126 protein-coding genes, 1 other RNA gene, 1 pseudogene and 1 riboswitch (2 of these 129 running past the window's edge) are annotated in these 115,343 nt (G+C 37.8%); of the genes and pseudogenes, 103 read left to right on the top strand and 25 right to left on the bottom strand.

The genetic code is table 11. The features are described 5' to 3' along the window. From MUN87_RS03195 to MUN87_RS03170, 6 genes are all read left to right on the top strand, one after another. Positions 1-558, top strand: the 3' portion of a protein-coding gene (locus tag MUN87_RS03195; RefSeq protein WP_244746223.1) for a stage V sporulation protein AA. Its footprint begins 60 nt before the window's first position; the window shows 558 of its 618 coding nt (coding positions 61-618); its start codon lies off the left edge, out of view; the stop codon is at positions 556-558. Further along, the gene (locus tag MUN87_RS03190; protein ID WP_244746222.1) at positions 548-982 is read left to right on the top strand and encodes a stage V sporulation protein AB; all 435 of its coding nucleotides are present in this window, start codon (positions 548-550) and stop codon (positions 980-982) included. The genes MUN87_RS03195 and MUN87_RS03190 overlap by 11 nt, the downstream gene beginning before the upstream one ends. A gap of 14 nt (positions 983-996) precedes the next feature. Then, positions 997-2,460 carry a spore germination protein gene (locus tag MUN87_RS03185; protein ID WP_244746221.1) on the top strand — a complete coding sequence of 488 codons (1,464 nt, stop codon included), beginning with the start codon at positions 997-999 and terminating at the stop codon, positions 2,458-2,460. Between the two features lie 172 nt (positions 2,461-2,632). After that, entirely contained in the window at positions 2,633-3,934 is a 1,302-nt protein-coding gene (gene lysA, locus MUN87_RS03180) for a diaminopimelate decarboxylase (protein WP_244746220.1), read from the top strand. 12 nt (positions 3,935-3,946) lie between these two features. Further along, positions 3,947-4,381, top strand: a complete 435-nt coding sequence (locus MUN87_RS03175) for a peptidylprolyl isomerase (protein WP_244746219.1) — start codon at positions 3,947-3,949, stop codon at positions 4,379-4,381. Between the two features lie 291 nt (positions 4,382-4,672). Continuing rightward, a complete protein-coding gene (locus tag MUN87_RS03170) occupies positions 4,673-5,038 on the top strand; it encodes a GNAT family N-acetyltransferase (RefSeq protein ID WP_244746218.1) in 366 nt (121 codons plus the stop codon). Positions 5,039-5,225: 187 nt separating this feature from the next. On the opposite strand, the gene MUN87_RS03165 is transcribed toward MUN87_RS03170, so the two are convergent. Further along, a complete protein-coding gene (locus MUN87_RS03165) occupies positions 5,226-5,309 on the bottom strand; it encodes a YjcZ family sporulation protein (RefSeq protein WP_244724578.1) in 84 nt (27 codons plus the stop codon). Between the two features lie 135 nt (positions 5,310-5,444). On the opposite strand from MUN87_RS03165, the gene MUN87_RS03160 reads away from it, so the two are divergent. The 14 genes from MUN87_RS03160 (at position 5,445) to MUN87_RS03095 (ending at position 17,356) form a co-directional block, all read left to right on the top strand. Further along, entirely contained in the window at positions 5,445-6,173 is a 729-nt protein-coding gene (locus MUN87_RS03160; RefSeq protein WP_244746217.1) for a segregation/condensation protein A, read from the top strand. 20 nt (positions 6,174-6,193) lie between these two features. After that, complete coding sequence (gene scpB, locus MUN87_RS03155; protein ID WP_244746216.1) at positions 6,194-6,775, top strand: SMC-Scp complex subunit ScpB; 582 nt, start codon at positions 6,194-6,196, stop codon at positions 6,773-6,775. 102 nt (positions 6,776-6,877) lie between these two features. Continuing rightward, a complete protein-coding gene (locus MUN87_RS03150) occupies positions 6,878-7,987 on the top strand; it encodes a D-alanyl-D-alanine carboxypeptidase family protein (RefSeq protein ID WP_305037435.1) in 1,110 nt (369 codons plus the stop codon). Further along, positions 7,980-8,558 (top strand): nucleoside recognition domain-containing protein, encoded by a 579-nt coding sequence (locus MUN87_RS03145; RefSeq protein ID WP_244746215.1) that lies wholly within the window; start codon positions 7,980-7,982, stop codon positions 8,556-8,558. The genes MUN87_RS03150 and MUN87_RS03145 overlap by 8 nt, the downstream gene beginning before the upstream one ends. Positions 8,559-8,576: 18 nt before the next feature. Beyond that, entirely contained in the window at positions 8,577-9,110 is a 534-nt protein-coding gene (locus MUN87_RS03140; protein WP_305037434.1) for a spore maturation protein, read from the top strand. Between the two features lie 231 nt (positions 9,111-9,341). Next, positions 9,342-10,058: a pseudouridine synthase gene (locus MUN87_RS03135; protein WP_244747865.1), complete on the top strand. Its 717-nt coding sequence runs from the start codon at positions 9,342-9,344 to the stop codon at positions 10,056-10,058. A 66-nt stretch (positions 10,059-10,124) separates the two neighbouring features. Further along, positions 10,125-10,706: a thiol-disulfide oxidoreductase ResA gene (resA, locus tag MUN87_RS03130; protein WP_244746214.1), complete on the top strand. Its 582-nt coding sequence runs from the start codon at positions 10,125-10,127 to the stop codon at positions 10,704-10,706. Positions 10,707-10,715: 9 nt separating this feature from the next. Then, a complete protein-coding gene (gene resB, locus MUN87_RS03125) occupies positions 10,716-12,338 on the top strand; it encodes a cytochrome c biogenesis protein ResB (protein ID WP_244746213.1) in 1,623 nt (540 codons plus the stop codon). Positions 12,339-12,369: 31 nt separating this feature from the next. Beyond that, positions 12,370-13,557: a c-type cytochrome biogenesis protein CcsB gene (gene ccsB / locus MUN87_RS03120; protein ID WP_244746212.1), complete on the top strand. Its 1,188-nt coding sequence runs from the start codon at positions 12,370-12,372 to the stop codon at positions 13,555-13,557. Positions 13,558-13,636: 79 nt separating this feature from the next. Beyond that, positions 13,637-14,356: a response regulator transcription factor gene (locus MUN87_RS03115; protein WP_244746210.1), complete on the top strand. Its 720-nt coding sequence runs from the start codon at positions 13,637-13,639 to the stop codon at positions 14,354-14,356. Then, positions 14,355-14,539: riboswitch (cobalamin riboswitch) on the top strand. It overlaps the preceding gene by 2 nt. A 97-nt stretch (positions 14,540-14,636) precedes the next feature. Continuing rightward, complete coding sequence (locus tag MUN87_RS03110; RefSeq protein WP_244746208.1) at positions 14,637-15,017, top strand: DUF4430 domain-containing protein; 381 nt, start codon at positions 14,637-14,639, stop codon at positions 15,015-15,017. 4 nt (positions 15,018-15,021) lie between these two features. After that, positions 15,022-15,525, top strand: a complete 504-nt coding sequence (locus MUN87_RS03105) for an ECF transporter S component (RefSeq protein WP_244746206.1) — start codon at positions 15,022-15,024, stop codon at positions 15,523-15,525. Positions 15,526-15,630: 105 nt separating this feature from the next. After that, positions 15,631-16,173 carry an RNA polymerase sigma factor SigX gene (locus MUN87_RS03100; protein ID WP_369413993.1) on the top strand — a complete coding sequence of 181 codons (543 nt, stop codon included), beginning with the start codon at positions 15,631-15,633 and terminating at the stop codon, positions 16,171-16,173. Beyond that, positions 16,166-17,356 (top strand): hypothetical protein, encoded by a 1,191-nt coding sequence (locus tag MUN87_RS03095; RefSeq protein ID WP_244746204.1) that lies wholly within the window; start codon positions 16,166-16,168, stop codon positions 17,354-17,356. Before MUN87_RS03100 ends, MUN87_RS03095 begins: the two co-directional genes overlap by 8 nt. Positions 17,357-17,866: 510 nt before the next feature. Here MUN87_RS03095 and MUN87_RS03090 read toward each other — a convergent pair. Further along, on the bottom strand, positions 17,867-18,094 hold the full coding sequence (locus MUN87_RS03090; RefSeq protein ID WP_244746202.1) for a ferredoxin: 228 nt from the start codon (positions 18,092-18,094) through the stop codon (positions 17,867-17,869). 124 nt (positions 18,095-18,218) lie between these two features. On the opposite strand from MUN87_RS03090, the gene MUN87_RS03085 reads away from it, so the two are divergent. From MUN87_RS03085 to MUN87_RS03070, 4 genes are read left to right on the top strand one after another with little or no spacing between them, the layout of a single operon-like run. Beyond that, positions 18,219-19,286, top strand: a complete 1,068-nt coding sequence (locus tag MUN87_RS03085; RefSeq protein WP_244746200.1) for a YpbB family protein — start codon at positions 18,219-18,221, stop codon at positions 19,284-19,286. Next, positions 19,279-20,829, top strand: a complete 1,551-nt coding sequence (locus MUN87_RS03080) for a RecQ family ATP-dependent DNA helicase (RefSeq protein ID WP_244746198.1) — start codon at positions 19,279-19,281, stop codon at positions 20,827-20,829. Before MUN87_RS03085 ends, MUN87_RS03080 begins: the two co-directional genes overlap by 8 nt. Then, entirely contained in the window at positions 20,801-21,388 is a 588-nt protein-coding gene (locus MUN87_RS03075; protein WP_244746196.1) for a CPBP family intramembrane glutamic endopeptidase, read from the top strand. Before MUN87_RS03080 ends, MUN87_RS03075 begins: the two co-directional genes overlap by 29 nt. Next, on the top strand, positions 21,378-21,878 hold the full coding sequence (locus MUN87_RS03070; protein ID WP_244746194.1) for a LysM peptidoglycan-binding domain-containing protein: 501 nt from the start codon (positions 21,378-21,380) through the stop codon (positions 21,876-21,878). Before MUN87_RS03075 ends, MUN87_RS03070 begins: the two co-directional genes overlap by 11 nt. A gap of 56 nt (positions 21,879-21,934) precedes the next feature. On the opposite strand, the gene MUN87_RS03065 is transcribed toward MUN87_RS03070, so the two are convergent. The 3 genes from MUN87_RS03065 to MUN87_RS03055 are packed head-to-tail and all read right to left on the bottom strand — an operon-like array spanning position 21,935 to position 23,016. Then, a complete protein-coding gene (locus MUN87_RS03065; protein ID WP_244746192.1) occupies positions 21,935-22,504 on the bottom strand; it encodes a manganese catalase family protein in 570 nt (189 codons plus the stop codon). A 21-nt stretch (positions 22,505-22,525) separates the two neighbouring features. Further along, positions 22,526-22,795 (bottom strand): spore coat protein CotJB, encoded by a 270-nt coding sequence (locus MUN87_RS03060; RefSeq protein ID WP_244746190.1) that lies wholly within the window; start codon positions 22,793-22,795, stop codon positions 22,526-22,528. Next, positions 22,792-23,016, bottom strand: coding sequence for a spore coat associated protein CotJA (locus MUN87_RS03055; protein WP_244746188.1), 225 nt, complete (start codon positions 23,014-23,016; stop codon positions 22,792-22,794). Before MUN87_RS03055 ends, MUN87_RS03060 begins: the two co-directional genes overlap by 4 nt. 412 nt (positions 23,017-23,428) lie before the next feature. Here MUN87_RS03055 and MUN87_RS03050 point away from each other — a divergent pair, with 412 nt between their 5' ends. Continuing rightward, a complete protein-coding gene (locus MUN87_RS03050; protein ID WP_244746186.1) occupies positions 23,429-24,415 on the top strand; it encodes a YpdA family putative bacillithiol disulfide reductase in 987 nt (328 codons plus the stop codon). A 91-nt stretch (positions 24,416-24,506) separates the two neighbouring features. On the opposite strand, the gene MUN87_RS03045 is transcribed toward MUN87_RS03050, so the two are convergent. After that, a complete protein-coding gene (locus tag MUN87_RS03045) occupies positions 24,507-25,469 on the bottom strand; it encodes an asparaginase (RefSeq protein ID WP_244746184.1) in 963 nt (320 codons plus the stop codon). Between the two features lie 85 nt (positions 25,470-25,554). On the opposite strand from MUN87_RS03045, the gene prsW reads away from it, so the two are divergent. From prsW to nth, 54 genes and pseudogenes are all read left to right on the top strand, one after another. Continuing rightward, positions 25,555-26,214, top strand: coding sequence for a glutamic-type intramembrane protease PrsW (prsW, locus tag MUN87_RS03040; protein ID WP_244747863.1), 660 nt, complete (start codon positions 25,555-25,557; stop codon positions 26,212-26,214). A gap of 107 nt (positions 26,215-26,321) precedes the next feature. Further along, complete coding sequence (gene sleB, locus MUN87_RS03035) at positions 26,322-27,260, top strand: spore cortex-lytic enzyme (RefSeq protein WP_244746182.1); 939 nt, start codon at positions 26,322-26,324, stop codon at positions 27,258-27,260. A 19-nt stretch (positions 27,261-27,279) separates the two neighbouring features. Next, the gene (gene ypeB / locus MUN87_RS03030) at positions 27,280-28,614 is read left to right on the top strand and encodes a germination protein YpeB (RefSeq protein ID WP_244746180.1); all 1,335 of its coding nucleotides are present in this window, start codon (positions 27,280-27,282) and stop codon (positions 28,612-28,614) included. Positions 28,615-29,131: 517 nt separating this feature from the next. Continuing rightward, positions 29,132-29,788 (top strand): flagellar brake protein, encoded by a 657-nt coding sequence (locus MUN87_RS03025; RefSeq protein WP_244746178.1) that lies wholly within the window; start codon positions 29,132-29,134, stop codon positions 29,786-29,788. Between the two features lie 15 nt (positions 29,789-29,803). Continuing rightward, complete coding sequence (gene cmk / locus MUN87_RS03020; RefSeq protein ID WP_244746176.1) at positions 29,804-30,484, top strand: (d)CMP kinase; 681 nt, start codon at positions 29,804-29,806, stop codon at positions 30,482-30,484. Continuing rightward, a complete protein-coding gene (locus MUN87_RS03015) occupies positions 30,481-31,059 on the top strand; it encodes a lysophospholipid acyltransferase family protein (RefSeq protein ID WP_244746174.1) in 579 nt (192 codons plus the stop codon). The genes cmk and MUN87_RS03015 overlap by 4 nt, the downstream gene beginning before the upstream one ends. Before the next feature lie 99 nt (positions 31,060-31,158). After that, complete coding sequence (rpsA, locus tag MUN87_RS03010) at positions 31,159-32,304, top strand: 30S ribosomal protein S1 (RefSeq protein WP_244746172.1); 1,146 nt, start codon at positions 31,159-31,161, stop codon at positions 32,302-32,304. Between the two features lie 916 nt (positions 32,305-33,220). After that, complete coding sequence (locus MUN87_RS03005; RefSeq protein ID WP_244746171.1) at positions 33,221-33,760, top strand: YphA family membrane protein; 540 nt, start codon at positions 33,221-33,223, stop codon at positions 33,758-33,760. After that, positions 33,757-34,647, top strand: coding sequence for a YIEGIA family protein (locus MUN87_RS03000; RefSeq protein WP_244746169.1), 891 nt, complete (start codon positions 33,757-33,759; stop codon positions 34,645-34,647). The genes MUN87_RS03005 and MUN87_RS03000 overlap by 4 nt, the downstream gene beginning before the upstream one ends. Further along, a complete protein-coding gene (locus MUN87_RS02995; protein ID WP_244746167.1) occupies positions 34,647-34,832 on the top strand; it encodes a capping complex subunit for YIEGIA in 186 nt (61 codons plus the stop codon). Before MUN87_RS03000 ends, MUN87_RS02995 begins: the two co-directional genes overlap by 1 nt. Positions 34,833-34,969: 137 nt before the next feature. Further along, positions 34,970-36,280: a ribosome biogenesis GTPase Der gene (gene der / locus MUN87_RS02990; protein WP_244746165.1), complete on the top strand. Its 1,311-nt coding sequence runs from the start codon at positions 34,970-34,972 to the stop codon at positions 36,278-36,280. Positions 36,281-36,291: 11 nt separating this feature from the next. Then, positions 36,292-37,332 (top strand): NAD(P)H-dependent glycerol-3-phosphate dehydrogenase, encoded by a 1,041-nt coding sequence (locus tag MUN87_RS02985; protein ID WP_244746163.1) that lies wholly within the window; start codon positions 36,292-36,294, stop codon positions 37,330-37,332. Between the two features lie 58 nt (positions 37,333-37,390). Next, a complete protein-coding gene (locus MUN87_RS02980; protein WP_244746161.1) occupies positions 37,391-37,651 on the top strand; it encodes a stage VI sporulation protein F in 261 nt (86 codons plus the stop codon). 274 nt (positions 37,652-37,925) lie between these two features. Then, positions 37,926-38,126: a DUF2768 domain-containing protein gene (locus MUN87_RS02975; RefSeq protein WP_244746159.1), complete on the top strand. Its 201-nt coding sequence runs from the start codon at positions 37,926-37,928 to the stop codon at positions 38,124-38,126. A gap of 22 nt (positions 38,127-38,148) precedes the next feature. Next, positions 38,149-38,877 (top strand): YphF family lipoprotein, encoded by a 729-nt coding sequence (locus tag MUN87_RS02970; protein WP_244746157.1) that lies wholly within the window; start codon positions 38,149-38,151, stop codon positions 38,875-38,877. 1,316 nt (positions 38,878-40,193) lie between these two features. Beyond that, positions 40,194-41,672, top strand: a complete 1,479-nt coding sequence (gene spoIVA, locus MUN87_RS02965) for a stage IV sporulation protein A (RefSeq protein ID WP_244746156.1) — start codon at positions 40,194-40,196, stop codon at positions 41,670-41,672. A 746-nt stretch (positions 41,673-42,418) separates the two neighbouring features. Beyond that, the gene (gene hbs, locus MUN87_RS02960) at positions 42,419-42,691 is read left to right on the top strand and encodes a non-specific DNA-binding protein Hbs (RefSeq protein ID WP_244716843.1); all 273 of its coding nucleotides are present in this window, start codon (positions 42,419-42,421) and stop codon (positions 42,689-42,691) included. Positions 42,692-42,878: 187 nt separating this feature from the next. Next, positions 42,879-43,655 carry a heptaprenyl diphosphate synthase component 1 gene (locus MUN87_RS02955; RefSeq protein ID WP_244746155.1) on the top strand — a complete coding sequence of 259 codons (777 nt, stop codon included), beginning with the start codon at positions 42,879-42,881 and terminating at the stop codon, positions 43,653-43,655. Then, entirely contained in the window at positions 43,652-44,368 is a 717-nt protein-coding gene (locus MUN87_RS02950; protein ID WP_244746154.1) for a demethylmenaquinone methyltransferase, read from the top strand. Before MUN87_RS02955 ends, MUN87_RS02950 begins: the two co-directional genes overlap by 4 nt. Before the next feature lie 12 nt (positions 44,369-44,380). Then, positions 44,381-45,352 carry a heptaprenyl diphosphate synthase component II gene (gene hepT, locus MUN87_RS02945; RefSeq protein ID WP_244746153.1) on the top strand — a complete coding sequence of 324 codons (972 nt, stop codon included), beginning with the start codon at positions 44,381-44,383 and terminating at the stop codon, positions 45,350-45,352. Positions 45,353-45,364: 12 nt separating this feature from the next. Beyond that, positions 45,365-45,811 carry a nucleoside-diphosphate kinase gene (ndk, locus tag MUN87_RS02940; protein WP_244746152.1) on the top strand — a complete coding sequence of 149 codons (447 nt, stop codon included), beginning with the start codon at positions 45,365-45,367 and terminating at the stop codon, positions 45,809-45,811. 30 nt (positions 45,812-45,841) lie between these two features. Further along, on the top strand, positions 45,842-46,615 hold the full coding sequence (locus MUN87_RS02935) for a CheR family methyltransferase (protein WP_244746151.1): 774 nt from the start codon (positions 45,842-45,844) through the stop codon (positions 46,613-46,615). A gap of 80 nt (positions 46,616-46,695) precedes the next feature. After that, the gene (aroC, locus tag MUN87_RS02930; RefSeq protein WP_244746150.1) at positions 46,696-47,862 is read left to right on the top strand and encodes a chorismate synthase; all 1,167 of its coding nucleotides are present in this window, start codon (positions 46,696-46,698) and stop codon (positions 47,860-47,862) included. After that, positions 47,862-48,938 carry a 3-dehydroquinate synthase gene (aroB, locus tag MUN87_RS02925; protein WP_244746149.1) on the top strand — a complete coding sequence of 359 codons (1,077 nt, stop codon included), beginning with the start codon at positions 47,862-47,864 and terminating at the stop codon, positions 48,936-48,938. Before aroC ends, aroB begins: the two co-directional genes overlap by 1 nt. After that, on the top strand, positions 48,938-49,324 hold the full coding sequence (gene aroH, locus MUN87_RS02920; RefSeq protein WP_244746148.1) for a chorismate mutase: 387 nt from the start codon (positions 48,938-48,940) through the stop codon (positions 49,322-49,324). Before aroB ends, aroH begins: the two co-directional genes overlap by 1 nt. 4 nt (positions 49,325-49,328) lie before the next feature. Next, a complete protein-coding gene (gene hisC, locus MUN87_RS02915) occupies positions 49,329-50,417 on the top strand; it encodes a histidinol-phosphate transaminase (RefSeq protein WP_244746147.1) in 1,089 nt (362 codons plus the stop codon). Between the two features lie 13 nt (positions 50,418-50,430). Next, positions 50,431-51,531 (top strand): prephenate dehydrogenase, encoded by a 1,101-nt coding sequence (locus tag MUN87_RS02910; protein ID WP_244746146.1) that lies wholly within the window; start codon positions 50,431-50,433, stop codon positions 51,529-51,531. 12 nt (positions 51,532-51,543) lie between these two features. Further along, positions 51,544-52,842 (top strand): 3-phosphoshikimate 1-carboxyvinyltransferase, encoded by a 1,299-nt coding sequence (gene aroA / locus MUN87_RS02905; protein WP_244746145.1) that lies wholly within the window; start codon positions 51,544-51,546, stop codon positions 52,840-52,842. 1,052 nt (positions 52,843-53,894) lie between these two features. Then, positions 53,895-55,169 (top strand): tetratricopeptide repeat protein, encoded by a 1,275-nt coding sequence (locus tag MUN87_RS02900; RefSeq protein ID WP_244746144.1) that lies wholly within the window; start codon positions 53,895-53,897, stop codon positions 55,167-55,169. Between the two features lie 22 nt (positions 55,170-55,191). Further along, complete coding sequence (locus tag MUN87_RS02895) at positions 55,192-55,755, top strand: ReoY family proteolytic degradation factor (RefSeq protein WP_244746143.1); 564 nt, start codon at positions 55,192-55,194, stop codon at positions 55,753-55,755. An 83-nt stretch (positions 55,756-55,838) separates the two neighbouring features. Continuing rightward, a complete protein-coding gene (locus MUN87_RS02890; RefSeq protein WP_244746142.1) occupies positions 55,839-56,300 on the top strand; it encodes a DUF2487 family protein in 462 nt (153 codons plus the stop codon). A gap of 140 nt (positions 56,301-56,440) precedes the next feature. Then, positions 56,441-56,965, top strand: coding sequence for a QcrA and Rieske domain-containing protein (locus MUN87_RS02885; RefSeq protein ID WP_244747860.1), 525 nt, complete (start codon positions 56,441-56,443; stop codon positions 56,963-56,965). Continuing rightward, positions 56,966-57,640 carry a menaquinol-cytochrome c reductase cytochrome b subunit gene (gene qcrB, locus MUN87_RS02880; RefSeq protein ID WP_244716873.1) on the top strand — a complete coding sequence of 225 codons (675 nt, stop codon included), beginning with the start codon at positions 56,966-56,968 and terminating at the stop codon, positions 57,638-57,640. It abuts the gene before it with no gap. 27 nt (positions 57,641-57,667) lie between these two features. Continuing rightward, complete coding sequence (locus tag MUN87_RS02875; RefSeq protein WP_244746141.1) at positions 57,668-58,462, top strand: menaquinol-cytochrome c reductase cytochrome b/c subunit; 795 nt, start codon at positions 57,668-57,670, stop codon at positions 58,460-58,462. Positions 58,463-58,601: 139 nt separating this feature from the next. Then, positions 58,602-59,192 (top strand): lipoprotein heptaprenylglyceryl N-acetyltransferase LhaT, encoded by a 591-nt coding sequence (gene lhaT, locus MUN87_RS02870; RefSeq protein WP_244746140.1) that lies wholly within the window; start codon positions 58,602-58,604, stop codon positions 59,190-59,192. A gap of 77 nt (positions 59,193-59,269) precedes the next feature. Beyond that, positions 59,270-59,986 (top strand): sporulation protein YpjB, encoded by a 717-nt coding sequence (locus tag MUN87_RS02865; protein ID WP_244746139.1) that lies wholly within the window; start codon positions 59,270-59,272, stop codon positions 59,984-59,986. Positions 59,987-60,196: 210 nt separating this feature from the next. Continuing rightward, a complete protein-coding gene (locus MUN87_RS02860) occupies positions 60,197-60,874 on the top strand; it encodes a zinc metallopeptidase (RefSeq protein ID WP_244746138.1) in 678 nt (225 codons plus the stop codon). Between the two features lie 66 nt (positions 60,875-60,940). Then, positions 60,941-61,291, top strand: a complete 351-nt coding sequence (locus MUN87_RS02855) for a nucleotide pyrophosphohydrolase (RefSeq protein ID WP_244746137.1) — start codon at positions 60,941-60,943, stop codon at positions 61,289-61,291. Further along, positions 61,284-62,084 carry a 4-hydroxy-tetrahydrodipicolinate reductase gene (dapB, locus tag MUN87_RS02850; RefSeq protein ID WP_244746136.1) on the top strand — a complete coding sequence of 267 codons (801 nt, stop codon included), beginning with the start codon at positions 61,284-61,286 and terminating at the stop codon, positions 62,082-62,084. The genes MUN87_RS02855 and dapB overlap by 8 nt, the downstream gene beginning before the upstream one ends. 12 nt (positions 62,085-62,096) lie before the next feature. Beyond that, positions 62,097-62,492: a methylglyoxal synthase gene (mgsA, locus tag MUN87_RS02845; protein ID WP_244746135.1), complete on the top strand. Its 396-nt coding sequence runs from the start codon at positions 62,097-62,099 to the stop codon at positions 62,490-62,492. A gap of 24 nt (positions 62,493-62,516) precedes the next feature. Then, the gene (gene bshA / locus MUN87_RS02840; RefSeq protein ID WP_244746134.1) at positions 62,517-63,641 is read left to right on the top strand and encodes an N-acetyl-alpha-D-glucosaminyl L-malate synthase BshA; all 1,125 of its coding nucleotides are present in this window, start codon (positions 62,517-62,519) and stop codon (positions 63,639-63,641) included. Between the two features lies 1 nt (position 63,642). Next, complete coding sequence (locus tag MUN87_RS02835; RefSeq protein ID WP_244746133.1) at positions 63,643-64,833, top strand: CCA tRNA nucleotidyltransferase; 1,191 nt, start codon at positions 63,643-63,645, stop codon at positions 64,831-64,833. Continuing rightward, the gene (locus tag MUN87_RS02830) at positions 64,820-65,797 is read left to right on the top strand and encodes a biotin--[acetyl-CoA-carboxylase] ligase (RefSeq protein WP_244746132.1); all 978 of its coding nucleotides are present in this window, start codon (positions 64,820-64,822) and stop codon (positions 65,795-65,797) included. Before MUN87_RS02835 ends, MUN87_RS02830 begins: the two co-directional genes overlap by 14 nt. 12 nt (positions 65,798-65,809) lie before the next feature. Next, entirely contained in the window at positions 65,810-66,646 is an 837-nt protein-coding gene (gene panB, locus MUN87_RS02825; RefSeq protein WP_244746131.1) for a 3-methyl-2-oxobutanoate hydroxymethyltransferase, read from the top strand. 4 nt (positions 66,647-66,650) lie between these two features. Next, complete coding sequence (gene panC, locus MUN87_RS02820) at positions 66,651-67,523, top strand: pantoate--beta-alanine ligase (RefSeq protein WP_244746130.1); 873 nt, start codon at positions 66,651-66,653, stop codon at positions 67,521-67,523. An 11-nt stretch (positions 67,524-67,534) separates the two neighbouring features. After that, positions 67,535-67,918 (top strand): aspartate 1-decarboxylase, encoded by a 384-nt coding sequence (gene panD, locus MUN87_RS02815; RefSeq protein ID WP_244746129.1) that lies wholly within the window; start codon positions 67,535-67,537, stop codon positions 67,916-67,918. Positions 67,919-67,981: 63 nt separating this feature from the next. Then, the gene (gene dinG / locus MUN87_RS02810) at positions 67,982-70,648 is read left to right on the top strand and encodes an ATP-dependent DNA helicase DinG (protein WP_244746128.1); all 2,667 of its coding nucleotides are present in this window, start codon (positions 67,982-67,984) and stop codon (positions 70,646-70,648) included. A 65-nt stretch (positions 70,649-70,713) separates the two neighbouring features. Continuing rightward, the gene (locus MUN87_RS02805; protein ID WP_244746127.1) at positions 70,714-71,541 is read left to right on the top strand and encodes a ComEC/Rec2 family competence protein; all 828 of its coding nucleotides are present in this window, start codon (positions 70,714-70,716) and stop codon (positions 71,539-71,541) included. Positions 71,542-71,689: 148 nt separating this feature from the next. Then, complete coding sequence (locus MUN87_RS02800) at positions 71,690-71,863, top strand: YpmA family protein (RefSeq protein ID WP_244746126.1); 174 nt, start codon at positions 71,690-71,692, stop codon at positions 71,861-71,863. Then, positions 71,829-72,362, top strand: coding sequence for a cell wall elongation regulator TseB-like domain-containing protein (locus tag MUN87_RS02795; RefSeq protein WP_244746125.1), 534 nt, complete (start codon positions 71,829-71,831; stop codon positions 72,360-72,362). The genes MUN87_RS02800 and MUN87_RS02795 overlap by 35 nt, the downstream gene beginning before the upstream one ends. An 18-nt stretch (positions 72,363-72,380) precedes the next feature. Continuing rightward, a pseudogene (locus tag MUN87_RS02790) lies at positions 72,381-73,561 on the top strand (pyridoxal phosphate-dependent aminotransferase). A 23-nt stretch (positions 73,562-73,584) separates the two neighbouring features. After that, on the top strand, positions 73,585-74,877 hold the full coding sequence (gene asnS / locus MUN87_RS02785; RefSeq protein WP_244746124.1) for an asparagine--tRNA ligase: 1,293 nt from the start codon (positions 73,585-73,587) through the stop codon (positions 74,875-74,877). Between the two features lie 114 nt (positions 74,878-74,991). Next, on the top strand, positions 74,992-75,669 hold the full coding sequence (locus tag MUN87_RS02780) for a DnaD domain-containing protein (RefSeq protein WP_244746123.1): 678 nt from the start codon (positions 74,992-74,994) through the stop codon (positions 75,667-75,669). A 5-nt stretch (positions 75,670-75,674) separates the two neighbouring features. Next, positions 75,675-76,337: an endonuclease III gene (gene nth, locus MUN87_RS02775; protein ID WP_244746122.1), complete on the top strand. Its 663-nt coding sequence runs from the start codon at positions 75,675-75,677 to the stop codon at positions 76,335-76,337. Between the two features lie 94 nt (positions 76,338-76,431). Here the strand turns inward: nth and MUN87_RS02770 are convergent, their stop codons facing one another. Together MUN87_RS02770 and recU are read right to left on the bottom strand one after the other, a co-directional pair. Further along, positions 76,432-79,224, bottom strand: a complete 2,793-nt coding sequence (locus tag MUN87_RS02770; protein WP_244746121.1) for a transglycosylase domain-containing protein — start codon at positions 79,222-79,224, stop codon at positions 76,432-76,434. Further along, a complete protein-coding gene (gene recU / locus MUN87_RS02765; protein WP_244746120.1) occupies positions 79,214-79,828 on the bottom strand; it encodes a Holliday junction resolvase RecU in 615 nt (204 codons plus the stop codon). Before recU ends, MUN87_RS02770 begins: the two co-directional genes overlap by 11 nt. Before the next feature lie 563 nt (positions 79,829-80,391). Between recU and MUN87_RS02760 the strand changes: the two genes are divergently transcribed. The 8 genes from MUN87_RS02760 to MUN87_RS02725 all read left to right on the top strand — a co-directional run bounded on the left by MUN87_RS02760 (position 80,392) and on the right by MUN87_RS02725 (position 85,025). Further along, entirely contained in the window at positions 80,392-80,559 is a 168-nt protein-coding gene (locus MUN87_RS02760; RefSeq protein ID WP_244746119.1) for a hypothetical protein, read from the top strand. 67 nt (positions 80,560-80,626) lie between these two features. Continuing rightward, complete coding sequence (locus MUN87_RS02755; RefSeq protein WP_244746118.1) at positions 80,627-80,983, top strand: DUF1798 family protein; 357 nt, start codon at positions 80,627-80,629, stop codon at positions 80,981-80,983. Between the two features lie 90 nt (positions 80,984-81,073). Next, positions 81,074-81,463 carry a spore coat protein gene (locus tag MUN87_RS02750; RefSeq protein ID WP_244746117.1) on the top strand — a complete coding sequence of 130 codons (390 nt, stop codon included), beginning with the start codon at positions 81,074-81,076 and terminating at the stop codon, positions 81,461-81,463. Between the two features lie 171 nt (positions 81,464-81,634). Then, complete coding sequence (locus tag MUN87_RS02745) at positions 81,635-82,192, top strand: SLOG family protein (RefSeq protein WP_244746116.1); 558 nt, start codon at positions 81,635-81,637, stop codon at positions 82,190-82,192. 163 nt (positions 82,193-82,355) lie between these two features. Then, a complete protein-coding gene (gene gpsB, locus MUN87_RS02740) occupies positions 82,356-82,643 on the top strand; it encodes a cell division regulator GpsB (protein ID WP_244746115.1) in 288 nt (95 codons plus the stop codon). 75 nt (positions 82,644-82,718) lie between these two features. Then, positions 82,719-83,103, top strand: an RNA gene (gene rnpB / locus MUN87_RS02735) — RNase P RNA component class B. A gap of 118 nt (positions 83,104-83,221) precedes the next feature. After that, on the top strand, positions 83,222-84,358 hold the full coding sequence (locus MUN87_RS02730) for a THUMP domain-containing class I SAM-dependent RNA methyltransferase (RefSeq protein ID WP_244746113.1): 1,137 nt from the start codon (positions 83,222-83,224) through the stop codon (positions 84,356-84,358). 391 nt (positions 84,359-84,749) lie between these two features. After that, positions 84,750-85,025 (top strand): DUF6123 family protein, encoded by a 276-nt coding sequence (locus MUN87_RS02725; protein ID WP_244746111.1) that lies wholly within the window; start codon positions 84,750-84,752, stop codon positions 85,023-85,025. Here the strand turns inward: MUN87_RS02725 and MUN87_RS02720 are convergent. From MUN87_RS02720 to MUN87_RS02710, 3 genes are all read right to left on the bottom strand, one after another. Further along, entirely contained in the window at positions 85,022-85,417 is a 396-nt protein-coding gene (locus MUN87_RS02720; RefSeq protein ID WP_244746108.1) for a ribonuclease HI family protein, read from the bottom strand. The genes MUN87_RS02725 and MUN87_RS02720 overlap by 4 nt on opposite strands. 12 nt (positions 85,418-85,429) lie before the next feature. Beyond that, on the bottom strand, positions 85,430-86,113 hold the full coding sequence (locus MUN87_RS02715) for a queuosine precursor transporter (RefSeq protein ID WP_244746105.1): 684 nt from the start codon (positions 86,111-86,113) through the stop codon (positions 85,430-85,432). 637 nt (positions 86,114-86,750) lie between these two features. Next, the gene (locus MUN87_RS02710; RefSeq protein WP_204667074.1) at positions 86,751-86,951 is read right to left on the bottom strand and encodes a cold-shock protein; all 201 of its coding nucleotides are present in this window, start codon (positions 86,949-86,951) and stop codon (positions 86,751-86,753) included. A 290-nt stretch (positions 86,952-87,241) separates the two neighbouring features. Between MUN87_RS02710 and MUN87_RS02705 the strand changes: the two genes are divergently transcribed. Next, on the top strand, positions 87,242-88,093 hold the full coding sequence (locus tag MUN87_RS02705; RefSeq protein ID WP_244746104.1) for a DUF72 domain-containing protein: 852 nt from the start codon (positions 87,242-87,244) through the stop codon (positions 88,091-88,093). Here MUN87_RS02705 and MUN87_RS02700 read toward each other — a convergent pair. After that, positions 88,085-89,140 carry a C40 family peptidase gene (locus MUN87_RS02700; RefSeq protein WP_244746102.1) on the bottom strand — a complete coding sequence of 352 codons (1,056 nt, stop codon included), beginning with the start codon at positions 89,138-89,140 and terminating at the stop codon, positions 88,085-88,087. The two genes, MUN87_RS02705 and MUN87_RS02700, sit on opposite strands and share 9 nt — an antisense overlap. A 120-nt stretch (positions 89,141-89,260) precedes the next feature. On the opposite strand from MUN87_RS02700, the gene MUN87_RS02695 reads away from it, so the two are divergent. From MUN87_RS02695 to MUN87_RS02670, 6 genes are all read left to right on the top strand, one after another. Continuing rightward, positions 89,261-90,214 (top strand): thymidylate synthase, encoded by a 954-nt coding sequence (locus tag MUN87_RS02695; RefSeq protein WP_244746100.1) that lies wholly within the window; start codon positions 89,261-89,263, stop codon positions 90,212-90,214. 17 nt (positions 90,215-90,231) lie between these two features. After that, positions 90,232-90,726, top strand: a complete 495-nt coding sequence (locus MUN87_RS02690; protein ID WP_244746098.1) for a dihydrofolate reductase — start codon at positions 90,232-90,234, stop codon at positions 90,724-90,726. A gap of 134 nt (positions 90,727-90,860) precedes the next feature. Next, positions 90,861-91,046: a twin-arginine translocase TatA/TatE family subunit gene (gene tatA, locus MUN87_RS02685; protein WP_244716943.1), complete on the top strand. Its 186-nt coding sequence runs from the start codon at positions 90,861-90,863 to the stop codon at positions 91,044-91,046. A 21-nt stretch (positions 91,047-91,067) separates the two neighbouring features. After that, positions 91,068-91,241 carry a twin-arginine translocase TatA/TatE family subunit gene (gene tatA / locus MUN87_RS02680; RefSeq protein ID WP_244746096.1) on the top strand — a complete coding sequence of 58 codons (174 nt, stop codon included), beginning with the start codon at positions 91,068-91,070 and terminating at the stop codon, positions 91,239-91,241. Positions 91,242-91,367: 126 nt separating this feature from the next. Next, complete coding sequence (gene tatC / locus MUN87_RS02675; RefSeq protein WP_244746094.1) at positions 91,368-92,123, top strand: twin-arginine translocase subunit TatC; 756 nt, start codon at positions 91,368-91,370, stop codon at positions 92,121-92,123. Positions 92,124-92,141: 18 nt separating this feature from the next. Then, the gene (locus MUN87_RS02670) at positions 92,142-92,363 is read left to right on the top strand and encodes a YozE family protein (protein ID WP_244746092.1); all 222 of its coding nucleotides are present in this window, start codon (positions 92,142-92,144) and stop codon (positions 92,361-92,363) included. A 17-nt stretch (positions 92,364-92,380) separates the two neighbouring features. Here the strand turns inward: MUN87_RS02670 and MUN87_RS02665 are convergent, their stop codons facing one another. Beyond that, positions 92,381-92,713, bottom strand: a complete 333-nt coding sequence (locus MUN87_RS02665; RefSeq protein ID WP_244746091.1) for a YolD-like family protein — start codon at positions 92,711-92,713, stop codon at positions 92,381-92,383. A 114-nt stretch (positions 92,714-92,827) separates the two neighbouring features. Here MUN87_RS02665 and MUN87_RS02660 point away from each other — a divergent pair, with 114 nt between their 5' ends. The 8 genes from MUN87_RS02660 to MUN87_RS02625 all read left to right on the top strand — a co-directional run bounded on the left by MUN87_RS02660 (position 92,828) and on the right by MUN87_RS02625 (position 101,332). Beyond that, positions 92,828-93,985: an exonuclease SbcCD subunit D gene (locus MUN87_RS02660; RefSeq protein WP_244746089.1), complete on the top strand. Its 1,158-nt coding sequence runs from the start codon at positions 92,828-92,830 to the stop codon at positions 93,983-93,985. A gap of 1 nt (position 93,986) precedes the next feature. After that, positions 93,987-97,094, top strand: a complete 3,108-nt coding sequence (locus MUN87_RS02655) for an AAA family ATPase (protein WP_244746087.1) — start codon at positions 93,987-93,989, stop codon at positions 97,092-97,094. 265 nt (positions 97,095-97,359) lie between these two features. After that, positions 97,360-97,887: a VrrA/YqfQ family protein gene (gene vrrA / locus MUN87_RS02650; RefSeq protein ID WP_244746085.1), complete on the top strand. Its 528-nt coding sequence runs from the start codon at positions 97,360-97,362 to the stop codon at positions 97,885-97,887. An 88-nt stretch (positions 97,888-97,975) separates the two neighbouring features. After that, positions 97,976-98,938 (top strand): peptide-methionine (R)-S-oxide reductase MsrB, encoded by a 963-nt coding sequence (gene msrB, locus MUN87_RS02645; protein ID WP_244746083.1) that lies wholly within the window; start codon positions 97,976-97,978, stop codon positions 98,936-98,938. A gap of 48 nt (positions 98,939-98,986) precedes the next feature. Next, entirely contained in the window at positions 98,987-100,021 is a 1,035-nt protein-coding gene (locus MUN87_RS02640) for an AbrB family transcriptional regulator (protein WP_244746081.1), read from the top strand. Between the two features lie 86 nt (positions 100,022-100,107). Then, positions 100,108-100,311: a DUF6501 family protein gene (locus MUN87_RS02635; protein WP_244746078.1), complete on the top strand. Its 204-nt coding sequence runs from the start codon at positions 100,108-100,110 to the stop codon at positions 100,309-100,311. A gap of 97 nt (positions 100,312-100,408) precedes the next feature. Continuing rightward, a complete protein-coding gene (locus MUN87_RS02630; protein ID WP_244746076.1) occupies positions 100,409-100,978 on the top strand; it encodes a histidine phosphatase family protein in 570 nt (189 codons plus the stop codon). 114 nt (positions 100,979-101,092) lie between these two features. Beyond that, a complete protein-coding gene (locus MUN87_RS02625) occupies positions 101,093-101,332 on the top strand; it encodes a ferredoxin family protein (RefSeq protein ID WP_244746074.1) in 240 nt (79 codons plus the stop codon). Positions 101,333-101,445: 113 nt separating this feature from the next. Here the strand turns inward: MUN87_RS02625 and MUN87_RS02620 are convergent, their stop codons facing one another. Then, positions 101,446-101,730, bottom strand: a complete 285-nt coding sequence (locus MUN87_RS02620; RefSeq protein ID WP_369413990.1) for an acylphosphatase — start codon at positions 101,728-101,730, stop codon at positions 101,446-101,448. A gap of 1,036 nt (positions 101,731-102,766) precedes the next feature. Between MUN87_RS02620 and MUN87_RS02615 the strand changes: the two genes are divergently transcribed. Further along, on the top strand, positions 102,767-104,260 hold the full coding sequence (locus tag MUN87_RS02615; RefSeq protein ID WP_244746071.1) for an FAD-dependent oxidoreductase: 1,494 nt from the start codon (positions 102,767-102,769) through the stop codon (positions 104,258-104,260). Positions 104,261-104,456: 196 nt separating this feature from the next. Here MUN87_RS02615 and xerS read toward each other — a convergent pair whose 3' ends face one another. The 11 genes from xerS to MUN87_RS02560 all read right to left on the bottom strand — a co-directional run. Further along, positions 104,457-105,536, bottom strand: coding sequence for a tyrosine recombinase XerS (gene xerS / locus MUN87_RS02610; protein ID WP_244746069.1), 1,080 nt, complete (start codon positions 105,534-105,536; stop codon positions 104,457-104,459). 223 nt (positions 105,537-105,759) lie between these two features. Continuing rightward, positions 105,760-106,899: an oxidoreductase family protein gene (locus tag MUN87_RS02605; RefSeq protein ID WP_244746066.1), complete on the bottom strand. Its 1,140-nt coding sequence runs from the start codon at positions 106,897-106,899 to the stop codon at positions 105,760-105,762. 196 nt (positions 106,900-107,095) lie between these two features. After that, the gene (locus tag MUN87_RS02600) at positions 107,096-107,335 is read right to left on the bottom strand and encodes an isochorismatase family protein (protein WP_244746065.1); all 240 of its coding nucleotides are present in this window, start codon (positions 107,333-107,335) and stop codon (positions 107,096-107,098) included. A gap of 311 nt (positions 107,336-107,646) precedes the next feature. Beyond that, positions 107,647-108,789, bottom strand: a complete 1,143-nt coding sequence (locus tag MUN87_RS02595) for an N-acetylglucosamine-6-phosphate deacetylase (RefSeq protein WP_244746063.1) — start codon at positions 108,787-108,789, stop codon at positions 107,647-107,649. Then, complete coding sequence (locus MUN87_RS02590) at positions 108,779-109,537, bottom strand: glucosamine-6-phosphate deaminase (protein WP_244746061.1); 759 nt, start codon at positions 109,535-109,537, stop codon at positions 108,779-108,781. The genes MUN87_RS02595 and MUN87_RS02590 overlap by 11 nt, the downstream gene beginning before the upstream one ends. 20 nt (positions 109,538-109,557) lie before the next feature. Continuing rightward, positions 109,558-110,565: a Gfo/Idh/MocA family protein gene (locus MUN87_RS02585; protein WP_244746060.1), complete on the bottom strand. Its 1,008-nt coding sequence runs from the start codon at positions 110,563-110,565 to the stop codon at positions 109,558-109,560. Between the two features lie 34 nt (positions 110,566-110,599). Next, positions 110,600-111,595 carry a Gfo/Idh/MocA family protein gene (locus MUN87_RS02580; RefSeq protein WP_244746059.1) on the bottom strand — a complete coding sequence of 332 codons (996 nt, stop codon included), beginning with the start codon at positions 111,593-111,595 and terminating at the stop codon, positions 110,600-110,602. A 15-nt stretch (positions 111,596-111,610) separates the two neighbouring features. After that, the gene (locus MUN87_RS02575; protein ID WP_244746057.1) at positions 111,611-112,474 is read right to left on the bottom strand and encodes a sugar phosphate isomerase/epimerase family protein; all 864 of its coding nucleotides are present in this window, start codon (positions 112,472-112,474) and stop codon (positions 111,611-111,613) included. A 44-nt stretch (positions 112,475-112,518) separates the two neighbouring features. Then, on the bottom strand, positions 112,519-114,396 hold the full coding sequence (locus tag MUN87_RS02570) for a beta-N-acetylhexosaminidase (protein WP_244746055.1): 1,878 nt from the start codon (positions 114,394-114,396) through the stop codon (positions 112,519-112,521). 23 nt (positions 114,397-114,419) lie between these two features. Further along, on the bottom strand, positions 114,420-115,250 hold the full coding sequence (locus MUN87_RS02565) for a carbohydrate ABC transporter permease (protein ID WP_244746053.1): 831 nt from the start codon (positions 115,248-115,250) through the stop codon (positions 114,420-114,422). A 30-nt stretch (positions 115,251-115,280) separates the two neighbouring features. Then, positions 115,281-115,343, bottom strand: the final stretch of a protein-coding gene (locus MUN87_RS02560) for a carbohydrate ABC transporter permease (RefSeq protein ID WP_244746051.1). Its footprint extends 888 nt past the window's final position; 63 of the gene's 951 nt are visible here — the last part of the coding sequence; the start codon falls outside the window, past its right edge; its stop codon occupies positions 115,281-115,283.

Genomic DNA, 115,343 nt, shown 5'->3' with positions numbered 1-115,343 from the left:
TTGATCCGACTCGGTGATATTGCGCATATTACAGGTAATATTGATTTCTTGGACAAATTGAAAGAACTGAAGATTTATCAGATTACCGAAAAAGATAATAATGTCTCGGTCATTGATGGTTTTCAATTATTAGAAACGCTTGTAGCCCATTATCCATTCTTAACGATCGAATTGTTAGGTTCGAATCAAACCATTATCGAGATTAAAAAAGAAGAAAAGAAAGCAAATTTGCTCCTCATTTTTGCGATCTGGCTACTGCTTTGTATAGGATCTGCGATGGCGATAATGAACTTCCATTATGATGTTAGTATGGAAGAAGTACATCAAGGACTCTTCTATTTACTGACCGGTGATCGGCAAGATAAGCCATTATGGATCCAAATACCATACTCAATCGGTTTAGGGTTAGGTATGATCCTGTTCTTTAACCATATTTTCAAAAAAAGATTTAACGAGGAACCTAGCCCGCTTGAAGTAGAGATGTTTAATTACCAGCAAGACCTTGATCAATATTTAATCTATCATGAGAATGCTTTGAACAAACGCGATGACTCTTAACATCCTTCATATTATAGCGGAAATTGCAATCGGCTTTGGATCAGGGTTAATGGTAGGGACTGGTTTTGTTGCATTTATAACCGTGCTAGGCATTATTCCCCGATTAGTCCAGCTAAGCAAATCAAATCATTGGCTGAAAAATTATCAAGCCAGCGTTATCATTGGTGCGATGATTGGAACGTATCTGACATTTACCGATATGGTATTGCACATACCAGTGATATTTTTAGGAATTTGGGGATTATTACATGGCATATTTGTCGGAATGCTTGCAGCGGCATTAACGGAAGTGTTAAATGTTTTTCCGTTACTTATGAAAAGGCTAGGAATTGATAAAGAACTATTATGGCTGTTAATGGCCATTGTGATCGGAAAAATTGTAGGATCTTTATTTCAGTGGCTCATTTTTGTGGATATTATATAGTGAAGGAGTTCGTTATGGCTAATAAGAAACAAGCAATTAATCGTTCCATAGAGAAGAATCAGGAATTTCTTAAAACCAAACTAGGAATCGGCGTATCCTTTGATGTCGGTTTCCGCGAGTTAAAAATTCTAAAGAAAAAAGTGCAACTGTATTATGTTACGGGCTTAGTAGACACGCAATACGTCATCGAAGTCATTAAGAAACTCATCTCTGTAAATGATAATGAGAATGAACATTCTGATCTATATGAAGAAATAAATAATCGCATCGTTCACCAGCAGGTAGAGAAGAAGAAAACGATGGATGAAGCAGTCGACCAGTTATTGTCGGGCCTTCTCGTAGTATTTGCAGAAGGTGAGGAAGAATGTTTTATTGTGGATGTTCGTTCGTACCCTGGAAGACAACCACAAGAACCGGATACGGAAAAAGTAGTTCGGGGTTCTCGAGATGGATATACAGAGAACATAGTAGAAAATACAGCCTTGACAAGAAGAAGAATACGAGATGAACGACTAAGAAATGAAATGGTGCAAGTTGGGGAACGTTCAAAAACGGATGTATGTATTTGTTACTTACAAGATGTTGCCGATCAGAATCTTGTAGACCTATTGAAAAAAGAATTGGACGAAATTGATGTAGATGGAATCTCGATGGCAGATAAAACAATTGAAGAATTTTTAGTTCATCAAGGGATAAACCCTTATCCACTTGTACGCTATACGGAAAGACCAGATGTCGCGTCAACTCACTTGTTTGAAGGTCATGTTCTGATTATGGTGGATACGTCTCCGAGTATGATTATTACGCCGACTACATATTTTCATCATGTACAACATGCCGAGGAGTATCGAGAGTCTCCGTCAGTTGGTACATTTGTACGATGGATTAGGTTTGTCGGAATCTTTGCATCATTGTTTTTGTTACCACTTTGGATGCTGCTCGTGTTAGATCCATCACTGCTTCCGGAAAAATTACAATTTATTGGACCGAATGAAACAGGTAACGTACCTATTATTATTCAGATTCTACTTGCGGATATCGGGATAGAGTTTCTGAGGATGGCTGCTATACATACTCCCACACCTTTATCAACGGCTATGGGGTTAATAGCGGCTGTATTGATCGGTCAGATAGCCATAGAAGTGGGGTTGTTTAGTGCAGAAGTTATTCTTTATGTATCGATAGCAGCGATTGGTTCTTTCGCTACTCCAAGTTATGAATTAAGTGTTGCGAATAAAATGATGAGATTATTGCTAGTAATCATTACTTTTATATTCCAAATTAAAGGGTTTGTAATTGGCAGTACTGTTTTTATCTTATTACTGGCTGCAACAAGATCGTTACAAACACCTTATTTATGGCCGTTCATTCCCTTTAATGATAAAGCTATTTGGCAAATTTTATTTCGTGTTGCAGTACCTTTATCAAAGACCCGGCCAAGTATCGTAAAGCCGCAGAATAATCGAAAACAAACTTGACCTAGTAGAAATAATACTTGAAGTAATGACTTGCCTGTGATAAATTATCTTTATACTTTGTTACATTTTGTAGAAATGGGAATGGCCTCATCCCTTGTCTACCTGTCTTGGAGAAAGACAGGGATAAGGGATTTTTGTTTGACAAATGGAGCTAATGACAGGTGAGGTGAAAATGATGATACAACCGTTTACAGCCATTCATAATAATCAGTTAACCATCGCTGGTATTGATGCAGTGGAATTAACGAAAAAATATGGCACACCATTATTTGTGTATGATGTAGAAAAAATCCGACAAAACGCTAAAGCATTTGTAAATACTTTTCAAAAACATGGGATTAACGCGCAAGTTGCGTATGCGAGTAAAGCATTCTCTTCTGTTGCGATGGTGCAAATTGCTAAGCAGGAGAATTTAAGCCTTGATGTTGTCTCACAAGGTGAATTATATACGGCTATCCAAGCGGAATTTCCTGTAGAAAAAATACATATGCATGGAAATAATAAAAGTATCGATGAGATATCAATGGCAGTTGAATACAATATAGGTTGTATAGTGGTGGATAATTTTCATGAAATTGAATTATTGGCGCATATTTTAGAGGAACAAAAACGTGAAATGGATGTTCTCATTCGAGTAACACCAGGCATCGAAGCACATACACATGATTACATTCTGACCGGTAATGAAGATTCTAAGTTTGGATTTGACCTGACAAATGGGCAGGCGGAAGAAGCACTTCAACGATTACGGCAGATTGACCGCATACATGTTAAAGGATTACATTGTCATATAGGTTCACAAATTTTTGAAACAGACGGTTTTACAATGGCAATTGAAAGGTTATTTCACACATTAAAAGTTTGGAAAGACCGTCACCGTTTTGAATCCGAGGTTGTCAATCTGGGTGGAGGTTTTGGCATCAGATATACAAAGGAAGATAATCCACTTCCCCATCCTGCCTATGTAGAAGCCTTAATTACCAAAGTCAAAGAAGAAATTGACCAGTACGATATGGCTTTCCCGGAAATATGGATTGAGCCAGGAAGGTCAATAGTTGGAGACGCAGGTGTAACCTTATACACAATCGGATCTATCAAAGAAATACCCAACGTTCGTAAATACGTATCAGTAGACGGTGGGATGACTGACAACTTGCGTCCAGCGCTTTACCAGGCTAAATATGAAGCTGTTATTGCCAACAAAGTAAATGCGATTGAGGAAGAGGAAGTTTCGATTGCAGGTAAATGTTGTGAATCCGGAGATATGTTAATATGGGATATAACCTTACCGAAAGTGGAACCAAATGATATTTTGGCTGTTTTTTCAACGGGTGCCTATGGCTACTCCATGTCCAACCATTATAATCGATTTCCAAAACCGGCTGTTGTATTTGTCGAGAATGGTGAGGATAAACTAGTTGTACAACGAGAATCATATAAAGACATGATCCAAAATGATTTATCATACGAATAGGAGGAATGAACAATGAAGCAAGCAGTAATGGAATTTGAAAATGGAGAAAAAATTGTAATTGAAATGTATGAAGAGGCGGCACCGAACACAGTCGCAAACTTCGAAAAATTAGCGAACGAAAAATTTTATGATGGGATTGTTTTCCACCGTGTTATCCCTGGGTTTGTCGCACAGGGCGGTGACCCAACTGGAACAGGAATGGGTGGTCCGGGATATACCATCGATTGTGAAACAGAAGGAAATCCTCATAAACATGTCGCTGGCAGTTTATCAATGGCACATGCTGGAAAAGATACGGGAGGAAGTCAATTCTTTATCGTTCATGAACCACAGCCACATTTAGACGGTGTGCATACTGTGTTTGGTCAAGTAATAGAAGGAATGGATACAGTTCTCCGCATTCGCCAAGGTGATGCGATGCAAACAGTTCGAGTGACAGAAGTATAAAGCACTATCATTTGTCTAATTCTGATAATGTTTGACAATGTATGACGTTTATACTATTGTAAAGTGGAAAGTGGCAATTGATTTTATCATTCAAAGGAACGATACATATGCAGAAAAGAAACATTCTTCTTTTTGTAATATTGTTAGTCTTAGCTATGGCTTGGGGCTGTTTTTACTGGTTTGGAATTGTATTTTCTTCCTAGTGATTGGAAATAATAAACAGTAACGACTTTTGAATGAAAACATAACATATCAATAAATGAATTTGTTATGAATAATGAGGGGTTCAATATGTTAATTCGTTATAAAAAAAGGTTTGAAAAAATCGCTATGGGTTTACTGTCCTTAATGCCAGATGAGAAAGAAGTAAAAAAGTTGCAGGATACCATCAAAGAATATGAAACAAATGATGATTGGCAATTATTTTTATGGAAAGAAGAAGAGGACATTTTGGGTGCGGTCGGTGTATTCTTAAATCAAGAAACGAAGATAGCAGTTCTTCAGCATATAACGGTAAATCCATCACATCGCAATATGGGATTTGGAAAGAAAATGGTTAATGCGTTAAAGAATCATTATGGTACATCATTTGACGTAGTCCCAAATGAATTAACGGATAGATTCTTGAAAAAATGCAATACAGAAGAGGATCAATAATACGTAAGAACCTTTGCTGATCAAATACTGGCAAAGGTTCTTTTCAATAACAAGAAAAATAACACCGGGGCAGTTTGACTCTTAATCAGATAACAAAAAAACGAATACTAAAAAGAAACAACTATGTAATCATATTAATGAGAAAGCTTACCGCCTTAAAGACGATAAGCTTTGATTAGGTTTGATCCTAGTACCAAGCTGCACCTACGATGATTAAAAGAATGAACAACACAACGATTAAAGCAAATCCACCGCCATATGAATATCCCATTTTCAAACCTCCTAAAGATTAATTAATCAATTGTAAGAATTGATCTTTCTAGATTAATGTATGCAAGAATTGGATACGCGTATAGGCGTTTGTATTAAATCGCCCATAAAAAATGTATTTTTTAGGAGTTTTTTTATGCCGAATCATTACCAAGTGAAATTAGAAAGCTTCGAAGGCCCTTTAGATTTACTTTTACACTTAATTAATAAATACGAAATTGATATTTATGATATTCCAGTTGCTGAAATCACTTCGCAATATATGGTGTATATACATACTATGCAGCAGTTAGAATTAGATATTGCTAGTGAGTATCTGGTGATGGCTGCTACATTACTGGAGATCAAAAGTAAATTACTACTTCCAAACCCAGCAATTGAAATAGAGGAAGAATATGAAGAAGATCCTCGTGAAGAATTAATGAGACGATTAATAGAATATCGTAAATATAAAGAAGCCGCAGAGCACTTGAAGGATCGTGAAGTAGAACAGAGTCAGGTCCATACAAGACCGCCGATGCAATTTGAAGAAGAAGACCGTCAATTACCAGAAGGTGCTGCGAATATCTATGATATGATTGAAGCAATAGGTAAAGTGTTGGAGAGAAAGAAATGGAACCGACCATTAGAAACATCCGTTCAGCGTCAGGAAATCCCTATTGAACAGCGGATGGAAGAAATCATGGAGACAATCGATCAGGTGAATAAGCCAGTTTCGTTTTTTGAATTGTTTCCCACTAAAACAAGAACATACATCGTCGCAACCTTTATTGCGATTTTAGAATTAATGAAACAAAACCGAATTCATTGTAAGCAAGAGAAGAACCTGGACGAGCTGATCGTCTCTCGTTACGAGACGCACTGATGTTGATGGAGGTATAGAAGTTGGATATAAATGATATTAAGGCGATATTGGAAGGTTTGATTTTCGCTGCTGGAGATGAAGGCATTCATAAAAAAGAACTGAGGAAAGTTTTAGATCTGGATAAAGACATGGCGGAACACCTGATCAATGAACTGAAGTTCGAATATGAGCATGCCAAACGAGGAATCATGCTGATGGAGTCTCAGGACGTACTATTTTTAACAACAAAGCCTGAACATAGCGAATATTATTCTAAACTGAAAGAGGCAAAGGTTCATGCCAAATTATCACAAGCTGCTCTGGAAACTTTGGCCATTATCGCTTATTTACAGCCAATTACAAGAACAGAAATAGAGCAAATTCGCGGCGTGAAAAGTGAAAGACCTTTACAAACGTTGAATTCTCGCGCATTAATAGAAGAGGTTGGAAGAAAAGAAGGAGTTGGTCGTCCAATCTTATTTGGTACAACCGTAGAGTTTCTAACGTATTTCGGTTTGAGTTCGATCGATGATTTACCGCCTCTGCCAGAAGATATTAATGAACTGGATATTGAGCAAGAAGCAGATTTGTTTTTTGATCGCTTGCAGAATATGGGAGATTAACCTTGTAGCACAATTTGTTACAAGGTTATTTTTTTGGCATAAGCATGGCTTGTCTGCATAAAATGTTACAAACGTATCTGGAAAAGTAGGAAGAGGTGTATCATGCGAAAAATAGGATATTGCATTATTGTCCTCATAAGTATTTTACAGTTTATACCTGCTGATGTTAAAGCAACGGCTGATATACAGGTATCTGCGCAAAGTGCGGTATTGATGGACCAGGAAACAGGAAGGGTATTATTTGAAAAAAATGCAGATGAACCGAGCCTGATTGCAAGTATTACTAAAATTATGACAGCTATTCTCGCAATAGAATCAGGAAAAATGGACGATAAAGTCAACATATCTGATAATGCTATTAGAACAGAAGGTTCATCGATTTATTTGAAAAAAGAGGATGAAATTAGCTTGGAAGACCTTGTGTATGGACTGATGCTGCGTTCAGGAAATGATGCTGCAGTCGCGATCAGTGAGTATGTGGGAGGAAGTGAAGAAGGCTTTGCTTATTTAATGAATGACAAAGCAAAGTGGATAGGCATGACGAACTCCCATTTTGATAATGCACATGGCCTTGATTCCGACACACATTATTCCACTGCCTATGACATGGCATTATTAACAAAATATGCGATGGATAATGAAGATTACCAAAAAATATCCGGAACCACCTCTTACAAATCATCTTCCCGTGACTATCCGTGGAAGAACAAAAACAAATTGCTTACACAGATGTATAAATATAGCAGTGGAGGAAAGACGGGTTACACGAAGGCTGCAGGGAGAACGTTGGTCTCAACTGCTGAAAAAAATGGACAAACATTAATCATGGTTACATTAGATGCACCAAATGATTGGCAGGATCATATGCGATTATTCGAATGGGGTTTTGAAAATTATCCGTTGCAAAATATTCAGGATCAATCCACATTCGAAATTCAATTGGATCAGGAAGAGCGGCTTACAGCAAGTATAGACGAAACAATCCATTATCCATTAACTGATGAAGAAGCTGAATCCATAGAATACAAAAACTATTTGAGTGATACTGTTGGGGCTTTCGATCGAATCGGTAAAAGAGTGTTCTATTTGAATGATGAGCCAATTACAACAACAAGTATATACTTGGGTGAACCACCTAGTGAAGAACGTTCCAATCTGTGGACAGGTATATGGCAACAATTCCAACATTTTTTAGGTGATCAGCGTGATTAATGTAATATGGGCATTAATGGCTGTTATAGGCATTGTATATGCCATGTTTAACGGAACAATGGAAGAAGTAAATCAAGCACTGTTCGATGGGTCAAATGAAGCAGTGACATTGGTTATCAGTTTATCAAGTGTTCTAATTTTTTGGCTTGGAATGATGAGAGTGGCAGAGCGTGCAGGTATATTAGAAGCATTCGCGAAACTAGCACGGCCAATTGTGAGCCGGTTGTTTCCCGAAATACCTTCAGGCCATCCAGCGATGGGGTATATATTAGCCAATTTCTCTGCTAATTTATTTGGTCTCGGAAATGCTGCAACTCCAATGGGAATAAAAGCGATGGAAGAAATGAAAAAAATTAGTCAATCGGACAAGGCTAGTAATTCGATGATTACGTTTCTCGTTATTAATACATCGAGCATCACGCTGATACCAACAACCGTTATTGCGATTCGTCTGCAATATGGTTCCCAGGCTCCAACTGAAATTGTCGCCAGTACCATCTTGGCAACGACAATTACTACTGTAGCCGCCATCTTCATCGACCGATTATTGCGCCGTTCACGAAGCCATTAAGCTATAGGGGGGAAAGCTGTGGTCGAAGCGATGACAGTCATCAGTATATGGATTGTACCGGTGACAGTTATGTTTATCTTGTTAGTGGCTATCATTAAAAAAGTACCAGCATATGAAGTGTTTGTGGAAGGTGGGAAAGAAGGGTTAAAGATGTCCGTTTCTCTTCTTCCATTTTTATTAGGCATGCTCGTAGCAATTGCTATTTTAAGAAGTTCAGGTGCGTTAGATGCTTTTATTCAGTTAGTAGAACCAATTCTTATAAAAGTAGGTATACCGGCAGAGATAGCACCCCTTGCCATTTTGCGACCGATATCTGGGACAGCAGCATTAAGCGTAACATCAGAGATCATACAAGTTTATGGACCGGATTCCTTTTTGGGAAGGTTGGCATCGACTATGCAAGGCAGTACGGATACTACTTTTTATATTCTCACCGTCTATTTCGGTGCTGTAGGGATTAAAAAAATGGGAAATGCTTTAAAAATTGGACTGATAGCGGATTTTATTGGTATAATAGTATCTGTAATAATAGTGACATGGTTGTTCATGTAGTAGCGCTAAGGCAAGATAAGCGCTACTGTTTTCATGTGGAAGCAAAAAAAGTGAGACTTTGATCAGTAGGGGGTTTTTGAGCACCACTGATCATTATTAGCAAAACTTATCAGGGTGTACGCGTCTGTTTACTCCCACTTAACTTCTTTGTGAACTCGAAGCCTGAGGTGGGAGTCTTACAGACGGTTAGCACCGTGATAAATTATAAAAAAAGAAAGTGTGTGTATTATGATGGAACGTCTACAAAAAGTAATCGCTCAAAGTGGGATAACATCACGCAGAAAAGCGGAGAAATTAATGGAACAAGGATTAGTGGAAGTGAATGGAAAAGTGGTAACAGAATTAGGTACGAAGGTATCTCCTGAAGATGAAGTGAAAGTGCAAGGTGTACCGATCGAAAAAGAAAAAAAGTTATATTTTCTTTTGTATAAACCACGTGGTGTTATAACAAGCGTGTCGGATGATAAACACCGTAAGACTGTAGCAGATTTTTTTGAGCAATATCAGGAGCGTTTATTCCCTGTTGGAAGACTTGACTATGATACATCTGGTATCCTGATTATGACGAACGACGGTGAATTTACGAATTTACTCTTGCATCCCAGTCATCAAATTAACAAAGAATACATTGTTAAAACGGAAGGAATACCGGATAGAGAGAAATTACAATTATTTAAAAAAGGCATTAAATCTGAAGGTGACGTATTGAAAGCGAAATATGTCAAAGTCATGTCTGTTGACTCCAAGAAGAAAACAGCAATAGTCAAGATTGTCCTGCACCAAGGGAAAAATCGTCAAATCAGAAGAATGTTTGAATGGTTAGGAACCCCAGTTCAAAAGCTAAAGCGCGAAAAATTTGGCTTCTTGACGTTAGATGGTTTAACCGCCGGGGAGCATCGAGAATTAACACCACAAGAAATTGCTGAATTAAAAAAACTTGCCAAATAATTGTTGAATATCTGTCACATTTTCGACACGAAGTAAATGGTACAATGAGCGAAGGGAGTGAGTCGGATGAGTAAAATTGAGCAAGCAAAACAGAACAAGCAAGCAAAAAAACGTAATCGTTTTATTTTTCGGACGTCCATCTTGGTTGTGTTGTTTGGTGCGCTTCTTTTCGCTGTTGTTTCCAATTTAACAGCGGAAGAAGATGCTGTCGTGGAAGTGGGAGATCAAGCGCCAGATTTTCAATTAGAGCAAATTGCAACAGATGAGTCATCAGCCATTCAGTTGTCAGACCTGAGGGGACAAGGTGTTATGCTAAACTTCTGGGGAACGTGGTGTGAACCGTGTGAAAAAGAAATGCCTTATATGGAACAACTATATCCTGAATATAAGGAAAAAGGTGTCGAAATACTTTCTGTAAATTTAGATACAACGAAGTTACCGGTAGAGAATTTCGTTGATCACTACAACCTTACGTTTCCTATCTTATATGATGAACATACGGAGGTATTAGATACTTATGGCATTAAGCCAATACCGACAACCTATTTCATTGACGAAAATGGAATCGTTGTCGAACGTGTTCTAGGCGGATTGACGGTTGAAAAATTAAGAGGGTATTTAGATCAGATAGTTCCAGAAGGATCGTGAGGGGTTTGAATGAATACGTTAAAATGTACAACATGTGGTCATGTTAATAATGAGGGGACGACGATTTGCGAAAAATGTGGAAAACCGTTAGATAATGACCAAAATGGTAAGTTATTAAATATGCGCTATGATGGAACGGCGATTCGTTCGAAGACGAGAAATCGGTCAATTATTGATAAGATTTGGAATTTCTTTTCTTCTGTTAAAGTCGGGGTTACGTTAATTGCGATTACGCTCGTTGCATCTTCTTTAGGTACGATCTATCCACAGCAGATGTATATTCCACAGAATGTTGATCCCGCTGTACACTATGAGGACCAGTATGGCATTACAGGACAAATTTATTATCAATTAGGATTTCATAACTTATACGGGTCCTGGTGGTACCTTATCCTGGTAGCGCTTATTGGAATTTCTATTTTTATAGTCAGTATTGATAGAGGAGTACCATTATTCAAAGCGTTAAAGAATCAGGCAATCAAACGACATTTACACTTTTTAAAACGACAAAAATATTTCGTAGAAAACACCGAAGTAACAGAACATGACAAAGCAAATTTTATAAATAACTTAAAAAAACACCGTTATAAAATCTCAGAAAAGGATGGACACTTATTAGCGGAGAAAGGACGTTTTTCCCGTTGGGGTCCGTATGTCAATCACGTAGGTCTTATAATTTTTTTAATTGGTACATTATTTAAATTTGTACCGTTCATGTATGTTGATGATTTTGTGTGGGTAAGAGAAGGGGAAACAGCTGTTATTCCAGGTACGAACCAGCAATATTACATAAAGAATGAAGAATTTGTCTTTGAAACATATGGAGAATCAGAAGACGATGATATCTTTCAGGCAGCGTTAGATCGAACAGATGGTCCAATACCAAAACACTTTGAAACAAAGGCGACACTGTATGAGAATGTTTCAACAGATGTAGTTGGATCAGAACCAGAGCTGAAAGAGGTTAAAAGTGGTGAAATCATCGTAAATAAACCGATGAAAATTAATGGTCTCGGTCTTTATCAGGACAGTTATCAATTGAGTGAATTTCAGACGATGTCTTTCAAACTGCATCGGGCAGATGATGAAGAGGAAGAGGCAATCGTCGAATTTACAGTTGATTTAACAGATCCCCAGCAAGAGTACACGTTTGATAATGGTTATACGATCGAGTTGAACAAATATTATCCAGATTATGAACTCAGTAATGGGCAACCTCGCTCTGTATCCAATTATCCACGTAACCCAGGTTTTGTCTTTTTTGTCAAAGGACCTGATATGGAAGAACAAGAAGCTAGTTTCCTTGCTATTGGACAGAACATTCCATCTGGGGATAATCAATATAAGTTAGGTTTAGCAGATTTCACGGTCCGAGATGTTAGTGGATTAAATGTGAAGAAGGATTTAACGTTACCAATATTAGGAGTAGGGGCGTTTATATTTATGATAGGTGTAATCCAAGGGATGTATTGGCAGCACCGTCGAATTTGGATTCATCCGCAAGCGAATCGTTTATATATTGCCTGTCATACAAATAAGAACTGGTTTGGTTTTACAAGAGAGTTCGAAAAAATGATACAAGATACCAACCTGAAAATGATCGAGGATCAGGAAACGAAAGAAGAGGAATAACAATTTTAGGGGAATGTTAGGAGGAAAATGCATGGATTTATTATCGTTAAGCAGCGGCCTGTTATATAGTGCGTTTGTTATTTATTTGATTGCCACTGTACTATTCGCAGCAACAATTAGAGATAAGCGAAAAGAAAAAGAATTCCGCTTCATAAACAAATTGGCGATTGGAGTAACGATTTTGGGTTTTGTTGCTCAAATGGGTTATTTTTTCACACGATGGGTAGCAAGTAAACATGCACCGGTTAGTAATATGTTTGAGTTTGTTACATTTTTCGGTATGATGCTTGTCCTGGCTTTTATTATCCTGTACTTTATCTATCGAATTGATTTGCTAGGATTATTTGCATTACCAATCGCTTTACTCGTTATCGCCTATGCAAGTATGTATCCGAGAGAAATATCGCCATTGGTCCCTTCATTGAAGAGTCACTGGCTTTATATCCATGTTACAACCGTTGCACTAGGAGAAGCGATTCTGGCAGTCAGTTTTATCGCGGGTATTATTTATTTAATTAGACAGATTGATCAAACTAAATCTACGGCAAGAACCAAGTGGCTTGAAATTATTATGTACTCCATTTTTGCGACGCTTGGATTTGTATTGATTACTACTACTTTTTCAGCAATGGATTATCATGCTTCTTTTTCCTATGTTGTTGATGAGAACGAAACAACGTTGGATTATCAATTACCAGCACTATTCGGACCTGGAAACGGGGAGCTTTTAACAGAAGATCGAATGGATGCGTTATTGCAAACACCTGAATGGATGCATGGATCAGAGGCTCCGCGTAAATTTAACACGTTAGTATGGTCATTATTAGTAGGATTAGTCTTCTATTTATTGGCTAGAATAATATTACGGAAACGAGTAGCTGCGGCGATACAACCACTTCTAAAAAAAGCAAATCCAGAATTATTGGACGAGGTCGGTTATCGCGCTATTACTATCGGTTTTCCTGTTTTTACTCTCGGCGGGTTAATTTTCGCGTCAATTTGGGCACAAGAGGCTTGGAACCGTTATTGGGGCTGGGATCCGAAAGAGGTTTGGGCACTTATTACTTGGTTCTTTTATGCCATATTCTTGCACTTGCGTTTGTCTAGAGGTTGGCATGGTGAACGATCTGCATGGTTAGCTGTGGTTGGTTTTGCTATTATTATGTTTAACTTAATCGTGGTTAATCTTGTGCTAGCTGGTTTGCATTCTTACGCATAACAAAACAGATGAAGACCATTCATTTGTTAGATCTGTCATTTACTTATATACTGTAAGTAGTGACAGGGGGGAGGTAAAGATGGAAACAGAAGGTAACAGAATACTAGTGGTAGATGATGAGGAAAGAATTCGTCGTTTATTAAAAATGTACCTTGAACGAGAAGGTTACGAGATAGAAGAAGCAGAAGACGGCGAACAAGCATTAAAGTTAGCTTTATCGAATGATTATGATGTGATATTACTTGACTTGATGATGCCTGGGAAAGATGGGTTAGAGGTATGTAAAGAAATAAGATTGCATAAGGCTACACCAGTTATGATGTTGACAGCAAAAGGTGAAGAACTGAATCGAATTCACGGCTTTGAAGCTGGTACGGATGACTATATTGTGAAGCCTTTTAGTCCACGTGAAGTAGTTTTGCGCGTCAAAGCGTTATTGAGAAGGTCCTCTACTTCAACTACTATTAATCAGTCAACTCGCTCAAAAGACTTGATTGAGTTCCAGCATCTACTCATAGATAATGATGCACATCGTGTGCTAGCAGACAATCAAGAGGTAAGTTTAACACCAAAAGAATATGAATTACTTTTATTTCTAGCAAAGTCTCCTGATAAAGTATTCGAACGAGAAGCTTTATTAAAAGAGGTATGGAAATATGAATTCTTCGGGGATTTACGAACAGTCGATACCCATGTGAAACGACTTCGTGAGAAATTAAACAAAGTATCTGCAGAAGCTGCAAAAATGATCGTAACAGTATGGGGTGTCGGCTATAAATTCGAAGTAACAAAACCGTAAAAGAAGAATGTTCGATGGTGACTATACTTAATAGGGAATCTGGTGGAAATCCAGAACTGTCCTCGCAACTGTAAGTGCAAACGAAACAGCGACAACCACTGTACATAATATTTGATGTATGGGAAGGTGCTGAAGTAGAATTAAGCACAAAGTCAGGAGACCTGCCATCTGACATCTATTCATGCTTCGGGGATTAGGCATGTAAAGTAGTGTTTGTTATCTATACATACTTGCATAATGCTTGGATCCTCAACGAGTATAAAATTGAGGAGAGAAGAGTGTGAAACAATTTAAACAACTATTAATGATCACCATACTAGCGCTGATGATGACAGCATGTGCTAATACGGGAGGCGATGAAGCAGAAGGAGAAATTAATGTTTCGCTAACGATTACGGATCAAATTACGGATAAGATAATTAGTGAAGAATCTTACACGGTAACAGCTGGTACAACGTTAGAAGACCTCCTGCAGGATCATTATGAAGTAGAAGTGACAGATGATGGCTTTTTAACTTCCATTGATGGACATGAACAAGATATGGAAAAAAATGAGTATTGGACGTATGAAGCAAACGGAGAAATGGTAAGTAAAGGTATTGCAGATTACGAAGTACAGGATGAAGATGATATTACCGTTGATCTTCAAGTAATTGAGTGATTCGTTGAATACTTATAAATTAACACTAATTTCCTTATTGGCAGCTGTTTGTGTCGTGGGTAGAATTAGTTTTCAGTTCTTGCCGAATGTTCAGCCGGTTACCGCAGTTATTATTGTGGCAGGTGCATCGCTTGGTGTGGTTCCTGCCCTTTTTATCGCCATTGTTTCGGCTTATGTAACAAATTTGTTTATGGGAATGGGTATTTGGACGGTCTGGCAGATAGTCGCTTGGTCTGTTATTGGTTTAATAGCAGGATTGATCGGAAGATATACGCCATCCAAATACCATTTGGTGACACTGACAGGATTTAGTGTTCTAGCAGCTTTTCTTTATGGCTTGATTCTGAACTTAGGTACCTTCACATTCTCTGGCAGCTTTCTGGCCTACCAACTGGCAAGTTTACCATTTGATTTAATGCATGCGATTGGTAATGTTTTTTTTATGTTAATTTTATACCCCGTATTAAGGAAAGTTTTTCAGCAAAATATAGAAAAAATAGAGCAATGAACCTACCACAGTATAACGGACTGTGGTATTTTTATTTTAAGGTATAAGTTTTTGTAACTTTTGCTAGCTTTTGTTCGACAAATAAAGTATCGGTGAGGGGGTCTCATGATGAAGACCACATTTGAGGATCTTTATGAAAAATACCATCAAGATCTCTTCCAATATATCTTCTATCTGGTTAAGGATAAAACACAAGCGGAAGATCTTATTCAAGAAGTTTATATTAAAGTGCTCAGTGCCTATTCCGGTTTTAACGGGGACAGTGCCGAAAAAACGTGGCTTTTCTCCATTGCCAGACATACAACCTTTGATTATTTTCGAAAGTTGAAGCGGAAACGCATGAAGATACAGGATTTTTTTAATTGGGAAGAGGATGGTGAAAAGTTAACATCAACCATGCAGGAACCAGAAGATTCTATTATTCATAATGATGAAATGCATCAAGTCTATCATTGTTTGGATCAATGTACCGTGGACCAGAAGCAGGTCGTTATTCTTCGGTACATACAGGAATTCTCTATTAAAGAAACAGCTGAAATATTAAAGTGGTCTACCAGTAAAGTGAAAACAACACAACATCGTGCATTAAAAGTATTGCAATCCTGCATGATGACATCTAGTGATAAGGAGGATGTTAATCATGAATAAAGACAACGACAATGTAGAACAATTGAAAGAACAGTTACGTTCCATGCCTAAGGTAAAAGATGAACGCTCAAAAAATGAAATTTACCGGCAAATACAACTGAAAATGATAGAACAAGAAGAAAAGAAGCAACGAAAGAAACGCTGGGTTTGGATACCTGCTATTTCAACTGCCGCTTGTGCCCTGCTTGTATTTATGGTATTTCTTACACAGGATAAAGACAGGATAACGCAGTTCGAAGAATCCTCTTCATCTACTGCGGCTGATGAAGCTCAAATAGAAACATTCGAGAGTCAGGAAAATTCTATTCAAAGACGTGATGCTGAAGAAAGTGCAGAAATGGAAAAAGCGGGAGAATCAGATACAAGCGCAAATGACAGCAGTCTTCAATATCAGCTGGAGATACTGCCAAAAGAGGACATTCAGCAATTCGCTCTGATAACCACACCTGCGCAATATTTAGTGCCTGTTACTTTTTCAAAACCGGACATTACAGAACCGATAACCTTCCAAAATTCAGTAAGGGAAATAGATTTAGCTGCAAACGGGTTACAGGATATCGGCTTACAGCATATGACCTTTACCGAGGAGCAACAACGTGTTCAGGTGTCTGTACAGGATGATTTTATACTTGAACCCGATCATACAAACAAACAGCTATTTGATCAGATCATAAATTGGGTGTTTCAAGATACTGAAGTTAACCAGATTCACTTTAATCAAACAAATGATTTTATCGATCAAATTAATATGGTTGGTGATACCTATAAGTTAAAAGGTTCTGGCACAGCTGTCTATAAACAATATCAATATAATTCACAAGCATCTGCCTGGCTTGCAGCAACGAAAATAGGGCAGTTTGAATCAATCGATGCAGCATTAAACGAAATGAAAGTATCAGAACAGCAATACCATGTGACGTCGACTATCCCGAGTGATGCGGAAATAGAGATTGAGTCATCTAAAGACAATACACTGTCAATAAGAGTTTTTTCAGAAGACATTGGTCAAAATCAAAGAACAGTCAATATGGTCGAAGCAATTATTGCTACGGCAAATTCGTTTGGATATGAGTCCGTACACTTTCAGATTGGTTATGATCAAGTGGGTAAATATAATTTAACAAAAGCCGTACCGACTGACCAGCAAATGAATGTGATTTATCGTGGCGCTAACCGTCCGTAATACCACACTGGGAGATAAATGGACGATAACTTCCTGATGTTATTGATATGTCAGATAAAAAATGTCCAATGCAGATCAGCCTGCGTTGGACATTTGTATAAGAATTGTAGTATGTAAATACTTGCAGATACAGGCACAGACAAAGTGGACCTTCAGCTTGTGCTGAGGCATGAGGAGTCTCCGCATAGTTCCTACGCTTAAGGAGAAGTCCTACAACGTATGGAACAACTAAAAGCAGTAGTTCTAGACATTATGTTATTCACTTTATCGCTGTGATATATACAGCCGTCAATATGCTACCTCTTACAAAAGTTGCAGCGTCCCTATCCTAGCGTAATCCAACCACGTAGACTCCCGCGGGACAAGCAGGCGCTGAATCTGAATTCATGCACTTGAAACATTTCAAAATAACCACTAAGCAGTTAATTAACATAATCCATATTATAAGAAAGTATCTTCCTATTCAGCAGACTGCACTTATATCGTCCTATACTGATTAAAAAATGTCCTTTACTTTTGCTTGTTCTCGTATACTCTTACTGACTCGGTTGGGCAGCCTTCATGGGCATCAAGTAAATCTTCAATGAGATTAGACGGAACTTCTGCATCGCCTTTGTTATCATCCCTGAGACCAAATGCGATTCCTTCCTCATCATAGTCAAACAATGCAGGAGCAGATGCTCCACAAACTCCACAAGCAATACAGGTTTCTTTATTTATCCACGTAAAATATGGCATAAGCCACTTCCTTTATTGTTCATTCTTCTGTCTAGATTATCAGATCCTTTCATTTCTGACAATTACCCAGTACCCAAATTCGACAAAACTTGTTAGAATAATAATAGATAGATGAGGTGTTAAAATGTTTGAATTTATATTGCTGGATTGTATGTTAAAACTAAATGGTGAACGAACGGTGTATAATGTATATCATTTATTGACCGCCAAAAAGTCAACACAAACAATTCAGGACAGTAATATTTTTGGTTTGACTACTTATTTTGGAATATATAAATCACTAACGAGGAAACTGTTTGATGAAGAGGTCAAACGGTTAGAAGAAGCGGAATGTATTGAAGTGGAAGCCAAAGATACGGTATTACTTACAGACAAAGGAATAACGTTACATAAGCAACTAAAGCATCATTACTCTCCACTAATTACATTAAATGGAATAGAAAACGAACAGCATGCGGACAAGTTATTCCAACATCTAATTTTATGCGTTCAGACAATTACTCATCTGCACATGCAAGAACGAAGGTTTATACCAATAGTTGACGATATAGCCACACAGCGGTTTGTGAAGTCAGTCTGGCATCAAAATCAAGCTAATGGAACTCAAAGGTTGTTAGATCAGCTTTTTAAAGATTTGTATCAATTATTACAATTTTTCCCTAAGGATCATGCTGCTATCTTTGTAGATAGTCTGTCAACTGATCAAAGAATAGGGTTAAGTAGATATCAGTTAGCGGAAAAGTATCAACTGACTATCCACGATATATCGGTTATTCAAATGAATGTCATCCATAAATTATGCAATATGATCGTCGAAAACGATAGTACTCCATTAATGAAACAGCTTTTTCCTGTAAGTATGAAACAGCTCTTAGTCAGTGATTCAGCTAATCAAACGTTGTATTATGTAAAAAAAGGTCTATCTATTTCTGAGATATCAAGTGTCAGGCATTTGAAAGAAAACACTATTAAAGATCACCTTATCGAAATAGCTTATTCAGCAAAGGAATTTCAATGGCAGCATTATGTAAATCATGACGACTATCAACTGATACGGTCCGTTATCCATCATACAAATTCCAAAAAGCTAAAAGACTTAAAAGTACAATTGCCTGCTACTATCAATTATTTTCAAATAAAACTCGTTCTAGCTATGGAGCAACAAGGGGAAAGGGGGAATAGCGGTGTCTGATCAGCAACTTGAACAGCATTTACACGATTACTTTGGATACAACTCATTTCGAGAAGGACAAAAACCGATTATTGAGGCTGTATTAAACAAGGAACATGTATTTGCTGTTCTGCCCACAGGAACGGGAAAATCAATCTGTTATCAACTGCCTGCCATGATGTTGGATGGTACCGTTATCGTTGTTTCTCCGTTACTTTCATTGATGGAAGATCAAGTAAAACAGATAAAAGCAAATGGGTTTAAAAAAGTTGCAGCCTTAAACAGTATGTTGACGTATCAGGAAAAAGAATCGATCCTGAAAAGAATCAGCAGTTATCAATTAATTTATCTATCACCTGAAATGTTGCAGATTAACCGAATCATCCGTGCCATAAAAAAACTGAACATTCATTTGTTTGTAATTGATGAAGCACATTGTATTTCGCAATGGGGTCATGAATTCCGACCAGATTATTTAAGGATTACAGACATTCACCAAGCATTGGGAAGTCCACCACTACTGGCATTAACGGCTACAGCAACACCAGATGTCCAACGTGACATTCTTACCATTTTACAATTGAAACAAGTGCGTACTTTCATATACCCAATGGATAAAGCAAATATATCATTAGTGGTAGAGTCCGTCACACAATTACATGAAAAACAGGAACGTATACGCGAATTAGTTAGTACGTACCGAGTTCCAACTTTAGTTTATTTCTCCAGCAGAGAAGAAACAGCAAAGGTTGCAGCCTACTTGCAATCAGCCGTTAAAGATCGTAATATCGCTTTTTACCATGGGGGCTTGGATAATCAGGATCGTCTTTTAATTCAGCAACAATTTATGAACAATCAAATCGACATTGTTTGTTGTACAAATGCATTCGGGATGGGGATTAACAAGAAAGATATTCAACTTGTTATTCATTACCATATTCCAAGTCAAATTGAATCTTTTATCCAGGAAATAGGAAGAGCGGGAAGAGAAGGACAGGAAGTGGTAAGTCTTACATTGTTTCATGAAAGTGATGCGTTTATTCCCAGACGATTAATAGAATCAGAACTTCCAACTTTATCATTGATTCAACAGCAACTGGAAATAATTTACCAAACAGAACCGACGGTGGAAGAAGTAAGACAATCTTTCTTGCTGAGTGCAAATGGAGTAGAAAGCCAGTGGCGATTCTTTCAATATCAATTGGAAAGATTAGGATTATTAAAACATGCTTCCTGGCAAATTAATGCTATCTCGCATCAGGATGTATTAGATGCATTAGAAAGTACGATGACAGCAAGAATGGCATACAAAGAACAAAAGTTGTCTGAAATGCTCCAATGGATTTACATTGATAAATGTCGAAGGGATACATTGTTCCGTCATTTCCAAAATCACGTACAAGATCCATCATTTATGTGCTGCAGCTATTGTGATTTCAAATGGGAGCATTGGCAACCTGAAGAGATGACAAGGGAGGAGCGCGTTCAGGAATGGCAGCAACTGTTGAGTGATTTATTATATCAAGGAGAGAAAAATGAAAAACAGTCAAGCACAACTGATTAGAAGACTCTCGAGTAAGCAATTGAAACAGCAAGTTTGGTTATCGCAGGGGATTTTACTAATACTTGCCATTGGATTAACATTTATCTTTTTCAAAGGATTTGATCCATTTTTGGAGCTGTTTTCTTGGTCGTGGTTTCAAATTTTCTTCTATAGTCTGTTTTCTGCCATAATTATTGTGGGTATAGATATAGTAACGATGTATATTTTTCCAAAAAGATGGTGGGATGATGGGGGAATTAACGAAAAAATATTTAATCAAGGTTCCTACATCGAAATTATTGTTCTTTGTTTCTGTATAGCCTTGGTAGAAGAATGGTTATTTCGTGGAATTCTACAAACCCAATTTGGACTATGGATAGCAAGTATTATCTTTGCATTTGTTCACACTAGATATTTATCGAAACCTTTTTTATTTATTGCTGTCGTCATGTTAAGTTTTTGGATTGGGCTTGTTTATCAGTGGACAGGCAACTTAACGACCGTTATCGCATTACATTTTTTGGTCGATTTATTTTTAGCACTGTTAATTCGGACAGGGAGGTTTCAGCATGCACGATGAACATGTCACTGAAGACCAGGCTGCATCACTAAGGGACCGGGTAGAACGTCAGCAAGAACACGAAAACGATAGGCTGCCACCCAGAAGTGAGGTCCACAAAAATAAAAAACAAACATCAAAATGGAAAATCTCCTTTCCTTTAATTCGTTTTATGGTTATTTTATTTATTGCAATCATTGTTTTACTATGGACGATGCGATACTGGGGAGAGGAATATTTATCGAAAGCCGTACAAGAAGAGGTAGATCATGGGGTTGAAGAAGTAACGGTAAAAAGCAGATCGTCATCTGGTAATGAACAGCTATACCAAGAAGCTGACATAGTTACACATGTTGTCAGAAAGATGGACAGTTTATTTTCTATTTCTGAACAATATTACGGTACGAGCGAATATGTTGATTTAATTATCGAAGCGAATGAGATTGAAAAACGTACATTGATTGTAGGTCAAGAAATTACAATACCCGATATAGAAAGAATTCGACAGTAACTGTTTAGTAAATAAGCAAAAATATCCCCATCTCCATGAATGAGACGGGGTATTTTTTAAAATATTTTTTTTCGATCTCGTTCTTCTTTCAAAATTTCCACAGCTTCATGGAATCGTTGCGAATGGACAATTTCCCGCTCGCGTAAAAACTTCAAGGAATCATTAATAAATGGGTCATCTGAAATATCAATAATCCATTGGTAAGTGGCACGCGCCTTTTCTTCAGCCGCTATATCTTCATATAAATCGGCTATTGGGTCTCCTTTTGCCTGGATATAAGTTGCGGTCCATGGCGATCCAGCAGCATTTTGGTAATAGAGAGCATGATCATGATTGACGAAATGCGCACCCAGCCCAGCAGCCTCTAATTCTTCTGGTGTAGCGTCTTTTGTCAGTTTATAAATCATGGTAGCAATCATTTCAAGATGGGCAAATTCTTCGGTACCAATATCATTTAACAGACCTACTACCTTGTCTGGAATCGTGTATCGTTGATTTAAATAGCGTAATGCAGCAGACAATTCACCGTCAGCACCACCATATTGTTCTGTTAAATATTTAGCTAGCATGGGATTACACTTACTAACTTTTACTGGATATTGTAATTTCTTCTCGTAATACCACATTCCGAATTCATTCCTCCCTTCTTATACTTGCCATGGCCAAGGTGCTTCTTTCCAATTCCATGGATAACCGGAATAGCTTTGACCGTATTGCATTAACGGACCAAATTCTTCTTCGAACTTATTCTTTAATTGTCGACTCTGAAAAGCCGCTTGATTAAATTGATTAATCGCATCAACGTCATCAGGGTGGGTGTCCAGATACAGGGTTAATTCCACCAGGACAAAATCAATCGCCTGAATCTGTTCTAATTGTTGATAATAGCTGTCAGGCATTGGTCGGGGTTCGGTCATGTATCACTACGCTCCTTTCTTGGCGGATAATCATCATACAAACAAGGCCACAGCGTTCCGGCAAAAAGTGCATCTCTTGCTGTTGGGAATTGCTCTGCATTTTTCGGTTGGAATCCGATATATAAATTCGGCGGCGTAGAATAACATTTTGTTTTAATTGGCTTACAAGGATCGAACTTGCTTACATACGGCGAATAGCATTTTGTTGTTGTAAATGACACAGTTCAAACTCCTTTCCATAAAATTCATATTTGCACTTCAAAATTAGTTTATGGATAATGGAAGTTGTCCTATGACGAAATTCATTAAATAGGAATGATTTCACATTTGCGTTTGCGATTGTGTATACTATAGACATCCAACTAATTTCGTTTTTATAAACAAGCTAGTTATCGTTCTTTGGATAAACGTGTTAAGATATGTTTGGGTAAATGTTTCCCTTGATATCGGTGCTAACCGTCTGTAAGACTCCCAGTTGAAGCTTCGAATATCACAAAGAAGCTAAATGGGAGTAAACAGACGCGAACATCCTGATCATAGCCTTACTTTATATCGTGCTATACAAAGGGAATCATACATAATAAAATCTTTTATTAAGATTTGGGTGTAGAATTGAAGGAGTGTAATCAAACCATGCAACAGGAAAAAGCTATTGTTATCGGTGCAGGACCATGCGGCATGTCTGCAGCAATTGAACTGCAAAATATTGGAATAGACCCATTGCTGATTGAAAAAGGCAATATTGTGGATGCAATTTATCAATATCCAACTCATCAAACGTTTTTTAGTTCCAGTGAAAAATTGGAAATTGGCGATGTGGCATTTGTCACCGAAAAAAACAAGCCGGTACGTAATCAGGCCTTGGCATATTACCGTACCGTTGCGATAAGAAAAAAACTGCGAATTAACAGCTTTGAAGAAGTCATCGCAATCCAGCATCACAACGATCGATTTGAAATAACAACTTCGAATCAATATCACGAAAAGAAAACCTATCAGGCAACCTATTGTGTTATTGCAACTGGTTATTATGGGCAACCAAATTACTTAGGTATTAAAGGGGAAGAGCTTCCTAAAGTACACCATTATTTTAAAGAAGCTCACCCATTTTACCAGCAAAATGTTGTCGTGATTGGCGGAAAGAATTCGGCAGTAGATGCAACAATTGAGCTGCACAAAGCAGGTGCGAATGTCACCGTGTTATACCGAGGTAGTGAATATTCCAAAAGTGTTAAGCCATGGATATTACCAGAGTTTGCATCACTAGTGAACCATGAAAAAATTACGATGGAGTTCAATGCTGAAGTGGAAGAAATTTCTGACCACCACATTACGTATCACGTTGATGAGGAAAAAAAGCAAATAGATAATGATTTTGTTTTTGCGATGACTGGTTACCAACCAAATCATCCATTCCTGGAAAAAGCAGGTATTTCGATTGAAACAGATACAGGCAAACCCGTGTATCATACGTCTACTATGGAAACAAATGTGGAAAATATTTATATTGCGGGTGTTATTGCTGCTGGATTTGACAACAATGGCATCTTCATTGAAAATGGTCGCTTTCATGGAGGATTAATAGCGAAATCAATTGAGGAAAAAGAAAAGAGAAAATAACTGTCTTTTCTGAGAGCATTCATAAACCAACTATATGTTAGAGTAACAATCCCCACGTAACGTTTTGTTTGCCGTGGGGATTTGCAGATATTTAGTCTTTAAATGCATTGATCATTTCTTGATGTGATGCATCATTCTCAAGTAGCAGCATCAGCTTGAGCCTGGCTTTGGGGCCATTTAAATGATTAGCAAAAATAACTCCCTCGTCAAGTAAAGTACGTCCACCACCTTCGTATTGATAGGTTGGTTGTACGATGCCTTTATAACATCTGGAAACCAGCAGTACTGTTACATTATGCTGTAATAAATGCTGGATAGCAGGGACTATCGATGGCGGCACATTACCTTGCCCTAAAGCTTCAATAATTAGTCCATCCGTCTTAGCAGGATCCATCATTTCGATTAATTCTTTGGGCATGCCAGCATATGCTTTCAGTAACAGTACATTTTTACTTAAAGCTGAAATATCAAAAATTTCTTCGTGATACGTCTTCTGATAATAATAGACATCTTGTTTCGTTACCATCCCGACAGGACCAAACTGAGGACTCTGGAACGTCGCTACGTTACTGGTGGATGTCTTTGTTACATATTGTGCAGTATGTATCTCGTCATTCATAACTACAAGCACACCGCGTTGTATGGATTTACGGTGTGATGCGACACGTATAGCACATATTAAATTATATAAGCCATCAGATCCGAGCTCATTGCTTGATCTCATCGCACCAGTAAAAACAATTGGAATCGCAGTGTTGACACAAAGATCAACAAAGTAGGCTGTTTCTTCCAAAGTATCGGTTCCATGTGTGACAACAATTCCTGCATACTTACCACTACTTACTTTTTCTTTCATATAGTTGGCTAAAGTCAGCATATGTGCTGGTGTAACATGCGGTGATGGCAGATGAAAGACATTCTCCTCCTCGATGGAATGTGATTTTAATAAATCTTCACTGGAAAGCGGGTGTGAATCGGTTTCTACGACACTGCCATCGGGATTTTCTTTCATAGAGATTGTGCCACCTGTATGAATTACTAATGTTTTTTTCATTTTCCATCTTCCTTTTTTGATTCTTTTAACAAATACATTAAATATTATGGCATAATTAATAGGAGATAGAAAGTAGGTGACAAGTATGTTTGCTCTTATTTCCGTTTCAATTGCACCGGCTTTTGCATTAATGTCGTTTTTTTATTTAAAAGATAAATACGAATTAGAACCGGTTTATGCAATTTTAAGAACATTTATATATGGAGCACTATTAGTATTTCCAATTATGTTTATTCAATATGCATTTCAGGAAGAAGGAATAGGGCAAACGCCTTTCTTTCAATCCTATTTAATATACGGCTTATTTGAAGAATTTTTCAAATGGTTTATTTTCATGTTTACTACGTATAAATATTCAAAGTTTGATACCGTTTATGACGGTATTGTCTATGGTACAGCGATTAGTTTAGGTTTTGCAACGGTAGAAAATATATTATATCTGTTTGCACACGGAATTGAATTTGCTATTGGCCGTGCCTTATTTCCAGTATCATCCCATGCTTTGTTTGGTGTAATCATGGGTTATTATCTAGGAAGAGCGAAGTTTGCAAAGCGTTATACACCTATACTCATATTAATAGCATTTCTGATTCCAGCATTTCTCCATGGCACATACGATTTCATCTTAGAAACGATTCAGAAACGATGGATTTACGGTTTAATGCCATTTATGGTATTGCTTTGGCTGTTAGGACTCAGAAAAGTAAAAATTGCAAATGAAATAACGCAACACCAGATAAATTGAGGAAGTCTTTAAAAGAGACTTCTTTTTTTTATGAATAAATTTTCTTTTTTATTAAAAGCTATCCATATCATCAATCCATTTTGACTAGTTATGGAGGGTCAACGAAAATGAAAAATAAAATACTAATATGTCTTTTCATACTTACCATTGGTTCGTTTGGTTTCATTAATTCAGAGAAAGATCAACTGGATGCTTTTACGAACCAAGTCATTCAACAAGGCTCAACAGGTGACGACGTAATTGAACTACAGGCAAGACTACAATATTTAGCTTTTTATAATGGCAAAATTGATGGTGTATTTGGTTGGGGTACGTACTGGGCACTACGAAATTTTCAATATGAATTCGGAATGGAAATTGATGGTCTAGCAGGTGCAACTACTAAACAAAAATTAGTGGATGCAAGTGAATTTGACAGAAACTATGTCTATGAACAACTCAGACAGGGAAATGATTTCACTCATTATGGCAGTGTCGATAATGATAAACAGACCAAACCTAATAATAACAATACGTCATCAGGTTCTGGAAGCTCTGGTGGTACTGGTGGAGGAGATGGTGGATCTGGTGATTCAGGTGGCACTGGGGGAGGAACTAGTGGCTCTGAAGGGTCTGCTGATCAACAACAGGATGCGAATGAAACGACTGATGAAGACCTTGAGCCGAGTGCAGTCAATATGCCCCAAGGATTTTCCCAGAATGATATTCAAATCATGGCGAACGCTGTTTATGGTGAAGCAAGAGGAGAACCGTATGAAGGTCAGGTTGCAGTTGCTTCCGTTATACTAAATCGTGTGGAAAGTCCAAGTTTCCCTAACACGGTTTCAGGTGTGATTTTTGAACCAAGAGCATTTACGGCTGTAAGTGACGGACAAATATGGCTAACGCCTAATGAACAAGCAAAAAAAGCGGTCCTTGATGCCATTAACGGATGGGATCCAACAGGTGAAGCAATCTACTACTTTAATCCGGACACTGCGACTTCAGCTTGGATCTGGTCAAGACCACAAATAAAACGTATTGGAAAACACGTATTCTGCATGTAATTTTTCGGAGGTGAAAAACATGTTTAGATGGCTATTTATTACCGTATTAAGTATAGGGATTATTGGTGTCTCTGTTTGGGGATATCAAGAACATCAAGAAAAAAATGCTGTACTAATACAGGCGGAAAATACTTATCAACGTTCATTTCATGATCTAACCTATAATTTGGACTTGCTTCATGATAAAATCGGTTCGACGTTAGCGATGAATACAAGAGAACAATTATCTCCTCAGTTAGCAGAGATTTGGAGATTAACTTCCATGGCACATAATGATGTTGGGCAATTACCTCTAACTTTGATGCCGTTTAACAAAACGGAAGAATTTCTTTCCCAAATGGGGAATTTTAGTTATCGTACCTCTATTCGGGATTTAGAAAGTGAGCCACTGTCAGATGATGAGGTTGGTACATTAGAATCTCTTTATGAAATGTCAGGAGAGATTGAATCAGAATTGAGAAAAGTACAAAATATGGTATTGAATGATAATCTCAGATGGATGGATGTACAGCTTGCGTTAGTAAATAATGATGAGCAGGCGGATAATACCATAATTGATGGTTTTAAAACAGTCGAAAAAACTGTTGAAGGCTTTGAAGAAGGCAAGTTAAATGCAAGTTTGATGGGAACTTCCAGTGATAAAGACGGATTTTCGATACTCGGTGAATCGAAAATAACGGAAGAAGAAGCAAAACAAAAAATGAAGGACTTCCTGGAATTAGAGGATGAAACAGAATTAACCATTGCTGCTACCGGCAAAGGAGCAAATGTCCCCATGTTCAGTGGTTCCTTCAAAGAGTCGGAACGTACTGGATATATAGATATTACACAGCAGGGCGGTTATCCAGCCAGTCTCATGATTAACCGTGAAGTGACTGACGTAAAAATCAGTTTGCACGAAGCAATGAATATTGCAAAAGATTATGTATCTAAATTAGACCTTGCCAATGAGGTTGCTATGGTTGAGAGTAATCAATATGACAATGTCGGTGTATTTCAATTCGTTCCAAATGTAAATAACGTCTGGATATACCCGGATGCTCTTCAAGTAAAGGTTGCCTTAGATAACGGTGATGTTCTAGGGTTTGTAGCGAAAGATTATTTGGAGAATTATCATGAACGGGATATTGCAGATCCAGCGATAACAGAAGAAGAAGCCAGGGATAAAGTAAATCCTAATTTGGAGATTCAGGAAAACCACCTCGCGATAATTGAAGATGATATGGGAGAGGAAGTTCTCACCTATGTATTTTTAGGTACGTTAAATCAAGACACATATCGGATCTTTATTAATGCAGACAATGGTAATGAAGTGAGAGTAGATAAATTAAAACAAGCGGAAATAAAATATTAGAAATAAACGGCATTCGCCTAGTATTTAGCGAGTGCCGTTTTTTATATAGAAAGCATAAGTACAGTCATGATAGTATTCATGCTGATTAGGAAGACAGGTTCTTATAATTAGGATGATGTAAGATGAATCTATCTGATATTTTGATAATACTGATGAATTTCATTTGGATAGCAGAAGGCAGCGAAGAAGTAGTTCACGTAGTAGCCTAAATGAAAGCGCATCCACAGGGCGTGGGGCAATTCCAAGAGCTCTGCTTTCCCAATTTTTCTAATCCTATTTTAGCTTTTCAGTACAAAACATTTCAAAATTACCATACCGCTAAGCAGTTTACATAATCCATATTATAAGAACTCGAGTCCATGTTCAATAGGATTACTGCTGTGACTGCATTTTTATACTTCTTGACTGATTAAAAGGAAAGAAGGTCTTTTCCTTCTTTCCTTTTTTTGCGATAATAGGGATAAAGGATTATTCTCAATTTACAGTTTTTTAATTATACATAGAAAGAGGTAATAAATTGGTTAGAATTGGTTCCTTTATACAACTTGAACAAGCGAAAGATAAAAGCAAAACATATAAATGCCGTGTAATTGAACACAAGCTAGATAAACTGTACATTGATTATCCGATTGATGTGCAAACAAATAGGACACAGCTATTTCCAGTTGGTAGTGAATTTCAGGCATTTTTTACTGAAAATTATTCTTTGTTTAGTTTTCCATCTCAAATTATCGGAAAAGCTAAAATCAATAATATTCCGACTTTAATAATGAATTTTGACAAAGAACATTTGAAAAAGATTCAACGTCGTGAATTTGTAAGGATAGAAGCCATGCTCGACATATCTGTGCGCAGTCGGAATCAGGAACCCTCATTTGCTCCGTTTACATCGGTCACTCATGATATAAGCGGTGGTGGTTTATCTGTCTTAATCAAAAAAAATGTGGACATAAATGAAGGCGAAATGTTAGATATTATGTTAGTATTACCTTTAGATAATGAGATGGAATATCTTCATCTTATTGGAACGGCTATTCGTATACATAACATTAGTGAAAATAACAACATAGTGTCGGTGAAATTTGTTGAAATTGATAAGAAGGATCAACAGCATATTATCCGGTACTGTTTCATCAAACAACTAGAGAATCGCCGTAAAGGATTTATTCAGTAGGGAAGGAAGAAAAGCATGAATGATAACAAAAAATTGGCCATCGCGATAGATGGACCTGCGGCTGCGGGCAAAAGTACCGTAGCAAAGATTGTAGCTAAGCATCTCGGCTACGTTTATATTGATACAGGCGCTATGTACAGGTCATTAACCTACTCTGTACTAAAACATAAAATAGATGCAAGTAATCATACACAAGTAGTAAACCATTTGCATAAAATCACCATCGATATTGATCCGGACCAGCAAGTATATCTTGATCAAGAGAATGTGACAGATGATATCCGATCAGATGTGGTTACGAATAACGTATCAGCTGTCGCTACTATTGCGCAAGTAAGAGAAGAGATGGTGTTACGTCAGAGGAAACTGGCAGAAAAGCGTGGAGTCGTAATGGATGGCAGAGATATCGGTACCCATGTTATTCCAGATGCAGAAGTGAAGATATTTTTGGTAGCCAGCGTGAAGGAAAGGGCACAACGAAGACATGAAGAGAATCAGCAGAAAGGCTTCCATTCTGATTTAGAACAAATTAAATCCGACATCGAACAACGGGATAAGATGGATTCTGAACGAGAAGTGTCTCCATTAAAAAAAGCGGCAGATGCCATAGAAATTGATACGACATCATTATCCATTGAAAATGTTGCAGATCAAATCTTATCAATAGTACAACAGAAAATGGGGAATGACGAATGAGCTTTTATCAATTTGCTAAAACAGTAGTAAAAATATTTCTAAAACCGAAGTATAAAGTACAAAGCTATGGGACGGAGAACATTCCAACAGAAGGACCCGTAATCATTTGTTCCAATCATATCTCTAACTATGATCCCCCAATTGTTGGTATAACGAGTCCTAGACCGATTCATTTCATGGCAAAAGAAGAGTTGTTTGATAACAAGGTCTTTGGATTTATATTACGCCATGTAAATGCCTTTCCGATCAAACGTGGCATGAGTGACCGAAATGCATTACGAAGAGGATTAGAAGTTCTAAAAGATGGACATGTTTTAGGATTGTTTCCGGAGGGTACAAGAAGTAAGACAGGGGAAATAAAACGCGGCCTTGCAGGTGCTGGTTTTTTCGCTTTACGCTCTAAAGCTACGATTGTACCGTGTGCGATTATCGGGCAATATAAAAGCAAAGCCCCTTTAAAAGTCGTGTATGGAAAACCAGTGGAAATGGAAACGATGAGATCGAACAAATCTTCGGCTCAGGAAGTAACAGATGCAATCATGGAAGAAATTAAAAAAATCAAAGAAAATCATTAAGTTTTGATTATAATAACTTGACAAATCACGCTAAATATTAGAAGTTAGAAAAAAGCACATTTTATTGTTTTGTGTTGGAAATCGAAGGAGGTCTTTGTCATGGATGAAATGAATCAAGAAATTTCAGAAATTAACGAGCTTTCCGTAGGTAATATTGTACGGGGAAAAGTAGTTAAGGTAGAAGAGAAACACGTCCTAGTCGATATTGGATATAAAGTTGAAGGTATAGTACCGATTAGTGAACTTTCTCCACTGCGAATCGAGACTGCAAGTGATGCAGTAAGTGAAGGTGATGAACTGGAATTGCAAGTGAAGAAAGTGGAAGAAGAAGAGGTAGTACTATCTAAAAAAGCAGTTATTGCTGAAAAAGCTTGGGAAGACTTGCAAGCAAAGTTTGAGAATAATGAAATCATTGAAGCAACAGTTCGTGATATTGTAAAAGGTGGACTAGTTGTTGATGTAGGGATAAGAGGATTTATACCTGCATCATTAGTAGAAACACACTACGTGGAGGATTTTTCTGATTATCAAGATAAATCTCTTGCTCTAAAAATCGTAGAGTTGGATAAAGAACAAAATCGAATCATCTTATCTCACCGTGCAGTGATTGAAGAAGAAGATCAAAATAAAAAACAGTCTCTTTTAGATACGCTTGCTGAAGGACAAGAAATAGAGGGAACTGTACAACGAATTACAGACTTTGGAGTATTTGTTGATATCGGTGGTTTAGACGGTCTTGTACATATATCACAACTCGCTCATACCCATGTAGACAAAGCTTCTGACGTAGTTTCAGAAGGGGACTCACTTAATGTGAAAGTATTGTCAGTAGATAAGGAAAACGAACGCGTTTCGTTATCGCACAAAGCAACTTTACCAGGTCCATGGGATAATATTGAGGAAAAAGTAGCGATCAATGATGTTGTAGAAGGTACCGTAAAACGCCTAGTGAATTTCGGTGCTTTTGTAGAAGTACTTCCGGGTGTGGAAGGTCTTGTTCATATTTCACAAATTTCTACAGAGCATATCGGAACGCCTGGTGAGGTACTAGAAGTTGGTCAGACTGTACAAGTCAAAATACTTGATGTCAGCGAATCCGATAAACGTATTTCTTTAAGTATCAAAGAAATTGAAGAAGAAAAAAGCCAACAAGAGATCAAACAATTTGAAGCGGATGAAGAACAATCCGGCTTCCAGCTTGGTGATATGATTGGCGATAAATTAGATAAATATAAAAATGATTAATAGAAAGTAAAGGTCCATGTTCCTACATGGGCCTTCTTTATGAGTAAAGAAAGTATATAAGTACAGTCACAGCAGTAATCACATTGAACATGAATTTTAGTTCCTATAATATGGATTATGTAAACTAGCAGCTTAGTGGTCATTTTGAAAAATTATGTGTGGTATGATACCGCTCCGTCCAACCACTCCGCGTCCTGCGGGGCACGGCTGGAGCTAACTTTGTGAAGAAGAACGCTTCACAAAGTGGATCTCCAGCACCTGCACAATCCCGCGGGAGTCTCCGTGGTTGGCCTCCGCTGATGTATAGCTCCACAATTTATGCGACAGCTAGGATATGAAGCACTATCTGCAAGATTTACACCATAATTGATGAAATACATTGCTAAGCACCACTGCTTCTAGCTGTTCCAATCGTTGTAGTACTTCCCATAAGCGTAGGAAATAGGCGGAGACTCCCGTGGAATCAGCGCGAGCTGAAGATCCATTTATGAAAGAAAAGAATTTTCTTTCATAAATTAGCTGAAGCCGTGCCCACAGGACGCGGAGCCTATTTCCGGAGCTATGCAACGCAGATAAAATATTTCAAAATGACCGTTTTGCCATAAAGCCTTTGTTAACATAATCCATATTATAGGAAGTTGTTTATTGATTAAGTCAATTAGGACCGGGCGTGTTATGGCCGTTTTTTCTTATAAGCAAAAACGGCCATAAGGACAGTAGTAGAAGTAATCATGCTGAATAGGAAATAGGTTCCTATAATATTTTTTTAGTTATAACCGGGAGAACTTTCCCGGTTTTTCTTATTTTTCTCGTCTAAAGTTAATGTTTTTCGTACATACTGTTAAAGGTGATGCGGATGTATTTGTATATAACAGTGTATTTATGTTGGATATTATGGTGTTTTGTTACTTTTTTTATGGCTAAGAGCAAAGACCGGTTAAAATATTTGGTCTTACTATATCTGTCTTTAATTCTTTTACCAATTAAACTAATAATAGGAGATTTACCCGTTAATGGCTTGTTTTTATTTTTGCTCATCTACGCAGCGGTGATGATAATCCTGACTAAATTTCCACTGAAAAAATATTTACTTATTCTTTTTATAAGTTATATCTATGCGGTTTACTTTATTTGGCGTATTACTAGTCCTGTTCTCGATGAAAATACTTTTATTATGATCGCCATTATTAGCGGATTTCTACTGATTCATCTATTCACAAAGAACAAAGATGAGCAAATCACGATTATCATAGCGGGGAGTAGCTTTGGACAATTCTTTTATCTGATTATCTGTACCAGTTATCACTTACAATATACAGTTAATTATGACATTTACTTTACAATAATCTTTTCCATTCTGTTTATTATCGCTATTCAATCTTGCTGGGAATATTTAATGATTAAGATCGAAAGCTTTATCAAATCACTGGAATACAAGAAGAGGTGGAATACGTGAATCAATTCATATATCCAATACTATTCGGTGTTATTGTTGGAACGATTGCTAGAATGGTGATGTTAAAAACGGATTACAGACAATATCCTACCTATTTACACGGTAAAATTATTCATTTAGCATTAGGTTTTATCGCTGCTAATTTAGGTGCTGTGGCGGTTCCTGCAATATTAGAGAAAGAATATACTGCAGTTACTTTTCTAACCATTGCTGCATCCCAATTTCGAGAGGTTCGCAATATGGAGCGGAATACACTGGCAGAAATGGATAGTTATGAATTAGTGCCAAGAGGGAAGACATATATAGAAGGTATTGCTATAGCATTTGAAAGCCGAAATTATTTAGTTATTTTCACGTCTCTGCTATCAACATTAACTTATATTGCTTTAAATATATACGCAGCCGTTATTGTGGCATTTATTTGTTATTTGCTTATTCACAAATATATGAGTGGGTCTACAATGAAGGATATTGTCGATATTGAACGCTCACACGTTTCTTTTGATGGAGCAGGTTTATATGTAGACAATATTTATATTATGAATATAGGGTTACCAGAACGGCAGGAGGAAATATTAAAATACGGAATGGGATTCATAATGAAACCAAAAAACTTCGACGTCCGTTCCACCATCGCTAATCTTGGGCAAAGGCAAGCTATTTTACATGACATTTCCGTTTCATTAGGAGTGGTGCGAGATTCTGGTACGCCTGCATTGGTTCCGTTAATAAAGAGAGATTTAGATGATGGCAGAATAGGGATTTTTATATTACCTCAAGAAAAAAATGAGAAGAAGGCTATAAAAGTATTACAATCTGTCCCCGTTCTCGAGAATGCTATACGTATGCCGTCTGAATCCAGTGCTGATAAAAGGAGTGGTGCATAATGGTGTTAGAGAAAGCGATATTAGCGACTATTACAACTGATGCCAGAAAGGTAACAGCAGGAGCATCCATTTTCATTTGTGAGACGAAAGAAGAGATGGATAAAGTTGCCGCCAACCTGGAAGCGATATTAGATGGAATTAGTCACGCATTAAGTGATGAAATTTATATTATTGTCAAACATTAATCTAAAGTAGACGATAATATTATTATGTAAACTAAAAGGAATAAACTTGTCTTCATCGGTGCAGTTATGGTAATTTAGTAAAGTGATAATTTACACAAATATAGCAGAAAATTAATTAGTAGGAAGGATGTGCCTTCATGAGAAATTCTGTAGTAGCAATTGTAGGAAGGCCGAATGTAGGGAAGTCTACCATCTTTAATCGATTGGTAGGCGAGAGAATTTCCATTGTTGAAGATATCCCTGGGGTAACACGGGATCGGATATACGCCAAAGCAGAGTGGCTTAACTCCACTTTTCGTTTAATTGATACAGGCGGTATTGAAATAGGTGATGAACCATTATTAATACAAATGCGTGAACAAGCAGAAGTTGCAATTCGTGAAGCTGATGTAATCATTTTTCTTGTCAATGGAAGAGAAGGGATTACAGCTGCCGACGAGGAAGTTGCCAAAATATTGTATAAATCAAATAAACCAGTGGTACTGGCAGTAAATAAAGTAGATAACCCTGATATGCGTGAGCAGATTTATGAATTCTATGCATTAGGATTTGGAGAACCATATCCGATTTCAGGAACTCATGGTCTAGGTCTAGGTGATTTATTAGATAGTGTTGTTCATTTATTTCCAGAACGCGAAAATGAAATAGTGGATGATGATATTATTCATTTCAGCTTGATCGGAAGACCGAATGTCGGGAAGTCATCTTTAGTTAATGCACTTCTAAATGAAGAACGTGTCATTGTCAGTGATATTGCTGGTACGACAAGGGATGCGATCGATACAAATTTTGAAAAAGATGAACGAGAGTTTGTGATCATTGATACAGCCGGAATGCGCAAGCGTGGAAAAATCTATGAAACTACCGAAAAATACAGCATTCTTCGTGCATTGAAGGCGATCGAACGGTCTGATGTTGTTTTGACATTAATTGATGCTGAATCAGGTATAATTGAACAAGATAAAAAAATTGCAGGCTATGCTCATGACGCTGGTAAGGCAGTCGTCATTGTTGTAAATAAATGGGATACGATCCTCCAACATGATCAGGCAATTAAAGAATTTGAAGAGCAAGTACGAGCGCATTTTCAATTTTTAGATTATGCTCCTATCATTTATTTATCAGCGAAAACAAAAAAACGGATTCACACGTTATTACCGAAAGTTATTCAAGCAAGCGAAAACCATACAAAACGGGTGGAAACAAATGTATTAAATGATGTCATCATGGATGCACTTGCGATTAACCCAGCACCATCTAAACACGGAAAGAAATTGAAGGTTCTTTATGCGACACAGGTCGCTGTAAAACCACCGACATTTGTGGTATTCGTGAATGATCCAGAGCTTATGCATTTTTCGTATGAACGATTCCTTGAGAATCAGATTCGTGAAGCGTTCGGCTTTGAAGGTACACCGATTAAAATATATGCGAGAAAACGTAGTTAGAGGTGATCAGCATGTCAAAAGTAGCTGTACTTGGAGCAGGCAGCTGGGGAACAGCTTTAGCAATGGTATTATGTGAGAATAATCATGATGTTAGAATATGGACACATAATACGGAACAAAAGCAAAGAATGGAACAAGAGGGAAAGAATGCGAAATATCTTCCTGACATTCCATTGCCACCTTCTTTATCAATTCATGATGATTTAACAATGGCTATTAAAGATGTAGAGGCTATTGTATTAGTGGTACCAACCAAAGCCATTCGAGAGACATGTCAACGATTAAAGCAGGTTCTTCATCACCAGGTTGTTCTGATTCATGCTAGTAAGGGCATCGAACCTGACAGTCATTACCGTATTTCTGAAATGATTGATGAAGAATTGAATCGTACTCAATATCAGGACGTAGTTGTACTGTCAGGCCCGAGCCACGCTGAGGAAGTAAGCTTAAAACACCCTACTACTGTAACGGCTGCTTCTGAAGATGAATCGTTAGCAGCGTTCACACAAGATTTATTTATGAATCAATATTTCAGAGTGTACACGAGTACAGATGTAATCGGAGTAGAATTAGGAGGCGCTCTAAAGAATATTATTGCTTTAGGTGCTGGAATTTCCGACGGGCTTGGTTATGGAGATAATGCCAAAGCAGCATTAATTACAAGAGGACTTGCTGAAATCACTCGCTTGGCTTCTGTAAAGGGTGCGAATCCGTTGACTTTTATTGGATTAACGGGTGTTGGTGATCTCATAGTAACGTGTACAAGCTCTCACAGTAGAAACTGGCGAGCAGGTAACTTACTTGGCCAAGGAAATGCATTAGAAGATGTTCTCAGTAAGATGGGAATGGTCGTAGAGGGAATTCGTACAACAGACGCAGTGACTCAGTTAGCTAGGGAAGAGCAGATAGAAATGCCGATCACGACAGGTATATATGACGTCATTCATCAAAATAAATCACCTAAAAAAGTAGTAGATGATTTAATGGCAAGAGATCGCACAACAGAAATTGACGATATTTCTGACATTCTATTTAATCGAGATAAGGATTAACTGTTTAACTCCTCCTTGCATACTATAGGAATGACTATAGTAGTTAGGAGGAGTTATTTTGAGTGACTTTAAACAAAATATGTTCGATCAAATTCAGAAAAAATCCAATATTCAACCGGATCAAATCATGAAAGTGGCCCAATCGGTTCAAAGTGCTGATTTTTCTGATGAAAAAACAGTGAGAAAATTAGTGAAGCAATTGGCTCGCCTCTCAGGTAAACCTGTTTCTAAACAAAAAGAAGATAAAATTGTTAAGGCGATTATCAATAATAATATGCCTAAGGACATGGGTACTTTAAGTAAATTATTTAAAAATTAGTATTCATAGGCACATGAGGATGCAAGGTAATATTGCTTCGCATACAATAAACCGCACAAGCATTCACTTTCAGGGTGATAATGGGTATTTATTTAGTCATTAACCGGAGTAGATCTTCCCCTACTGCTTCGGTTTTTTTGTTGTGTATTCGTGGGATAAGCCTAGATAATACAAGTTTGCCATACTGTTAACATTTAGTTATCTCTCTTTGAAAACTATGTTATAATATGTAGCGAATCTTTATCGAATTATGCCAAGAGAGGATGAAAACCAGTTGTCAGCTTCATTAATGAAAATGTGGATCTCCTTTGGAGGAATGGGTGCACTCATTCTTGCAATAGTGTTAATATTGTTGAGCAGGTATAAATTGAAAGGTATGCTATCCATCATTGTAGCAGTTATTGCATACGTTTGCTTATTCTTTGGTGGGATCATTATTGCCTTAGTTGTTTTAAGTGGACCTACGGGTGCCTAATAAGGAGGATGAGATAGACGTAATGTTACATAAAATCACAGCACTAATAGTGAGTGTTATTTTTCTGACTGGTTGTATGTACCCGGAAGAAAATTTAAGTGAAAATCAGATTTCAAATGATAACCAGCTCGAAACTGTACAACAAGCAATTGATCAATATGCGGAACAAACTGGAGGGTTATTACCCATTCAAACAAAAGAAAATGACACGCCATTATATCAAAAATATGTGATCGATTTCAGTATGTTAAAACAACGAGCACTTATTCAATCGATTCCTGCTACTGCATTTGAAAACGGTGGAAGTTATCAATATGTACTTGTTGATGTGGAAGACAACCCTACTGTTAAAGTGATTGATTTACATTTAACAGATGAGATCCGTACCATTCAACAACGACTTTTTATCTATCGCAGTGATCATACATATCCTCCATTCGGTGAGAAAGTAGCAGAAGGTATTTATGAATTGGACTATGAGAAACTAAACTTGGATGCTAAACCGCAAGTACACAGTCCTTATTCAAAAAATACTTTACCTGTATATATTACTGCAGAAGGTGAATTACTGATTGATTACCGGATTGATCTTTATCAAGCTCTCCAAAGTAAAGATCATCAATATAAGAATGGAGATGATATTCGTCCTATCTTAATAAAAGATTATCCGGTTGTACCTGCATACAGTATTCCCTATACAATAAAAGAAGGAGAACCAGCTTTCGCAACTGATCTGGAAGAAGGTTGGTAATCAATGAGAAAAACTTATCCAATTTGGGTAAGTTTTTTTGTGAAGTGAGAAAGCGTCTTAACTTTTCGTTCAGTTTTCTAACATAAACAGCTAAGACCACACGGGTGTCCATAAACGACGCAACGTTCTGCAATTTCCCACGAAAAAAAGATGAATATGAGTTCCTATAATGTGGATTATGTTAACTAGCCATCGCTAGCCAAGCAGCCATATTGAGATATTCAATGTGCTTGGATACCGCTCCGTCCAACCACTCCGCGTCCTGCGGGGTACGGCTGAAGCTAGGCTACTACTTGCGTTACTTCTTTGCTGCCTTGCACCGAGGAAGCCAACTTCGAAGCATTACTAGTAGACGCAGGTGCAGACGTTGTGGATCTTCAGCGCCTGCCTGTCCCGCGGGAGTCTACGTGGTTGGCCTACGCTAAAATTGGTACTCTACAACCTTTTTAAGATATAACATATTGATCACTCATCCCTATATAACAGGTATTGAATGATTAACATAATGCCTAGAACCACTGCTTTTAGCTGTTCCATTAGTTGTAGCACTTCCCTAAAGCGTAGGAAATAGGCGGAGACTCCCGTGGAATCAGCGCGAGCTGAAGATCCATTTAGGAAAGAAAAGAATTTTCTTTCCTAAATTAGCTGAAGCCGTGCCCACAGGACGCGGAGCCTATTTCCGGAGCTTTGCTAAGCAGATAAAAAATATCAAAATGACTATTTTGCAATACAGCCTTTGTTTACATAATCCACATTATAGGTAGTTGTATATAATTTATGTCAATTAGGACCGGTCAAAATTTTAGTGACGAAGAAGTTCGACGTAGTGAAACTGAAAGTGTATGGAGTATAAAAATTTTGGCATATGCTCTCTATATGTTTGATCTTTCAGGGGTTGTAGAGCTCCTATCCTAGTGATGTGGTTGACCGAATCGGTATCAAAGCATAAGAATTAATACAAAATGACCTCCTAGCAAACTAACATAAACGACGTTATTAGGTAGCTTTTACATACTGCTGTTGATTATCCCGCCGGGCAAAGCTTGGTCTATATTAAAAAAGATAGTCGATTTCATCGTTACTCCTTGTATCGTATATCAGTCATAATGAATTGGCCAAGTTTTTAATAAATAGGCATATTCATTGATCCCCTATCATAACTTGTCATTAGTACTGGATAACTGAGTTGACGTATATTCCATGAAAGTTTATTTATTATGCGAATATTTTGCATAAAATAGTAGGACAACATCATAGAATAGAATTGTCAAAGATTCGAATGAATGATGAGGTCGAACAGATCGGGAGGGGATCATTTGGAAAGGGTAGATATCTTCAAGGATATTTCAAAGCGCACGAATGGTGATATTTATTTAGGAGTCGTAGGTGCAGTTCGAACAGGGAAGTCGACATTTATTAAGAAGTTCATGGAAAAGACGGTCTTGCCTAATATCGCGAATGAAAGTGATAGACTTAGAGCACAAGATGAGCTACCTCAAAGCGCTGCAGGAAAGACGATTATGACTACAGAGCCAAAATTTGTTCCAAATCAAGCAGTATCTTTAACAGTAGAAGAAGGATTAGAGGTAAATGTCCGATTAGTAGATTGTGTAGGGTATACGGTAAACAGTGCACAAGGATTCGAAGATGAGAATGGTCCAAGAATGATTCATACACCTTGGTATGAAGAACCAATTCCTTTTCATGATGCTGCGGAAATCGGAACACGTAAAGTCATCCAGGAACACTCTACTATGGGAATTGTGGTCACAACAGATGGCTCAATCGGTGAGATTCCTCGTGAAGATTATGAAGAGGCAGAAAATCGTGTGGTGGACGAACTAAAAGAAGTTGGAAAACCTTTCATCATGATCATCAACTCTGTGCAACCTTATAATCAGGAAACGGAATTATTAAGACAAGAACTATCTGAGAAGCATGATATACCAGTATTATCTATGAGTGTTGAAAGCATGTCAGAGCATGACGTGAATAATGTTCTGCGTGAGGTTTTATATGAGTTTCCAGTACTTGAAGTGAACGTTAATTTACCTAGCTGGGTATTAGTGCTTGACGAGTCACATTGGCTTCGTAAAAATTATCAGCTTGCGATTGAAGAGACTGTTAAAGACATTAGGCGTTTGCGTGATGTAGACCATGTGATTGGTCAATTTGATCAATTTGATTACATTCAACAAGCCTCTTTAGCGGGAATTGAAATGGGTGAAGGGGTTGCAGATATCGACCTTCATGCACCGGATGAGTTATATGACCAGGTATTAAAAGAAATTGTAGGCGAAGAGATACGTGGGAAAGACCACCTGCTTCAGCTTATGCAAGAGTTTACCAATGCGAAACGTGAATATGACCAAATATCCGATGCATTAAAAATGGTGAAGCAAACAGGGTACGGAGTAGCTGCACCTGCTTTATCGGACATGGCATTAGAAGAGCCTGAAATTATCCGTCAAGGACCTCGTTTCGGTGTTAGATTAAAAGCTGTTGCACCTTCCATTCACATGATCAAAGTGGATGTGGAGTCAGAGTTTGCACCAATTATCGGTACTGAAAAACAAAGTGAGGAGTTAGTTCGCTACCTCATGCAAGACTTTGAAGAAGACCCACTTTCTATCTGGCAATCTGATATTTTTGGACGCTCTTTAAGCTCTATTGTAAGAGAAGGAATCCAGGCTAAACTGTCATTAATGCCGGAAAATGCCAGATTTAAATTGAAAGAAACCTTAGAGCGCATCATCAATGAAGGGTCAGGCGGTCTAATCGCCATCATACTATAACTATATTGAAAAAAGCGTTAATGTATTGACATTACGCTTTTTTTGTATGTCAATGTGGTAATTTTGAAATGAAATATGTGCTTAATCCATATTATCAGAACCTATCTTCCTATTCAGTATGATTACTTTTATGATTGTACTTACATGTTTTCTTTATTCATAAAAAAACGATAGCACGCGCTGATGATCTAGAAACAAAGCAGTTATTACAAAATTTTGTATATATCTCATATTTGCTAATGAAAGAAATGCGATGTTAAATCGCGTTTCTTTTTTTGTTGAAGAGCGGGAAATATAGAAGGTCAGCAAAAAAGAAGTGGGGTGAAAATGCAGAATGAACTAATCGTAAAATGGATTGAACCACTTATTTAATATGCAACCAAATTGTTGTTCTTCCAGCAGAATACGCAAAATAAAGCTAGAGATAGTGCTTATTCCAATGATTTTGTAGTATACTCGGTTCGTTATCTGTCAATAATAGGTAATAGAACAGGAAAGATATTCAAAATATTAGTATATCAACGTTTGAAAACACTTGCATCGTGAAATTACATGTGATAACATTCATGTTAACTTAACAAGAAAAAGACAAAATATTATTTTTTTCTTGCTGAATGGCTATAAATTGTTGAATTATCTTTAAATCTCAGTTATGATAAGCCTTGTCATCATTTAAAGATGGCAATTAGCTATAAATATTCCATTTGTTAAAAATTTATAGCTTACATTGGGAGGAGGTGAATATCATGAACAAAACAGATCTAATCAATGCAGTTGCTGAAAAAAGTGAACTTTCTAAAAAAGATGCAACAAAAGCTGTAGATGCAGTTTTTGAATCTATCATGGATTCACTAAAAGATAGCGAAAAAGTACAACTAATTGGTTTTGGTAATTTTGAAGTACGCGAGCGTGCTGCACGTAAAGGGCGTAATCCACAAACTGGGGATGAAATCGAAATTCCAGCAAGCAAAGTGCCTGCTTTTAAACCAGGTAAAGCCCTTAAAGATATCGTAAAATAATATGGTATTACATATGGGCAATAAAAAGGGTGCATAGCGCACCCTTTTTTCATACCTCTTAATCAATTGACCTCTCTAAAAAATCCTTCCCACTAATCGTAACAAGTTTAATCTGGTCAGGATGATGTAAACTTATGTTATACTATGTTAAAATAGAATAGGATTTTGAAGAATTGCGGTGAGTATAATGACATATACAGAAACGATAAAATACTATACAAATTTAATACATCAGACCATCCATCAAAGTTTTTTGAGCAAACATCTGCATCGTCCTGAACTAGATATACATAAAATTGTCGCTATCGACACTCTCGTGAAAGATAAACCAAACCAGGATGAATTAGTCCGAACTACAATGCTCGTGCAGATTGCTTTAAACACGCATGATCAAATCAATGTTCATTTTAACGATGGAAATGTAATGGAACAGCAGCTAACTGTACTCGCCGGTGATTACTATTCTGGCATCTATTATCATCTTCTAGCTAATATTGATAACATCAGCTTTATTCGCCTTCTTGCCGATGGAATCAATGAAATGACACAGGCGAAGATGACGTTCTATTACAGTAAGTATCGTGACTTTAATCATTTTATGTCGGACTATCAAGTAATTGAATGTGTTCTGATTGATAAAGTGGCGCATTATGTAAATAAATTAGAGAATAACCGTTATCTAAGCAAATGGATTATTCTCAAGCGTCTCGAGTTTGAACTTGTCTCACTCCAAAAAAGGGGTAACACTTTCTTTCATCGTCTGGCAAAAGAAAATATTGATACAATACATGATAACATGCAGCTTGCTAAAGCATTGAAACAATATATCTCAAAGGTCTCTTATGAATTAGATACACTTGCTGCTAATAAAGAGCAAGCTGTTATTCCTAAAGATCTTGATTTGTTTCAGCTTAGATCAGAGAACAATTGGAATATGGTACTGGAAGAAGGATTATCACAATGACGAAACAATCAAAAGAAGAAAAAGTACATCAGGTATTTGAAAAAATCTATAGTAATTATGATCATATGAACTCCATCATCTCGTTTCAACGTCATAAAAAGTGGCGGTATGATGTAATGAAAAAGATGCAAGTTGAAAATGGGGAAAAAGCATTGGATGTTTGCTGCGGGACAGGTGACTGGTCATTTGCATTGTCAGAGGCAGTTGGAGATGACGGTGAAGTGGTTGGTCTTGATTTCAGCCAAAATATGCTGTCGGTAGCTGAGGATAGAAAGCAGCAGCATTCTTTCGATAATGTGGAGTTTGTACATGGCAATGCGATGGATTTGCCATTTGAAGATAATTATTTTGATTATGTTACCATCGGTTTCGGGTTGCGAAATGTCCCCGATTATTTACAAACTTTGAAAGAAATGCACCGCGTAGTAAAGCCAGGGGGAACAGTGGTTTGTCTAGAAACTTCTCAGCCCACCGGGACTTTATTTCGTAAAATCTACTATTTCTATTTTAAAAATATTATGCCTTTATTTGGGAAGATTTTCGCAAAAAGCTATCAAGAGTACGTCTGGTTGCATGAATCTGCTAAAGATTTTCCTGATAAAGAGCCGCTGAAAAGACTATTTGAAGATGCAGGGCTTATCAATGTACAGTACAAAAGTTATACAGGTGGCGTGGCAGCCGTGCATCTAGGTGAAAAACAAGGGAAGAAATAAAGGTGACATGATATGAAGCTTGCAAAGACATATGCATTTATCAAAAAAGATTTATCCGAAATTGAAGATGCGCTTGAAAAAACGGTTTACGCAGATCAGCCTGTTCTGCATGAAGCCTCTATTCAATTATTGAAAGCTGGCGGTAAGCGATTAAGGCCGGTATTTGTAGTATTAGCCTCTAAATTCGGAGAATACAATCTGAATCATATAAAGAATGTAGCTAGTTCACTAGAGTTAATTCACATGGCTTCGCTGGTGCATGATGATGTGATTGACGATTCCAATATGAGAAGAGGAAAACCGACTGTAAAAGCAAATTGGGATAATCAAGTTGCGATGCTAACAGGTGATTACATATTTGCTAAAGCTCTCCAGCAATTTACTGATATTGATAAGCCCAGGGCACATCAAATTTTAGCAAAAACAATGATGGAGCTTACCGTTGGCGAGATTGAACAAATTAAAGACAAATATAACCTTCAACAAGATTTACGAACATACTTACGAAGAATCAAACGTAAAACAGCACTGTTAATATCATCAAGTTGTCAGTTAGGAGCCATTGTGGCAAATACAGATGATCATACAGAGAAAGCTTTATTCCGTTACGGATATTACATGGGCATGTCATATCAAATCATTGATGATATATTGGATTTTACAGCATCAGAGAAGGAACTGGGTAAACCTGCAGGCAGTGACTTGATTCAAGGAAATATAACGTTGCCAGTTCTGTATGCATTAGAGAATAATTACATAAAAAAGGATTTAGAAAAAGCTTTCGAAAACAGGCAGGAAGTAAATCCGGAACGAATGCGTCCAATTATTGAGCAGATTGCAAAATCAGACGCGATTTCACAAGCAAGAACTGTAAGTGATCTCTATCTTAGAAAAGCGTATGATTCTTTAGAATTATTACCAGCCAATCAGGCTAAAGATGCGTTAGCTAAAATTGCAAATTATATAGGCAACAGAAAATTATAATGAGGTGATAACATGGAAAAAACGTTTTTGATGATAAAACCAGATGCAGTACAACGAAATCTAATTGGTGAAATTGTAAAAAGATTTGAACAAAAAGGATTTAAACTACTAGCAGCTAAGCTTATGACAATTCCAGAAGCTACAGCAAAGAACCATTATGCAGAGCATAAAGATAAACCATTCTTTGGAGATTTAGTATCTTTCATCACTTCAGGACCAGTATTTGCAATGGTCTGGCAAGGAGAGAATGTTATCGAAACTTCTAGAACAATGATGGGGAAAACAAATCCTCAAGCAGCTGCTGTCGGGACGATCCGCGGTGATTTTGGTATGGTGACACATCGAAATATCATTCATGGTTCTGATTCGTTAGAAAGTGCAGAGCGGGAAATACAGTTATTTTTTGCCCCTGAAGAAATTCAGAATTATACGAAAGATATAGATAACTGGTTGTCATAATTAGAAAAAAGCGATTAAGGGAGACGGAAGATGTCAGATTATCAAGCCTTTACTAGTCAAGTTTACAAAAAAACAGGCCTTGATTTATCTTTATACAAAGAAGCTCAAATGAAAAGGCGATTAACATCTTTGCGTAATAAGTTAGGATTCCATTCATTTCATGACTTTTTTCAAGTGATCAATACTGATCAGCAAGTAATGAATGAGTTTCTTGATAAAGTGACGATCAATGTTTCCGAATTTTTTCGAAATCCTTCTCGATGGGAAGTGTTGGAGAAACAAATCTTTCCTGCGCTTTCCAAAAAGAAGAATGGCATTAGAATTTGGAGTGCTGCTTGTTCTACAGGCGAAGAACCTTATACACTAGCGATAATCGCCAATCAATTCTGGCAAGCATCTGACATTGAGATCATTGCAACAGATATTGATCAGAATGTTCTGGCAAGAGCTAAACAAGGTATTTATAAGGAAAGAGCGTTACAAGAAGTACCGCCCGATATGAAAAAGCAATATTTTCATCAAGAAGGGGATACATATAAGATCGATGAAAAATTAAAGGAAACCATACGTTTCCAACAACATAATCTATTAGCAGATACGTATCCAGCTCAAGTCGATCTCATCGTATGTCGCAACGTATTGATCTACTTTACTGAAGAGGCAAAGCGTACAGTTTATCAACAATTTAGTCGTGCGCTGGCAAAGGATGGAATCTTTTTTGTTGGAAGTACAGAGCAAATTTTTTCACCAGATCAATATGGATTAGAAGTATTCGACACTTTTTTTTACAAAAAAAATAATTGACAAAAAAATCAGAAAATTTACACACAGTACCGTTTCGCTATGGTATATTAATACAAAAATAATTATTAAGGGGGATAATCATGCGTTATTTAACAGCAGGTGAATCACATGGTAAGCAGCAAACTACAATTATAGAAGGTTTACCGGCACGGATGCCATTGACACAAGATGATATAAATCACTCTCTACTTCGCCGTCAGAAAGGGCATGGAAGAGGGAAGCGAATGCAGATAGAGAAAGATTTAGTAGATATTGTTGGAGGAGTGCGCCACGGCTACACGCTAGGCTCACCAATTGCTCTAGTAGTGCATAATGATGATTTTAAGCATTGGATCGATGTAATGGGTGAAGATCCTGTAGAAGAGGACCAAAAGATTCGCCGCGTAGTAACTAGGGCGCGTCCTGGTCATGCTGATTTGAATGGTGCATTAAAATACGGCCATCGTGATATGCGTAATATACTGGAGCGTTCATCAGCACGTGAGACAACTGCACGTGTTGCTGCTGGTGCAGTAGCTAAAACATTGTTAAAACACTTGGATATTGAAATTGTCGGCTATGTGAAAGAAATCGCCGGTATCAAAGCAGCTGAAAAGCCTGAATTATCCATAAAAGAAAAGATTAAAATTTCTGAAGAATCGCCAGTTCGTTGCTTAGATGAAACAGTCGGCAAGCAAATGATGGATGCAATCGATATTGCGAAGAAAGAAGGAGATTCTATCGGTGGTGTTTGTGAAGTGTCGATAGAAGGACTTCCGGCTGGACTTGGTTCCTATGTCCATTATGATCGTAAGCTTGATGGGCGTATAGCTGGTGCTGTACAAAGCATTAATGCATTCAAAGGGGTAGAATTTGGAATAGGTTTTGAAGCAGCTCGTAAAAACGGAAGTGACGTTCATGATGAAATATTATGGTCTGAAGAACGAGGTTTCTACAGAAGAACCAATCGTCTTGGCGGTTTTGAAGGTGGTATGACTACAGGAATGCCAGTAATTGTCAAAGGTGTGATGAAACCAATTCCGACCTTATATAAACCATTGCAAAGTGTCGATATTGAATCAAAAGAACCTTTCAATGCAAGTATTGAGCGATCTGATTCTTGTGCTGTACCTGCTGCTGCAGTTGTTATGGAGCATGTCGTAGCATTCGAAGTTGCTAAAGCAATATTAGAACAGTTCCCAAATGATCAGTTCCCTAAATTAAAAGAAGCGATTGATCAATACCGTGAGGAAATCAGGTGCTTCTAATGCATAAACAGACGATCAAAACGAGTACTAATCAATATGATGTGGTAGTTGGTAAAGATATTATTAATCATATTGATCAATACTTGCCTCGAAAGTATAAAAATATTCTAGTGATAACAGACGCAGAAGTCCATTCCTTATATGCAGATAAAGTGGTTCGCCACTTATCTGCTGTTACTAAGGTCCATGTCAGTGTGGTCCCTGCAGGAGAGTCTTCTAAGAGTATTAACCAATACTATCAGTTATTGACAGATGCCATTAATTATCAACTGGATCGCAAGTCATTAATAATAGCATTAGGTGGCGGAATGATTGGTGATTTGGCAGGGTTTGTAGCATCAACATACATGCGTGGTATCGACTTTATTCAAGTTCCTACTACTATTCTAGCCCATGATAGCAGTGTTGGTGGAAAAGTGGCGATTAATCATCCTGAAGGAAAGAATTTAATTGGCAGCTTCTATCCGCCACAAGCTGTACTGTATGATATTGATACACTGCATTCGCTACCTGAAAAAGAAATACGATCTGGTTATGCAGAAGTTGTGAAACATGGTTTTATCAGTAATGAGGATTATTTGTCCGATATTCTGAAAATTGATTTAACCAAAGCACTCCAGCCACAGATATTGTCTGATCATATTCAGAAAGGTATCGCTGTAAAGGCGAGCATTGTGGAACAAGACGAGAAAGAATCAAATATTCGGAAGTTTTTGAATTTCGGTCATACGCTGGGACACGCTATTGAATCAGAGTTAGGATATGGGCGAATTACCCATGGAGAGGCTGTTGCAATTGGCATGCTATTTGCAATTAGAGTGAGCGAAGATAAACTGGCTAGTAATCTACCTTTTAATGAGTTGTTCCAATGGCTGTCTAGCAATAACTATCCACTTACTTTACCGCCTCTGTCAGTGGATGATTTGATTAATCGAATGAAGAAAGATAAAAAATCAGAAAATGCCCAAGTACAAATGGTCCTATTGAAAGAAATCGGCAACCCGATAGCTATGAACGTGGATGATGGAGAATTGACAGGGCTACTGGAAAAATTCTTGAGAGAGTTGGGTTCGTGATGATAAGAGGAATACGAGGAGCCGTAACGGTAGAGCATAATGACGCAGATGAAATAATTCAATCTACGAAACAATTGATTGAAGAAATGGCCTCCCAAAATGAGATAGATCCTGAAACCATTGCACAGGTTTTAATCTCTGTAACAACGGATCTAAATGCAACTTTTCCTGCTAAAGCACTAAGGCTTTTAGAAGGTTGGAAATATGTACCTGTCATGTGCATGCCTGAAATTGAAGTTCCAGGCAGTTTGCCAAAATGTATTCGTGTAATGATGACAGTGAATACAAATAAGGCGCAGCAAGAAGTAGAACATGTTTATTTGAACGATGCTGTAAAATTAAGACCAGACCTTGTAGAGAGCAATCATACAAAAGAAAGGAGATAAACCAGTGCAAGCAAAACAAGTATTTAAACAAATGACACCTTACACACCTGGAAAACAAATCGAGGATGTAAAAAAAGAATATGGTTTAACCAAGATAACAAAACTAGCTTCTAATGAGAACCCCTTTGGCTATTCGCCAAACGTAAAAGAACTAATACCTACCATTATTGATCATTTAGAAATTTACCCTGATGGTTATGCTACAGAACTTCGAACATCCTTGGCCGGCAAATTGCAAGTTAATGAAAAGCAACTTACATTCGGCTGCGGCTCTGATGAAGTAGTTGATTTGATTTGTCGAAGCTATTTAGAACCTGGTACCAATACAGTTATGGCTACACCGACTTTTCCTCAATATAAGCATAATGCAGTAATTCAAGGAGCAGATATTGTGGAAGTACCGTTAGTAGATGGTTACCATGATTTAGATAGGATGCTCTCGAAAATAGATAGTCAAACAAAAGTAGTCTGGTTATGTTCACCAAACAATCCAACAGGTTCATTAATTAATCGCGAGCAATTAGTAACATTCTTAACTAATTGTCCAACAGATGTAATGGTTGTATTGGATGAGGCATACTATGAATATATTGAATCAGACAACAATCCAAACAGCATCAATCTTCTAGACGATTATCCAAACTTAGTAATTTTACGTACCTTTTCAAAGGCGTACGGATTAGCAAACCTTCGCGTTGGCTATGGTGTCTCTTCTGAAGAAATTGCAACAAATCTCAATATTACCAGAGGCCCGTTTAATACAACATCTGTTTCGCAAATTGCAGCTCGTTGTGCATTAGAAGATGAAACATTTCTAGTTCATACATATGAAGAAAATTTACGAAACAAACACTCATTTATGAAAGCTTGTTCTAATTTGAACTTGAGTTACTATGACTCTGAGGCGAATTTTCTTTTTGTGAAATTACCATCATCAGGGGATGCACTGTTTGAATATTTATTAACAAAAGGTTTTATCGTACGTTCAGGTGAGGCATTAGGCCATCCAAACGGTGTTCGTATTACAATCGGTTCTTCGGAACAAATGGAAGAATTAGAACAGCACTTGAAAGAATTTTTAGCAACATTATAAAAGGAGAATAATCGTGAAACAAACGGTTTTAATTGCGGGCCTGGGTCTTATCGGAGGCTCGCTCGCTTTAAATTTAAAAGAAACGGAAGGTCTAACATTGTTAGGCTATGATACAAATCAAACCACATTAGAGTATGCCAAAATGAATAAAATGCTAGATGATGTGTTTGACGATTTTAAAGAGGCGGTTGTCCAGGCAGATATTTGTATATTTGCAGCACCTGTTTCAGTGACTGTTGATCTCATTCACCAATTAAATCAGTTATCATTCGATCATCACATCATTATGACCGATGTCGGGTCTGTTAAAGGACCAATAATGGAAGCAGCAAATCAAATTGAATCTGAAAACATTTCATTTATTGGCGGACATCCCATGGCCGGTTCTCATAAAAGAGGTGTCCAGGCGGCCAAAAAGCATTTATTTGAGAACGCCATTTACGTACTTTCTCCAACAGAAAGCAGTACTGATCAGGATCTTGATGTGCTACAAGCATTATTGGCACCGACAAAATGTAAATTTTTAATTCTGGAACCCGAAGAACATGATGAGATGACAAGTGTTATTTCTCATTTTCCCCACTTAATTGCATCTTCACTCGTTCACCAGGCAAAAAATTGGCAAAAAACGCATCCGTATATTCCTAAGCTTGCCGCTGGTGGTTTTCGTGATATTACCAGAATTGCCTCGAGCAATCCGTTAATGTGGAGAGATATATTTTTTCAAAATCGTTCAAAGATGAGCCGGTTACTCGGTGACTGGATTGAAGAAATGAAAGAATTAAAAAACTTGATTGATAATGGTGAAAAAACACAAATTCAGAACTATCTCGAACAGGCAAGAGATTATCGCGATGGGTTAGACAGCAGAAAGCAAGGTGCCTTACTTTCATACTATGATATATATGTAGATATTTTTGATCAACCAGGTGCATTGCTAAAGGTAATTGAGTTGTTGGCCAAGCATGATATTAGTATTAATAATATTGAAATCCTTGAAATTAGAGAAGGAATTACTGGTGTTCTGAGATTAAGCTTCCAAAATAAAAATGATCAGGAGCTTAGTCAGGCAATTCTAACAAAAAATCAATATGATACGGTTATTGAAGAATAGGAGAGGTGTAATTTGTCTCATAAAGTGTTAGCTTTTCAAAATCAGAAATTGTCTGGAAAAATTCGCGTACCTGGTGACAAATCTATATCACATCGCGCGGTAATGTTTGGTGCATTAGCTGAAGGGAAAACGACCATCACCAACTTCCTGGTAGGGGAAGATTGTCTGTCAACTATAGGTGCATTCCAATCGATGGGCGTAGCTATTCAACGTGAGCAACATACAGTTAGGATTGAATCGGCTGGATTTGAAGGACTAAAAGAACCGGTAGAACCGATTAATCTCGGTAATTCCGGTACTACTGCCCGCTTACTGATGGGCATTCTAGCTGGGTTACCTCATCACTATACACTATATGGTGATGCTTCCCTATCTAAGAGACCAATGGATCGTATAGCTGACCCACTACGTGAGATGGGAGCAAAAATTGATGGGCGTAACAATGGTCGTTTATTACCGATGTCGGTCCGTGGTGGCGGTTTAAGTCCTATTACGTTTTATCCTGCTGTCAAAAGCGCTCAAGTAAAATCAGGTGTTTTACTTGCAGGACTCCTGACAGATGGAGAAACAATCGTTGTAGAGGAAACCAAAACAAGAGATCATACAGAAAATATGTTAAAAGCATTTGGTGCTGATTTAACAGTAGAAGGAAATAAGGTCACTGTCCGAGGTAATCAAACGTTAAGAGGTTGCGAAATTGAAGTACCAGGCGATATATCTTCAGCTGCCTTCTTCTTAGTTGCAGCAGCAATTGCGCCTGACAGTGAAATTACGATAGAAAATGTCGGATTGAACCCGACAAGAACTGGTATAATTGATGTATTAGAACTGATGGGTGTTTCAATTAGCGTGAAAGAGAAGAAGAATATAGGTGGTGAACCAATCGGTGATATCACAGTTCACTCTTCAGAGCCAAAAGCAGCTGTTATTGAAGGAGATATCATTCCACGTATTATTGATGAAATTCCAATCATTGCCCTGTTAGCAACCCAGGCAAAAGGGCAAACGGTTATAAAAGATGCGGAAGAATTGCGTTTTAAAGAAACAGATCGAATTGATTCTGTGGTTAAGACGTTAACGAAATTAGGTGCGTCTATTACCCCGACCACTGATGGGATGGTAATCGAAGGTGGCACATCCTTAAATGGTGGTGTAACAGAATCATTTGGCGACCATCGAATTGGTATGATGATTGCAATCGCCTCCTTACTAATAGATGATAAAGTAGAATTACACGACGACGAATGCATTAACATCTCCTATCCAACCTTCTTTGAGGACTTACACAAGCTATTAAATGAAGGTCAATAAGAATATAAAGATCCATGTTCACAACGAACATGGATCTTTTATGCCTTACTCGTAAGCAAAGAAAGCATATAAGTACAGTCGTAGAAGTAATCATGCTGAATAGGAAGATAGGTCCCTATAATATGGATTATGCCAACTAGCCATTGCTAGCCAAGCACTCATGTTGAGATATTTAATATGCTGGGATACCGCTTCGGTCAACCACTCCTGCGGGGCACGGCTGAAGCTAGGCTACTACCCGAAATACTTCTCTGCTGCCTTGCACCGAGGAAGCCTACGTCGAAGCTTTACTAGTAGACGCAGGTGCAGACGTTGTGGCTCTCCAGCACCTGCCTGTCCCGCGGGAGTCTACGTGGTTGGCCTACGCTAAGATATTTGCTCTACAACTTTTGAAATTGCTAGCATATTGATCACATCATAAATATCAGCTTTTGAATAACATAATGCGTAGAACCACTGCTTTTAGCTGTTCTATACATTGTAGCACTTCCCTAAAGCGTAGGAAATAGGCGGAGACTCCTCATGCCTCAGCGCGAGCTGAAGATCCACTTCATTTGTGCCTGCGTCTGCAAGTACCGCTTCGAAGAGAGCTTCCTCGGCACAAGGCAGCAAAGATGTTATTTCAAGTAGTAGCCTTGCAGACCGCCGACCCACAGGACACGGAGCCTATTTCCGGAGCTTTGCAACGCAGATAAAATATTTCAAAATGACCGTTTTGCCATATAGCCTTAGTTGACATAATCCATATTATAGGGAGTTGTATATTAATGAGGTCAATTAGGATCGGGTGGTTTATACCCGGTTTTTCTAATCAATATATCTCAGTACAATAAATTGCTTAAATAAGCTGCAGCGTATGAACAATAGCGTTGACTCCGGTTGGGATTTGTTTTAGTACTGAACTGGTCGATAAAAGGCCTTACCGTACATGAATTATGTCAAGTTAACTGTATTATTCTTGTTTGTATAAAATCGAATAAGTTTTCTAGTTGCTCGAATGGCTTGAATTCGATAAGATGAAAGAGAAGTAGTAATGAGAAAGGTTGAATGGATTGAATAATACGATAGAACAAGCAATAGAAATGATTCAAGCAGGTGAAGTTGCTGAAGCGTTGACGTTACTCAATGAAACAGCTGCTTCTGCTGATGCAGATACAAAAATAGATATATGCCAAATTTTCATTGAACTAGGAAATCACGATCTTGCTAAAAACCTATTAGAAAATATGCTGCTGACGGATGACAACAACAGTGAAGCAAAACTTCTATTAGCCGATATTATGATCGATGATGAACAGGATGAATCAGCTATTGAATTATTAAATGAAGTAGAAGAAAATGACACAAATTATTTGCAAGCCTTAGTTCAGTTAGCTGATCTTTATCAGGCACAGGGGCTTTTTGAAGTTGCAGAACAAAAACTGTTAGCAGCGAAAACTATCGCACCAGAAGAACCAATCATCGATTTTGCCTTAGGCGAATTACTTTTTTCTTCAGGCGAATACCATAAATCAACGATATACTACGAAAAATTAAAACGAACAACCGATGAATTTGCAGGTGTTAATATTGCCAGCCGTTTAGCAGAAGCCTATGCCTTAAATGGAGAATTTGAAGAATCACTGGAATATTACCAGACGATAGAATCAGATGATCCTGAAACCTTGTTCCGATACGGCTTTCTTGCATTTAAATCAGAACGTTATGAAATAGCTATTCAAATTTGGGAGCAGCTGTTAGAAAAGGAATTAGAATACCCATCTGTATACCTGTACCTTACGAAAGCATATGAAGAAGAAGGACTGCTAGATGAAGCATATCAGACAGCAAATCAAGGTGTAGATATGGATCCGTTTAATAAAGAAATGTGGTTTCACGCTGGAAGAATCACTTTAAAATCAGGTGATAATCAAAAAGCATTTGAGATGGTCAAAAAAGCAATATCATTAGATAATGAATACCAAGAAGCATTATTGTTTTTAGTTGAGTCATATAAAAAGCAGGAAATGTTTGCTGAAATTACTGAACTGTTGACCGCTGAAGTTGATATCGAACAATTAGATGGTATATTTGGCTGGGAGCTTGCGAAAGCCTATTATGAAGAAGAAGCGTATAAACAGGCATTAAATGCTTACCAGAATGCATACAATAAAATGAAAGGAGATATTGATTTCCTTAAAAATTATGGCTATTTCCTTGTGGAAGAAGGGAGGATTCACTCCGCTATCGAAGTGTTCGAAGCATATTTATCAATCGATCCTTCAGATTTCGATATCGGTCAATATGTAGAGCGTTTGAAAGAACAAAGTGATGATACTCTCTTTTAGTATGGGGGGAGGGATGTAAACCTTGGAAACGTCAATTAAAGTAGAGGATAAGAAATCTTTTATTCAGTGGTTTCTCGGCAATTTTCAACTCAAAAAAAGAGAAAGTGTCTGGATTCTTAATTATTTGTTAAACCATGACCAATTGCTGGAACATGTACATTTTGTATTGGAAGCTAGGTTTTGTCCGCGAGCGATGATCATTTCCACGCATTGCTCCAAAGAAATTGCGTTTCGATTTTACAAAAAGCATATCGTGACTACAGATGCTGATAAATCATTTCATGACATTCGGTTGCATGCACAAGAGCCAATTTATATCCAGCTCAATTTCAAAGATTCGAAGCAGAGTATTCCTTACATGAAAGTGTTAGAAGATAATCCATTCATTCCGGATGATTATTTCCTGACCAAAAGTGATAAAAGAATGGCGGATGAATGGCTACAACATTCATTATATGAGTACAAAAAAGAAATGTTACTGCAACAAATCAATGAAGCTTTAGATGAAAAGAATCAGGAGCTTTTTGTGTATTATTCAGAGCAATTGAAAAAATTAGAAACCTCCTATATTATTAAGAGTGAGTAGCTTGAAGAACGGAAGACCTTTAAGAGAGGTAAATTCCGTTTCTTTTTGTGGTTAGCATGATACTAACGAAGGAGGATGAGACAATGAAATGGACTAGTGCAGATTTAGAAACTTTTTATCAATCTAAAGAATTTATTGATACATTATGTATCCCTTTAATTCCAGTTGAGTTAGCTAATTCATCCGAGGCACGTAAATTAGCTAATCAAAAAACATCATTACAAATCATATCTGATGAATTAGAACGAAATTATACGGGCAGAATAATGTTAAGTCCCGCTTATACATATTTACGGGGAACAGATTTTCAAACTGAATGTGATCGTGTAAATCAGTGGACAAGCCATCTTTCTGATGGTCACTTCCAACATATTTTTCTATTATCGTATGATGTAAATTGGAAGCGATATGAAAGAGAACTTGCAGGCAGTTTTGTCTGGATAACTGCTCCTATGATAGAAGATTTTAAGTCAGAACAAGCTCAAAAAGCGATTTCTGATCAGACAGATCAGCTAAGTGAATTAATTGAAAGTTATTGGAAATAACTAATTTGAATAGAAAATAATAGATATTATAGAAGAGATTATATTGACCCTAGCAAAAGTTTGCGCTATCATAGTAATGTCCTAGTAATATAAGAGATAATGATCCATGATGTCGGAATATGTGTAGAGGGGGGTAAATGATGGCAGAGAAAAAGCAACAAGTGTCCCGTCGCCAATTTTTAAATTATACGTTAACAGGTGTTGGGGGATTTATGGCTGCAGGTATGCTTGCACCTATGGTACGTTTTGCGATTGATCCAGTATTGCAAGCTTCAAGTAGTGAAGAAATGCATGCAGTAGTGGATGTATCCGAATTAACGAATGAACCACAGCGTTTCGATTGGACGATCGAGCAAGTTGATGCGTGGTATACATCAAACGTAACTCATAGTGCCTGGGTTTATAGGGATGAAAATGATGAAATTGTTGCATTATCACCAACTTGTAAACACTTAGGTTGTGCGGTTAACTGGAATAGTAATCCAGATTTTCCGGAAGAATTTTACTGTCCATGTCATGGTGGACGTTATTACAAGAGTGGTTTGAATGTACCAGATACACCACCAAATGCAGCACTTGATACATTCCAAATGGAAGTAAAAGAAGGAACTTTATATCTTGGAGATACAGTTCCAAATCCTGTCCAGGAAGGAGGAGCAAATTAGATGTTACAGAAAGTTTATGACTGGATTGATGAACGTGTAGATATTACTCCGATCTGGCGTGACATAGCAGACCACGAAGTACCGGAGCATGTAAACCCTGCACATCACTTTTCAGCTTTTGTATATTGTTTTGGCGGGTTAACTTTCTTTGTTACAGTAATTCAAATCTTATCAGGTATGTTCTTGACGATGTACTATGTTCCTGATATTGAAAATGCATGGCGTTCTGTTTATTATTTACAAACAGAGGTGGCGCATGGCCAGATTGTACGAGGAATGCACCACTGGGGAGCTAGTGTAGTTATAGTAATGTTATTTTTACATACGTTGCGTGTTTTCTTCCAAGGGGCTTATAAGAAGCCACGTGAGTTAAACTGGATGGTAGGAGTATTGATTTTCTTCGTTATGCTTGCTCTAGGTTTAACCGGTTACTTATTACCATGGGATAACAAAGCTTATTTTGCAACAGTTGTTACGCTTCAAATTGTGGAAGGGGTTCCTTTTATCGGTGAATTTGCTAAAACGCTTTTAAATGGTGATCCATCCATTGTCGGTGCACAAACACTCGCAAGATTCTTTGCCATTCATGTATTTTTCTTGCCAGCTGCTTTATTTGTATTGATGGCTGTGCACTTTATAATGATCCGAAAACAAGGTATTTCTGGTCCATTGTAGAATTTAGACAGATAAGGAGGGATAGCGTTGAAACGAGGTAAAGGGATGAAGTTTGTTGGCGATTCACGTGTGCGTGCTGACAAACCGAAGTTTATTCCAAAAGATTATTCAGAGTATCCTGGTAGAACAGAGGCTTTTTGGCCGAACTTCCTGCTTAAAGAATGGTTAGTTGGTGCGGTATTCTTAGTTGGTTTCTTATGTTTAACAATCGCGCACCCTGCTCCATTAGAGAAGTTGGCTGATCCAACAGATACAGCATATGTACCATTACCGGACTGGTACTTCTTATTCTTATATCAATTATTGAAATACAAATTTGCAAGTGGTGCTTTCAACGTCTTAGGTTCCGTTGTTATTCCGGGTCTTGCTTTTGGTGCCTTATTTTTAGCACCTTTCTTAGACCGTGGAAAAGAACGTCGTCCACATAAGCGCCCCATTTCAACAGGATTAATGCTGCTAAGTATTGTGGCAATCTTCTGGCTAACATTTGAAGCTGCTCATCACGTTGATTGGGAAGCAAAAGCAGAAAATAATAAACCTGAGTTACCGGAGGAAAATGCTGTAGAAATTGATCAGTCTGATCCCGGTTATGAGGTTTATCAAGCCAACAGTTGTATTCAGTGTCATGGTGATGATTTATCAGGTGGCGCTGCAGCTCCTTCCTTAATTGGAACGGAGCACGGTGTTGACGAAATCAAAGACATTGCTGTTAATGGTATAGGAACTATGCCAGCAGACCAGTTTGCAGGTTCTGACGAAGAATTACAGCAACTTGCTGAATTTATCGTGTCTGTTAACGAACAGGCTGCAGAAGGTGATTAACACATATTCGAAAACCCTCGCTCTCACATATCGGGCGAGGGTTTTTATCACGGTATAAATCGAAAGTAATACACGTTTCAAAGATTCATGTTACATAATTGATGTTCTTATTTTAACTAGCAAATGTTAGGGGAAAAAGATGATGAGAAAATTTTTGTTTCATCCAAATATGATAGCTTTGTTATTCATTGTTAATTTATTTGGTACAATCTATGGATACTTTTGGTACGGAAATCAGCTGGCAGATACACCTATTCCATTCCTGTTATTTGTTCCTGACAGTCCGACAGCAAGTTTATTCTTCACTATTTTCTTGTTTTTTATTTTGAAGGGAAAAAATGTCCCGCTGATTGAAGCACTCGCCTTTACCACTTTAGTGAAATATGGGATATGGGCAGTGATTATGAACATTTTGACATTAATCGTTACAGGTGATTTAAGCTGGCAAGGATATATGTTGATTGCATCTCATGGCGCTATGGCTATTCAGGCATTTCTGTATGCACCACTATATAAAATAAGATTAGTCCATTTAACCATTGCCGGAATTTGGTTGCTCCATAACGAAATGATTGATTATGTTTATGGGATGATGCCTGTTTATGGCAGTTTATCTGACTACCAAACACATATTGGCTATTTCACGTTTTGGCTATCTGTTGTTACCATTTTAACTGTTTACTATTGGTCTGTTCATCGTAAAGGACAAAATTACAAACTGGCTAGATAGCTTTAAACAAAACGGTTGCATATCTATTCGCACTCCATCATACATTTTTAAAAAGAAAGATGGAAGAAGGGGTAGCTGTGCATATTCGCTTGATGATCGTGTTTTTTTTCTCATTAATGATAATACAAGCATTTGTTCATAGTAATGTATTGGCGCAGCAAGATGCGCGATATATGTATACATTCGAAAGGCTGGTACAGGAACAGCGATATGATGTTGCACTGCAATTAATGGAGAATAATAAATCAACGATACTGGAAACTGCTGCTAGTGAAAAGAATGAATATGAAGCAGTCATGCAGCAATATTTGGAAAGTGGAACAGAGGTTTTACAAGACGAGTCAGCAAGTTATAGCGAAAAAAGAATGGCGGCACAACAAATCTTAATTTTGTGGGATGCCATTCAAAACGAAAATGCTCCACTCTGGACAACGTGGAAGCAAGAATTAGATAAAAAAATGGAGCGAATTCTAGCGAAAGAATCTGTTAGTACAGAGGATATCGAAGAAATTGCATACTACGTACAAGTAATTTCTCCAGTAGCCAAATTGCACCTTGATGATGAGCAGTATCAGGATTACCAAGCATCTATCTCTTTGTTGACGAATAATCAAGAGCAATCTAATGAAAAAGAACTAGAGGAGACCTTCTCACACATTTCCCAGCTCAATAGTGATACGATGAATCATGCAAATGCAGAATATACAAAATGGTTAATTTTTATCGTATTCGGTTTTATTTTCCTTAGTTTATCTTATGTAGCATGGGCAAAATATAGAGGAGAAGCAGTATAAAGTGAGACTTCAATCAGTGGGTTTGCTTTCTCCGACTGATTGCTAGCGGAACTTATCAGGGAGTTATCGTCCGTTTACCCCCACTTAGCTTCTTATTTATCGCATCTTGAAGCTGGGGCGTTAGCGCCGTGATAATCATTACAATTGACACTTTGTCGGATTTTGACTAAAATTAACGGTATAAATGAATACTATGATGGAGGATTGTACATGCTAGGGTATTTAATATATCTGGTTTTATTAATTGCTGTACCACTTTGGGCTCAATCCAAAGTAAAGAACACTTACAAGAAATATTCAAAAGTAATGAATGCAAATAGGATGACTGGTGCAGAGGTAGCCCGTAAAATATTAGATGATAATGGGTTGTTTGATGTCAGAATTGAAGAAACAAAAGGTACGTTGTCTGATCACTATGACCCTCGTAAGAAGGTCGTACGATTATCGAGCGATAACTATCATGGTTACTCTGCTGCTGCATCTGCGATTGCTGCGCATGAGGTAGGACATGCGATTCAAGACGCTGAATCATATGCGTTCTTACGTTTTCGCCATACATTAGTGCCAATAGCAGGACTTGGTGATAAGATGTCCTTTATTTTTATCATCGCAGGAATCTTATTAGGGGCAATGAACTTAGTACTTGTTGGGGTTATTTTTATGTCATTCGCAGTATTATTCCAACTCGTAACACTTCCAGTTGAGTTCGATGCTTCTAATCGGGCAATGAACCAATTAGTTTCTACTGGTATTATTCGCAATAATGAAGAACGTCAAACGAAAAAAGTATTAAATGCTGCCGCGTTAACATATGTTGCAGCAGCATTGGTTGCTGTAGCGGAGTTAATTCGCTTTGCATCCATGTTTTTCCTTGCGAGCGATGAATAAGTTTTTTTATGATGGAAGACAGATGTTTAAACATCTGTCTTTTTATTTAACAATGGAGGTTGTTGAATGTATAATAAAGAAAGTATGGAGAACATGCAGCAACGAGTCGACCAATATATATCCCAATACAAAGAAGGTTATTTTTCACCATTAAGTTTGATGGCTCGATTTACCGAAGAAGTAGGTGAATTAGCCCGTGAAGTCAATCACCAGTATGGTGAAAAAACAAAGAAGGATAGCGAGAAAGACAATTCGATTGAAGCAGAATTAGGAGATTTGCTGTTCGTCATCATTTGCTTTGCTAACTCACAGGGAATCAGCTTGGATAAAGCATTTGAACGTACAATGAATAAAATCGAAACACGAGATGAAAATCGTTGGACAAGGAAAAACAGTCAGGAGGATCACAATGAGTAAAGTAAAAGTTATTGTTGCCGGCCCACGTGGAAAAATGGGCAGTGAAGCATTACGTATGATCGAAAAACAGGATGATTTAGAATTAGTTGCTTGCTTAGATCATAAATTTGAAGGTAAGAAAATTAATGAATTCGAAGATTTACCCAATTTCGATGTAGACATTTACACAGATATTGAGCAATGTTTTCAAGCGGTTGAAGCCGATGTGTTAGTTGATCTTACGACACCGGAATTTGGCTATTTACATACAAAAACAGCAATTCAATACGGAATCAGACCTGTTGTAGGAACAACAGGATTTAGTGACGAACAACTTCAAGAATTAACGGATTTGGCAGAAGAGAAAGGAATCGGTGTCATTATCGCACCTAACTTTGCTTTAGGGGCTGTATTAATGATGCAGTTTGCCAAATGGGCAGCGAAATACTTTCCGGATGTTGAAATTATCGAAAAGCATCACGATCGTAAATTAGATGCTCCTTCTGGAACAGCAGTGAAGACAGCGCAATTGATTCAAGAAGAGAGGGAATCCAAAACGCAAGGACATCCTGATGAGAAAGAAACGATTCAGGGAGCACGAGGAGCAGATGTGGATGGCATGAAAATTCACAGTATGCGGTTACCTGGTCTTGTAGCACATCAGGAAGTTGTATTTGGTTCAGCGGGTGAGAACTTAACCATTAAACATGATTCCTTTCATCGTGAATCTTTCATGACAGGTGTGAAGCTTGCCATTGATCATGTCATGAAGTTGGATCTGCTTGTTTATGGATTGGAGAACATTTTAGAATAGGGGGAGATCACCTTGAAAATTGCCTTAATCGCACATGATAAAAAGAAACAAGATATTGTGAATTTTACAATTGCTTATACAGAAATTTTAAAACAGCATACATTATTTGCTACCGGAACTACAGGAAAGAGAATCAGTGATGCTACGGGACTGGAAATTCATCGCTTTCAATCAGGTCCATTAGGTGGTGATCAGCAGATTGGAGCAAGAATTGCCGATAATGAAATGGACTTGGTTATTTTCTTCCGAGATCCTTTAACTGCTCAGCCACATGAGCCAGATATTAGTGCATTGATGCGCCTTAGCGATGTCTATCAGATCCCGTTAGTAACGAATCTTGGTGGGGCAGAAGTCATGATAAGAGCACTAGATGCCGGTTTCTTCGATTGGCGTAAATTACAAGATTAAAAATTATAAGAGGTGGGTTGCCATATGCTTAAAATCGGAATTACATGCTATCCATCTGTCGGTGGATCTGGAATTATTGCGACTGAACTTGGGAAAATGTTAGCCAAACAAGGTCACGAAATCCATTTCATAACATCTAGTATACCCTTTAGACTGGACTCTTTTTATCCGAATATTTTTTTCCATGAAGTGGAGTTAAATCATTATCCAGTTTTTCAATATCCACCTTACGATTTAGCGCTGGCAACAAAAATTGCAGAGGTAATTGATACAGAACAGTTAGATATCATTCATGCACATTATGCAGTGCCACATGCTATTTGCGCTATTTTAGCAAAACAAATGGCAAAGCACCCTGTCAAAATTGTAACAACCTTGCATGGTACGGATATTACCGTACTTGGTATCGATCATAGCTTGAAGAAAATGATCCAATTTGGTATTGAACAGTCAGATGCTGCTACGGCCGTAAGTGAAAGTCTCGTTGGGCAAACGAAAGAAATGCTTGGAGTTAAGAGCCCGTTACATGTTATTTATAACTTTGTAAACGAGCTTGAATATGTTCCAAATCAACGTCACCATTTAAAACAAAAATATGGAATTGGAGAAACGGATAAAGTGCTAATCCATATCTCTAACTTCCGTAAAGTAAAGCGATTGGAAGATGTGATTCATACCTTCCAAAAAGTCCATGAAAAAGAAAAATCACACCTATTGCTCATTGGAGATGGTCCGGAATATGGAAGGATTTATGATCTGGTTCGTGCGTTAGGATTAGAAAATGTGGTGCACTTTCTCGGAAAACAAAAGAATATCCCGGAATTACTTTCGATCGCTGATATCAAATTACTGTTATCAGAGAAAGAAAGCTTCGGCCTAGTACTGCTTGAGGCAATGGCTTGTGGTGTACCATGTGTCGGTTCGAATATCGGTGGCATTCCTGAAGTGATCGCTGACGGCGAAACAGGTTTTATTGAAGAATTAGGGGATACAGATGCTTTTGCATCAAGAATATTAGAATTGTTACAAAACAAGCAGAAATGGCAACGATTTTCGAAGAATGCGATCAATAGGGTAACAAATTGTTTTTCATCGGAAGAAATCAGAAAACAATATGAAAGCTTATATTATCAAGTATTAGGTGAATAAAATGACAGATCCGTTATTTCTATTAGCACAAAAAGTTATAAAAAAATTAGAAGCCCACCATTACCGAGCCTATATTGTCGGAGGTGCTGTACGCGATGCATTACTTAAACGGCAAGTAGATGACATCGATATTACGACATCTGCTCTACCTGAAGATATTCAACAAATTTTCCCTAAAGTAATTCCAACGGGTTTACAGCACGGAACGGTTACTGTTCGATTTCAGCAAACTTCTTTTGAAGTGACAACATTTCGTACAGAAGGTAAATACAGTGATTTTCGACGACCCGATCAGGTACAATTTGTTTCTGATTTGAAAGAAGATCTGGCTCGGAGAGATTTTACAATGAATGCGATCGCGATGGACTCCTCCTTCCAGCTAATTGACCCATTTGCCGGAATAAAGGACATGGAGTGTAAATTAATCCGCACGGTTGGCGATCCGAATCAACGCTTTCTAGAAGATCCATTGCGCATGATGCGTGCAATCAGGTTTCAAAGTCAGCTAGGATTTTTAATTGATCAAGCGGCTATTCAAGCAATCATGAGGCATCGGAAGTGGTTATCCAAAATAGCTGTTGAGCGTATTGCTGTCGAATGGGGCAAAACCATTACTGGTAGTCATTTCCCACAAGCGAATCAAAGTCTAGTTGATTCCGGCCTTATAAAATACCTCCCGGTTATGGCGGGGCACAATGGGATACGACAAGTAATGAAAGGATTAGATCAATCATTTACGAGTATAGCTGCTTTTGTCGCATATATGCACTTACAGGACCAAACGGTTTCCATTTCTACCTGGAAAAGAGAATGGAAATTTTCTAATCAGATAAAAAGGGATAGTGAGACACTGTATAAAAGTGTCGTTTCTTACCCGGCGAATTCGCTAAGTTGGATTGTCTATCAACTAGAAAATCATTTACTCACTGACTTTCAATTTCTCTTCCAGGTGTATCACCAGCAGCAATGGTCTGTTTCTTATTTGCGACAGCAGAAAGAAAGTCTTCCCATTGTAAGTCGATCAGAGCTCGCTGTGAACGGGAAAGACATTATTGCCTTATTCCCTAATAGGCAAAAAGGCGCTTGGATTCAGGAGATATTGTCTGCGGTTGAAAAAGCTGTTGTCGAGCAAGAGGTGCATAATAACAAAACTGATATAAGAGAGTGGTTGCAAAATAATGATTTCCAGTAAACGTTATCAACTAATTTCCATATTAGCAGAACAAGGTGATAATTATATTTCCGGACAAATGCTTTCGGAACGCTTACAAATTTCCCGTACTGCTATCTGGAAACATATGAATGAACTGAAGAAAGATGGCTATCAATTTGAATCAGCACCAAAGAAAGGCTATCGTTTAATAAAAAAGCCCGACAATTTGAATGAGAGCACGATCAAGTGGGGATTAAAAACAAATTGGCTCGGAAAGCAAATTGAGTTTCAAGAGTCGATGACATCTACACAAGATATTGCACATGATTTAGCAAGAAAAGGCGCGGCACATGGAACCGTTATTACTACAAACAACCAGTTGCGTGGTCGCGGTCGAATGGACCGCACATGGCATTCAGATAACGATGGCGGTATTTGGATGAGCTTGATTTTGCGCCCGGATATTCCTCCACACCAAGCTTCACAGATTACTTTGTTTGTTGCAGTTACCTTAGTAGAATCATTAGAGAGGCATACTGGACTTGATATTCAAATCAAATGGCCAAATGATCTGTTTATTAATGGGAAAAAAATATCTGGCATTTTAACGGAGATGCAAGCTGAATTAGAATCGATTCAATACTTAATTATCGGGTTTGGGATCAATGTCAATCAATCGATGGAACAACTTCCATCTGAGATTAATAAACGATCTACATCATTACGAATGGAATCCGATAATAATTGGGATAAGCTGACATTAATCCAACAATTACTGCATGATTTTGAAAAAGCTTATGAATTATATTTTGAAACTGGTTTTGAACCAATTAAACAAAAATGGTTGAAGCATGCATATAAATTGCATGAGTTGGTTCATGTCAAAACGTTTCAAGAAGAGTATGACGCTGAAATTAAAGGAATTTATGATGACGGTGCGTTAATCGTTACAAAACGAAATGGAGACGATGAACGTATTTACAGTGCAGATATTACATGGTAAGGAAGTGTAATAATGAAAAACACGTTACAGTTGCAAAAAATGAAGCATAACAGTGAAAAAATTTCGATGGTGACAGCTTATGATTATCCTTCTGCAAAAACTGCAGAAGCTGCAGGCATTGATATGATTCTTGTAGGTGATTCATTGGGAATGGTTGTACTAGGTTATGATTCAACCATTCAAGTCACTGTTGAAGATATGATTCATCATGGTAAAGCGGTTCGCAGAGGGGCACCCGATACTTTTACTGTTATTGATATGCCTTTTATGTCTTACCACATATCCGTTGAGAAAGCATTAGAAAATGCACAACTGATCATGCAACATACCAATGCTCAAGCAATAAAAGTAGAAGGGGCCTCTGTGCATACACTGCAGCTAATTCAACATCTCACTGAAGCTGGAGTTCCAGTTGTCGGGCATCTTGGTTTAACGCCACAGTCTGTCCATGTGTTAGGCGGCTATCGAATTCAAGGGAAAGATAAACAAACGGCCGAAAAATTAATCAATGATGCTAAGCAGTTAGAGCAGAATGGAGCGGTTGCAGTTGTATTAGAATGTGTACCTGATCAACTAGCTAAGCATATTAGTCAAGGGCTATCCATTCCAACAATTGGTATTGGGGCAGGAAAAGACTGTGATGGTCAGGTTCTGGTTTACCATGATATCGTACAGTATGGTGTTGATTTTAAGCCGTCATTCGTTAAGGTATATAGTGAAATAAGTCCTATAGTCACGGATGCACTGGCACAATACCATCAAGAAGTAAAGGATAGACAGTATCCTGATGATACTCATTCATTTAAGATGGACGATCAACTAGTAAAGGAATTGAACCTGGAGGAATAACATTGTGAAAGTAATACGAACTGTTAACGAATTGACTTCTATTACAAAAGAGCTTAAACAACAACAGCAATCAATCGGTTTTGTACCTACTATGGGTTTTTTACATGAAGGACATACTACACTAATGGACGAAAGTAAAAAATATGCCGAAGTACTAATTGCGAGTATTTTCGTCAATCCATTGCAATTTGGTCCAAATGAGGATTTTGAGCGCTACCCACGCAATGAAGAACGAGATTTAGAGATGGCAGAAGCGCATGGAGTGGATTATTTATTCCTGCCAACCGTGGAAGAAATGTATCCAGTCCGTTCGACAGTGACGGTATCGGTCCACAATCGGACAGATGTACTCTGCGGAAGAAGCAGACCTGGTCATTTTGACGGGGTAGCGACGGTTCTGACCAAACTGTTTCATCTTACGAAGGCAGACTTTGCTTTCTTTGGTTTAAAAGATGCACAACAAGTGGCCGTTGTTGAAGGATTAGTTGATGATTTTAATTTTGATACAACGATAATCGCGGTTCCTACTGTAAGGGAAATTGATGGATTAGCAAAAAGCAGCAGGAATGTCTATCTTTCCGAACAAGAACGGGATGAAGCGGTTCATTTATACAAATCTTTACAAGTTGGAAAACAATTAATTATTGACGGTGAAAGAAATACTGATATGATAAGAGAGAAAGTAAAAAACTATATTTACGCTAATACAAGTGGCCGAATAGATTATGTAGAGATATTAGCTTTTCCCTCGTTAACCGAAACTGAACAACTAAATCAACAAGTCATTATTGCTTTAGCTGTTCAGTTTTCGAAAGCAAGATTGATCGATAATGTAATTGTCGATTTACAAAGAACATTGCCTAAAGCTAGTGTTTAGGAGGAACTTATATGTTTCGTACTATGATGAAATCAAAAATTCATCGCGCACGCGTGACCGAAGCGAACTTGCAATATGTTGGCAGTATTACCATTGATGCGGATATTATCGATCAAGTTGGTATTTTACCACACGAAAAAGTGCAAATTGTAAATAATAATAATGGAGCACGTATAGAGACTTATGTAATTGCAGGTGAAAGAGGAAGTAAGGTAGTGTGTTTAAATGGTGCGGCTGCTCGACTGGTGCAACCGGAAGATATTATTATTATTGTTTCCTATGGTATTTTCTCAGAAGAGGAATTATCGAACTTCAGGCCGAAAGTTGCCGTGATGGATGACAATAATAATATTCAGGAAATGTTAGATCAAGAACCACCATTAACTCGCGTATAGCACCGGAAAACTCTTATCCCTTTAGGTAAGAGTTTCTTTTATATAGAGGTGTGCCGGATTGAATTGGAATTTTTAGTATCGGAGATGATCGTTTTGCAAAAATATGTCGTATTAGATGTGGAAACAACAGGACAATCAGCAGCCAAAGGCGATCGAATCATAGAAATAGCTATTGTTTTAATCGAAAATAACCAAATTACATCACAGTATAGTCAACTGATCAATCCGGAGAAGCCGATTCCCGCTTTCATATCACAACTAACTTCGATCACAGATGAAGATGTAGCAACAAAACCAGTTTTTTCTGAAGTTGTAGCAGACTTTATACATATGTTTGATGATGCAATTTTTGTAGCTCATAATGTATATTTCGACCTTACATTTTTGAATGAAGAATTAGAACGGAATGGTCATTCACCAATCAAACCCAAAGTTATGGATACGGTTGAACTTGCAAGGATTCTGTTACCTAAGGCTTCAAGTTATAAACTAAACGAACTGGCAGAATATTTGTTAATAAGTCATGAGAACCCGCACCGTGCGATATCTGACGCTTTAGTGACAGCAGATTTGTTCATTATACTGTTGCATAAATTGCGATCCTTACCACTGGTGGTAAAAGAACAATTACGTTACCTTTCGAGGCGCCTCCGCTCAAATATGGATCAATTAGGAGAATTGCTTGATTCGCCGGTACAGCGAAGTGATATTGATATTTATCAGGGTTTTGCTTTGAAAAGTACTGTTTCATCTGAACAGCATGAAGACGGAATTGATGATACTTATGGCGAGTTTCTGGAGAAGATGTACGGTAGGGAGGGGCAATTAGCTTCACTATTCACTGAATATGAAAAAAGACCCTCTCAACAATTTATCAGCGAAAAAATCTATGATCACTTTCGTTCACATGAACATGCATTGATTGAAGCGGAGACTGGACTGGGCAAGACAATCGCCTATTTAATACCTGCTGTCTATGAAGCATTGCATCACAATCAACGTGTTGTCATAAGTACAACGAACACGAACCTGCAATCACAATTAATAGAAAAGGATTTAAACAAACTTCAGCTTCAACTGCCAGTAGCCATTGTAAAAGGAAAAAATCATTATTTAAGTCTGCAGAAGTTCGAGCAATATTATCATGATTCCAGTTATTTTTCGTACCAGGATGTTCTGTTCAAATCGATGATCTTAGTTTGGTTGACAGAGACAACGACAGGGGATCTGGACGAAATTCAGTTTGCCGTTGATAAACAACCTATCTACCATCAGATTATTGTAAATCATGAACGAACAGCTGCTCCATGGAAAGAATATTGTTTTTATCGAAGAATGCTCAATAAGGCCAAATCTGCATTAATCATCGTCACCAATCATGCTTTATTAACAATTGACAGCAAGACTGAACGTCCTTTATTACCAAATTACCAGCGATTAATTGTAGATGAAGCCCATCAACTGGAACAAGTGGCGACAAACCATTCGGGTCTATCATTGAGTTATTTCGAATTAACATCGTACTTACAGCTGCTCGAAAAAAATTACGGCAATCTAAGTGATATGCTAACGAGAATCGAGCATGTGAAATACGAAGCAGACATTTTATTTCGACAGCTGTTTCAATTAGTAAAAAACGAGAACCAGAAACAAAAATCTGTTACTGAAATTGGCAGATTTAAAGCAGTATGGGAACCAAATGAACAAACAAAGGATAGCGTTGATCGAACAGTCATGATGCTCGCATATTTAGGTGAACGTCTGGAACAGATTGATGAGGAAGAACAAAATCAATTGGGACAGATAAAACAAACCCTCCAACGTTTATTAGCAGTTGAAGACAACGCATCGGTTACATGGCTGGAAATTGATCAGAATGGAGCAGAGAATGCGGTTTTTGTTCACCAGGAACCTTTTTCTGTTCAAACGCTTCTTCACGACCAATTATTTAACAGAAAAGAAGCAATCATTTTAATTAGTGCAACTTTAACCATGAATAAGTCTTTTCAATATATACGCAATAAATTAGGCATGAGCACGTTATCTGCAAAAGAATATATGGTGGAGCACCATTTTGATTATAAACATAATGTCGAGCTATTAATACCTGATGATTTACCCGCTATCCAATACCCGCGTAATGATGATTTTATTTATGCTGTCAATGAAGCGATTATTTCTCTTGCTGAACAGTCGAGTGGCAGAATGCTTGTTCTGTTTACCTCTTATGATATGTTACGCAAAAGTTATTATTTACTAAAAGAATCAGATTATTTGTCGGATTATATGATCATTGGTCAAGGTGTTACTTCTGGAAGCAGAAACAGACTGATCAAACAATTTCAAGGATTTGATAAATCCATTCTGCTCGGCACTAATGCATACTGGCAAGGTATTGATATACCTGGTGAAGACCTGTCATGTCTAATGATTGTCAAATTACCATTTCAATCACCACAAGATCCGGTATATAAGAAAAAGGCGAATTATTACCAGGCCAAAGGAATTAACCCTTTTATGGAAATCGCGCTGCCTCAGGCAGTACTTCAATTTAAACAAGGGTTCGGGAGATTAATCCGCAAAAAATCAGATCGTGGAGTTATTTTTGTAATGGATGACCGATTAATGACGAAGCGATATGGCAGAACATTTATGGGATCGATTCCTGAAATTCCAGTTCATTATGATCACTTTGAAAAATTGTTAAACCGAGTCAGGAAATGGTTATGATAAACTAAACCATTTTGTGAGAACCTATGTAGTACAAATCATCGAAGAGGTAGGTTGGTTCTCCAATGAAAATTCGGCTAATATGCAGCATAATTTTATACGTTATAACTCTGGCTGTGTTCTCTCAAGTCTCTGCCATTCCGGATGTTGAAATACCGCAAATGAGTGCAAATCAAATCGACATGGTATTTTTCAATGTGCCTCACGGAGAGGCAAGTTTATTAACCAATTACCAAGGTGAACATATATTAGTCAATACGGCATCCAAAAAAAGTCAAAAAACGTTGTTTGAAAATTTGTCCAAGTTGCAAGTAGACAAAATTGAGACCATTATCATTACGAATCAATCTGAGGAATATACAGGAAATTTGCTGTATTTTATCGAGCATTACCAAGTTGAGAATGTCATTCTACCACCTAATATGAATGTACAATCTTTAGAAGAAGACGTGACGGTACAGAAGTGGAAACTAGATGACCATTTTAAATTGTGGAGTGATTTGGCTTTCCGTACATTAGATGAAACAAAAGATGGTGACATCTCTTTCTTAATGGAGTACGGACAAGAGTCTATATTGTTTTTAAATGATAAGGACACTGCCATTGAGCGTAAATTAATGAATCAGACAGTTAACGTCGATATCTTAAAAGTTGCAGCATTTGGAAGTGGAAACTCACCTTCGCAACGCTTTTTGGAACAAATAGATCCATATATGGGCATTATTTTCCCGAGTCAGACACACAAAATTAATGAATCCCTGATTGAACGTCTTAATGCAACATGGATCGATGTTTATTTCTTAAAGCAATCTGGAACGGTTTTTGTCCGTTTAAACAAGGATGATTACGAAATTCTAACAGAAAACAGCTCTGTAAGTTCCTTACACCGTTAAATCCGTAAATATAATTCAAAATCTGCTTAGTTTTCAGTTGAAAAATTACGGCATCTGCATCAAAATAAAGAAAGAAAAGAATTCTCTTACCATCTCTGTACAGATTACATCCCACATACATGATTTTTATTACTGGAGGTGTTACCATATGAGCCAATCAAAAATTACAACATTATCGACAGTGCAAATTGATCATGCTGATGATTTATATAAAATAGTGGACAGCTTGAATCGAACGCTAAAAGAGGATAATTTGATGTTTGGATTAACATTAAGCGAGGATAACCATGAAAAAGCAATCTTTACCATTTATCGGACCTAATAAATGGTGGCTCATTGTGGCACTTATTGTCATTGTTGCTTTGATCGCCATTTATTATTTTGTCTCACTGTATCAAGATGTAATCGAAAGTAAAACAAATCAATTTGATGAAGTACGTCAATATACATTAGCTAATACCTCGCTTGACCAAATACATAGTATGGAAAGATATCATGGTGACCAATTATACTACGTGTTAGAAGGGGAAGACGATCAACAGCAGGACACTTTAGCATATGTTTTCCAGACAGAGGACGGTCAGTGGGATAACCATTTGTATAATGAAGAATCATTTTACTCAGAGAAGGAACTTTTAACGGAATGGCGTGATCGTTGCAATGAATGCGAGTATTTAGGATCTACATTTGGCATCGATGAAGAAATGCCTATTTTGGAAATTAAATATATGGATACGTCAGATCGTTTAGTTTATGAACATGTCTTATTAGAAGATAAAACACATTATCGATTAACTTTAACCCCATCATTTCAATATTAGAAAGGTGATTAAATAAATATGGATTTAGCAAACAGAGTACAAACTTTAACCCCATCAACAACACTAGCCATCACAGCGAAAGCAAAAGAATTAAAACAGGCAGGTCATGATGTAATTGCCCTAGGTGCAGGTGAGCCCGATTTCAATACACCTGAACATATTTTGGACGCTGCATCTAAATCAATGTATGACGGATTTACCAAATATACACCATCAGGTGGTACGGTAGAATTAAAAAAAGCAATTCAGAATAAAATGCAAGATGATCAGGGCTTGGCATATGACCTCGATCAAATCATTGTTACCATTGGTGCGAAACATGGTCTGTATACATTATTTCAAGTACTGTTAAACAAAGGGGATGAAGTTATTGTTCCCGCTCCATACTGGGTAAGCTATCCGGAACAGATTAAATTAGCAGAGGGAAAACCAGTATTTGTGGATGCTCAAGAAGAAAATGAATTTAAATTAACACCAGAACAGTTAGAAAATGCAATTACAGCCAAAACAAAAGCTGTAATCATCAACTCCCGAGTAATCCAACAGGGGTTATGTATGATAAGGAAGAATTAGAAGCACTAGGAGAAGTTTGTTTGAAGCATAATATTTTAATTGTTTCAGATGAAATCTATGAAAAATTAACGTATACATCTACGAAGCATGTGTCCATTGCTGAGCTTTCTCCCCAGTTAAAAGAACAAACTGTTGTCATTAACGGTGTTTCCAAATCTCACTCTATGACAGGCTGGAGAATCGGGTATGCAGTAGGGAACAAAGCAATAATTAAAGCGATGACGAACTTGGCATCTCATTCTACTTCTAATCCGACATCAATCGCACAAGTAGCAGCAGAGGCTGCATATACAGGTGATCAACAGCCAGTGGATGTGATGAGAGAAGCTTTTGCAGATCGTTTAGAGAAACTGTATGACTGGCTGGTAGCCATTCCAGGAATTGATTGTGTCAAACCTAAGGGTGCATTCTACTTATTCCCAAATGTTAAAAAAGCAGTAGAAATGAACGGATTCGAAACAGTAGATGAATGGGTTACAGCATTATTGGAAGAGGAAAAAGTAGCATTGGTTCCCGGATCTGGATTCGGTGCACCGGATAATGTCCGTCTTTCTTACGCCATTTCATTAGAACAACTAGAAGAAGCTGCAAACCGTATTAAACGTTTTGTAGAGAATCACAGATAAGTATAGATAGTGGAGGCAATAACATGAAAACAACGATAAATAAGGCAGCGGCCAATGTAAATCAGGAAGTGACAATTGGAGCATGGCTAGCTAATAAACGTTCCAGCGGAAAAATCGCATTTTTACAACTTCGTGACGGTACAGGTTTTATACAAGGTGTTGTCGTAAAAGCGGATGTAACAGAGGAAACGTTTCAATTAGCAAAATCAATGACACAGGAAACATCTTTGTACGTTACAGGTACGATAGTAGAGGATACACGTTCACCTTTTGGCTACGAAATGCAAGTCAAAGAATTAGAAGTGATCCATGAAGCATCTGATTATCCGATTACACCAAAGGAACATGGAACAGAGTTCTTAATGGACCATCGTCATCTGTGGTTACGTTCGAAGAAACAGCATGCGATTATGAAAATTAGAAATCAAATCATTCAATCAACCTATCAATTCTTTCAAAAAGAAGACTTTGTGAAGATTGATCCACCTATTTTAACGGGGGCAGCAGCAGAAGGAACGACAGAATTGTTCCATACAAAATACTTTGAAGAAGAGGCATATTTATCCCAAAGTGGTCAACTATACATGGAAGCTGCAGCTATGGCTTTAGGACGGGTATTTTCATTCGGTCCTACATTCCGTGCCGAAAAATCAAAAACTCGTCGCCATTTGATTGAATTCTGGATGATTGAACCAGAAATGGCTTTTGTTACACACGAAGAAAGTCTGGAAATCCAAGAAAACTATGTCTCCTATGTGATTGAGCAAGTATTAGAACATTGCCAATTAGAACTAACAACATTAGAACGTGATATCGATGCGTTAAAGAAGATAAAAGCGCCATTTCCACGCATTACTTATGATAAAGCAATCGAAATGCTGAAAGAGAAAGGTTTTACTGACGTAGAGTGGGGAGAAGACTTCGGTGCACCTCATGAAACAGCAATTGCTGAAAGCTTTGATCAGCCAGTGTTTATTACACATTATCCAAAAGACATTAAAGCTTTCTATATGAAACCAGATCCTGAGCGTGATGATGTCGTACTATGTGCAGATTTAATCGCACCAGAAGGATATGGAGAAATCATTGGTGGTTCGGCAAGAATCGACGACTTGACATTAATGGAACAACGATACCAGGAGCATAACCTAGCTGGTGATGCTTATCAGTGGTATCTTGAATTAAGAAAATACGGAAGTGTTCCGCACGCTGGCTTTGGTTTAGGTCTAGAACGAACAGTAGCCTGGATTAGTGGAGTAGAGCACGTCCGTGAGACGATTCCATTCCCTCGATTATTAAATCGTTTATATCCGTAATGGAACGATAATCCTTTGCATTCGTTGTGCAAAGGATTATCGTATTTTACAGCTTAGGACAGTCTTATTACACAGGTCCGATGTTCACAATGATAGAAGGTGGTGATTAGAATTATGCGCGAAAAAATGCAGACAATATTATTTGACCAGGTCAATCTTCCAGCTCTTTTGATTGAACGATTTGCACAGTTAGGTATGAACGAAACACAACTTGCAATTATTTTACAAATCTATACCGCACAACGGCGTGGAAATAATTTTCCTACACCAGAAGAACTGTCCAGACAGCTAACGATCAGTAGCGAGGCATGTTCCAACCTGTTACGTCAGCTGATACAAAAGGGCTTTCTTACGATTGAAGAAGACAAGGAAGACGAGCAGATTATAAAAGAAACGTATTCATTTGAGCCACTATGGGAAAAACTGTATCAACCAGAAGAAAAACCGAGAAAACAAACGGAAGATAAAGTAGGAGAGGTCTTTCAAAAGTTTGAACGTGAATTTGGCAGACCACTTTCTCCGTTTGAAATTGAGATGATTAACAATTGGCTTGATGAGGACAAGCATGATATGTCATTAATATATGCTGCCTTACGAGAAGCGGTATTAATGGGGAAGATCAATTTTAAATATATTGATCGGATTTTAATGGAGTGGCACAAGAAAGGAATCAAATCTCCCCAACAGGCTCAACAGACGAGCAGGTCGTTCCATCAAAACCAAACGAATACAACAGCAAAAAAATCCCATTCATATGATAAATCCCTTTATTATAACTGGTTAGAGGAGTAAGATACATGTTAACAATGAAAGAAATAGCAATTGTGCGGAAGGAATTAGAGAATATGTTTCCTGATGCTGAATGTGAGTTGACACATGAAAATCCATTTGAATTAGTAATAGCTGTTTTACTATCTGCTCAATGTACAGATGCCTTAGTAAATAAAGTAACAAAAGATCTATTTCAGAAATACAAAACACCCGAGGATTACTTGGCTGTTAGCTTAGAAGAATTGCAGTCAGATATTCGTTCCATTGGTTTATATCGCAACAAATCAAAGAACATTCGTAAGCTGTGCGAAACATTAATAGAAAAATACAATGGTGTTGTCCCTCATACAAAAGAAGAACTCGAAGGTTTAGCAGGAGTGGGTAGGAAGACAGCAAATGTAGTAGCTTCTGTTGCTTTTGGTGAACCGACCATTGCTGTTGATACTCATGTAGAGCGTGTTTCTAAGCGGCTAGGAATTTGTCGTTGGAAAGACAGTGTGTTAGAGGTGGAGAAAACACTGATGCGGAAAATACCAAAAGAAGAGTGGAGCGATACGCATCATCGAATGATTTTTTTCGGTCGGTATCATTGTAAAGCAAAAAGTCCACAATGTGAGATCTGTCCATTATTAGATTTATGCCGGGAAGGTCAGAAAAGAATGAAAAAAAGCAGCAAGGTTATCGTGTAACCTTTGCTGCTTTTTTTGTGGTACTAGGGGATAAAGCACTTGTTTCATATCACTTGTACACAAAGGAAAAGACCGGGTGTTTACCCGGTCTTTTCTATGAAGCTTGTTGTTGTTCTTGAGTTGGTTCTTCCTCTGAACCACTATCTTCGTTGTTTTCATCATCTGTTTGGTTCTCGTTGTTATTATCCTCTCCGGTGTCAGGGTTATCACCTTCTCCATCGGTATTTCCACCCTCACTATCACCATCATTATTGTTTCCTTGGCCGTTATCATTACCGTTTCCTGTATCTCCAGTTTCACCACCGTCTTCTGGTTCTGCACTTTGTGTTGTTACTTGAATACTGGCTGCAGGACCACGTGCATCATTTTCCGTTTGAATTGGTGATACATGAATATTATAGGTCTTATCTGCCTGTAACTGACTAATATTGACCGATTTTTTATTGGTTGTAAATTGATCAACTGTTTGACCACCTTGTTCTACCACAACCTCATACTCAATAGGACCTTGCTGGTCATATTGCCAGCTGATTAAGGCGGATCGATTGGCTGGATCATACGTTTGCTGCAGTCCTGAAACCTGTGGTAATTCCTCAGGTTGATCGTCTGCTACTTCGACAGTTACTGTCTGCGGTTCACTCTCCATATCGTCATTGGCTGCAATAACTTCAATCGTATACGTTTTGCCTTTCTCCACATTCGAGATTTCGACTTCTTTATCTTCGGTAGTCGTTAAATCATTAAGTGAACCATCTGTTCCAGCTGATACTTTGAACTGAACATCATCTTCATCATATTCCCAGTTCGCTGTTATCGTATCATTTTCTTTATCATAGTTTGCTGAAAGATTAGCAACTGGATCCAATTTATCGAACTTCTCTGAAACAGAGCTAGGTTCCGTACCTTTGACAAATAGTTCTGTTGTGATATTGGAGTTTGGTGTATAATCACTTGGCAATTTAGCTGGATTAGAACCTTTTTCAATTTGTACTTCCACAACAGAATCTGGTTTTGTGAAATCCTTTGTTTCTACACCTTCTGAAATATAGGACATCGTTTCTTTAAACAGTTGCTTGGCGATACCTGTTTCCTGAATTTCTGCCGGGTTAGGGTACCCCGTCCAGACGGAGACGGTATAGTTAGTCGTATACCCTACAAACCAGGAATTCGTATCATCATTTGTTGTACCGGTTTTACCTGCCATATCAAGCCCGGAAATATTGGCAGCTGTACCTGTACCTTCTTGTACAACAGATTTTAACATATCCGTTACCATATAGGCAGTAGAATCAGCCATAGCTACTTGGGCTTCGGAAACTAATTCTTCTGAACGATCATCAGAGTATTCGATTTTCTTCACTGCATATGGTTCATGATATATACCTTCGTTACCAAATGCTGAATAAGCACCTGCCATTTGCAATGAAGTAACGCCATTAGCTGTACCACCAATCGCATCGGTAATTGTAAGATTATTTTGGAAGGTGAGGCCTAATCCCTCTGCGAATTCTTTGGCAGCACTGGTACCAACTTCTGCAAATGTCTTAACTGCTGGAACATTTAATGATTGTTCTAATGCATATCTAGCGGATACCCAACCATTATAACTACCATTCCAGTTACGGATTACTTTATCAGTACCCTCAATTGGGTAAGGCTGATCGTTATTCAGTTGCTGATAGGTTGACCATTGCAAGTTCTCGATTGCTGGTCCATAAGCCATAACTGGTTTCATAACTGAACCACCTTGACGGCCATCGCCATCAATCGCATAGTTCCAACCATCATTTTCACGATTACGTCCGCCACCAATCGCACGAATGGCACCAGTTTTCGTATCAACTACTGATAAACCAGCTTGCAATTCAGGATCTTTACTGAATGGAATCGGATTATCCTCACTGTCACTAAGCAATAATTCAACTTGTTCCTGTGCATTTGGATCAAGTGTTGTATGAACGGTTAACCCATCTTTGTAAATGTCTGCACCAGTCTTTTCCTGCACTTCTTTACGAACTTGCTGGATAAAACCTTCATATTTAACATAGTCTTTTTTCTTGTCTGTCAGTAATTCTTCAATGTTTACATTTCTAGCTTCTTCTGCTTCTTGTTCGCTTATTTTATTATGCTGTACCATTAAATTCAATACTGTATTCATACGTTCCTTCGTCAATTCCGGGTTAACGAAAGGATCATATGCACTTGGTCGTTGGGGGAGACCAGCTAATATCGCTGATTCTGCTAATGTTAATTCACTTAAATCTGTTTTGCCAAAATAAACCTCTGCTGCAGTAGCAACTCCATAGGCACTTGAGCCATAATAAATTTTATTCACATACATCTCGAGTATTTCTTCTTTGCTGTACTGACTATCTAATTTTAATGCCAACCATTGTTCCTGCACCTTACGTTTTAATTTCTTGTCATTAGTCAGGAAGGATCCTTTTACGACTTGCTGGGTAATAGTACTGGCACCTTGGGAACCAAACCCATTTTTAAAATTTGCAATAACCGCTGCACCGATTCTTCTAAAATCGATTCCAATATGACTAAAGAATCGAACATCTTCTGTAGCTAATATCGCATCTTCTAATTGTTGCGGTATATCATCATACGAAATTTTTGTTCGCTTTTCGGACCCTAATTTTGCAAATACATCACCATTCACATCTAATAAATTCGTAGAAGCTGGATCAGACAGCAACTCTGCATCGATATCTGGCGCTGTAGCTACATAATAGGTGAATAGAGCACCGACACCGAGACCGATTAATAATACGGCTATTAGTGCGTATTTCATGATTTTCTTCCACGTAGAATTATTGTTCGTTTTCTTTTGTTTACCTTGTTTTCTTCTTTCCATTCTTGACTGGCTATTATCTGCCATGATGTCTTCCTCCGTTCTCCATATAATACTGGTCGATAGCTGCTAGATAATCGACTTTAGCCTGATAACGAACCGGTACTATATAACCTTGCTTTTTCACAGTTTCATAACGAATTGACTTTCTGCCACCAGTAAATTGTTGTTCCCAATGTGTAATCAGATGTTCAGCAGGCAACAGATACGTTTCCTGATAAAGTGTGAATCGAATTAACAAAAAACAGATGCCGCCATGCTCCACAATTTGTTTCATATGATCAATTTGATGCATATGTATGTTGCTGAGTGGAAATGACTGTTTATTTTTGGTTTCCTTCGCTTCAAAATCAACATGCTTTCCTTTGTAAATGCCGTTATAATCCGTTGTTGATGCTTGTTTGAAATAGGCTTCTTTTATCACTGCTGCACTTCTTTTTGGGTAATCGACATGTACGATTTGTACAGGAGTAGGTTTCTTATGGATTATCGCCATTTGCTGTGCGAGATAATAATGGTTGGTATCATTGATCTCTTCTTCCAGCGTCATTCCCCTGTTCGAATAAATTGTTTGACTGACAGATGGTCGATAATGCTTCGCTGATGACTTTTTGCCGTTTGGATATTGCATCTGACTCCCTCCTATATCATCAACAACTCCATCATAACATCTTATGATGGATAGATACATCATACGTCAAGCGACCAAAATCTTCAATCAAAATGGCTAATAATCCCTGTGAACATAGGAAAGTCCTAACCTAACAATTCGAAAAATCGTAACATTTCATGGGGGCTGTCCGGAACTTTCATGATGGATCCGTAACATACCTACATACATGACGAATAAGGAACCTTAAATGTTTCTTATTTTCCTATTTTTTCTGAAAAAGTCGACATCACGATGCCAGCGATGTCGACTTTTGTTCTAAGTTGCAGGACGGTTTGGTCCATTTAATTTTTTGTCGTTTTGCGTTGGTATCTCTTTATCTTGCTGTTTTTCCCTTTGAGTATTTAGTTTTCGCTTCTTATTTACACGCATCAATAATCCCTCCTTTGTCTGTTAGTTTGGCTATTTTTGTATAAAAAATACGTAATTTTCGTTGTTATGTCAGCTTAGTTCTAGTTTTGTCAAAGACAAAGGATTTCAAACATGCATATCGAATAGATACTATATATAAAGGAGGGAATGACATGAAAAATAATCATGTTATCGTAAAAAAAGAAACCTGTGAACGTAAAGTAGAACATTTAATTGATATTATTGACCGGATCGAACAGGAATGGAATTCACGACCTGCCAACAGGGAAAATAGTCCGCATTGGCCTTTTAACCTTCAATACAAACAGGAAGGTGCTTAATAGAAAATTAATAAAAATCATGTTACAGTAATAGTGGAATGCAAGGAGAAGAAGGGCGGTACTGCTATTGTTACTGTTAACTTATATAGAAGAATTGGAACGAGAACTACAGGAACTAAAATCTTATTACCTAACACATGAGAAACCGGAAAACAGACGTGATCCCGATTTTTTCGTTTTTGTAAAAGAACAAACTGAACCGGTTTTTATAAAAGTGGAAAACTGGTATCAAGAAGCATTACAGTTTGTAAAGAATCGACATGTAAATGTTCATCCGCAGCAAATTGAATCGACCGAAGAAAATATGAAATTATTATTATTACACAGTTATTATGTAGATGTTAGGAGAAAACGTTACATGGAATTACACCAATCCGTGCTTTATGTATTCTCATTATTAAAGGACGATATTAATAAAAATTAAAAAATATGCTAGTAATAGGTAAGTGTCTTAGACAAACTTCACTAGGTAACATACGCTAATATTGAATATAAAATAGTGAGGTGACTATTAATGAGACATCGAAGACCTTTTGGTTGTGTAAGTCCAGCTAACACCATTGTACACCCGACAAAGTGTAAGGAAGTGCATACGTGCAGTGAAAGTCAAGTGAATCATATCCACCCGACACATACAAATGTGGTAAACCATCACTTAGTGAAGAACACGCACTACTATCCACAGACTACTTCCTATCAAAATACAGTGGATCAGGTAAATACAGTTGGTGATCCTAACGCTGTTATGGGTGCAATGGATCCAGGAATGGGCAACGGTATGGGCAATAACATGGGCGCTGGTATGAATAACGGCATGAATAATGGAATGGTTGGTGGAGCAGTTGATCCTGGTTATAATTATCCGCCTGCTGGCCACTGCTGCAAACCTAAAAAAATGTGGTAATAAGTACTGGATCTATCTATTACTGTCATGGTACGATAAAATAAGCTGTCACAGAGCTTTCTGTGATGGTTTATTTTTTTGTTTATTAAGATGATTCATTACTAGAAACTCATAAGCATATCCTTTATACTAATACATACAGTTTCATCTGATGGAAGGTAGTGGAAATAAATGAAAGTTATCACGATAACCGGAAATAAACCAATGGAATTGAATATCCGAAATGAAAAGGATCATCGAATTTTTTTCATAAAAGAAGCATTAAAACAACGTCTACTTTCCTTGATTGATGATGGATTAGAATGGGTTATCGTGTCTGGCCAAATGGGAGTTGAATTATGGGCTGCCCAAGTCGTTATCGATCTTCGGGAAGATTATAACATCCAGTTAGGAATATTTCCGCCTTTTTTAGAATACGAATCTAGATGGCCGGATATTTATCAGGAGCTCTTTCTCGAAATAAAAGAACAAGCTGATTATTATCAACCATTATACGAAGAAGTCTATAAAGCACCTTATCAATTAATAAACAAAGATCATTGGTTAATAGACAAAACGGAAGGGTGCTTAATTCTTGCAGATGAAGAGTATCCTGGAAGTACTGGATACATGTTAGACAAGCTAAAAAAAGCAGCATCTGAATCCAATTATTCCATAATATTTATCACTCCGGAAGATCTAGAAGAGGTAGTAAGATCCTATCAGGATTCCATCGATGGTTATTCGTGATAAAGTATGAATTTGATCAGTGAGGTTTTTGACTCCCACTGACATTAGCGAAACGTATCAGGGTGTTAACGTCTGTTTACTTCCACTTAAGCACCGTGATAAAAATTGACAACTTCAAACTTTTTTGAAAAAATGAATTTAATGATTAAATGAGGTGGAAAGCATGGCAAACCAATTACATGGAAAAGATATTTTAGAAAAAAACTTTAAAACAGCAATGAGAGGGTATCATCAGGAAGAAGTCGATGAATATTTGGATGTTATTATTCAAGATTATGAATATTTTCAGGATGAAATAGCTCGATTACAGCAAGAAAATGAACGATTAAAAAGACAGGCAGAGCACACGCGAATTCGACCTGCAACATCCAATCACCAAGTAAATTACGATATTCTTAAGAGACTGTCTAATTTAGAAAAAGCAGTGTTTGGTAAAAAATTCGAGGAATAAATCTATTCGTTAATCTTTACCATTGACTATTGTTTTATTCGTGATACAATAATGAAGGCTTAAATGATTGCAATGAATGTTGTAGTAATCGCTGCACAGTTAATGTGTAGAGGAAAGTCCATGCTCACACAGGCTGAGATGCTTGTAGTGTTCGTGCTTGACGAAATCATAAGTCAAGGTAACCTGATTCAGGTTAACGGCAGGAAAAATACCTAAGTCTGTTGATATGGTATGACTACCTTGAAAGTGCCACAGTGACGTAGCTAAATAGGAAACTATTTAGGTGGAACGAGGTAAACCCCTCGAGTGAGCAACCCAAATATTGGTAGGGGCATCTTCTAGTAGGGAATTCAACCGAACGAAGGACAAGTATTCGTTACTTGTAGACAGATGATTACACCTTTGGTACGAGGCTGACCACCGTTTGCAGTACGAGAAGGACAGAACATGGCTTACGGACATTCATTCAGGTCGTTATGATGACGATTAACCCCTTTTCTTGGTAAAAGGGGTTTTGTTATACATATAGAAAAATGGTTCATTCTAATAGTAATAACATGGAAAGGAATTTATCAGCTATGGGAAACTCAATTACATTAATAGCTACCGCTGCAATGGGATTAGAAGCGATTGTAGCCAAAGAAGTACGTCAATTAGGCTATGAAGATGTCACAGTTGAAAATGGAAAAGTGATCTTCCAGGCCGATCATCAAGCAATAGCTCGTTGTAATTTATGGTTGCGAACAGCAGACCGTGTAAAATTACTCATCGGAGAATTTAAAGCAATGACATATGATGAGCTTTTCGAACAAACTAAAGCTTTACCATGGGAGAATTATATTCCAGAGGACGGAAAGTTCCCTGTAAACGGAAAATCGCACAAATCAACATTATTTAGTGTCCCAGACTGTCAGGCCATTGTGAAGAAGGCAATTGTTGAACGATTAAAGCAAAAACACGGAGTTGCTAACTGGTTACAAGAAACAGGAGCAGAATACAAAATTGAAGCTGCTCTATTAAAGGATAAAGTAACAGTTACATTGGATACATCTGGTGTCGGTTTGCACAAAAGAGGGTACCGGACAGGACAAGGGGATGCACCATTAAAGGAAACACTGGCAGCAGCGTTGGTTCAATTGACCAATTGGCGTGGTGATCAGCCCTTTTATGACCTATTCTGCGGTTCTGGAACTATTCCAATTGAAGCGGCATTAATTGGTCAAAACATTGCGCCTGGCTTTAATCGCTCATTCTCAGCAGAGGAATGGGATTTCATTTCATCTGATATATGGGACAAAGCATTAGAAGAAGCAGAAGATTTAGCCAACTACGACCAGCCTCTCTACATTTATGGTTCTGACCTAGATCCTAAAATGATTGATATCGCTAAGGAAAACGCGATGGAAGCAGGACTTGCCGACCTCGTACAGTGGAAGCAAATGCAAGCAACAGACTTTCATTCAACGCATGAGGGTGGTTATATTGTCAGCAATCCTCCTTATGGTGAGCGTTTAGGTGATAAAGAAGCAGTAGAAGAGATGTACCGAAAGCTTGGAAGTGCATTGCGAAATTACCCAAGTTGGAATGTGTATATATTAACAGCAAATGAGAAATTCGAAGCTTTATATGGTAAAGAAGCGTCGAAAAAACGTAAACTTTTCAATGCGTTTATCAAAACAGATTATTATCAATATTTCGGTAAAAAGCAGAGATAAAGGCAAGTAGATACTTGCCTTTTTACTTTTATAGCTGGGATTAATTGTATTATCAGAATACTTTTAATTGGCTGGCTCTGGAGGGCCAAACATTAGATGAGATCCTCTGTTCACTTACCCTTTTTATTCGGATGCGTTTAATCGTGAAATTAAAGTACTTTTCCGATAGCATCCGTCTAATAAAGCGAGACTTATCAGGAAGTTATCATCCGTATTTATTTATCGAATCTTGAAGTGGGAGGGATTACGGACGGTTAGTGCCGTGATAAATTATTTGTCTGCCGAATGCTGTAAATGAAAAAGAAAACTAGACGATTAGTGTTAAAATATCTATACTAGCCTTAGAGTATTTATACGTAATTAGACAGAGAAGAACGAGCGGGGGATTAATGTGAAGAATAGTGAACAGCTGGCATATTTTTTAGAAAATTTATGGACAAAAGGATTTAAGTTAACCGATGAAGAGGTTCATTTTATTTATTTTGGCCATAAATATACCAATACTTCTATTATCCATGCCAAATTAGCGATCTCATTCACGTTGCAGATTCAAATGACGTTTGATCGCAGTTTTTATATTAGTTTGTTAGAATTATTTGAACTTCATCAAATCGAGACTAAAAAAGAAGCCATCCTACTCTTAAAGCAAAATGACTTAATGCATTAATAACGGCCCTTTGCTATCGCGTTCCGGGCTAGTACATCTGCATGTTTATTCTGTTTCTCCGGAATCCATTTCATAAAGAAATAGGGGAAAACAGCAGCCAGCTGGATAATCTGATTGACGTATGGCTGGTACTGACTGTTTCGTACCACTTCTTTCTCAATAGCGTCTACAACCACTTTTGCATCCGATCGGCAAGACACAATCTCATCCGAAAATTGGTGCTGGCACCATTCCAATGCTTTGATAACAGCGATAAATTCTGCCTCATGATTCGAGTATTCACCGATATAATGTGATTGTTCCCAATGTTGTGCCCCTTTTTTGATATAAATACCGACTCCGCTAGGACCGGGGTTTCCTTTGCTTGCCCCATCTGTGTATACTTCAATCATCCCATATACCCCTTACTCATTAAGTTTTGGTTTGATTTTCTTTGCCATATATAAAAATGGTGTATCTAATGCTGCGACAGCAAATTTGATCACATATGTCGTCAATAAAATCTCCAACCAGACATCAAAATCATGTAAATCATAAAATGCGATCGAACAGAACACTAACGTATCAACAAATTGACTAATCATCGTACTACCATTATTTCTTATCCAGAGCATCCGCTCAGATGGTAGTAATTTTTTAATCTTACTGTAAATCCATACGTCCAAGTACTGACTGATGACAAATGCAGCCATACTTCCCAGTGCAATGTTTGGTACAATTTCAAAAATAGTTTCTAATGCTTCTTGCGAAATGTCACTTGCGTGGGGTGTAAACCGCAATACGACCTGCATGACAATGGTCATAATAAGCAATGAAGCAAAACCGAGCCAAACCGCTTTTTTTGCTTCTTTTTTACCGTGATTCTCATTCAGTATATCAGTGGCCAGAAAAATCGTTCCATAGGTGATGTTTCCCAATGTAGCAATTAATCCAAGCATTTCTACTGTTTTGATTACTTGAATATTGGCAATGACGGTAGACATCCCAATCCAAACAAATAATCCAGCTTTGCCAAAAATTCTGTACATGACGATCAGTATGGCAAAATTTAAGAGAGCAAATAATATCCATAATAATTCATTAGTCAAATTTGTTTCCAACCTTCCATTCATTATAATCAGTGTTGTCAATTAATAAAAATACCACATTTACTATAAGAAAGTAAATGGTAACGTTCCATTATGTCAGCCTTACAATAAAACAAGAAATTACTTGCCAGACGTACCGGTAATGCATATATCCATTTTGCTAAAAGAAAAACCGAGCATAATCCCGCCCGGTTGTACGAACTTAAAAACATATCAGGGTCCTATAATACGGATTATTTCTAGCTGCGTAGTGTTTATTTTGAAATGATTCATGTGCAAGGAGACTTTCTACTAACCACTCCGCGTCCTGCTGGGCATGGCTGAAGCAAATGATTAGAGCTCTGCAACTTTCGCAGAATATAGTATTTCGAGGGTATACATGAGTGTTCATCCTACACTAATACTTGAATATAATGCTTAGAAGCACTGCTTTTAGTTTGCAGAGCTTCACCTAAGCAAGTAAAATATTTCAAAATGGTCATATCGATATAGCTTCCAGTTGACATAATTCGTATTATCAGAACCAGCACTTTTATTTATTGACATTTTTGGTGATCCTTATTTAGAGGCAATAGTAAACGTTTTTGCTTATTATAAAAAGGCGATGATTGTGATCATCGCCTTTGGTATATTTATTTTATTTTTTTTCTACGTTAGCTGCTTGTGGGCCTCTTTCACCTTCGACGATTTCGAATGTGACTTCCTGGCCTTCTTCTAAAGTTTTGAAACCTTCTTGTTGGATAGCGGAATAATGTACAAACACATCATTGCCTTCTTCTAATTGAATGAAACCATAGCCTTTCTCAGCATTGAACCATTTTACTGTACCGTTTTCCATGTTATCTTTCCTCCTAAAAGCTTTCACGTATAACGTGGTAATACAAACAAGATGGGGAATCACGAAAAAGGTAGCAACCACAGAAGTATAGGATCACCAATCCATTTACTTCTATAGAAGCTACCAGATAATAATGAACCCAAAACATCTTCTTTGCTTGTCATTAACTATAGCTTATATTTCCAAAAACGTCAACATATAGATAGGTGAAAATTCCTTTAGCTGCAACGATTAAAACCTTTTCATCACTCGAAAAAAATGGTAATGTAGAAGGATGTGAGGTGGAAGAAATGACTGTTTTGATAGGGTTAACAGGATGGGGAGATCACCCAACTTTATATAAATCTAGTAATGAAAGAAATCAAAAATTGAAATCGTACAGTTCGCATTTTCCAGTAGTAGAAATCGACAGTTCTTTTTATGCTATTCAGTCTCAAACTAATTATCAAAAGTGGGTAGAGGAGACGCCTGATAATTTCTCCTTTGTAATAAAAGCGTTCCAAACCATAACTGGGCACGATCGAAAAAAAATAACAAATCGTGAAGCAAAAGAAATAGTAAAAGCGTTTATTACATCTATACAACCAGTAATCGAAGCAGGCAAATTAAATAGTGTGCTTTTTCAATTTCCGCCATGGTTTGATGTCCAACAACGGCATATTGAAAAACTTAAAAAAATCAGGCAATGGATGGGGGATATCCCGACTGCAATAGAATTTCGGAATCGCTCCTGGTATGAAGGTCACCAGCAAGAAACGATAGATTTCCTTAAACAATTGCAGGTAACACATACAATCTGTGACGAACCACAAGCTGGACAAGGATCGATTCCGATTGTCACCGACACAACAAATGACCGTGCGTTAATTCGTTTCCATGGGAGAAATGTCCATGGATGGAATAACCACGGTCAAGAAGATTGGCGTGCAGTTCGTTTTCTCTATCGTTACAATGAAACAGAGTTACAACAATGGGCAGAACGCATTCAATTACTTAAAAAGCAGGTGAGCGAGATTACGATTCTGTTCAATAATAATTCAGGTGGGGACGCAGCAGATAATGCTAAACAGCTGTTAACACTATTAGATATTAATTATGAAGGATTACATCCAAAACAAATAGACTTTTTTGATCTATTGTAGCTGAACCCGCTTTGCACCTAAGTATCGTGGAGACCAATAGCTGTTATCCATCTCACTGATTGCCACACCGTTGGATTCTCCGGCATGGATAAATTGGCCGTTACCAATATAAATACCAGCATGAGATGGACCTGGCTTATATGTTTGGAAGAAGACTATATCTCCAACTGCTGGCTGATCAACTGGTTTCGTAGCGTTCCACATGTCACTGACGGTACGTGGTAACGATACACCAAGCTGTTGGAATACGTATTGCAAATAACCGCTGCAATCAAATCCAGAAGTAGAGGTACCGCCCCAAACATATGGAGTTCCCATATAGTTCTTGGCAGTAGCCACAACGCCACTGACAGTAACAGTGTTTTTAGCAGGAGCCATTTTCTTTGTTGTTTTTTCTTTTTCCTCGCCTGGCTCTGAATCAGCCTTAGCAGGTTCCGTTGATTGTGCTTGCTCATTAACTACTTCTACTGCTGCGATTTGTCTTGCTTCGACCTTTTCTTCCTTTACTTCTGCTTCGATATGGTGTATTTCACGCCCTTTATCCTGCTTATAGGCTTCAATAGCTGCTTCCGTTTTCTCACCATATATTCCGTCCAGATTGGCGCGGTAATAGCCGAAGTACAATAAAGCTTCCTGTATGTGTAATACTTGCTGGCTGCTTTCTCCCATAGAGAATACAAGGTCGCTTTTTGTTAAACGTTTTTGGTAATAATGCTCTTCTTTGTCTAGTATTGCCTGAATCGTCTTTTTATCCGATTTGCCTGTCTGTTCAAGGAAGTTGTCTTGCTGAAATTTCTTTAGCGCATATTCCGTTAGAATCCCAAATTCTCCATCAACCGATGAGTCATAGTACGATAATTTTTGCAATTTATGCTGAAGCATGCGAACAGCTTCATGCTGCATACCATACTTGATGTCAGCCTGTTCTAACACATCGTTTTGCATCATTGGATAAGCATCAATATAAAAGATAAAAGGTTGGCTAAATGCAAAGCTGTATGCGACGGAGTGTTTTACTACCCGTGCCAATTGATCCTGTAACATCATAAAACCACCCCTTGCGAAATTATTACTTACGAAAAATTTATGTTAAAATGGGGGAAATATGATTTTTCGTGATGTTTGTTACGAATTTGTAATATATGTACCGAGGAAGGAAGACGACTGATGTCAAAAAGTGAACAACAATATTTAGATTTATGTAGAAAAGTATTAAAAGAAGGTACATCCAAGGAAGACCGTACCAATACCGGAACATATTCCATTTTCGGTCATCAAATGCGCTTTGATTTAGCTGAAGGATTTCCGTTATTAACAACGAAAAAAGTTCCTTTTCGTTTAATTGTCAGTGAATTACTTTGGTTTATGAAAGGCGATACGAACATCCGTTATCTGTTGCAGCATAATAATAATATTTGGAATGAATGGGCATTTAAAAATTGGATCGAAAGTAAGGATTACCAAGGTCCTGATATGGATGATTTTGGTCACCGTTCTCTAACAGATCCAGCCTTCAAGCAACAATATGATGAACAGATGGCACTATTTAAGAAGCAAATAGTAGAAGACGATCAATTCGCTGCAACATATGGTAATCTTGGGTCTGTCTACGGGAAGCAATGGAGACAGTGGCAAACATCGCAAAACGAGACGATTGATCAATTTAAAGAAGTAATAGAAGCCATCAAGCAAAATCCGTATTCAAGAAGACATATTGTTTCGGCCTGGAACCCAGAAGATGTGCCAACGATGGCATTACCGCCTTGCCATACGATGTTTCAATTCTATGTTGCAGACGGGAAGTTAAGCTGCCAGCTTTACCAGCGCAGTGGCGATATTTTCTTAGGCGTACCATTTAACATTGCAAGTTATGCATTATTAACACTTTTAGTAGCACAAGAATGTGGTTTAGAGCCAGGGGAATTCATCCATACTTTCGGTGACGCGCACATTTATTCCAACCACATGGATCAGGTGAAAGAGCAGCTATCACGTGAACCGAGAGCTTTACCTTCTGTACATATTAAGGAAGGTGTATCGTTATTTGATATCGAGCTAGAAGATATTACGTTAGAAAATTATCAACCGCACCCTGCAATTAAAGCACCGGTCGCTGTATAATGTAAGGAGGAATAACGATGATTTCACTATTATTTGCAATGGGTAGTAATCGAGTAATTGGCAAAGACAATGATTTACCTTGGCACCTGCCAAAGGACCTGAAATTTTTCAAAGATGTAACGATGAACCAAACAATCATTATGGGGCGTAAAACATTTGAATCCATGAATGGTCCACTTCCAAAAAGGGATAATATTATTGTAACAAGAGATAAGGATTATACTGCTAGAAACAGTCAGGTGATTCACTCAATTGCAGACATACAACAATTAAATGAAGAACAACCTGACAAGGAATGGTTTGTAATTGGTGGAGAGTATATCTTCGAACAAGTATTACCATTCGCCGACCGTATTTATATGACCTATATTGACGAAGCGTTTGATGGTGACACATTTTTCCCTGAATTTGATGAGTCCGACTGGCACCAGACGAAGAAAGAAAAAGGCATAAAAGACGAAAACAATAACTATGACTACTATTTCATCACGTATGATCGGAAAAATTCATAATATTTTTACCGTTAATAAAGACAAGGCATTCAAATCGTGATAAGATAAGAAATAAAGTGAGGCTGCCATCAATAAAGGATTTATGGTGAGACATTAAAGATATTTAGATCTTGATAGTAAAGGGGCGCGTATTTATGCTATCTCAAATTGGCTTTCCTGGACTGATATTGATCCTGATTATTGCTTTAATCATTTTCGGACCTAAGAAATTACCCGAAATCGGTAAAGCAACAGGGGACACGTTACGGGAATTCAAAAAATCAGCACGTGATTTGACAGATGATGAGAAAGAACAGAATGATACGGATACAACGAAGTAATCCTATAATGAGGTGAACGACATGTTATCTAATATTGGCTTTCCTGGGCTAATTTTAATATTAATCATTGCCTTAGTTATTTTTGGACCTTCTAAATTACCGGAAATCGGTAAAGCAGTGGGCAGTTCACTGCGGGAATTCAAGAAGGCAACGAATGATATCATGAATGATGACAAGGACAAATCAGAAAAATAAGAACAGCATGGTACAAACGTGGCCGGAATGTTTCGGTTACTTACATAGGAAACGTAGAATCCCTGTTTCTTTTTTGAAACAGGGATTGCCTTTGGTACACTGTCTGACGATGAAGGGACGTTGAAAATGGAGGAAGATAAATCATTACCAAATGAAAAAGAGATGGGTTATCTCGAACACTTTGCCGAATTACGAAATCGTTTATTATGGACAGCCTTTATTTTTATATTATTTTTTATCGGCGGGTTGTACTTTGTAGATGATATTCGTAATTTCTTCCTGAATGATATAGACATAACACTCAATCTCATCTCACCTGAAGAAATTATTTGGGTTATCTTTATGATTGCCTTTATTGTGGCACTTGCTGGAACATTACCTTTTCTTTGCATCCAAATATGGTTTTTTGTCAGGCCTGGTTTAACGAAGCGTGAGCAACAACTTTCGTTAATTTATATTCCAGTTGTATTTCTATTATTTTTAGCAGGACTTGCATTCGGCTACTATATTTTTATCAAACTGATCTTACCATTTGTTCTGTCGTTAAATGATGGAATGTTTGAAACGATGTTTACAGTCGAGAATTATTTCCGTTTTATTTTTCGAGTGACCTTACCATTTGCTGTATTCTTTGAAGTACCGGTAATCACGATGTTTCTAACGAGTTTAGGGATCGTTACACCTCAATTCTTATCAAAAACAAGAAAATACGGCTATTTCATTTTGGTTATTATCGGTACGATGATTTCGCCACCAGATTTTATTTTGCAAATCGTTGTGGCCATTCCGCTAATTATCCTTTATGAAATCAGTATCATGTTATCAAGAATGGTTTATCGAAAAAAACAAGACAAACATCGTGAATTCATGGAAAATGAATAAAGAGGATGGGCGAATACAATGAAATCTTTTTATCACTTTATGATGCGTTATCGGGGAAATAAACAATTAGATGATGCTAGAAAATTAGCAGACTGGATGTTTTATGAACATGATTTTCCAAAGCATTCTGCTGATTATGATGATATTAGCCGTTATTTGGAATGGCACACACCATTTCCTGAGGCGATCTCAGCATTTGACCGTCTCTGGGATAGTTATATAGAAGAAGAAAAGCCATGAGGTGATGCTCATGGCTTTTACTTATGTCGAAAGCGAAGAGAAACGATCTGATTTAACTGTAATTTTTGCTTTATCTGCTTCGTTGTTAGCAGGTCCAACTTTCTGTTTGTTACATCTGCTTTTGTAATCGTACCTGTAACCGATTTGTTCATGCTATTATCGACATAGTCTATTTCAATTTCAGCGGATGTGTGCATGGCTTCCTGAATGGTATGCTCCATCTCTGCCAAGTCCGCTTCATTTAATATGGAAGGATCTACCGAATCTTCCTCAGCAAAAAAATCTTGCAACATCTTTACGTGCTCCGGTAACATTAAAGATGCCCATTTTATATTACCTCGATCATTCATCAATGTCATCACCTCAGTATCAGTTTACACAAACAGATGTTCTATTTCAATAGACTTCGATCATTTGTTCGTGTATAATAACAAGTAAAATATGGAAAGGATGGTGCGTGTTAGGTGAAAATTATTCATACAGCAGATTGGCATTTAGGCAAAATCGTTCATGGTTTACATATGACAGAGGACCAGGGAGAGGTGTTAAGAGAGCTTATCACTATTTTGGAGAAAGAAAAGCCTGATCTTCTGATTATAGCAGGAGACTTATATGATCGTGCTGTACCTCCGCGCGAAGCAGTAGATATATTAAACGCATTCTTAACGAAGGTATCCGTTGAATTAGAGATACCGATTGTAGCGATCTCAGGGAATCATGACAGCCCAGACCGTCTTGGATTTGGTGCGAGCTTATTTCGTTCCAGACAATTATATGTAGCGACCAGGATTGAAGATATTTTTCACCCTGTTCATTTACAGGACACTGATGGTGATGTGTATGTCCATATGGTCCCATATGTCGAGCCAGAGCAAGTAAAAGCATATTTCCAGGATGACACCATCCAAACGCATCAAGCTGCTATGGAATGTATTATTGCTCAATTGAAAGAAAAGATGACAGAGCACCCGGACGCACGCCATCTACTAGTTGGCCATGCATTTATCGCAGGAGGGATGGAGTCAGAATCGGAAGAAAGATTGACCATGATTGGAGGGACTCCCTATATTGACGCAAGCCTCTTTGATGCATTCGATTACGTAGCATTAGGGCACTTACACCAGCCACAAAAAATCAAAAGTGAGTATATCCGTTACAGTGGGTCGCTAATGAAATATTCTTTTTCTGAAGCCAATCATCGTAAATCCGTTACCTTGCTCGAACTAACAAATGAGGACAAGCAATTATCGACCATCCCATTACACGCGCCAAGAGATTTACGTGTGCTGGAAGGCTATTTTCAGGATCTGCTAGATGGAAAAATTGCAGAGCCGACAGAAGATTATGTGCAGATACGCTTACTGGATGACGGACAAATTATGGATCCAGTCACAAAGCTCCGTAAGCTCTATCCGAATATTCTCCGTTTAGAGCGGAAGAATTCTTATGTTCATCAATCTTTAAAAGAACTGCAGTCCATTAAAGAGAAGCAAGAAATGACGCATGAGCAATTATTTGCTGCCTTTTATAAAGAAATCAAGAAAACAGAACTGTCTGAAGAACGTGAAACATATATAAAACAAGTCATTCATCAAGTCATGACGGACGAAAGGGGGAAATAAGATGCGCGCATTACAATTAGAAATGACAGCATTCGGTCCTTATCGCGAGAAACAGTATATCGACTTTACAGAACTGGGTGCTGAACCAATTTTTTTAATAACAGGTCCTACCGGTGCAGGAAAGACGACGATCTTTGACGCTATCTGTTTCGGTTTATATGGCAGAGCAAGCGGTGCTGATCGAGATCAGGAAGCATTTCGCAGCCATTTTGCAGAAGTTGCTGATCAAACGAACGTTCGTTTCACCTTCTTATTACACGGAAAGAAGTATCAGGTAACAAGAAGTCCCAAACAATTGAAACCAAAGTCCAGAGGAGAAGGGTACACAGAAGAAGTAGCAAGTGCCAGCTTATATATGTACAATCAGCAGGACGAATGGGAGTTACTGGTATCCAAAATTAAAGATGTGAATGAAACACTGGAACAGATGATCGGATTAGATTATGAACAATTTAAGAAAATGATCATGATTCCACAAGGAGAATTCCGTAAGTTAATTTCTGAAAATAGTAAAGAGCGGGAGGAAGTATTGCAGAAAATTTTCCGCACTTATCTTTACCGCAATATTACAGAAAAATTAAAAGAAGCATCTGCCGAATTAAAAGAGCAAATAAACAAATTACAATGGCAGCACCAGCAAGAATTGGACAAACTTCCAGAAGGCACCGTTGATGAGCAATCAGCAAGCAAGACGAAGGAACAATTAGAAGACCACCTTCTTGCAACGGATAAACAGATAGAAAATGGTAACCACCAATTAGAACAAATGACAGAGGAATTAACAAAGCTGCAGGAAAAATACTATCAGCAAAAACAATTAGTAGACTATTTTACCGAATATGAACAATTGCAGCTTAAACAAAAGCGATTAGCCGAAATAGAACCTGAAATAAAACAAAGAACAGAAAGACTGGAATTAGCGAAGACCGCGGATAAGATAAAACCAGTTGAAACATTATTACAAACACGAAAACAAGAATGGCAGCAACAATTGAATGCACTAACCACTGTTAAGCAGCAATTAGACACAAATCAGTCTCGGTATACACAAATCAAAGAATCCTATCAGCAGGAACAAAAAAACGAGCCAGAGCGGGAATCATTACAATTTCAGTTGAAAGAGCAACAACAACTGTTGGGCAAAATGGATGAATTCGAAACCATTTCTCAAAAACGTCATAAGCTTGATCAACAGCGACAACAGATAACGCAAGAACTAACCGATTCCGAGAAAAAAGTTGCAGAACTTGAAAAACTGAGAGATGAAAATTACCGTCTAAAAGATGCGATACATGAGACATCAGCAGGATTGCAAAAAATAGAGCATCAATTAGAACGGAATGTCCGTCAAGCTCAGGAAATACAAGAGTTAAAGACTGAGTATCAGCAGCTGCAACTTTTAAGAAAAGATTATCAGCAATATCAGCGTGTACAGCAAAAATTACAGGAGAAGGTTAATGAACAGACCACCCATTGTAATCAATTGGAACAAGAACGAAAAGATCACATTGCCAGTGATCTAGCTGCATCTTTAGCGGCTGGAGAGGCCTGTCCGGTTTGCGGATCACAGCACCACCCATCACCAGCCGCTAATAGTCAGCAAGAAATTTCGGAAGAACAACTGGAGATTGAGAAGAAACAGTTAACAGATGTGCAGAACCAGGCGAACGATATGCAAATGAAACTATTGCAAATAAAGGAACAAGGCGAGGGAAAACGCCAAATTGTGAATCGTTTGTTAAGTACGATCGGAGCAGAAACAACACAAGAAATAACGCAGGCAGAATTGCAGAAACTCGAACAACAAATAATGGAAGATCTGCGCGACAGGAGACAAGCTCACAAGCAAGCATATGCAACGTGGCAGCAGCAACAGCAGAAGGAGAAACAGATGTCCAGTAGATTAGCAGATTATACGCAGATCAAGCAAAATACTGTCGACCTTCAAAATAAGCAGAAACAGTTAGAGAGCGATTATCAACAAGTTCATGCTAAATACGCTCAACTATTGGAGCAATTACCCCATGATATTAACTCAGCTAAAGCATTTAAACAGCAAGTGAAACAGTTAGAAGAAACCTTACAAAGTATGCAGAGCAAGTGGAAACAAGTACAAGCGGACTATGAACAAGCATTAGCAGATAAACATAAACAAGAGACCAAATATAACGAGGCGGTTGCTTATAATCAGCAATTAGAAGAGAAATACAAAGAACAGCAGTCCGTTTGGCAGCAAACGCTAGCAGACTATCATTTTGATAACGAAGCAAGCTATAAAGAAGCTTTACTTGCAACAGATAAACAACTACAAATGGAGCAAGACATAAACCATTTTTATGAACAAAAGAATGTACAGGCAAATCGGCTAAATAGCTTGGAAGAATGGATCCGTGAGCGTGAAAAACCAGACCTTGAAGTTATACGTGAACAAATGGCGACAATGCAACTGCAAAAGGATGAACATTCCAAGCATATGCAGTCCATTGAATTGTATCGGAACCAGCTTATTGATATCATTCGGAGAACGAATAAACTGACAGCGGAAATGGAAGGATTGAATAAGGATTATTATCATATCGGGGAATTAGCGGATCTTGCTAGAGGAGATAATACAGCAAGATTATCATTTGAACGATTTGTATTGTCGACTTTCCTAGACGAAATTCTGTTGCAAGCGAATATAAGGCTAGATAAGATGTCCGATCACCGTTATCAGTTAATTCGAAGTGAAGAATTAGCAAAACGAGGAGCGCAGAGCGGATTGGATCTCGAAGTGCTCGACCATTATACAGGTAAAAAGAGATCGGTCAAGACTTTATCGGGTGGGGAAGGCTTTAAAGCATCTCTGAGCTTAGCATTAGGTATGGCAGATATTGTTCAATCCTATGCAGGCGGCGTTCAGTTGGATACATTATTCATTGATGAGGGATTTGGAACATTAGACGAAATATCACTTGAGCAAGCAATTGCCTGCTTGAAAGACTTGCAACGTGATCACCGCGTTATTGGCGTCATTTCCCATGTAGCGCAATTAAAAGAGGAAATTAAGGCGAAACTAATTGTCGAATCCTCACCGGAAGGCTCCACTGCAAGTTTTAAAATCGACTAATATCATGTTTTTTCATAGCCTAACAACGGTTCATCGTGTATATATTGTCAAAACATGCGCTTGCCCAGGAAATAGTGTGCTCACCAATTAATCTGTTTTTATACACGAGAGGTAAAAGAGACTTGATCATCATCAAGTCTCTTTTGTTGTTGTGTTTGGATAGCATCCATTGCAACATATCTCGAAAAAATGATCACAGCCTATAACAAGATGATGATAGTCACATATACTGTATTACGAAATGATATCGAAAAGGAGGATGTTTATGTTTCGTCCACCAAACCAACCACCGCAATTTCCTATGCAACAAATGCCACCAGGTGGCGGTGGCTATTTTCCTGGATTTCAATCAAGAGGACCAATGCCGCCGATGCCTAATCAAGTTAATAACCCAAGCGGATTACAAGGCCTGTTACAACGTTTCTTGCCTTCCCAAGCGTCATCTGCATCACAAATCTCCAACTTGGCATCAAATGCAGGAGCTGGCAGCGGGAGTAATTTAATGGGAACATTAAATAATGTACAGCAAGTATTGAAAGTGGCTCAACAAGCAACACCTTTAATAAAAGAATACGGACCTATGATCAAAAATGCCCCGAAACTTATCAATATGATGAAAGCACTAAGCGAAATTAATGATGATGAAGATGAAGAATCAACAGATTTAGCGGTTGATACCCAAGCGGATGAAGATGATGAACTTGATATCACCGGATCAAGAGATGAACGCAGACAATCAAATGCGAACAGAAAGCGAACAACAGCAAAATCACAACCAAAGTTATTTATTTAAATAACGATAGGCTTAAAACAGACCACTTGCATTTTTAAGATTCTAGGAGCAAAATGAAAGTAGAATCGATCGAACAGGAGGCTTTAACATGGCAGAGAAATCAAGTGAAAAAGCAATTTTTGCAGGTGGCTGTTTTTGGTGTATGGTGCAGCCATTTGATGAACAACCGGGAATTCTGCAAGTTGTTTCTGGTTATACAGGAGGAGACAAGCCCAATCCAACATACGAAGAAGTTTGCACAAATACAACAGGTCATCGTGAAGCAGTCGAGATTACGTATGATCCCAACATATATTCTTATCAGAAGCTGTTAGAACTTTTCTGGCAACAGATAGATCCCACAGATCCTGGCGGTCAATTTAATGATCGTGGTGAATCTTACAAGACGGCGATTTATTATACCAATGAAAAACAAAAAGAACTAGCGGAACAATCAAAACAAGCATTAGAAGCAAGTGGCAAATTTAATCAGCCAATTGTGACAGATATTCTGCCAGCCAAACCATTCTACCCAGCAGAGGAAAAGCATCAGGATTACTACAAAAAACAAAACTTTCACTATCAGCTTTATAAAAAAGGGTCAGGACGAGCGGATTTTATCAAAAAGCACTGGGGCAAACATTATTCCAAAGATGAATTAAAAAAAATTCTATCACCAGTTCAATATCATGTAACGCAAGAAAATGGAACAGAGCGTCCATTTCAGAATGAGTACTGGAATAACGAGCAGGAAGGGCTATATGTTGATGTTGTAAGTGGTGAACCATTATTCTCCTCAAAGGATCAATACGATGCAGGTTGTGGTTGGCCAAGCTTTACTAAACCGTTAAATCGCCATTCGATTAACGAGAATATGGATACTTCCCATGGCATGCGTAGAATAGAAGTAAGAAGTGACCATGCAGATTCACATCTGGGGCACGTATTTGATGATGGTCCAATGGATAAAGGTGGTATGCGGTATTGTATTAATTCTGCAGCATTGCGGTTTATACCGAAAGATCAATTAAAGAACGAGGGACTGGAAGAGTTCCTGCCATTATTCGAATAGCTTCCCGTGTACCGACGGGGAGTTTTCTTTACTAGAAGGTTGATAATATTGTACAAACAACTTATCTCATTATTGATCATGTATTTACTAGCATTTCTTGGAGCAGTCCTATTGTATTTCGCGCACATCCCATTGCCGTGGATACTAGGACCGTTACTGATTATTTTCATTTATAACACTGTCACCCCGATAACATTAAGCCAGAATAAGTGGTTATTAAATATCAGTTTCCTATTCACCGGCTGTCAAATAGGTGCTACGTTCACGACAGAAACATTAGAAGAAGTAATTCCTTATTTCATCCCTTTCTTTATTATTACCGTTTTACTAATTTATGCATGCATGAAAAGCGGTGAAATACTAGCTAATTATGCCGGTATTAGCAAAACAACAGGTGTTTTAGGGAGCATACCAGGCGGATTGTCCGTAATGGTTGAAATGAGTGATTCACTAAAAGCAAATACAGGTCTTGTTGCAATCTTTCATACGATCCGCTTGATGGCAGTCTTAATGATTGTCCCTTTATTAGCATCATTCATGTTCACGCATACGGACTCAGCAGCTATGACATCTGAGCGATTAGCATTTAACGGTTGGACTGCGTTACTCTATGGTGTTCTGTTTGTTTTAGCCTACATATTGCGTCTCAAAATACCAGCACCGTTCGTACTTGTACCGATGTTAGTCATCGCTTGCTTCAAAGTCAGTGGTGTTGAGGTAGGAGATGTCCCGGTTAGTTTATATCATTTTGCACAAGTATCGATTGGTATCCACTTAGGGCTGTCCATTTCCATGACCGATATAAAAAAAGCGGGCAATTTTTCTTGGATCTTCTTTCTATTTACTTGTGTGATTATTGTGCTATCCGTTGGGTTAGGTTATGTTTTCGCAGCGATGTCTAATTTAAGCTTTGCAACAGCAATGCTTAGTCTGGCACCAGGAGGGTTAGTGGAAATGGCCATTACCGCAGGGGAGGTTAACGCAGATCCTGCCATCGTAGGCTCCTTGCAGCTGGTTCGATTGCTGTTTATTATTTTGATTCTTCCAGTTGCTTTAAAAAAATGGACCAGACTCGATAGTTGACCATAAAAATATTATGTAAACTAGAAATAAATACCTTGTATAAGCTGTCATAAATCGTTATGATAGGAAAGAAGGAGGGGGTAATTATGATACATAAGAATTGGGAAAACAACCCAACTATTAAACAGCTAAAATGTGTGCATACCAATGCAAAAAAATATAAAGTAAACTCCGTACTAACAGAAGGTAATGTGTATGACGTAAAAAATGAAACAGACGAATTTTATTTCGTGATTGATAATACAAATAGAATCGCTGGTTTTAAAAAAGACTATTTCGAAACGGTTTAAACATGTTTAGAACCGGGAAAACATGGGAAATAATATAAGATAGGCTGATAGACCTAAAATCTCTACGCTTTTAACGATTCTCCATAGGAGTGATAAAATGAAAAGAATTCTTCTAATTCGACACTGTCATGCTGAAGGACAGCATAGAGACTCTCCACTTTCAAAAAGGGGCATTCAACAAGCCTACGAGTTAGCCAGAAAGTTGGAGCAGCTCAGCTATCCTATTGACAGAATCATTACCAGTCCGTATATGCGGGCAAATGAAACAATCAGACCGTTTGCAGCAAGACAGCAAATAGAGGTAGAAACAGATGAGCGCTTAAAGGAAAGATTATTAAGTGAACAGCCTGTTGATGATTGGATTGATATTTTGGAAGAGTCTTTTGAGAATTTCCATTTTAAATTGCCAGGTGGAGAATCTTCTAATGATGCATTTAAACGGGCAGATCAAGTGTTAGAGGAATGTTTGCAGGATCCGTTAAATGAAACGATTATCGTTGTAACACATGGAAACTTATTAGCATTAATGCTGCAAAAGTTCCATGTAGATTTTGGTTTTCATGAATGGAAGACACTTACTAATCCTGATGTGTTTTTAATTCAGAGAATTGGGGGAGAATATATTTCAGAACGGATTTGGGAAGATTCTGAGTCCTATCACTACTGAAATATACCTTGAATTCTCTATCAAATCAGCTATAATGGTATTCGTGCATTTAAAAATATGATAGAATGTTTTGTATAGAGACATAACGATTAATCGTTAAAGGAGGGGACCATCTTGGCATTTGTTATTACGTCACCTTGTGAAGAAGAAAAAGCAGGGGAATGTGTAGAAGTTTGTCCAGTAGATTGTATAGAAGAAGGAAAAGATATGTTTTATATCGATCCGGACATTTGCATCGATTGTGGTGCATGTGAAGCGGTGTGTCCAGTAGAAGCAATCTACATGGAAGACGAAGTACCTGATGAAGAGAATGAATACATCGCATTAAACCGAAAATTCTTCGAAGAAAAATAAGCATAACTTGACATGCTCCTCGTCTGATAGCGAGTGCAGAAGTTTTACTTATAATTTCTTAACGTATAAACAAAAACCGCTATGATAAAATAGCGGTTTTTTTAGTACGTCATTTAGTACTTAATTTCGAATTTATTAAATTTATCAGATACATTCTCTTCCGTAATTTCTAGATTTTTCACTTTAGCAAAGGTTGATGGGCCTTTTCGAATTTGATCTAAAAAAGCCTCTATATCGTTATCTTCCCCTTGTGCCTTAATCACAACCGATCCATCTTCCTTATTTTGTACAGAACCGACTGTATTATGCTCTGCAGCAGCCTGCTGGGCAAAAAATCGGAATCCTACACCTTGAACTCTACCTGATACAATGACATGAATCTGTCTCAACTTGATCACCTCTTATCCTTCATAGTAACATCGCCCATTTTCATTTTCAAAAGTTTGCTATCATACGATTTTTATGCATTTAGTTACAATTAAGTCATTATTCCTAGCAATAAATGATATGTGGTCACATACCTATAGTAGAGGACAGTGGTGAAAGCAAATAACAATTGGAGTGGGGAAGATGGGATGGAAAAAACACCTTATTTTATTAATACCATTCGTTATATCCGGATTAATTCTAATCTATGCGATACCACGAAGCGACAGTCAATATACACTGCTAACCGCCATAATTCTCTGGATAATTTATTACGGATGGATTTATAAGAACAAAGGCGCAAGCGCCCGTTTAGAGACGTAGTGAGTGGAGCGAATCAACTGAGATAAAGGAATCACGGTGAGCTTGCGAATCGATGATGACTATATCGTAGGGCGAAGTCGCCTAGTCTCTGGGCGCTGGAGCCGGACGTGGCCGTTTCTGTCAGCGAACATCATTTAGCCTAAAATTTATACTTTCTTGACTTACAAGAAAACCTGGGCATAATCCGCCAGGTCCTATTTGATTTAGATTTTATATAACTACCTATATTATGGATTATGTTAACAAAGAATGTATTGCAAAACAGTCATTTTGAAATATGTTATCTGCGGTGCAAAGCTCCGGAAATATGCTCCGCGTCCTGTGGGCACGGGAGTCTCCGCATATTTCTTACGCTTAAGGGAAGTGCTACAACGCACGGAACAGCAAAAAGCAGTGGTTCTAGGCATTTTTCAATAACTATTATTTATGCATACGATCAATATAGCTCTACCAAAAATTGTAGAGCCTCAATTCTAGCGTAGGCCAACCACGGAGACTCCCGCGAGATTATGCAGGCGCTGAGGCTAAGATAATCCACATTATAAGAATCTACCTTCCAAATTGCTAAAATTTTATGCTTTCCTACTGCAGAATAAAAAAGAACATGATAACACCTGATCAAGTGTGATAATCTCTTCTAATTTTGGTAATGCTACAACTATGAAGAAAAAAGGAAGGGATCTTATGCATACTTCAATTTGGTTAGACACAGAAATAAAGCCATTCCAGCCATTACACGATAGTCTACAAACGGATGTAACGATTATTGGTGGCGGGATTACTGGCGTTTTAACAGCTTATCATTTAGCAAAACAAGGGGTCAAAGTCGTACTTTTGGAACGAGACCGTCTTTCTCAATCTACCACTGGCCATACAACGGCAAAAATAACGGCACAGCATGATCTCATCTATGATGAATTAATTCAGCATTTTGGTGAAGAAAATGCATCTCTATACTACCAAAGTCAAAAAGAGGCGATGGCATTTTATCATAAAACAATAAAAATGTTTCAGATAAACTGTCACTATCAGCAAGAGCATGCTTATTTATATACGAATCAGCCAAACAATCGGGAGAAATTGGAAAAAGAAAGTGAGGCCTATCAGAAATTAGCAATCGAAGGGACCTTAGTTGATCAAATTCCTTTTTCATTTCCACATTTAAAAGCACTTCGTATGAATACCCAAGCACAGTTTGATCCGAGAACTTTCTTGAAAACGATTGTAGCAGAAATTGAAAAATACCAAGGACATATCTATGAACGAACAACTGCTGTGGACATTGACTATCAATCTAATACGATTGTAAGAACTGCAAGAGGACATAATATTATAACAGACAACGTAGTCGTAGCAACTCAATTTCCATTCTACGAAGGAAAAGCATTCTACAGTACGAGAATGTATCCATCTAGATCGTATGTAGTAGGCTTCACATCTTCAGAAGCCTATCCTGGTGGAATGTATTTAGATGTAGATCAGCCAATTCGCTCGATTCGACATGTGCAAAAAGAAGATAAGACGATTTGGTTACTAGGAGGGCAAGCACACAAAACGGGCCAACAGCAGCAACATGCAGATCCGTACACAGAGCTAACACAATTTGCTAATCGATATCTCAGAAGTCAAGCGTTTCATTATCAATGGTCGGCACAGGATTATGAAACACTTGATAAACTACCATATATCGGGGCGTTGAACAAGCGTCATCCAAATGTCTTTGTTGCGACAGGATATCGAAAATGGGGTATGACGAATAGTGCGGTAGCTGCGCAGTTACTAGCAGATTTAATTGTCGGAAAAGAAAATCCATATAAAAAACTATATCAACCGCAACGTTTTCATGCAGATCCTGATTTAAAGGCGTTCATGCGAAATAATTCAGACGTAGCAACAGAATTCATAAAAGGAAAATTAAGTAAAACAGATCGTGTAGAACAACTTAAACCGAATTCAAGTGCAAAAATTAAACACGATGGTAAAACGATAGGCGTTTATAAAGACGATGATGATCAATTGCATGCAGTCGATCCAACATGTACGCATTTAGGTTGTGAGTGTAATTGGAATCAATCAGAAAAAAGTTGGGATTGTCCATGTCATGGATCGAGGTTTAATTATGACGGAAAAGTAATCGAAGGTCCAGCAACAAAAAATTTAAATAAACTCAGCTTATAAATTTTTATTCTGTCTCAATATCTTAAGTATACTTTGTATACGAGATATTGAGATTGTTTTATTCTCAACTTCCCATAATATATATTATGTAAACTAGAAAAAATTATCGAAATGGAATGTATCAGACTCCTCTATTGTCTATTAAAGGAAACGTCCCTGTATCGTAAACAAAAACTATCTAAAAAAAGAGCGAGACTTAGTTCTCTTTTTTAGATAGTTTATTTACCGCAGAGCGCATCTCGTCATTTGTTAAATGTGTATAAATCATAGTAGTTTGGATAGAAGAATGTCCTAGTTGTCTTCTTAATTTCGGAACATCATTGTTTTCTAAATGATACCTGGTCGCAAAGGAATGTCTTAATTTGTGTACTGATAATGAAGGTTTACCGAAAGCTGTAGCATACTTTTCTACGATCTTTTCGATCGAACGAGCACTAAGCCTTCTAGTCGTTCCTTTTGGTCCCATGACAGATGCAATGAATAAAGCGTTATTATCTTTACTTGGGTTATACCTTTCCTGTCGTATTTTTATATAATCTTGCAAATCATTCATAGCTTGATTACTAAAATACACATATTGCTCTTTATTTCCTTTACGTACGACTCTTACCGTGTTCTTTTTCCAGTCGATATCATCTGCATTTATTCCAACAACCTCTGATAATCTAAGACCTGAGCCAAGAATTAATGAGACGATTGCTGTGTCTCTTTCTCTGTTCTTCATATGAAAATTAAAGAGCTTTTTGTTATCATTATTAAGTTCACCGTAGTCATTTGCTATAAATTGACGGAATTGCTCATATTCATCTCCACGGAGCATTTTTCCTTCCATGCGGTTTGCAAGCGTTTCTTGATCTTCTTTTACAGCATTAAATTCAATCTTAGCCATCACATTTCGCCGAATATAAGGTTCTAATTCTGGGGTTTCAGCTATATTTTGCAAATAATTAAATAGAGATTTCAATGCTGATAATTTGCGATTTATTGTTAGTTCTGAATTATCTTTTTTAAATTCAAGAAAGGATAAAAAATCCTCTATCTGTTGAACTGTTAAACGCTCCAATATTTCGAGTGGTATTTCTGTACGTTTACCACTAAAGAAACCTTCAGCTAATAACCAGTCAATGAATATTATATAATCATGACAATAGTTCAAAAGAGATGCAGGAGAGAGTTTTCTTCTTTTTTTGTCTATGTATTCACCAACATACCAAGGTAATTCTTTTACTTTATTTTCAACTTTTTCATAATGACGCTGCCTTTTTTCTTTACTCATTCTTATCACCTCACTTACAATTTTAAATTCTAAAGATTATTACGTCAAATTTATATTTTACGTAATAATCTATTTTTAATATAAATGGCTTTGTCGTTAACCTAACTAACTCCTGTTCAAAGACGAAAAAGTCTAAACCATTCCTAGGTAGTTTAGACCCCAGAGGTTAATTAGTCTTGATAGTATATAGTAACTATAACAGGTAAAATCAGTTCGTTTTATCTTAAATTAAAATGGGATAAATTCTATCTGCTTCTTTACCTAATTCCATTTGAATACTTGTAATTCGTGTAAGTATCTCTATTAAGTGTATTTTTTCCTTTTCATACTCTACAACAGAATCTGCTGCTAACTTAATTAGTTTCGGCACCTCCCATGCACTCCGCAAAGCAAACGATACATAAAATCCGTATTTAGGTAATGTAACATCCCCATTCCAACCAGCTTCTCTAAGGCCATCAATATAGTTTGTAAACAGTAATTCCTTATAATATTCCCCTTTTTCAATCGGAATATCTTGTTGGCTCAACGCAACACCGTATAGTTTTCCTAAGTCTTCACCTAAACCAGAAATACTTAAAAACTGCCAGTCAATTAACGTCAATTGTTTTTTAGTACAGTTATGTAAATTAATGTACATATTTTGTTTACTTAGATCTTGGTGAGCAAGTACACGTGGTAAGTTATCCAACGCGTTATAATGTTTGTCTAAGTTTTTATTTAAGTAAACATATGAATTATATATACTATCAAGATTGCTTAGATTTTGAACCTTTGAAAGGTAAATAGTTGGATCAACGGAATGCTTTTTACAACCATTAACCCATGACTTGAGCCATTTACTACAAATCCATGTATAATCAGGAATAGTTTTTTCTGTAATATAAGCACCATTGAAAATACCTAATTGTCGAGCAATAAATGCAAATTCTTTTTCAGACCATAATTGCTTATTATCTTCTTTAATTTCTTCCATCCATAGCCATACTGAATCATTTCCCTTTTCTTCAACCTTATAGCATTGAGGTGCATAAATAACATCAGGAAGATCAGTTAAAACTCCTGATTGATTCACCAATGCTTCTCTTTTCCAATAGTTGTGATGTTGTGGATTATTCTTTTCAACTTGTTCCGGTTTAATAATCTTTAATATAAGCGACCAAGGGATTTCTTTTTCTGAGACTACTACAGTTCCATAAATTCGGAAAATACCATCCGTTGTAAAATTTGGCGATACATCGGAAATAGCTTCAAGGCTCCATTCTTTTACATTAATAATCTTTTTATTTATTATTTTAGTAACACATTCATTTAAAATGCTTATGTTTAAGGCTCTTTGAATTTCTGGTAATGCTTTTTTCATTTCTACACCTCAGTTATTATAAATCATTTATATATAATTTCTGAATTAACCTATTTAAAATCCAATGTTGCAATAGGTTGCAATTTTATGAAATTCATATAATCATATACTGACTTTTTGCAAACAGCTCATTACTGTATCTCCAAATGACCTAACGTCAGATAAATAATCATATCCTTTAGGTGAACCAAAACTATTAAACATCCGAACTGCAACCAATTCTTCCTGTGGAATTACTAATGTCAAAACCATTACCTTTTCCATTAGCTACATCAAGATCTCTGACAAAAACTATGGAAATACTTGCATCCCTAGCCTTTTGAATCACTTTGTTAATATTCCTAATCACTTGTTCCTTATTATAAATTGAACTTACTTCTTGATTTCCATCCATTAATGCCTGTTGTGCGTCAATGATTAAGAGTGTTTGGTTCACTTTTTTATCTTCCCCTTCTAGCTTTAAAAATGTAAAACTACTTAGATTTCCTTTATATTGATAGTATCATAAAAATGTAAAATTCAGCTTAAATTTATTCAAATTTAAAGACTTTGCTTATTTCTGATAGCAAATATTCGGAGACTCCGGCCCAAGAGGATGTTTTCAGAGTTATTCTAAATATATTCAATATTTCAAAATTACGAAATTGATAAACTGTTTAGTATCACAAAAGCAATACCAGCCACTCCTTGTAAAGCACGAATGGCTGGCCCTTTTCACAAAAGCTTATTCAGGTTGTAAAGTATTTGTTAGAACACCGTATACCCTGCTTTGATCGTCTGACTAATTTGCTCATTCTGCAACAAAACAAAATCAGCAGGAGCTCCTTCTTCCAATCCATTCCTTACCGATAAATTCATTAGTCTAGCCGGATGAATCGAGGCAGCATCCCATGCCTCTGCAAATGTACAAATACCAAAGTCCACAAGGTTTCTAATACCATCTTGTAACATTTGCACTGATCCCGCCAGTAAGTCCGGATTCTCTGCTAAATGAAGTTTCCCTGCTTCCGTGAGTACTACTTCGCCACCGATGTGTGTCTTATAAGTGCCAGGTTCTAAGCCACTTAAGAAAACCGCATCACTAACTAAAATTGCACGCTCTTTTTTCACTTTGAAAATTACTTTTAATACAGACTCTGGCAGGTGAAAACCGTCAGCTATACAACTGTTCCATAGCTCATCCTGTGCTAACTGTTCCCATATATAATTCGGATGTCGCGGCAGCATCAGATGAGCGCCATTTCCTAAATGAGTAGACATAACAGCTCCTGATTCGACAGCTGATCGAATTTGCTGGCTTGTTGCTGCTGTATGGCCGATAGATACTTTCACACCACTGTTTTTGCATTGCTGGATAAATTCTGCAGCGTTTGACCACTCGGGCGATAAAGTCAGTAGCTTAATCTTCCCTTTAGCTGCTGCTTGCCATTCCTTAAATAATGACCAATCTGGCGCTTTTACATATTCCTTGCCATGTGCTCCCCTTGGTCCATCTTCAGAGGAGATAAAAGGACCCTCCAAATGAATTCCTGCGACTGTCTTTGCTACTAAATCATCTTCGTCACAGGCTTGAGCGATTGTTTCTGCTGATTCTTTTATCTCTTGATCACCATTAGTGATAATTGTTGGATAATAGGAGGTAACCCCTTCTTTAAATAATGCAAAGGAAGCATCTTTTATTAGCTGTTTTGACAAAGGATAAGCATTAAAATCCCTGCCTTCATACCCATTAATTTGAAGGTCTACAAGTCCTGGAGCAATGATTGGCAATGTATCAGCGTCGGGATTTTTCATTTCTTTTATCGCAAGGATCTTCTCATTCTCAACGGTTATTTCTATCGGTCTCTTTGACTTATAATGAATCCCTTTGAATAGATTACTAGAGGTCATACGAATCACGATCCACATACATATGACAGTCGGGATGCTCTCTCAAAATCGTGGCTGGACATTGGGTCGAGACAGTACCCGTTAATGTCCGCTTCACTGCTGTTTTCTTCGATGCACCTGGTACAATACAAAACAAGTGAGCACCAGACATCATAGCAGGAATGGTTAACGTTAAAGCGTGTGTTGGCACTTCATCAAAAGTTTCAAAACAACCATCATTTACTTGCTGCTGTCTGCAGGAAGCATCGAGCTCGACAATTTTCATGACCTCTTTATCATTGAATTCAGCAACTGGCGGATCATTAAAAGCAATATGTCCGTTTTCTCCGATCCCTAGGCAAATGATATCGATCGGTTCAGCATTTATGAGTTTTGCGTATCTTTGACACTCTTCTGTAGCGTCATTGCTGCCATCTATGAGATGGACTTTTTTAAATGGCACTTTGTCAAAGATATGCATTTTTAAAAACGCACTAAATTTTTGTGACACCGAATCTTTGAGACCAATGTATTCATCCATGTGAAAGGCAATAATCCGTTCCCATTCAATCTCTTTCTCTTGTAATAGTGCTTGCAAAAACTCAATTTGAGATGGCGCCGCTGCAAAAATCATCCGTACCGACTCCTGGCGATCTAATAATGCGCAGATTTTGTTTGCAACCTCTTTCGCTGCTACCTTTCCCATCTCTTTCCGGTTATCGAAAACACGGAAATTTAGTTGATCGACTTGACCTTCCTTGATATGCATTTCTTCCTTCACCACCTTTTTCAGATTACATTCAATTGTTTTTCTAGACGGCTAGATTGATAGGTGCCCAGTATGATTTCTAATGAATGCTGTCCTTCTGTCCCTGGAATAAGTGGCGGACGCTTGTCTTGCACAGCTAATGCCATATCTTTGATCTGTAAGCGATGTCCGTCTGGAATCACCTCGAAATCTTCAAATTCTGGCAGCTGAACCTCTTCCCCGTCAATTTCTAGTTTAGTAATCGTATCCTCTTCTATTTCTAATGTTCCCTTTTCGCCGTGTATCGCTAATCGTTGTCCTTTACCATCGTAAGCCGTGGTTGTAATTTCTAATACACCCATTGCACCGTTTTCAAATTGTAATAGCGATAAAGCAGTGTCCTCTACTTCTATGTCACGTAATACTGCTTTCGTTCTTCCGTATAGTGATGCAACAGGACCTGCCAGCCATTGCAGCATATCGACGGTGTGAATACCTTGATTCATCATGGCACCTCCGCCATCTACTTCCCATGTCCCTCTCCATCCAGCACTGTCATAGTATGCTTGATCGCGGTACAGCTTCACATATGCAGAACATAGACTTAGCTTCCCTAATCTGCCTTCTTGTATGAGTTGCCTAGCAAAATTAGCCTGTGGTGACATTCGTCGTGGAAATACGGTAGAAAGTAATACCTGGTTCTCTTCACAAGCCTTAATCATTGCAGAAATATCCGCTAATGTAATAGCCATGGGTTTTTCTACTAAAATATGTTTCTTTGCTTTAGCGACTTGAATGGTTTGCTCTGCATGAATTCCGCTTGGTGTACAGATACACACCACATCAATCGTATCGATCGCCAGCATTTGCTCTAAGCTTTCGCAAGATACTGCCCCATGTTTATTTCCAAAAGCATCACTGATTTCCTGATTGATATCATATACAGCAACTAAAGATGCTTCTTCTGTTTCTGCAATTCCTTTAGCATGAATTTCTGCAATAATGCCACAACCGAGTATCGCAAAATTCGTTTTCTCAAGGTTTGACATGCCATTCATCCTTTCTTATCAAAACTGTAAGTCTTCATGTGCGATTTACCTTACATGCCTCTTCATCCGCTTTAATCGTAGCTTCTGTAGCAGCAAGCAGATCCTCATGTTCTATTAACCCTTGGTCTCCACGTATACGGCTTAAAAAATCTTCAGTAATTGTAACTGATGGATTGATTTTTGTTATTTTGGTTAACTCTTTCTTATCACTCACTTCTATTAGCAAATCTTCCTCAGCTATAAAAGGATCACCTTCTAAACGAATTTCTGCCACCCCCTTCGTACCAACCACATAAAGGCGGCAATCTCCCCATGTCCAGCTTTTATCTGGTGTATGCCAATCCGCATACAATTGAGCAATTACACCATTATTCATAACCAATTGCAGTCCAGCTGCATCATAAAAGGATGGATATTCAGGCAGAATGTTCTTTGCTGCATGACAAGATAGTGTAACGATTTCATCACTTGATAACCAGCGCAACAGATCGATGTCATGCACAAATAAATCAATGATGATTCCTCCAGATTGTTCTCTGGAAAAATGCCATAAAGGTCGTTTGGCAGGATTCAACTGGTGCGGTTTTCTCATCGAAATACTTACGATCTCTCCTAAATCTCCATCATCAATCCGCTTTTTCAGTGTGTATATCGACGGTCTGAACCGCTCTGTAAGCAGCATGCCTATTTGAATCTTTCCTCTTTCTGCTACAGCTTTTAGCCTTTCGAAATCTTTGCGGTTGGTAACTGCCGGTTTGTCGATCATGATATGTTTTCCATATTGTTCACACAGCTCAATGATAGTTATTTTGTCATTGTTAATACTTGCACATCCAACAACGTCAACTGACTCCTCTAATAAGGGGTCTATCTTATCTACTATTTTCAATCTGTATTGCCCAGCAATTGTTTCAACTAAAGATCTGTTTTCTGGTTCATAAATCCCCACACATTCATAACCTAAATCAAGCATTTCTTTGATAAATATACTGATGTGGGGATGTTGACAACCTATAACCGAAAATTTCACTCGATCGCTCCTTTCCTATGAAAAAGAATTCCTCTTTACCATTTTGTGAACCTTTCTTAAATCAGCATCCATTCTGTCTTTTGGCGGATAAGGGGCTGCACATTCCAGCGTAACCCAACCGTTATATCCTATTTCACACAACGTATCAAATAGCGGTTGGTGATCCACCGCTCCTTCTCCTAACAAACATAGCATGAACTGTTCATCCCCATGCTTCGTTCTATTCGTAAAACTGCCAGCTGCAGTGGATTCTTTTACTCTCTTTACATCCTTTACATGAAAATGAAAAAGATGCTCTCCTAAATCAAGGATAGAATCTCTTCCGTAATCCGTATCTGTGATATACATATTACCTGCGTCATGTATAAAGCCAATGTCCTCACAATGCCCGATCATTTGAATTAATTTCTTACTTTGCTCTACTGTTTCGATAAGACTTACATTATGGATTTCCATGATCACTTTTACCGAATAGGCTTTTGCTTCTTCGACACATTGTTTCAACCAAAAAGCTGCTTTCTCATAATGATAATCTTCAGCAAGAAATCCATTAGGACCACCAGGAAACACGCGAACCATATCCGCTCCAAGTATTTTTGCCCATTTAAGAAGTTGTCTGAATTCCTGTAAACCTTCGGCACATTCCTCATCACCAGCAGTAGAAAAATGCCCTGTATACCCTGCAAGAGCTGGAATTTCTAATCCTAACTGATCTGCTAAAGCTTTCATTTCTTTTACTCTTGGAAGTGAAGTACCCGGGGACAGGTGAGGTTCCTTGCAAGCTATTTCAATGCCATCAAATCCTAATTCCTTCGTCATAACCATTGCTTGCTGAATACTATAATCAATAAACGCTCCGCTGAAAGCTGCATATTTCATTAATTATTCAAACTCCCTTGTAAAAAGTTATACGTTACACATGCTCAAAATACATTGGATGTAACGATTCGCCGGTATAAATTACAACGAACCATTTCGGTTTCTTTTGCTTGTATTGAATAACTTAGCCGTTCTTGCTCTAACTCAGGAATCGAGGTAATCTTTCCATCCAGGAATTCACACAATCGCAGGATTGTCGTTTCAATCCGTAACATCAGACCACCATAGCGGATATCCAGTACCTCCCAACCAAAGGCTTTGTTTGTCTCCATCCACTGCTTGTAATGAAGTTTATGCAATCTCTTTACTTTCTGCAGTAATACAGGAAGCTCCTCTTGAAGGATCAGTTCCAGATCCGCTTGATCGTTTTGCTTATATGCGCTTTGCATATTGGTTCCTATCGTGCTTTTGATACTTAGCACTGCACATAAAGCACCAGTATAATCAAATAGACCTTGCCACTTACCAGCTTTCGTCTTCACTTGCTGCAGGTCTCTTTCTAATTGTCGATAGCCTGCTGCCACCTTCTGATTCTCCATATCGTGATCAAACAATCCTGTTAATGGATCTTGCCAAAGCAAAAACTTGGATGGATTCACAGGCTCCAGATTGTTACGTTGATATATAGTGGAATCAATGTTCCCTAACTGCCAAAATGCATCCATCTCTGCACCTGTACAAAATTGAAAACGAGCTCGTAATTTCTCACGCGATACTTCCCGTGCATATCCATGCTCTGCATACAGTTGAAGACCTAACAGAGCTGTGAATAGATTGGTCTCCGCGCCATCATCTCCCCAGAGCGTGACGAATACTTCTGTCACTCCTTCTTGTTTACAAGCATGTAAAGCTGCATGTGTAGTAGCAAAGGTTTTGTCATAATGAATCGTATTTCCATTAAAGGTCCAAATCCCTCCTGCAAATACTGGGTTCGATCCAAAAGCTTGATGCTTGCGTATATACTCAGCATAAAAATCCTGATCTTCATGATAATAATCCCAGTACACTAACTGCACATCATCTGGTTTTTGACGAATAATATCGTGTGGAATAGTAGCATTCCTATCGTAATAATCTCCTCTATCAGAAGCGATTCTAAAATACATATCGCTCCATATCATCGGTTTAAGCCCACATTTTTCAGTTATATCCCGTACACACTTCAAATGTTCACTCATAATTTGGAATGCAGATTGATGTCCAAACCTGTCCATATAGTTACCTCTTCCAAGAAAATGCGCTTCATCCATGCCGATGTGAATTCTTTTACTTCTGAATGGTTCGCTAGCTGATCGAACCATTTTTTCAATCAACTCATAGGTTTTTTCGGAATTAGCTAATAATATATCATCTGTATCACGGATATCTCGTGTTACATCCCACCTAAGGAAAGTAGATAAATGGGCAAGCGTTTGGATACATGGGATGACTTCTATCCCAAAAAGAGCAGCAAACGCATCAACCTCCATCAGTTCTTCCCTGCTGTATCTGCCCCGCATATAGCCAAAATACGGTTCTGACTCGATTTCATACGTATCCTCCATATAAAGCAAAAGTGTATCCAGTCCCATTACAGCCATTAAACGTATTAGTTCTTTAATCGATTCAGGTGTTAAAACAGCATTTCGCGAACAATCAAGCATAGGACCGTTCATCTGAAATTGTGGTTCTTCACGTATTTCAAATCGCTTTCTCGTCTGTAAATGTTGCAGCAACAGTCCTACTGATCGAAAAAACTGGATCGGATGATGATAACGAATATGAGCAACTGAACCATTAAAAGAAACAAATACCTCATCAACATCCGTTCGTTTCACCTGTACCTTTATGCCATCCTTTGACTGAGTAAACTGCCATTCATGCTCGAATTGATCTATTCCTTTTTGAAGATCTGTAACATCTCCTTCAAAGAAAAGAGGCATGCTGTACTTCTCCCCTTCCATTGCTACTTAATACCTGAGCTAGAAAAGTTTTGAACAAAATAACGTTCCGCAAATAAGAAAACAATTAAGATCGGAACAAGACTCATCAATGCAGCGGCTACCATGTATTGTTCATTACCAAACCACTGACCTCCGAGTGATAAAATACCAATTGGCAAGGTGAATTTCTCATTGGACGTTAAATAAATCGAAGGTGCCAGAATTTCATTCCATTTCGTCATAAAGGTAAAAATCGCAACAGTTGCCAGGCTTGGTTTTACCATTGGCAAGTAAATCCGCCAATAGGTTTGAAATGGATTACAACCATCTAATTTAGAAGACTCTTCATAGTCTTTGGGAATACTCAAAAATGTTTGTCTCATTAAGAATATCCCAAACGGTTGTGCCAGACATTCGAGAAGCCATAATGGTACAAGTGTATCTAACAGGTTCATTTGTTGAAAGATCATAAAATGTGGGATTATCACGACAATTGGCGGTATCATCATCGTTCCTAACACCATAACGAATAACGCATTTTTAAATGGAAATGTTAAGCGAGCAAATGCATAGCCAACCATCGAACAGGAAATCACTGCACCTAAGACGGACAAACCGGTAACAATGAAACTGTTAAACGTGTAATCTAAGAAATTACCAAGCTTAAATACTTCTGGATAATTAGACCACTGAAACACCTCAGGTATCCATTTCGGAGGAACCGCTGTAAATTCAGCATATGTTTTTAAAGAATTAAATAGCGCCGTAACGAATGGCATCACCATTATCAAGGCACTAATCGTCAGGATAATGTAACCAATCTTTTTTGCTGTGAAGAATTTGCGTTTATTCATTGATATAGCCCCCTCTCTGCCATAGAAGATTTAATGATAATGCACCCACCGTTTTTGTCCCCATAACTGGAGCAGCGTGAGAATAAACAAGAT

Source organism: Gracilibacillus salinarum (assembly GCF_022919575.1).
Classification (GTDB): Bacteria; Bacillota; Bacilli; order Bacillales; family Amphibacillaceae; genus Gracilibacillus; species Gracilibacillus salinarum.
Note: the sequence above shows the minus strand (reverse complement) of the source record. Positions and strands in the feature narration are given on the sequence as shown.

What these genes read in the sequence shown, in the direction of transcription:
- MUN87_RS02995 (WP_244746167.1), top strand. Translation starts at nt 34,647, where the DNA reads ATGGTGTTAGAGAAAGCGATATTAGCGACTATTACAACTGATGCCAGA.
- MUN87_RS03015 (WP_244746174.1), top strand. Translation starts at nt 30,481, where the DNA reads ATGAGCTTTTATCAATTTGCTAAAACAGTAGTAAAAATATTTCTAAAA.
- MUN87_RS02700 (WP_244746102.1), bottom strand. Translation starts at nt 89,140, where the DNA reads ATGATGTTACAGGATCAATTGGCACGGGTAGTAAAACACTCCGTCGCA.
- MUN87_RS03075 (WP_244746196.1), top strand. Translation starts at nt 20,801, where the DNA reads ATGAAAAACAGTCAAGCACAACTGATTAGAAGACTCTCGAGTAAGCAA.
- aroC (WP_244746150.1), top strand. Translation starts at nt 46,696, where the DNA reads ATGCGTTATTTAACAGCAGGTGAATCACATGGTAAGCAGCAAACTACA.
- MUN87_RS02835 (WP_244746133.1), top strand. Translation starts at nt 63,643, where the DNA reads ATGACAGATCCGTTATTTCTATTAGCACAAAAAGTTATAAAAAAATTA.
- vrrA (WP_244746085.1), top strand. Translation starts at nt 97,360, where the DNA reads ATGTTTCGTCCACCAAACCAACCACCGCAATTTCCTATGCAACAAATG.
- asnS (WP_244746124.1), top strand. Translation starts at nt 73,585, where the DNA reads ATGAAAACAACGATAAATAAGGCAGCGGCCAATGTAAATCAGGAAGTG.
- MUN87_RS03115 (WP_244746210.1), top strand. Translation starts at nt 13,637, where the DNA reads ATGGAAACAGAAGGTAACAGAATACTAGTGGTAGATGATGAGGAAAGA.
- MUN87_RS03095 (WP_244746204.1), top strand. Translation starts at nt 16,166, where the DNA reads ATGAATAAAGACAACGACAATGTAGAACAATTGAAAGAACAGTTACGT.
- MUN87_RS02690 (WP_244746098.1), top strand. Translation starts at nt 90,232, where the DNA reads ATGATTTCACTATTATTTGCAATGGGTAGTAATCGAGTAATTGGCAAA.
- bshA (WP_244746134.1), top strand. Translation starts at nt 62,517, where the DNA reads ATGCTTAAAATCGGAATTACATGCTATCCATCTGTCGGTGGATCTGGA.
- resA (WP_244746214.1), top strand. Translation starts at nt 10,125, where the DNA reads ATGAGTAAAATTGAGCAAGCAAAACAGAACAAGCAAGCAAAAAAACGT.
- tatA (WP_244716943.1), top strand. Translation starts at nt 90,861, where the DNA reads ATGCTATCTCAAATTGGCTTTCCTGGACTGATATTGATCCTGATTATT.
- MUN87_RS03070 (WP_244746194.1), top strand. Translation starts at nt 21,378, where the DNA reads ATGCACGATGAACATGTCACTGAAGACCAGGCTGCATCACTAAGGGAC.
- MUN87_RS02855 (WP_244746137.1), top strand. Translation starts at nt 60,941, where the DNA reads ATGTATAATAAAGAAAGTATGGAGAACATGCAGCAACGAGTCGACCAA.
- MUN87_RS02750 (WP_244746117.1), top strand. Translation starts at nt 81,074, where the DNA reads ATGAGACATCGAAGACCTTTTGGTTGTGTAAGTCCAGCTAACACCATT.
- MUN87_RS02670 (WP_244746092.1), top strand. Translation starts at nt 92,142, where the DNA reads ATGAAATCTTTTTATCACTTTATGATGCGTTATCGGGGAAATAAACAA.
- recU (WP_244746120.1), bottom strand. Translation starts at nt 79,828, where the DNA reads ATGCAATATCCAAACGGCAAAAAGTCATCAGCGAAGCATTATCGACCA.
- ccsB (WP_244746212.1), top strand. Translation starts at nt 12,370, where the DNA reads ATGGATTTATTATCGTTAAGCAGCGGCCTGTTATATAGTGCGTTTGTT.
- MUN87_RS03175 (WP_244746219.1), top strand. Translation starts at nt 3,947, where the DNA reads ATGAAGCAAGCAGTAATGGAATTTGAAAATGGAGAAAAAATTGTAATT.
- MUN87_RS03165 (WP_244724578.1), bottom strand. Translation starts at nt 5,309, where the DNA reads ATGGGATATTCATATGGCGGTGGATTTGCTTTAATCGTTGTGTTGTTC.
- MUN87_RS02590 (WP_244746061.1), bottom strand. Translation starts at nt 109,537, where the DNA reads ATGCATATCAAGGAAGGTCAAGTCGATCAACTAAATTTCCGTGTTTTC.
- MUN87_RS03170 (WP_244746218.1), top strand. Translation starts at nt 4,673, where the DNA reads ATGTTAATTCGTTATAAAAAAAGGTTTGAAAAAATCGCTATGGGTTTA.
- MUN87_RS02950 (WP_244746154.1), top strand. Translation starts at nt 43,652, where the DNA reads ATGACGAAACAATCAAAAGAAGAAAAAGTACATCAGGTATTTGAAAAA.
- MUN87_RS02890 (WP_244746142.1), top strand. Translation starts at nt 55,839, where the DNA reads ATGAAATGGACTAGTGCAGATTTAGAAACTTTTTATCAATCTAAAGAA.
- msrB (WP_244746083.1), top strand. Translation starts at nt 97,976, where the DNA reads ATGGCAGAGAAATCAAGTGAAAAAGCAATTTTTGCAGGTGGCTGTTTT.
- MUN87_RS02710 (WP_204667074.1), bottom strand. Translation starts at nt 86,951, where the DNA reads ATGGAAAACGGTACAGTAAAATGGTTCAATGCTGAGAAAGGCTATGGT.
- MUN87_RS02655 (WP_244746087.1), top strand. Translation starts at nt 93,987, where the DNA reads ATGCGCGCATTACAATTAGAAATGACAGCATTCGGTCCTTATCGCGAG.
- aroB (WP_244746149.1), top strand. Translation starts at nt 47,862, where the DNA reads ATGCATAAACAGACGATCAAAACGAGTACTAATCAATATGATGTGGTA.
- MUN87_RS02770 (WP_244746121.1), bottom strand. Translation starts at nt 79,224, where the DNA reads ATGGCAGATAATAGCCAGTCAAGAATGGAAAGAAGAAAACAAGGTAAA.
- ypeB (WP_244746180.1), top strand. Translation starts at nt 27,280, where the DNA reads ATGTTTAGATGGCTATTTATTACCGTATTAAGTATAGGGATTATTGGT.
- MUN87_RS02795 (WP_244746125.1), top strand. Translation starts at nt 71,829, where the DNA reads ATGAAAAAGCAATCTTTACCATTTATCGGACCTAATAAATGGTGGCTC.
- MUN87_RS02705 (WP_244746104.1), top strand. Translation starts at nt 87,242, where the DNA reads ATGACTGTTTTGATAGGGTTAACAGGATGGGGAGATCACCCAACTTTA.
- xerS (WP_244746069.1), bottom strand. Translation starts at nt 105,536, where the DNA reads ATGAGTAAAGAAAAAAGGCAGCGTCATTATGAAAAAGTTGAAAATAAA.
- MUN87_RS02970 (WP_244746157.1), top strand. Translation starts at nt 38,149, where the DNA reads ATGTTACATAAAATCACAGCACTAATAGTGAGTGTTATTTTTCTGACT.
- nth (WP_244746122.1), top strand. Translation starts at nt 75,675, where the DNA reads ATGTTAACAATGAAAGAAATAGCAATTGTGCGGAAGGAATTAGAGAAT.
- aroH (WP_244746148.1), top strand. Translation starts at nt 48,938, where the DNA reads ATGATAAGAGGAATACGAGGAGCCGTAACGGTAGAGCATAATGACGCA.
- sleB (WP_244746182.1), top strand. Translation starts at nt 26,322, where the DNA reads ATGAAAAATAAAATACTAATATGTCTTTTCATACTTACCATTGGTTCG.
- MUN87_RS02570 (WP_244746055.1), bottom strand. Translation starts at nt 114,396, where the DNA reads ATGCCTCTTTTCTTTGAAGGAGATGTTACAGATCTTCAAAAAGGAATA.
- MUN87_RS03100 (WP_369413993.1), top strand. Translation starts at nt 15,631, where the DNA reads ATGATGAAGACCACATTTGAGGATCTTTATGAAAAATACCATCAAGAT.
- tatA (WP_244746096.1), top strand. Translation starts at nt 91,068, where the DNA reads ATGTTATCTAATATTGGCTTTCCTGGGCTAATTTTAATATTAATCATT.
- MUN87_RS02805 (WP_244746127.1), top strand. Translation starts at nt 70,714, where the DNA reads ATGAAAATTCGGCTAATATGCAGCATAATTTTATACGTTATAACTCTG.
- lhaT (WP_244746140.1), top strand. Translation starts at nt 58,602, where the DNA reads ATGATGAGAAAATTTTTGTTTCATCCAAATATGATAGCTTTGTTATTC.
- MUN87_RS02830 (WP_244746132.1), top strand. Translation starts at nt 64,820, where the DNA reads ATGATTTCCAGTAAACGTTATCAACTAATTTCCATATTAGCAGAACAA.
- qcrB (WP_244716873.1), top strand. Translation starts at nt 56,966, where the DNA reads ATGTTACAGAAAGTTTATGACTGGATTGATGAACGTGTAGATATTACT.
- MUN87_RS03085 (WP_244746200.1), top strand. Translation starts at nt 18,219, where the DNA reads ATGTTTGAATTTATATTGCTGGATTGTATGTTAAAACTAAATGGTGAA.
- MUN87_RS02935 (WP_244746151.1), top strand. Translation starts at nt 45,842, where the DNA reads ATGTCAGATTATCAAGCCTTTACTAGTCAAGTTTACAAAAAAACAGGC.
- MUN87_RS03150 (WP_305037435.1), top strand. Translation starts at nt 6,878, where the DNA reads ATGCGAAAAATAGGATATTGCATTATTGTCCTCATAAGTATTTTACAG.
- panD (WP_244746129.1), top strand. Translation starts at nt 67,535, where the DNA reads ATGTTTCGTACTATGATGAAATCAAAAATTCATCGCGCACGCGTGACC.
- MUN87_RS03185 (WP_244746221.1), top strand. Translation starts at nt 997, where the DNA reads ATGGCTAATAAGAAACAAGCAATTAATCGTTCCATAGAGAAGAATCAG.
- MUN87_RS02985 (WP_244746163.1), top strand. Translation starts at nt 36,292, where the DNA reads ATGTCAAAAGTAGCTGTACTTGGAGCAGGCAGCTGGGGAACAGCTTTA.
- MUN87_RS02760 (WP_244746119.1), top strand. Translation starts at nt 80,392, where the DNA reads ATGAAAAATAATCATGTTATCGTAAAAAAAGAAACCTGTGAACGTAAA.
- tatC (WP_244746094.1), top strand. Translation starts at nt 91,368, where the DNA reads ATGGAGGAAGATAAATCATTACCAAATGAAAAAGAGATGGGTTATCTC.
- MUN87_RS02885 (WP_244747860.1), top strand. Translation starts at nt 56,441, where the DNA reads ATGGCAGAGAAAAAGCAACAAGTGTCCCGTCGCCAATTTTTAAATTAT.
- MUN87_RS02745 (WP_244746116.1), top strand. Translation starts at nt 81,635, where the DNA reads ATGAAAGTTATCACGATAACCGGAAATAAACCAATGGAATTGAATATC.
- MUN87_RS03190 (WP_244746222.1), top strand. Translation starts at nt 548, where the DNA reads ATGACTCTTAACATCCTTCATATTATAGCGGAAATTGCAATCGGCTTT.
- MUN87_RS03045 (WP_244746184.1), bottom strand. Translation starts at nt 25,469, where the DNA reads ATGAAAAAAACATTAGTAATTCATACAGGTGGCACAATCTCTATGAAA.
- MUN87_RS02720 (WP_244746108.1), bottom strand. Translation starts at nt 85,417, where the DNA reads ATGATTGAAGTATACACAGATGGGGCAAGCAAAGGAAACCCCGGTCCT.
- ndk (WP_244746152.1), top strand. Translation starts at nt 45,365, where the DNA reads ATGGAAAAAACGTTTTTGATGATAAAACCAGATGCAGTACAACGAAAT.
- panB (WP_244746131.1), top strand. Translation starts at nt 65,810, where the DNA reads ATGAAAAACACGTTACAGTTGCAAAAAATGAAGCATAACAGTGAAAAA.
- MUN87_RS03090 (WP_244746202.1), bottom strand. Translation starts at nt 18,094, where the DNA reads ATGCCATATTTTACGTGGATAAATAAAGAAACCTGTATTGCTTGTGGA.
- MUN87_RS02605 (WP_244746066.1), bottom strand. Translation starts at nt 106,899, where the DNA reads ATGAAAAAAGCATTACCAGAAATTCAAAGAGCCTTAAACATAAGCATT.
- MUN87_RS02860 (WP_244746138.1), top strand. Translation starts at nt 60,197, where the DNA reads ATGCTAGGGTATTTAATATATCTGGTTTTATTAATTGCTGTACCACTT.
- MUN87_RS03050 (WP_244746186.1), top strand. Translation starts at nt 23,429, where the DNA reads ATGCAACAGGAAAAAGCTATTGTTATCGGTGCAGGACCATGCGGCATG.
- MUN87_RS02665 (WP_244746091.1), bottom strand. Translation starts at nt 92,713, where the DNA reads ATGAATGATCGAGGTAATATAAAATGGGCATCTTTAATGTTACCGGAG.
- MUN87_RS02565 (WP_244746053.1), bottom strand. Translation starts at nt 115,250, where the DNA reads ATGAATAAACGCAAATTCTTCACAGCAAAAAAGATTGGTTACATTATC.
- MUN87_RS02585 (WP_244746060.1), bottom strand. Translation starts at nt 110,565, where the DNA reads ATGTCAAACCTTGAGAAAACGAATTTTGCGATACTCGGTTGTGGCATT.
- resB (WP_244746213.1), top strand. Translation starts at nt 10,716, where the DNA reads ATGAATACGTTAAAATGTACAACATGTGGTCATGTTAATAATGAGGGG.
- dapB (WP_244746136.1), top strand. Translation starts at nt 61,284, where the DNA reads ATGAGTAAAGTAAAAGTTATTGTTGCCGGCCCACGTGGAAAAATGGGC.
- MUN87_RS03005 (WP_244746171.1), top strand. Translation starts at nt 33,221, where the DNA reads ATGGCTAAGAGCAAAGACCGGTTAAAATATTTGGTCTTACTATATCTG.
- MUN87_RS03135 (WP_244747865.1), top strand. Translation starts at nt 9,342, where the DNA reads ATGGAACGTCTACAAAAAGTAATCGCTCAAAGTGGGATAACATCACGC.
- MUN87_RS02630 (WP_244746076.1), top strand. Translation starts at nt 100,409, where the DNA reads ATGAAAAGAATTCTTCTAATTCGACACTGTCATGCTGAAGGACAGCAT.
- MUN87_RS02730 (WP_244746113.1), top strand. Translation starts at nt 83,222, where the DNA reads ATGGGAAACTCAATTACATTAATAGCTACCGCTGCAATGGGATTAGAA.
- der (WP_244746165.1), top strand. Translation starts at nt 34,970, where the DNA reads ATGAGAAATTCTGTAGTAGCAATTGTAGGAAGGCCGAATGTAGGGAAG.
- MUN87_RS02955 (WP_244746155.1), top strand. Translation starts at nt 42,879, where the DNA reads ATGACATATACAGAAACGATAAAATACTATACAAATTTAATACATCAG.
- rpsA (WP_244746172.1), top strand. Translation starts at nt 31,159, where the DNA reads ATGGATGAAATGAATCAAGAAATTTCAGAAATTAACGAGCTTTCCGTA.
- lysA (WP_244746220.1), top strand. Translation starts at nt 2,633, where the DNA reads ATGATGATACAACCGTTTACAGCCATTCATAATAATCAGTTAACCATC.
- cmk (WP_244746176.1), top strand. Translation starts at nt 29,804, where the DNA reads ATGAATGATAACAAAAAATTGGCCATCGCGATAGATGGACCTGCGGCT.
- MUN87_RS03160 (WP_244746217.1), top strand. Translation starts at nt 5,445, where the DNA reads ATGCCGAATCATTACCAAGTGAAATTAGAAAGCTTCGAAGGCCCTTTA.
- hbs (WP_244716843.1), top strand. Translation starts at nt 42,419, where the DNA reads ATGAACAAAACAGATCTAATCAATGCAGTTGCTGAAAAAAGTGAACTT.
- MUN87_RS02615 (WP_244746071.1), top strand. Translation starts at nt 102,767, where the DNA reads ATGCATACTTCAATTTGGTTAGACACAGAAATAAAGCCATTCCAGCCA.
- MUN87_RS02595 (WP_244746063.1), bottom strand. Translation starts at nt 108,789, where the DNA reads ATGACCTCTAGTAATCTATTCAAAGGGATTCATTATAAGTCAAAGAGA.
- MUN87_RS03060 (WP_244746190.1), bottom strand. Translation starts at nt 22,795, where the DNA reads ATGACCGAACCCCGACCAATGCCTGACAGCTATTATCAACAATTAGAA.
- MUN87_RS03065 (WP_244746192.1), bottom strand. Translation starts at nt 22,504, where the DNA reads ATGTGGTATTACGAGAAGAAATTACAATATCCAGTAAAAGTTAGTAAG.
- MUN87_RS02800 (WP_244746126.1), top strand. Translation starts at nt 71,690, where the DNA reads ATGAGCCAATCAAAAATTACAACATTATCGACAGTGCAAATTGATCAT.
- MUN87_RS02780 (WP_244746123.1), top strand. Translation starts at nt 74,992, where the DNA reads ATGCGCGAAAAAATGCAGACAATATTATTTGACCAGGTCAATCTTCCA.
- gpsB (WP_244746115.1), top strand. Translation starts at nt 82,356, where the DNA reads ATGGCAAACCAATTACATGGAAAAGATATTTTAGAAAAAAACTTTAAA.
- prsW (WP_244747863.1), top strand. Translation starts at nt 25,555, where the DNA reads ATGTTTGCTCTTATTTCCGTTTCAATTGCACCGGCTTTTGCATTAATG.
- MUN87_RS02575 (WP_244746057.1), bottom strand. Translation starts at nt 112,474, where the DNA reads ATGAAATATGCAGCTTTCAGCGGAGCGTTTATTGATTATAGTATTCAG.
- MUN87_RS02695 (WP_244746100.1), top strand. Translation starts at nt 89,261, where the DNA reads ATGTCAAAAAGTGAACAACAATATTTAGATTTATGTAGAAAAGTATTA.
- hepT (WP_244746153.1), top strand. Translation starts at nt 44,381, where the DNA reads ATGAAGCTTGCAAAGACATATGCATTTATCAAAAAAGATTTATCCGAA.
- MUN87_RS02635 (WP_244746078.1), top strand. Translation starts at nt 100,108, where the DNA reads ATGATACATAAGAATTGGGAAAACAACCCAACTATTAAACAGCTAAAA.